This window comes from Kitasatospora sp. NPDC034035 (genome assembly GCF_055575755.1).
Window position 1 is genome coordinate 225,027 of record NZ_JBVISA010000004.1, and the last position, 113,975, is coordinate 339,001.

Consider the following 113,975-nt stretch of genomic DNA (forward strand, 5'->3'; position numbering starts at 1 on the left):
CAAGCCCTTCGCCCAGCCCGGCTCCGAGTACTTCGGCAGACCCCTCGGCTACCGACCCGAACAGCCCGGCGCCGCCGGACGACACGCCGTTCATGCTGAGCGACCCGTTCGGACCATTCGGGTTCGGGTTCAACCGGGTCGTCAGCACCGTGCAGACGAACTTCAGCGCCAACGACCTGGTGTCGGCCTTCGGCAAGCAGGACGTCAAGGTGGAGCTGCAGACGCTCTCCGCCTTCGCCGCCAAGGTCGAGGCGCTGCTCGCCGCGATGGAGGGATCGGCGGCTGCGCCGTACAAGCTCGAAGAGCAGAAGGTGGAAACCGCGCACTTTGCCAGCGCGAAGTTCGACGAGGCGACGGCCCTGACGACCGCCTACGGCAAGGTCCACACTCAGCTCGTCAAGTTCCACAAGGACTTCGTCAAGCAGGTCCAGGCGATGCAGGAAGCCGTCGCGACGACGCACGGCAACTACTCGACCAACGAGGACAACACGACCGCCGACCAGAACGCGGTCGCGAAGAATACGGGCGGGACCTCGCCGACGGCGGGATCGAACGGGTCGGCTCCGAGGTCCAACGCAGGCCTCTGACGGCGGGACGATGGGCCACAAACGGGGAGACGGGGAAGAGGCCATGGCAGGCGAATCCAAATACAACGACATGAAGCATCCCGCCCTCAGGGCGATGGTCGACAAGACAATGCCCGATGTGGTGCTGAGGCGGGCTGCTCAGCTTCAGGACGCTGGTCGCGTACTGGGGGAACTCAGCACCGCTCTCCAGTCACACCTCGGCCAGGTCCACTGGGAAGGGCCGGCGGCAGAGAACTTCAAGACCTGGGTGGGAAACCTCTACAAGTCCGCAGACATCATTGGTCAGCACTCGACGACCGCCGGTGGCGCGATGACCCAGGCCGGTGAAGCACTCAGCACGGCCAAGGTCGCGATGCCCCAGCTTCCGGCAGATGCGATGAAGGTGGTCGCCAAGTATGAGGGGCAGACCGTTCCCGCAGGTGTGGAGGCCAAGCTCGCCGTCGGCCAGACGGTCGACAGCTACATGAAGGGCCTTCCGGGCAGTCAGGACTGGGTGAGCTCGGCCGAGTACACACAGGCCAAGGCGACGGTCGAGAAGGAGCGGCAGGAAGCCGCGCATCAGGTGGAGAACCTGGCTCAGGCTTACAGCGCAGCGACGGCGACCCTGAACGGGATCCCCGACGATGTGACGCTGCCGGGGACGCCTGAGACCAACCAGAGCAGTTCCTCCTCGGCATCGAGTGGTGGTGCTGGTGGAGGCGGTGGCAGTTACGGCGGTTCCCACCGCAGCTCGTATTCGGGCGGCGGAAGCGTTGGAGGTGGCCACAACCCGTCCGGCGGCAGCTACGGCGGCGGCTCGGTCACCCCGTACAACCCGGGATCGGGGTCCACTGGTCCGTCCGGCCCGGGCCACACCACCCCGACCCCTCCGTACAGCGGAGGCCAGGTTCCGCCCCCGCCGCAGGACCCGGGCTCCTCGATCCCGCCGTCCCACCCGTCGGACCCGGTCAACCGTCCGGGCACCGGCCTGGACAGCCTGCCGACCGCGCCGACTCAGACCGGCCCGTCCGGCCCCGGCGGTGGCCCCCTGCCGACTGGCGGGCCGACCACCACCCCGACCTACCCGAGCGGCCCCAACGGCCCCGGTGGCGGGCCCAACGGCCCCGGTGGGGGTCCGATGCCTGGCTTCCCGGTCGGGCCTGGTGGCGGTTCGGTTCAGGCCAAGGGCGGTGGCCCCGGCTACCTCCCTGGCAAGGGTGGCAGCGTCAGCCCTCGCACGCCGTTGGCCGGCCAGACTCCGGGCAAGAGCGGGACTCCGGGGCTTCCCTCCGGGACGGTCTTCGGCCCTCGCGAAGCGGGGCCGGGCGGCGGCCGGGTCGGCGGACAGAACAGTGCGAACGGCATGGGCATGCACCCCGGCATGGGAGGCGGCCACGGCGGCGCCGTCGGTGCGGGCGGCAGCTCGCGTGGCCGGGGCCTGGCCTCGACCACCGGTGGCGCGGTCGGCGGCCGCAAGGGACCGACAGCCGGTGGAGAGTTCACCCCGGGCGGCACGGGCCTGCGCAACCGCGCCGCCGCAGCGGGAGCCGCCGAGGGCGGTGCCCGGCCCGGGCAGAACGGCATGATGGCCCCAGGTGCGGCGGGCCACGGTAGCCGGAAGGAACGGGACCGCCGCAACCGCGCGGACTACCTTCACGAGGACGAGGAGACCTGGACGAGCGGTACGCCGCACAGCAACCCGGACGTGGTTGAGTAGGACGGCAACGACTGCCCGGCCACTGGGCTCTCCCAGTGGCCGGGCAGGCTTGTTCGGGGCACGCTTCCCGGTCGGTCGAGAAAGTGACGAGGAGTTGTGATGGGGCGGACGAACACGCGCATGCGTTGGCGCGCGGCAGCTGCGGCGCTTCTGGCGGCGGGAGTCGTGGTCGGCCCGGTCGCAGCACCGGCGGTTGCGGACGAATCGGTCCGCGCGCGGCAATGGCACCTGGATGCCATGCACGCTCCGGAAATGTGGAAGGATTCCACGGGGCAGGGGATTACTGTCGCGGTGATCGACGGAGGGTTCAGGCTGAACCACCCTGATCTGATCGGGCAGTTCCTATCGGGCAAGGATTTCAGCGGCAGCCCTGGTGGCGTTGGAGCATTCAGTGATGGACACGGTACGGAGATCTCCAGCCTGATTGCGGGCACCGGAAAGGGTGTCGGGGGAACGGGCGCTTACGGGCTGGCTCCGGGGGTGAAGATTCTCCCGCTCAAGATCAATAATGGATCTGTCGGTACCGTTATCTCCAGCGACTTCCTGGATCAGATCGGACAGGCCGTCAACTATGCGGTCGACCAGGGCGCAAAGATCGTCAACATCTCGCAGGGGATGGCTGCGGTGACGACTTCCCCCAGTGACGTGTCCAAGCTGAACAATATTCTCGCTACGGCGCGATCCAAGGGTGTTCTGGTCGTGTCCAGTGTCGGGAATAAGGCGCAATCCGGAAACCTGGTGTCGTACCCGGGTGGGCTGCCCAACGTCGTGGGTGTAGGAGCCATTGATCGTCAAGGGACCGTTACGGCTGAATCGGAAACCGGTCCTCACGTCGCCCTGGTCGCGCCGGGTGATGAAATTCTCGCAGCTTGCACCTCGGAAACCGAATATTGCAAGAGCCATGGGACGTCGGATGCGGCGGCCTTGGTTTCCGCTTCGGCGGCGCTGGTTTGGGCCGTCCACAAGGACTGGACGGCGGACCAGATTCTGCGGGTGCTCATCAACACCGCAGGCAGGCCGAATGGCGGGAACAGTCGCACGGATGATGCAGGGTGGGGCGCGGTTCGGCCGCGTATCGCGCTGACTGACCCCGGTGATCCTGGTCCGGCGGATGTGTCGCCGCTCCCGGCTGACGCGGCTTCGCCTTCGGCCGCGCCGTCGGCTTCGGCGAGTGCGTCCGCGCCTGCGTCGTCGGCGCCGAGCCCGGCTGCGAGTCCGACGGATGTAGCGGTTGGTGCGCCGTCGGTGCAGCCGAAGGCTGATGGGTCGTCCGGGTCGGGCGGCGTGCTTCCGGTTGTGGCTGGGGTGGTGGCCGGGTTGGTGTTGGTGGCTGGGGTGGTGTTCGTGGTGGTGCGGCGGCGGAAGTCGGCTGGGGAGCCCGGGGTTCAGGTGCCGACGGTGCCGGTGCAGCAGCCGATGCCGCCGGTTCCGCCGTCGTATCAGCCGCCGGTGCCTCCGGGGGACAACCCGTACGCGAAGTAGTTCAGGCCGTTTTGTGTGGTGGGGGGACCGGGTGGAGAGCCGCTGGATGTGGGTGCGGCGGCTTGTGGCCGCTGGGATTGCGAGCCTCTGCGTGGCGGGGGTTGCGGTGGTTCCGGCCGTCGCGGATGGCTCGATCCGAGCCGATCAATGGCATCTGGATGCCATGCACGCCCCGGAGATGTGGAAGGTCTCAAAAGGGGAAAACGTCACCGTTGCGGTGATCGACAGCGGATTCAAGCTGGACCACCCGGATCTGGCCGGACAGTTCCTTCCGGGGAAGGACTTCAGTGGGAGCCCAGGCGGGGTCGGTTCCTATAGCGATCCGCATGGCACGCAGATGGCTGGGCTTATTGCAGGGACAGGAAAGGCCAATGGGGGAAACGGAGCCTACGGGCTGGCGCCGGGAGTAAAGGTCTTGCCGCTGAAGATCAATAATGGCTCCGTGGGGACATTGGCCTCGAAGGACTTCCTCGACCAGATCGGACAGGCTGTCACGTATGCTGTCGATCAAGGGGTCAACGTCATCAGCATTTCCCAGGGAGTGAATTCGGTTACCACATTCACGGAGGATGTGGATCGGTTGAACCGAATCCTGGCGGCTGCGAGGGCGAAGGGCGTATTGGTTTTCGCTGCCGTGGGGAATGAAGCAAAGTCGGGAAATCCTGTCGACTATCCCGGAGCCCTTCCTAACGTCGTCGGCGTTGGGGCCATTGACCGAAACGGAACCGTGACGGATGAGTCCGAGGTCGGGCCGCAGGTCGCCCTTGTTGCCCCTGGTGCCGACACGATCGCGGCCTGCACGGCCCCGTCCGGATATTGCAAAGGACACGGCACCTCCGATGCGACCGCTCTAGCTTCCGCTTCGGCGGCGCTGATTTGGGCGATGCACAAGGATTGGACGGCGAATCAGATTCTGCGGGTTCTCCTCAATACGGCTAGTAAGCCGAAGGACGGGTCCGACCGCACTAATGACGGAGGATACGGCGCGGTTCGGCCGCGAATCGCCTTGACGTCTCCCGGTGACCCTGGCCCTGCAGGCCAGTCGCCGCTTCCGGCCGATGCGGTATCGCCGTCTGCCGTCCCGTCCCCTGCCGCAAGTTCGCCTGCCCGCCCGTCGTCGGTGCCGAGCCCGGTCGGCGGAGCGGTCGGCGCGCCGTCGGCGCAGTCAAAGGCTGATGCGTCGTCCGGGTCGGGCAGCGCGCTTCCGGTCGTGGCTGCTGTGGTGGCTGGGTTGGTGTTGGTGGCCGGGGTGGTGTTCGTGGTGGTGCGGCGGCGGAAGTCGGCTGGGGAGCCCGGGGTTCAGGTGCCGACGGTGCCGGCGCAGCAGCCGATGCCGCCGGTTCCGCCGTCGTATCAGCCGCCGGTGCCTCCGGGGGACAACCCGTACGCGAAGTAGTTCAGGCCGTCTTGTGTGGTGGGGGGACCGGGTGGAGAGCCGCTGGATGTGGGTGCGGCGGCTTGTGGCCGCTGGGATTGCGAGCTTCTGCGTGGCGGGGGTTGCGGCGGTGCCGGCCGTCGCGGATGGCTCGATCCGAGCCGATCAATGGCATCTGGATGCCATGCACGCCCCGGAGATGTGGAAGGTCTCAAAAGGGGAAAACGTCACCGTTGCGGTGATCGACAGCGGATTCAAGCTGGACCACCCGGATCTGGCCGGACAGTTCCTTCCGGGGAAGGACTTCAGCGGAAGCCAGGGTGGTGTCGGATCCTATGCCGAGGGCCACGGCACGCAGATGGCCAGCCTCATTGCGGGCACCGGGAAATCGGATGGTGGCAAAGGGGCCTACGGCCTTGCCCCTGGCGCCAAGATCCTTCCTCTGAAGATCGCCAACGGATCCGAGCGGTCGGTCATTTCGGCTGACTTCCTGGACCAGATCGGGCAGGCCGTGACGTATGCGGTCGAGCAGGGCGCCAAGGTCATCAACATTTCGCAAGGGACCGCTGCCGTCACGACTTCCTCGGCGGATGTGGAGAAGCTCAACAAAATCCTGGCGGGAGCTCGGGCGAAGGGATCGCTGGTGGTCGCCAGCGTCGGAAACTCTGCCGAGCAGGGGAATATCGTCGAATACCCGGGTGTCCTTCCCAATGTGGTTGGAGTGGGGGCCTCTGACCGGAACGGCACGGTGACTTCCGAGTCCGAACGCGGACCGCAGGTTGCACTTGTGGCCCCCGGTATGGACATGATCGAGGCCTGCACAGGCCCCACTGGGTACTGTAAAAGCCACGGCACGTCGGACTCGACAGCCCTGGTCTCCGCCTCGGCGGCGCTGGTGTGGTCGGTGCACCCGACCTGGACGGCGAACCAGGTCCTGCGGGTCCTAATCAACACAGCCGGTAAGCCGGCCAACGGCGCGGATCGTACCGACAGTGCGGGATACGGCGCGGTGCGGCCGCGCATTGCGTTGACGGATCCGGGCGATCCCGGTCCGGCGGATGTGTCGCCGATTCCCGTTGCGACGACCGTGCCTTCGGCCGCGCCATCGGCTTCGGCGAGTGTGTCCGCTCTTGTGTCGTCGGTGCCGAGCCCGGCCCCGAGCCCGACGGATGTGGCGGTTGGCGCTCCGTCGGCGCAGCCGAAGGCTGATGGGTCGTCCGGGTTGGGCGGCGCGCTTCCGATTGTGGCTGGTGTGGTGGCCGGGTTGGTGCTGCTGGCCGGGGTGGTGTTCGTGGTGGTGCGGCGGCGGAGGTCAGCGGGGGAGCCCGGGGTTCAGGTGCCTCCGGGGGACAACCCGTACGCGCGGTAGGCCGGGAACCGGCTTGTGTTCGCCCGGTCGCTGGTGTTGTCGGCGGCCGGGCGGCGCTGTTTTCGGGTGGGATTGCGCGTCCGGCTGGGGTGGTGGGGGAGTGCGGCTCGGGCGTGGGGTTGGTGGGTGTGCGCCGGGGTCACTCGGGTGGGGGCTGGTGGGGGTGGGGGCGGGGTGGTGAGGGTGGTGGTATGGACGCGGAGGGTGCTTGGCGGGTAGGGCAGTTGCGGCGGGCGGCGGCTGCGGCGTTGATCGGGACGGCGATCGAGTTCTACGACTTCTTCATTTACGGGACGGCTGCCGCGTTGGTGTTCGGGCCGGTGTTCTTTCCCGGGTTGGGCGCGGTGGGGGCGCTGTTGGCGGCTTTCTCGGTGTACGCGGTGGCGTTCTTGGCCCGGCCGTTGGGGGCGGTGGTGTTCGGGCACTTCGGGGACCGGGTGGGGCGGAAAACGACGTTGGTGGTGTCGCTGTTGTTGATGGGGTTGGCGACGGCGGCGGTGGGGGTGTTGCCGGGGTTCGCGGCCTGGGGGTGGTGGGCGCCGGTGGTGTTGGTGGTGCTGCGGGTGTGCCAGGGCGTCGGGTTGGGTGGGGAGTGGGGTGGGGCGGCGTTGCTGATCGCGGAGAATGCGCCGGCGGAGCGGCGGGGGCGTTACGGGGGGTTTCTGCAGTTGGGGCCGACGTGCGGGTTCGTGTTGGCGAACGGGGTGTTCCTGGCGCTTCAACTCGGGCTGGATGAGCGGGCGTTCCGCGCGTGGGGCTGGCGGGTGCCGTTCTTGGCCTCGTTCGCGCTGGTCGTGGTGGGGTTGTTCGTGCGGCTGCGGATCGAGGAGTCGCCGCTGTTCCGGTCGGCTGGGCGCGGGGAGCGGGCGCCGGTGCTGGAGGTGGTGCGTGAGCACTGGCGTCCGGTGTTGGCGGGCGGCGGGGCGATCACGATGGGGTACGCGCTGTTCTACCTGACCACGACGTATTCGCTGGCGTACGCGACCTCGGGGCTCGGGGTGGCGAGCACGGTGGTGCTGACGATGCTGCTGGTCGGTGCGGTGGGCATGGCGGGGATGGTGTGGCTGAGTGCCTCGCGCAGTGACCGGTGGGGGCGGCGGCGGACGTTGGGGTGGGCGACGGGCCTTGCGGTGGGCTGGTCGCTGGTGCTGTTCCCGCTGTTGGAGACGGTGAGCCGGTCGCTGATGTTCGTCGGGCTGGCGGGTGCGATGGTGGTGTTGGGCTGCATGTTCGGGCCGGTGGCGGCGTTCCTGCCGGAGTTGTTTCCGACCCGGGTGCGGTACACGGGCGCCGCGTTGACGTACAACCTGGGTGGCGTGATCGGCGGTGCGGCGACGCCGCTGGTGGCGACGCGGTTGACCGGGGTGTACGGGACGGCGGAGCCGGTGGGCTGGTACCTGGCGGGGCTGGGCGCGCTGGCCCTGGGGTGTTTGCGGCTGCTGCCGGAGGCGACCGGGGCCGAGCTCGGGGCGGTGGACGGCGGACGCCGCCGGGCGCCCCGGTGGGGGGCGGATCCGGCGGCGTAGGCCGTGGCGTTGGTGTTGGCGCGGTGCAGGTGTGGCGTGGGCGCGGCGGAAGGGTCAGCCGGCCAGGGCGGCCCGGCCGGCCAGGACCACGGCGGTGTGCTCGGTGACGCGGGCGCCCAGGTGCTCGGCGGTCGCGATGTCGGCCTTGTGGACGGCCTCCGGGCCGGCGTCGGACGGGGAGGAGGCGGCGGCGCCGCTGAAGAAGCCGAGGCGGTTGAGGTCGTTCTCGGAGGCGGTGGTGGCGTTCCAGCCGGGCTTGAGGCCGAGGTTGACCCAGCTCATGCCGTGCTGGGCGGCGAGGGTCTGGAAGAAGCCGAGGGTGCCCGCCTTGTCGCCGCTCTTGGAGGCGGAGTTGGTGAAGCCGGCCGCGACCTTGTCCTTCCAGGCGTCGGTGAACCAGCGCTTGCTGGTGGCCTCGGCGAAGACGTGGAAGGCGCCGGAGGCGGTGCCCATGTAGGTGGGGGAGCCGAAGACGATCGCGTCGGCGGCGTCCAGCTGGGCCCACTGCTCCTCGGTGATGGTGTCGACGGCGATCGAGACGACCTCGGCACCTGCGTCGGCGGCGCCGCGGGCGACGGCCTCGGCGATCACGGCGGTGTGGCCGTAGCCGGAGTGGTAGGCGAGGGCGATGGTCGGACGGATGGCGGTCATGCGGGCACTCCAGGGAGGGGTCGGGCGTGGGCCGGCGGGAGCCGGCCCGAAGGCGTGGGGACAGAAGTGGGGACAGGCGTGCGGACGGACGTGGGGCAGGTCGAGGTGAGGCGGCCCCGGGCCGTCTGCGGTCTCCAATATAGACCAGGTCTCTATTGGTTACCAAGGGTGGATTGGAGACCGCAGGGCTACTCTGGATGGCATGACGACCGAGGAAGCGACCCGGGCCCGGGCGGGGCAGCACGAGGAGCAGCGGGCGTGGCACGAGCCGGCGGAGCGGGACGAGCCGGCGGGGCAGGACGGGTCGGCGGAGGAGGAGTACGACGTCTTCGGCCGGCTCTGTCCCAGCCGCGAGGTGTTCGCCGAGCTGGCCGACAAGTGGTCACTGCTGATTCTGATGAGCCTCGCCGCCTGCGGGCCGCAGCGCTTCTCCGAGCTCCAGCGCGGGGTCGGCGGGGTCAGTCGCAAGATGCTCACCCAGTCGCTGCGCAACCTGGAGCGCAGCGGCCTACTGCTCCGCACGGTCTTCCCGGAGACGCCGCCGCGGGTGGTCTACGACCTGCTGCCGCTCGGCCGCGAACTGGCCGAGCTGGTCACGCCGCTCGGCCGGTGGACGGAGCACCGCACCGGGCAGATGATGGCGGCCCGCGAGGAGTTCGACGCGGCCCACGCCGACGGCTGAGGTCGCGGGAGGGGCGCGGAGGAGGTGGAGAGGGGCCCGGGTGCCGCCGGTCGGGGGCCGGCCGGGGCCGATTTCCCTTCCGGGCCGGCGGCCGTGTAATGTCTTCCTTGTTCGACCGGCCCGGTGAAAACCCGGCAAGCCCCTATAGCTCAGTCGGTAGAGCGTCTCCATGGTAAGGAGAAGGTCTGCGGTTCGATTCCGCATGGGGGCTCAACTGGAAGACCCTCGCCTCTGGCGGGGGTCTTTCGCGTTTCCGCTGACAGTCGATGCACGACGGGCTGGCGAGTCGGGTACGGAATGCGCTGTGATGGTGCGTCATCGGCCGCCCGCCCGACGGGTACGGGCGTGAGCCGGACCCCGACCGGGAGGGCGTCATGGGCGTTCGACTCGTGGTGGTGGACGACCATCGGCTGCTGGCCGAGGCGTTGGCGACCGCGCTGCAGCTGCGCGGTCACCGGGTGCTCGCGGTGGGCTCCCCGGCGGGTGTCGCCGCCGACCTGGTGGCCGGACGTCGGCCCGAGGTCTGTCTGCTGGGGGTAGCCGCGCCTGGGGAGCCGGGCGCCTTCGACGGGCTGCGCCGGATTCGCCGGGAGCGTCCCGAGGTGGCCGTGATCGTGCTCGGACCGGTGGGTGAACTGCGGGGCGTGGCCGGGGCGTTCGCGGCCGGCGCGGCGGGGTACGTACCCAGCGACGAGCGGATCGAGGTGGTCGAGCGGGCCATCGGACGGGCCCGGGCGGGCGAGGCCGCGGTCGGGGTGGACATCCTGCGCGGGGCCTTCGACCAACTGCTGCGTCCGGCGCCCGAACCGGACGACGAGGCCGTCCGGTTGCTGCGGCTGCTGACCCGGCGTGAGGTGCAGGTGCTGTCCCGGATCGCGGACGGTGAGGACACCGCCGCGATCGCCGCCGGGATGCGGATCGCCGCCAGCACCGCCCGGACGCACGTCCAGCGGGTGCTGATGAAGCTCGGCGCGCGGACCCGCCTGGAGGCGGCCGCGGTGGCGGCGCGTACCGGCCTGCTGGAGCGGATGTCCGGCGGCTGAGGGGGCGCGGGAAGGCAGCGGGGGAGGCGGAGGCGCAAGCCCTCGGGGAAGCCGGAGGTGAAGACGTCGGGAAAGCCAGAGGGCAAGCCCCGAGGAAGCCGGAGCGCAAGCCGCCTTGGCAGCGACTGGGCGCGGCCGGGATGTCCGGCGGCTGAGGAGTTGGTGAAGAGCCTGCGAGCGGCCACCCGCGTGGTCGGGAGCACCCCGGCGGATTGGGAGAATGGCCTCAGTCCTACGCATTCCTTCGATGGCCCCGCCGACCGCGCGGACCATCGCCCGCTGGAGGTCTCAACATGAGTAAGTACCTGGTCACGGGTGGCGCCGGCTACGTCGGCAGCGTGGTGGCCGCCCACCTGCTGGAGGCGGGGCACCAGGTGACCGTCCTGGACGACCTCTCGACCGGCTTCCGCGAGGGCGTTCCGGCCGGTGCCGAGTTCGTCGAGGGCCGGATCCAGGAGGCCGGCAAGGTGCTGGACGGCTCCTTCGACGGCGTGCTGCACTTCGCCGCCTCCTCGCAGGTCGGCGAGTCGGTCGTGGACCCGGAGAAGTACTGGCGCAACAACGTGGCCGGCTCGCTGGAGCTGATCAGCGCGATGCGCGCGGCGGGCGTGCGCAAGCTCGTCTTCTCCTCCACCGCCGCCACCTACGGCGAGCCGGAGGCCGTGCCGATCGCCGAGACCGCCCGTACCGCGCCGACCAACACCTACGGCGCCACCAAGCTCGCCGTGGACCACCTGATCACCAGTGAGGCCGTCGCGCACGGCCTGGCCGCCGTCTCGCTGCGCTACTTCAACGTGGCCGGTGCGTACGGTGCGTACGGTGAGCGGCACGACCCCGAGTCGCACCTGATCCCGCTGGTCTTCCAGGCCGCGCTCGGGCAGCGCCCGCACATCGCGGTGTACGGCGACGACTACCCGACCCCGGACGGCACCTGCATCCGCGACTACATCCACGTCGCGGACCTGGCCGACGCCCACCTGCTGGCGCTGGACGCCGCCAAGCCGGGCGAGCACCTGATCTGCAACCTGGGCAACGGCAGCGGCTTCTCGGTGCGCGAGGTGATCGAGTCGGTCAAGCGTGTCACCGGCCGGGAGATCCCGGTGCAGGTCGCCGACCGTCGCGCCGGCGACCCGGCGGTGCTGGTGGCCTCGGCCGCCCGCGCCCACGAGGCGCTGGGCTGGACCCCGCGCCGCCCGAACCTGGACGACATCGTCGCTGACGCCTGGAAGTTCACCCTGGAGAAGAACGGCCGGTAGGCCTGCCGGCCCATCGGCCTCCCGCGAGGCCCGGCAGCCCGCCGGACACCAGCAGTAGCCGCCCGCCGCGGGCGCCGCACCCGGACCGTACGGGAGCGGCGCCCGGAGTGGCGGAGCACCGGCCGGAGCGCAAGTCCAGTCACGTACGCACCTTCTGACGAAACTTCACCAAATCGCCACGAGGGCGTTTCCCGACCCCGTACGCTGAACGCGGTACCGGTGGGGGCCGGCGCCCTTTCGATCTCACCGGCCACCGGTGGGCGGGCGGAGCGGCGGGTCCGAACGCGGACGCCGGGCCGATCCCCGCTTCCCGGCTCGGGCGGTCTGAGCAGGGGGAGGGACGATGGGTCGGATTCGCGTCCTGGTGGTCGACGACCACCGGATCTTCGCCGAAGCACTGGCCGCGGCGCTCGCCGCCGAGCCCGACGTGGAGGTGGGTGCGGCCGGCAGTGCGGCCGCCGCCGAGCGGGCGCTGGAGCGCGCCGCCGCCGAGGGCCGGGTCTACGACGTGGCGCTGATCGACGCCGACCTCGGGGCCGGCGGGGGCGGAGCGGTCGGGCCGCCCGGGGCGGCCCCGCCGACGGCCCGCCGACGGCCCGGCGCGGAGCCCGGCGAGGAGGCCCGGCGCCGGGCGGTCCCGCCCGTGCCGCCGCCACGACGGCCGCCCGTACCGCCAGGGGTGCTCTCCCCGCTGGTGTCCCCGTTGTCGTCCGCGGTGCCGGGCGCGCCACCGGCCGGCGCCCGCCAGTCGGCCGACCCGCTCCGCGCCGACCGCCTCCGGGCAGATCAGCTCCGGGCCGACCAGCTCAGACCCCCCGCCCCGCCGCCCGACGGCATCACCCTGCTCGCCCGCCTCCGCCGCGCCCACCCCGGGTTGCGCGCCGTCGTGCTGGCCACCGCCGACGATCCGCACCGCGCCGCCCGGGCCCTGCACGCGGGCGCCACCGGCTGGGTGGCCAAGGAGAGTTCACTGGCCCGGCTGCTCGCGGTGGTGCGGGGCGTGCTGCGGGACGAGACGCATCTGCCGCCCGCGCTGCTCACCGGGGTGATCCGCGAACTGACCACCGCCCGACGGGACCGCACCGAGAGCGAGCGGCTGGTGGACACCCTCACCCCGCGGGAGAAGCAGATCCTGCGCTGCATGGTCGCGGGCCTGGGTCGGCAGGCGGTCGCGGAGCGGCTCTACCTGTCGCCGCACACCGTCCGGACGCACATGCAGAACGTGCTCGGCAAGCTCGGGGTGCACTCCACGCTGGCCGCCGTCGCGGTCGCCCGCCGGGCCGGGGTCAGCCCCGCCGAGCCGGTCGCGCCGCCGCCGCCGTCCGTGGCGGCCACCGTCGAGCGGCCGTGACGCCAGGCCGTGACGCCAGGCCGTGACGCCAGGCCGTGACGCCAGGCCGTGACGCCAGGTCGTGACGCCAGGTCGTGACGCCAGGTCGTGACGCCAGGCCGTGACGCCAGGCCATGACGCCTGGTCGTGATGCCTGGTCGTGACGCCTGGCCATGTCGCCTGGTCGTGACGCCCGCCCGGTCGCGGTTCAGCCCGGGATGTTGTCGAACGGGGAGATCAGCAGCCGCAGCAGCGTGGCGAGTTCGGTCTGCTGGCCGGAGGTGAGCTGGGCGAGCAGTTCGCGCTCGTGCGCGAGCAGTCCGGCGAGTGCCTGGTCGGCGCGGTCGCGGCCGTCGTCGGTGAGCCGGACCAGCACGCCGCGCCGGTCGTCCGGGTCGGGCAGTCGCTTGACCAGGCCCTTGCCGGTGAGCCGGTCGATCCGGTTGGTCATGGTGCCGGAGGTGACCAGGGTCTGGGTGAGCAGTTGCCCGGGGGAGAGCTGGTACGGGGAGCCGGCCCGCCGCAGGGCGGTCAGGACGTCGAACTCCCAGGGCTCCAGGCCGTGCTCGGCGAAGGCGGTGCGGCGGGCGCGGTCCAGGTGCCGGGCGAGCCGGCTGACCCGGCTGAGCACCTCGAGCGGTTCCACGTCGAGGTCGGGGCGCTCCCGGCGCCACGCTGCGACCAGCCTGTCGACCTCGTCCTCCATGACGATCAGTGTATCGGTGGATGTGTCGATGTGAAGTCTCTTGACATCGAGAAATGTGCCAGCGAGGCTACATCGAGATATCTTGATGTCAAGATACTTTGAGGTGAACCATGACCACCCCCGTCTGGGACCCGGCGCAGTACCTGCGCTTCGCCGACGAACGCACCCGCCCGCTGCGCGACCTGCTCGCCCGCGTCCCCGCCCTTCCGCACCCTGGTGAGGAGACGATCCTCGACATCGGCTGCGGCCCCGGCAACTCCACCGCCGCCCTGCGCGAACGCTGGCCGCACGCCCGCATCACCGGCGTCGACAACTCCGCCCCGATGCTCGCCACCGCCCGTACCGAGGGCGAACCCACCGCCGAGTACCTGCTCGCCGACGCCCGCGACTACGACCCGGCCCCGGCCGAGCCCGACCTCGTCGTCTCCAACGCCACCCTGCAGTGGGTCGACGGCCACCTCGACCTCGTCCCGCGCTGGGCCGGCGCCCTGCGCCCCGGCGCAGCCGTCGCCTTCCAGGTCCCCGGCAACTTCGACGCTCCCAGCCACACCCTGCTCGCCGACCTGCGCCGCAGCCCCCGCTGGCGCGCCCTGCTCGGCGAGGACGCCGTCCGACCCGGCGTCCACCCGCCCGAGCGCTACCTCGACGCCCTCGCCGCCGCCGGCTGCCACCCGGACGTCTGGGAGACCACCTACCTGACCGCGCTCCCGGGGCCGGACCCGGTCCTGGAGTGGGTCAAGGGCACCGCGCTGCGACCCGTGCTGACCCGGCTCGACGATCCGGCCGACCGGACCGCCTTCCTCGCCGACTACGGGCGGCTGCTGCGCGAGGCCTACCCGGCCGGGCCGTCCGGGACGGTCTTCCCGTTCCGGCGGATCTTCGCGGTGGGCGTCAAGCGGTAGGGGCAAGCGGGAGAGGCCAGGTAGGAGAGGTCAAACGGGGTAGGTCCGCCAGGAGAGGTCAAGCGGGAGAGGTCAGGCAGAGGGCTGCTCAGCCCGTGCGGTCGCCGACCAGCCTCGGGTGCCGCTCCAGGCCCTCCAGGCCGTGCCAGGCGAGGTTCACCAGGTGCGCCGCCACCGTCGCCTTGTCCGGCTTGCGGACCTCCAGCCACCACTGGCCGGTCAGCGCGACCATCCCGACCAGCATCTGCGAGTACATCGGGGCCAGTCGTGCGTCGAAGCCGCGCGACTTGAACTCCAGGCCCAGGATGTCCTCCACCTGTGTCGCGATGTCGCTGATCAGCGAGGCGAAGGTGCCGGTCGACTGGGCCACCGGCGAGTCCCGGACCAGGATCCGGAAGCCGTCCGTCGAGGTGTCGATGTAGTCCATCAGCGCGAAGGCGGCCTGCTCCAGCAGCTCGCGGGAGTGTCCGCCGGTCAGCGCCCCGGTCACCATGTCCAACAGCAGCTGCATCTCGCGGTCCACCACCACCGCGTACAGGCCCTCCTTGCCGCCGAAGTGCTCGTACACGACGGGCTTCGAGACCCCGGCGCGTTCGGCGATCTCCTCCACCGAGGTGCCGTCGTAGCCGCGCTCCGCGAAGACCGTCCGGCCGATCTCCAGCAGCTGTTCGCGCCGCTGCTTGCCGGTCATCCGGACCCGGCGGCGCGGGGCGGGGGCGGCCGGGCCGCCGGCCCCGTCGGCGGTCCCGCCCGTCGGTGCAGCGGCCCGCGGACGGGCCGGCGCCGTAGCGGGCGCCGCGTCCGTCCGCGTGCTGTGGTGACCGCCTGTGCTGTCTGCGCTGCTCCCGTTCACCCCTACATCATGCTGGAAGCGCCGCCTCATGCGGCGCGGCGGGCGGCGATCCGCTGCGCGTCCGGCCAGCGGACGTCCCGCACCCAGCCGGCCAGCTCGAACCAGCGGATCAGCCGGGCCGAGGAGTCGATCTGCCCGCGCAGCACCCCGTGCCGGGCCGCGGTCGGGTCGGCGTGGTGCAGGTTGTGCCAGGACTCGCCGCAGGAGAGCACCGCGAGCCACCAGACGTTGCCGGAGCGGTCCCGGGAGCGGAACGGGCGCCGGCCGACGGCGTGGCAGATCGAGTTGATCGACCAGGTGACGTGGTGCAGCAGCCCCACCCGGACCAGCGAACCCCAGAAGAAGGCGGACAGCGCGCCGGTCCAGGAGAGCGTCACCAGGCCGCCGATCAGCGCGGGCAGCGCCAGCGAGATCGTGGTCCAGAGCCAGAACAGTCGGGAGATCCGCCTTATGGCCGGGTCGCGGACCAGGTCGGGGGCGTACTTGAGCTGGGAGGTCTGCTCCTCGTCGAACATCCAGCCCATGTGGGCCCACCACAGGCCCTTCATCAGCGCCGGGATGCTCTCCCCGTAGCGCCAGGGCGAGTGCGGGTCGCCCTCCTTGTCGCTGAACCGGTGGTGCTTGCGGTGGTCCGCGACCCAGCGCACCAGCGGGCCCTCGACCGCGAGGCTCCCGACGATCGCCAGGGCGAGGCGCATCGGGCGGTTGGCCTTGAACGCGCTGTGGGTGAAGTAGCGGTGGTAGCCGACGGTGATGCCGTGGCAGGTGAGGAAGTACATGGAGACGGTGATCGCGACGTCCGTCCACCCCAGCCCCCAGCCCCAGACCACCGGTACGGCGGCCAGCAGCGCGGCGAACGGCACGAGGATGAACAGGCCGAGTGCGGCCCGCTCGGCCAGGCCCTGCTTCTCCCCGCCACGGGTGGCGGACACCTGCGTGGCTGCGGTGCCGGGATCGGTGTCGGTGTCGGTGTCGGGATCGGGAAACGGAGTGCGGGACGCGGCGGTCCCTGCGCGCGCCTGGCCTGCCTGGATGGTCATGGGCGTCCCCTTGCGGCGTCCCGGAACGGGAGAGAAGCGGATCCTACGTTGGCGTAACTTACGGCATCGTAGGTTGCGCTTCGCGCCCAGGGGAACACGCAGCCGCGCGGCGCTTGAGTGAATTCACCCGACTGGATGGATGAACCCGGGGCCGGGGGAGTCCGGTCGGGAACCGCGCATCGGAGCTATACGGATCGGTGCAAGTCGATACCCAGGGTGGGGTCCACTCGGGTAGGGTCTGACACGACTGTCCGCCGTGGTGTAATGGCAGCACAGGGCCCTTTGGAGGCCTTTGTCTGGGTTCGAATCCTAGCGGCGGAGCCTCTGCACGCCTCCGGTTCGGGCGTCTTCCACCGCGCCGGTATTGTCGGTGCTGCTCGGCGGACTGTGCGTATGGCGACCGGCCTGGGTCCCGGCCGGGTCTGCTCTGCCCTCTCTGTGAACCTACCGAGGAGCCTCCCCGCATGGGTGCCAATTCGCTTGCCGCCGTTGTCGTGCTCGCCGCCGGTGGCGGGACCCGGATGAAGTCGAACAAGCTGCCCAAGGTGCTGCACGAGGTGTGCGGGCGGTCCCTGGTGGGCCACTCGGTGGCGGCGGCTCGGGAACTGACGCCCGCGCAGCTCGTGGTGGTCGTCGGGCACCAGCGCGAGCAGGTCCAGGCGCACCTGGCGGAGCACTACCCGGCGGTGCGGACCGCGGTCCAGGAGGAGCAGAACGGCACCGGGCACGCGGTGCGGACGGCGCTGGAGGCGCTGGCCGCCGACGGTGTGGTGCTGGACGGCACCGTGATCGTCACCGCCGGCGACTCGCCGCTGCTGACCGGGGCGACCCTGCGCCGACTGGCGGACGCGCACACGGCCCAGCAGAACGGCGTCACCGTGCTGACCGCCGTCGTCCCGGAGCCCTTCGGCTACGGCCGGATCCTGCGCGACGAGGACGGCACCGTCGCCTCGATCGTCGAGGAGCGGGACGCCAGCGACACCCAGCGGGCGATCGCCGAGATCAACTCGGGTGTCTTCGCCTTCGACGCCAAGCTGCTGGTCGAGGCGCTGGCCGAGCTCACCACGGACAACTCGCAGGGCGAGGAGTACCTGACCGACACCCTGGAGATCCTGCGCAAGGCCGGCCACCGGGTGGGCGCCGTGGTCGCCGAGGACCACCGGGACATCCTGGGCATCAACGACCGGGTCCAGCTGGCGCAGGCCCGCCGGCTGCTGAACGACCGCCTGCTGGAGCGGGCGATGCGCGCGGGCGTCACCGTGGTGGACCCGGCGACCACCTGGTTCGACGTGCAGGTGACCTACGAGCCGGACGCCCTGGTGCTGCCCAACACCCAGCTGCAGGGCGCCACCCACCTGGCCGAGGGCTGCGAGGTCGGTCCGAACTCCACCCTGAAGGACACCCTGGTCGGCGCCGGCGCCCGCGTGAGCAACACCACGGCCGACCGCGCCGAGGTGGGCGAGCTGGCCACCGCGGGGCCGTACGCCTACCTGCGGCCGGGAGCGAAGCTGGCCCGCAAGGCGAAGGTCGGCACCTACGTCGAGATCAAGAACTCCGAGCTGGGCGAGGGCGCCAAGGTGCCGCACCTGTCGTACATCGGCGACGCCACGATCGGCGAGGGCACCAACGTCGGCGCGGCCTCGGTCACCGTGAACTACGACGGCGTGAACAAGCACCGCACGGTCATCGGCGCGCACTGCCGCACCGGTTCGGACAACATGTTCATCGCCCCGGTCACCGTCGGTGACGGCGCTTACACCGGCGCCGGCTCGGTGATCACCACCGACGTCCCGCCGGGCGCGCTCGGCGTGAACCGCGCCCACCAGCGCAACATCGAGGGCTGGGTCGAGCGCAAGCGCCCCGGAACCACGTCGGCGCAGGCGGCGAAGGCCGCGACGGACGGGGCCGCGGAGGCCTGACGCGACGGGCGGAAGTCCGGGCGGAAGTCCGACGGGCGGTCCCGAGGCGGACGGTTTCTGTGCGGGCGCGTAACCTGGGGGACATACGTGCGCCACTGGGCTTTCCGCCCGTGTCCAGGCGTACCGACATTTCCCCGACCCCGTACCGCGCGTGGGCCTCGCCTGCCCGCATCGGGTCGAGGGATCAGCGTCCGCAACGCGAGGAGACGGTGCAGTGAGCGGGATCACGACGTCGGGTGAGAAGAAGCTCAAGCTCTTCTCCGGCCGTGCCCACCCGGAACTGGCGAGTGAGGTGGCCGCGGCGCTGGGGACCGAGCTGGTCCCCACCAAGGCCCTGGACTTCGCCAACGGCGAGATCTACGTCCGCTTCCTGGAGTCCGCCCGCGGCGCGGACTGCTTCGTGATGCAGAGCCACACGGCTCCCATCAACCAGTGGATCATGGAGCAGCTGATCATGATCGATGCTCTGAAGCGGGCCTCCGCCAAGAGCATCACCGCGATCCTGCCGTTCTACGGCTACGCCCGCCAGGACAAGAAGCACCTCGGCCGCGAGCCCATCTCGGCCCGGCTGGTCGCCGACCTGCTGCGCCAGGCCGGTGCCGACCGCCTGATGGCCGTGGACCTGCACACCGCGCAGATCCAGGGCTTCTTCGAGGGCCCGGTGGACCACCTCTTCGCGCTGCCGCTGCTGGCCGACTACATCGGCGGGAAGGTGGACCGCTCCAAGCTGACCGTCGTCTCGCCGGACGCCGGCCGGGTGAAGGTGGCCGACCAGTGGTGCGACCGCCTGGACGCCCCGCTGGCGATCATCCACAAGCGCCGCGACATCACCCGGGCCAACACCATCCTGTCGGCCGACGTCGTCGGTGACGTCAAGGACCGGGTCTGCGTCCTGGTCGACGACATGATCGACACCGCCGGCACGATCTGCGCCGCGGCCGACGCGCTGTTCGACAACGGCGCCGCGGACGTCCTGGTGGCGGCCACCCACGGTGTGCTCTCCGGCCCGGCCGCGGACCGGCTGAAGAACTCGCGGGTCAGCGAGTTCGTGTTCACCAACACGCTGCCCACCCCGGCGCAGCTCCAGCTGGACAAGATCACCACGCTGTCCATCGCCCCGTCGATCGCGGCCGCGATCCGCGAGGTGTTCGAGGAGGGTTCGGTCACGAGCCTCTTCGAGGGCGTGCACTGACGAAGCCCGCGCAGGCGGCCCCGGTCCCCCAGTGGGCCGGGGCCGCCGCCGATTTCGCGGGAAGCCGTAGATGCGGTTAGACTCGTGAAACTGCTCGGCGAGGGATGCCGTGCGCCTGCTCGACGGGCGCCCGATCCGTGATCGACGCGCTGCCGGTGCCGGATTCCGATCCCGCCGGCAGGCCGTTGCCGCCGAGTGACCCCCGAACGTACTGAGGGTGTGGTCCCGGCGGTTTTTCGCGTTGCCTGCACCCCCGCGCCAAGTCTTCACGAGGAGTGCAGTCGTGTCCGAGATCCGTATTGCTGCTGAGACCCGTACCGAGTTCGGCAAGGGTGCCGCCCGTCGCGCCCGCCGCGCCGGCTTCGTCCCGGGTGTCGTCTACGGCCACGGCCACGCCCCGGTTCACCTGAACCTGCCCGGCCACGACCTGATGATGGCCCTGAAGACCCCGAACGCCCTGCTGGTCGTGCCGATCGAGGGCAAGGACGAGTACGTGCTGCCGAAGGCCGTCCAGCGTGAGGCCATCAAGCGCACCATCGAGCACGTCGACCTGCTGCTGGTCAAGCGCGGCGAGAAGGTCACCGTCGAGATCCCGGTCCTCACCGAGGGCGAGCTGGCCCCCGGCGGCAACCTGCTCGAGCACGTGCTGAACGCCCTGCCGATCGAGGCCGAGGCCACCCACCTGCCCGAGTCCGTGACCGTCTCGGTCGAGGGCCTGGAGGCCGGTGCCTCCATCCACGCCAAGGACATCACCCTGCCGGCCGGCGTCACCCTGGCCGTCGAGGCCGACGCCGTCGTGCTGCAGGTCATCGGCGCCCAGGCCGCCCCGGCCGAGGACGAGGCCGTCGAGGCCGAGGGCGCCGAGGCCTGAGCCTCGCCGCAGTAGCCAGTTGAGACCGCTGCCCCGGTCGCTCCCGCTGGAGCGACCGGGGCAGCGGTGTGTCCGGGATGCGGCGTCTCCGGGGATGATGGCGTCGAGCGTGAAGGTGAGGAGTGAGGGCACGATGGCGGACGAGTACGAGGGCCCCTGGCTGGTGGTCGGGCTGGGCAACCCGGGCGAGCAGTACGCCCGGAACCGGCACAACATCGGGTTCATGGTGGTGGACCTGCTGGCGCAGCGGATGGGCGCCAAGTTCAAGGCGCACAAGAGTCGGGCGCAGGTGGCCGAGGGCCGGCTGGCGGGCAAGCGGGTGGTGCTGGCCAAGCCGATGTCCTTCATGAACCTGTCCGGCGGGCCGGTGACGGCGCTGCGCGACTTCTACAAGGTGCCGGCCGCCGCGCTGATCGCGGTCCACGACGAGCTGGACATCGACTACGCGGCGCTGCGGCTGAAGCTGGGCGGCGGGGACAACGGCCACAACGGGCTGAAGTCGATCACCAAGTCGCTGGGCCCCGAGTACCACCGGGTGCGCTGTGGGATCGGCCGCCCGCCGGGCCGGATGGAGGTCGCGGACTTCGTGCTGAAGGACTTCTCCTCGACCGAGCGCAAGGAGCTGGACTGGTTCGTGGACCGCTCGGCGGACGCGGTGGAGGCGCTGCTGTCCGAGGGGCTGGAGCGGGCACAGGGGACGTACAACTCCTGAACCTCCGTCAACAGGGCGGTGGGTACGCAACAGTCGTACAACGCTTGACCGGCCAAACCTGAATCCATGTGAGAAGCCTGTGCGGGATCGGATACCGTCGGCCCGGTACGCGAACGAGTCCTGGGGAGTTCTCGATGCGGGGATTGGGTCCGGTCCGCCCACTGCGGCGGATCCGGGTGGTCCGGCTGAAGCAGTTCGGACGACGGGTCGGTACGGCCGGTGCGCTGGGGGCGGCCGGAGTGCTGTTGTCCAGCGGCGCGGTGGCGCACGCGGACCCGGTGGCGGAGCCGGATCCGCTGATCGCCCCGGAGCCGGCGGCGGCGCAGCCGGTCCTCGGCGAGTCGATGGGCCCCGACGCGGGGCTGCTGGCCGTCGGCGGCGGCCTGGTGGTGGCGGCCGGCGGAGCGGCGCTGTGGTTGAAGCGCAGGCGCGCGGGCGAGCCCGCGGAGTAGTCACGAGCCCTCAGGGGCCGGTGCCTCCAGGGGAGGCACCGGCCCCTCGCCGTTCCCGGCTCAGCCGGTGTTGCGCAGGCCGGCGGCGATGCCGTTGACGGTCAGCAGCAGCGCGCGGGCGCGCAGCGGGTCGTCGTGGCGTCCGGCGTCGGTCTCCTCGCGCTGGCGGCGCAGCAGCGCGACCTGGAGGTAGGAGATCGGGTCGAGGTAGGCGTCGCGGACGGCGAAGGTCTGCTTCAGCACCGGGTTGTGCTCCAGCAGTTCGCTCTCGCCGGTGAGCCGGAGCACCTCGCGCAGGGTGAGGGCGTGCTCGGCCTTGATCTGGTCGAAGACGTGGCGCAGTTCGCCGGGCACCAGCTGCTCGACGTAGTGGCGGGCGATCCGCAGGTCGGTCTTGGCCAGCGTCATCGCGACGTTGGACAGGAAGTTGCGGAAGAAGTGCCACTCGCTGTTCATCTCGTCCAGCACGTGGCCCAGGCCGGCCGCGCGGGCGGCCGCGAGGCCGGAGCCGACGCCGTACCAGCCGGGGACGATCTGGCGGGACTGGGTCCAGCCGAAGACCCACGGGATGGCCCGCAGGCCGTCCAGGCCCGCGCCGGAGTCGGGGCGGCGGGACGGGCGGGAGCCCAGGTGCAGCGAGGCGAGCTGGTCGACCGGGGTGGAGGCGAAGAAGTACTTCGGCAGGTCCTCCTGCTCGACCAGGGCGCGGTAGGCGGTGTGGGCGGCCTCGGAGACCCGGTCCATCGCGGCGTCCCAGCGGGCCAGCTCCTCGGGGGCCTGGCGCGGTGCGGTGTGCAGCGCGGAGGCGGAGAGGGTGGCGGAGATGGTCAGCTCCAGGTTCTCCCGGGCGAGGGAGGGGAGCAGGTACTTGTCGGAGATGACCTCGCCCTGCTCGGTGACCTTGATCTCGCCTTCCAGGGTGCCCCAGGGCTGGGCCAGGATGGCCTCGTGCGAGGGGCCGCCGCCGCGGCCGACGGTGCCGCCGCGGCCGTGGAAGAGGCGCAGCCGGATGCCGTAGCGGTGGGCGACGTCGCGCAGGCGGCGCTGGGCGCGGTGGATCTCCCACTGGGAGGTGGTGATGCCGCCGAACTTGGAGGAGTCCGAGTAGCCGAGCATGACCTCCTGGATGTCGCCGCGCAGCGAGACGAGCAGCCGGTAGGAGGGGTCGGAGAGCATCTCGTCGAGGATGCGGTCGGCCTGCTGGAGTTCGTCGGTGGTCTCCAGCAGCGGCACGATGCCGATCTTGGCGATGCCGGAGTGCAGGTCGATCAGGCCGGCCTCGCGGGCCAGCACGGTGGCGGCGAAGACGTCGTCGGCGCCCTGGCACATCGAGATGATGTAGCTCTCGACGATCTCGTCGCCGAAGCGCTCGAAGCCCTCGCGGATGGTGTTGAAGACGCCGAGGGTCTTGGTGCCGGCCTCGTCCAGCGGGGCCGGGGTGGGGGCGAGCGGGCGGCGCGAGCGGAGCTCCTTGGCGAGCAGCTTCTGCCGGTACTCGCGGGGCATGTCGGCGTAGCGCCAGGCCTCCTCGCCGAGGCGGTCGAAGAGCTGGCCGAGGGCGTGGTGGTGGGCCTCGGCGTGCTCGCGCACGTCCATGGTGGCGAGTTGGAGGCCGAAGGCCTCGATGGTGCGGATGGCGCGGGCGAGGCGGCCGTCGGCGATGAGCTCGCCGCGGTGGGCGCGCAGCGAGCTCTGGATCAGCCGCAGGTCGGCGACGAGTTCGCGGGTGCCGAGGTAGTCGCGGCCCGCGATGTGCGGGGTGCCCCCGGCCAGGCGCTCGCGGGTGTTCTCCAGCTTGAGCCGGATGCAGGTGGCCTTGAGGCGGTAGGGCTCCTCGGCGTTCATCCGCTTGTAGCGCGGGCTGAGTTCGGGGAGCAGGTGCAGGTCGGTGTTGAGCGAGGCGAGCAGTTCGACCGAGGCGCCGGCCAGCCGCTCGGAGGTGGAGAGCGTGTTGCGCAGCTCGTCGATGGCGGCCAGGGCGTCCTTGATGCCGTACTCGTGCTGGAGGTTGAGGACGTCCCAGGTGACCTGCGGGGTGACGTTGGGGTTGCCGTCGCGGTCGCCGCCGATCCAGGTGCCGAAGGTGAGCGGGCGGACGCCGTCGGGCAGGTTGAGGCCGACCCGGGCGAGCTCCTCCTGCAGCTCCTCGAGGACCTCGGGAACGGCCTCGCGGTAGAGCTCGTCCAGGTAGTAGACGGCGTTGCGGGCCTCGTCGGTGGGCTCGGGACGGGCGATGCGCAGCTCGTCGGTCTGCCAGAGCAGGTCGATGACCTCGGCGAGGCGGCGGTCGGCGGAGCGCTTGGCGCTGCTGGTGCGGGCCGGGCCGGCGGCGACGAGGCCGGAGGCGACCTCCTCGCGGTGGATGCGGTCGAGGAGTTCGCCGATCCGGCGCAGCTTGTTGAGGACGCTGCGGCGGGCGGCCTCGGTGGGGTGCGCGGTGAAGACCGGGCGGACCGCGAGGTGGGCCAGGGTGTCCTCGAGGTGCTTGGGGTCGGCCTCGGCGAGCTGGTCGGCGGTCTGCGCGAGCAGCGAGCCCTCCCGGGCGCGGCGGGTGGCGAACTCGCGGCCGCGGTGCACCTGCTCGGTGACGTTGGCGAGGTGGAAGTAGGTGGAGAACGCCCGGACCAGCTTGGCGGCGGTGTCCAGGTCGATGTCGGAGAGGAGTTCGGCGGTGGCCTCGCCGTCGGTGCGGCTGAGCAGGCGGACCTGTTCGACCAGGCCCAGCAGCTGGGGACCCTCCTGGCGGACCAGCGTCTCGCCGAGCAGGTCGCCGAGGCGGCGGATGTCCGCCCGCAGGGCTGAGTTATCGGCGATCGCGCCGGCTGCGACGCCGGGGGTGGGGCTGTCCGCCGGGTTGGGGACCGGAGCGGTCACGGCTGGCTCCCTGTGGTGGTGGGGTTCGGCAACGGCTCATCGTCACAGGTCCACACGCGTGTGGCGGTTGTGACGCGTGCGGACCGCGCTGTCCGACGCGACCAGCATAGGTGTCGGGGCGTGTGGTGTCCGCGAGGTGGCCGGATGGCGGACAGTGCTGCCGAAAAGGACCTGTGGTCTGGACCACTTGGCGGAGCCGGGAGGTGTGCCGGACAATCCCGGTGGGGAGGGGTGGGGGTTGCCGCATAGTCTGTCGGGCATGAGCAAGTCGCCTGGGGAGCGCGCGCAGGACCGGTCGTTCTGGTGGTGGAAGCGGCCGCGCAGCGCCTTCCTGGACATCGGCCTGGCCCTGCTCGCCGCGCTGGAGTGCGCGGTCAGCACGATCGGCTTCGTGTCCGCCCGGGTGCACCTGACCACCACGGCCACGGTGGGGATCGCGCTGCTCGGCACGCTGGCCGGCGGCTCGCTGGTGCTGCGCCGGCGCTGGCCGGCCGTCCCGGTGCTGGTCACCCTGGTCGCGATGCCCGGAATGCTCGGCGTGCTGCTGCTGGTGGTGGCGCTGTACACGCTGGCGGAGACCTGGGAGTGGCCCTCGCGGCGCTGGCGGGTGGTGGCGCTGTCCGGGCTGGCCTTCGCCGAGGCGGTCGCCGTGATGATGGTGTCGATGCTGACCCCCGACGACCCGACGGTGGAGCAGCCGCCGCTGTGGGGCCAGGTCCTGATAGCGGTGCTGGTGGCGGTCGGACTGACCGTCCCCCCGGTGGTGACCGGCCTGTACGTGGGCGCCCGGCGGCGGCTGATCGAGTCGCTCAAGGACCGCGCGCACGGCCTGGAGACCGAGCTGGACCTGCTGGCCGAGCAGGCGCAGGAGCGCGCCCGCCGGGCCCGGCTGGAGGAGCGCACCCGGATCGCCCGGGAGATGCACGACGTGGTGGCGCACCGGGTGTCGCTGATGGTGGTGCACGCCGGGGCACTGGAACGCATCGCCGCCAAGGACCCGGAGAAGGCCGCGCAGAGCGCCAAACTGATGGGCGAGGTGGGCCGGCAGGCCCTGAACGAGCTGCGCGAGATCCTCGGCGTGCTGCGGATGGACGACGAGCGGCCGCCGGAGTCGGACACGCTGGTCGGGCTGCCGCGGCTGGTGGACCAGTCCCGGGCGGCCGGGATGGCGGTGACCCTGACGGTCAGCGGCAGCCGGCAGGAGTTCACCGCCGAGGCCGAGCAGACTGCCTACCGGGTCGTCCAGGAGGGGCTGACCAACGCGCACAAGCACGCGGGCGGCGCGCAGGTGTCCGTTCTGCTGGCGTACGCGCCGAACGGGGTACGGGTGAGCGTGGTGAACGCCTGCCCGGGCGGCGAGCGGGCCGCGGCCCAGCTGCCCAGCGGCGGCAACGGGCTGGTCGGGATGCGGGAGCGGGTGATCGCGCTGGGCGGCACCTTCTCGTCCGGGCCGGAGGCGGACGGCGGGTTCCGGGTCGAGGCGGTGCTGCCGTCCCGGCTGGCGGTGCGGGCCGAGCGGCTGGGGTAGCCGCCGGCCGTCAGCTCTCCGCCGTCAGCTGCCTGCCGTTCGCGGGTGCGGGGCTCACTCGTCCGCGGTGCGCAGCCGTTCCGGGGAGGTGCCCAGCACCAGGGCGGTGATCGCCTGGTCGATGCCGTGGCCGAGGAACCACTCGCCGGTGTGGTCCAGGCTGTAGACCCGGCCCTCCTCGTCGACGGCCAGCAGCGCCTGCCCGTACGCCTCCTCGCCGAGCGGCGCGACCTGGGTGCCCAGCGCCCGGCCGAGGTCGAGCAGGGTGCGCGGCTGGTGCAGGCCGCACAGCGGGTCGATCAGGAACGGGGTGCGGGCCAGCTGGCGGCCCGGGCCGGACAGGTCGAAGGCGAGGCCGCCGAACTCGGCCCAGGCCTCCACCGCCGCCGGGAACACCGAGTGCCCCGCGCCGGTCGGCGCGCCGAACCCGACCAGGGCGTCGGCCCACTCCTCGGCCTGCTGGATCTGCCAGCGGCCGGGGTGCCAGCCGACCGCCTTGAGCTCGGCGGCGACATCGGCGGGAAAGCGCGGGCGGGTGCGCCCGATGGTGCCGGTGGCGGCGCCGCCGGGGGTGGACAGGGTGGCCGGCGGGGGCGGGGGCGGGCTGGGCGGGTTCAGGGCGGACTCCGGGGTTCGGGGACAGGGACAGGGGACGCACCGGGGCGGCGCTCGGCCGGTCAGTGCGCGGGCGGCCCGACGGCGACGCTCTGCACGGTGAAGTGCTCCAGCATGGGGGCGCAGGAGCGGCACGGCGGGGCGTGGGTGCCGTGCGCCGGATCGCCTTCCTCGCGGATCCGGACGGTCGTCATCCGGGCGCCCTTGAGCGCCTTGCGGGCCTCGGGCAGGCTCATCGGCTTGCGGGCCGCGCGCTTGGAGCGCCGGCCGTCGACCGCGGTCAGGTACCGGGAGAGCAGGACGGCCTCCGGGCAGCGGCCGGTGAACCGCTCGCGGGCCTCCAGCGGCAGGGTGTCCAGGAAGCCGGTGACCAGGTGGTGCAGGACCGGGCGGCGGTCGTCCTTGCCGCCCGCCAGGGTGTGCACCTCGCCGGCCTTCAGCGACAGCGCGGCGGCGACGGCGGGCAGCAGGCTGTCGCGGTGGTGGCGCAGCACGGGCGGGTCCGCCGGCTCACCGGTGGTCATCCGTCGTCCTCCTCCTCGTTGCCCGGCGTCCGCCGGAGTGGCCCGGCCGGTCCTGGGCAAGCCTGTCAAACGACACCGACATCCGTACAACCGGGGTGCGGCGGTGCCGGATACCGGGGCGGACCGGACGGACGGTCACCCGATGCTGGCCGCACGCGCACCCCGTCGTCACGACATGTCCGCTGATTTACCGAAAACATCCCCGGGCCGGGGCGGCGCCCGGTACCGTTCCGGCAGCCGGCCGGGGGGATGCGGCCGGCCGCCCGGGCGGCCGCCGGCGGGGCCGGCTCCGCTGCCCGCGCCGGACGTTGAGGCCTGCACGGCGCCGGGGTGCACCACCCCGTGCCGGTCCACCCGCAGCCCGCGTTCCGTCACCTCGGCCACCGGGCCGGATCGTTCCCGGTCGCCGAACGGGCCGCCCGCGAACTGCTCGGCCTGCCGCCGCACCCGCACCTCACCGAGGCGCGGCAGGAGCGGGTGGCGCGGGTGCCGACGCGGGCGCCGACCGGGCGGCGCCGAGCCGGTCCACGATGACGGGGGTTCTCCAAAGGCGGGGGGCCGGGCCTTGAGGGGACCCCCTAGGCTGGTGCCCAGCAAGCACCGAATTTGCAGCCAGTGGGGGCTCCCAGATGACGACAGGTCGGCCCGGCGTCGCCGCCGCACCGAACGCGGCGTACGCAGGTCAGGTGGTGCAGTTCCCGGATCCGGTCCGTGCCGAGCGGCACCCCGCCGGGGTCAGCGTGGACGAGTACGGCTACCCGGACTTCGGCCCGTACGCCGCCGCCGCGGCCGAGGTCGCCGACCCGCCGGAGGGCTTCGGCGTGGACGAACTGCGGCTGACCGACTACGTCTCGGCCAACGCCGCGCTCTACACCCAGGGCCACCCGCTCTGGGCCGACCTGGAGACCGCCGTGGCCACCCCGCCCGGCTGGACCTGGCACCACGCGGTCGGCCGCGCCGCCCCCGGCTGGCGCCGGATGGAGCTCGTCCCGGTCGAGGTCAAGGCCCTGATGCGGCACCACGGCGGCCTCGCCACCTCCGCCGCCGACCACACCCGCCGCGGCACCCGCCCGCTGCAGGAGCGCCGACCCGTCCACTTCTCGCTGGCCAAGGACGGCGGCGACCCGATCGGCGTCCACGAGGACCTGGTGCAGCGCGCCGAGGAACGCCTCGGCTACCGGCTGCCCGGCGCCTACCGCACCTTCCTCAAGCTGGGCGGCGGCCGCGCCCCGGTCGGGGTGGCGCTGGACACCGACCTCGGCCTGCTGCTCGACCAGCCGTTCCTGACGCTCACCGAGGAGTACGGCACCGAGGACGTCGTGTACGCCAACAAGTGCCTGCGCGACCACCTCACCAAGGACTACCTGGGCATCGCCTACGCGCAGGGCGGCCTCCTCGCGCTCAAGGTGCGCGGCGAGCGGACCGGTTCGGTCTGGTTCCAGCTGTACGACGACGCCCGCGACTCCGGTGGCCCGGAGGCCCCGGAGGACCGCTGCGCCCGGCTGCTGCTGCCCTGCGGCGAGGACTTCGACGCCTTCCTGCTGCGGTTGGCGGGCAGCCCGCCGGAGCTGGAGACCGTCGCGGAGCTGATGGTGGACGGCGGGTTCGCCCGGGCCGTCCCGGTGGGCTGATGCACGGGGTCGCGGTGGGCGAGGTGGTCGCGGTGGTTGCGGCGGTGCTGGTGGAACGGGGGACGACGAGGATGCGGACAGGGGTGAACCGGGCGTGGTGACGTACGCGCAGGCGCAGGAGCTCGCCGAGGAGTGGATCAACGGCGGGGTGCCGCACTCGCAGCAGCGCGAGGTGCGGGTCCGGGAGTTCGACCTGGGCTTCGTCTGCTGGGCGATGCCGCCCGGCGACGGGGACGGGACCGCGGGCCCGGACAGCTCCGGCACCGGCACCGGTGCGAGCGGTGCCGGCGGCTCGGGCTCGGGTGAGGCGCGGCTGGTGATCGCCCGGGACTCCGGCGCCAGCACGCTCTGGCCCGCGCTGCCCGTCAACGAGGTGGTCCGGCAGTACGAGGAGGTCTACGGGCGGCCGATCGCGGCCAACCCGGCCGGAGCGGCGAAGCCCGCGCCCGGACCGGCGGAGGCGACGTCCTTCCTGCTCAGCCCGCCGCAGTGGCTGCAGGAGGCGGGGGCCGCGGCGATCGCGGCGGAGGCGGAGCGGCTGGGGGCCGGTTCGGCTCCCGCGCCCGCGCCGACTGCTCAGCCTGCCCCCGCGCCCTCCCCGGCTCCCGCGCCGGCTCCTGCCGGGGCCCCGGTTCCGGCCGCCCTGCCCCCCGAGGAGTGGCCCGCTCCGACGGCGCCGCCGGTGGCCGCCGTACTGACCGAGCCGCCGGTCTCCGACCGGCCCGCCGGGGACGCGCCGACCATGCTCGCCCCGCCGCCGGACTTCGGCGAGCCGCCCGTCGCGCCGCAGCCGCAGCCGCAGCCGCAGCCGCAGGCCGTCGCGCCGACCGCCGCCCCTGTCGGGCCGCCCGCCGGGCCGCCCGCGCCGCCGGTCGGCGCCGAGGCGGCGACCGTCCTGATGCCCGACGGCCTGCGGACCACCGGCTCGGACCTGCCCGACACGCCGGCGCCGGCCGGCGCCGAGGCCGCGACCATGCTGATGCCGCCGGCGAGCGGTGGCTACGGCATGCCGCCGGTCCCGCCGCCCGCCGCGCAGCCGCCGACGGCCCAGCCCCCGGCCCAGGCACCCGCACCCGCCCCGGCGGCCGAGCCGGCGCCCACGCTGCTCGCGCCGCCGGACGCCATGCCCGGGCTGATGGGCCTGCCCGGTGCCCCGGCGACACCGCCCGGTGCGCCGGTGGAGCACGCGCCGACGATGCTCGCCCCGCCCGGCGGAGTGCCCGGCCTCGGCGGTCTGCCCGGCGCCCCGGCGACCCCGCCCGGCGCCCCGACCCCGCCCGGTGCGCCGGTGGAGCAGGCACCGACCATGCTGGCCTCGCCCGGCGGGCTGTCCGGCCTGCCCGGCGCCCCCGGCACCCCGGCCGCCGGCACGCCCACCGGCGGCGCGCCGCAGGGCGGGCTCGGCCGTGCCCCGGCCTCGGCCCCGCCGCCGCCCCCGCCGGCCGCGCTGCGCGGCGGCCCCGCCGGGTCGCCCGGTGCGGGCGCCGCCCCCGGCGGGCTGGGCCGCGGTGGCGCCTCGACCCCGCCGCCGCCCCCGCCCGCCGGGCTGAAGCACACCTCGGGCTCCGGCACGCCTGGCGGGGCCCCGGGCGGCCGGGCAGCCGCTTCGACCCCGCCGCCTCCGCCGCCGGCGGGCCTGCGCGGCGGCCCCCCGGCGCCGCAGGGCACCCCGGCCGGCGGCACGCCCTCGGCCGGGGTGGCGTACGAGGCGACCCAGCTGGCGAGCGCGATCGACCCGGCGCTGCTGGGCGGCGCCCCGGCGGACCCGGGCACCCCGCCGTCCGGCGGTCCCGCCGTCCCGCCGCCGGGCGCGCCGACCCCGGCCGCCGCGCCCGCGGCCGGCTACGGCTACCCGAACGCGGGCGGCGCCGCCGGGGTCGTCCCCCCGGCGCCGGTGACCGGCGCGCCGCAGGCCGCGCCGGTGCCTCCCGGGGTGCCCGCGGTCGGCCCCGGCTACTTCGCCGCGCTCAGCTACCGGGGCCCGGACGGCTCGGAGCAGAAGCTGCTGCACCGCAGCGAGCCCGGCACCCCGCACCCGGAGTGGAAGATCCTTCAGGACCTGCGGCGGCTCAACGTGCCGCCGGAGCAGGTGCTGGAGCTCTACACCGAGCTGGAGTCCTGCGACCTGCCGGGCGGCTACTGCAACCGCATGATCGCCTCGTCCTGGCCGAACGTCCGGCTCACCCACACCGCCCCGTACGGCCGCGACCACGCCTCCCGGCAGGCCGGGATGGCCGAGCTGCTCGACCACCTGGACGAGCTGCACCAGCTGGCCTCCGGCGCCCAGCGGGTCCGCCCGTTCCGGGTGCCGCCGCCCGCGCCCGGCACGGTCCAGGCGCTGCCGCCGCTCCCGCCGCAGCAGCTGGCCCAGGAGGTCGGCGCGGCCTTCGGGCAGAACCTGTTCCGCTACGAGCAGCGCGCCGTCTCCCGCCAGGGCGTGCCCGAGCCGGTGTCCCAGACCCTGATGTGGGCCGGGCTGCCGCGCGACTTCGGTCCGTTCTTCTGGGCGCAGGCACAGGAGGGCCGCCCGATCCCGACGCTCGCCGAGCTGGCCGCCGAGCGCGGCCTGTCCAGCGGCCCGGACTTCGGCGGCTACCTGGTGCTCGGCAACGACTACGGCCGCCAGCTCTGCGTCCAGTACGGCACCGCGAACGTGGTCGCGGTGGACGTCGATGGAACCGGCCAGCCGCCCCGGTTCGTCAACACCGGTGTACCGGAGTTCGTCCGCGCGCTGGCCCTGCTGGGCCGGATGTGGCGGCTGCGGTACGGGCTGACACCGGACCAGGCCGGTCGCTGGACGACCGACTTCCAGGCTCAGCTCGCCGCGATCGACCCGGCGGCCCTGCAGAACGCGGACACCTGGTGGGCCGTGCTGCTGGAGCAGTTCTGGGACGGTCTGCTGTAGCGGACCGTCGCGGATCCTCGCAGGTGGGGAGGGGTCGTTCCGGGGTCCGGGACGGCCCCTCCGGCGTGCCGTCATGGCTGTGCCTCGTTGGGGTTTCGCCCAGATCTGCGCAAAATAGGTCAAGAGGATGGGTCTATACGGCCGTCCTCGACGTATTACGGTCCGCACGACGACCGAATCCGGCCCCGGGCTTCGAACCGGTTCCGGATCCGGCCGTTCCGTCCGATCATGGGCTCCGCAGCCCGCGAACGAGGGGAAGAGCCCATGAGCGACGCCGTCCCCCAGTACGGCTTCACCCAGGCCCGGCGCGGCTACGCGCCCGAGCAGGTCGAGCGAACGCTCGCCGCGCTCACGGCCCAACGCGACGAGGCCTGGGAACGACTCAGTGTCCTGGGAGCCGGGATCCGGCAGATGGAGGCCCGGCTGGAAGAGGTCCGCCGGGCCGCCGAGGACGCCCCGGAACCCGACTACCAGGTGCTCAGCGAGCAGGCCGCCGGCTTGGCCGTGATGGCCGGCAACGAGGCGCGCGCCGTCCGCGACAAGGCCGAGCGCTTCGCCGAGGACCTGCGGGACGAGGTCTACGAGGCCGGGCAGAGGCTCGAACGGGAGGCCAAGGAGTACGCCACCACCACCCGTGCCGAGGCCGACGCGGCCGCCCGCCGCACCGACGAGCGCACCCGCGCCGAGGCCGAGAGCCTCCGGGCCGACGCCGACCGGGAGAGCCGGGCCGCCCAGGACGCCGCCACCGCCTACGCCGCCAAGGTGCGGGTCGCCGCCGCCGAGGCCAGCGAGCAGGCCGAGGCCGAGCTGGCCACCCGGCGCCGCAAGGCCGACGAGACCTTCGCCATGGCCCAGGCCAAGGCCGACGCCGAGGAGGCCGAGGTCTCCGCCACCGCCGAGCGCCGGGTCAAGGAGGCCGAGCAGCACCGGGAGACCGTGCTGAACCAGATCAAGCAGCTGGAGACGGACGCCCAGGCCAAGGCCGACCAGCTGATCGAGCAGGCCCGTCGGGAGGCCGAGAAGACCAACGCGGCGAGCGAGCGCGAGCAGCGCGAGTTCGACACCCGGCTGGAGACGGTGCAGCAGCACCTGGACCACATCAAGGCCACGCTGGCCTCGCTCACCGGGTCGGCGGTCGGCCAGATCGAGTCCGCGGCGGTCGCGGCCGGCGCGGCTGCGGCTGCGGCTGCGGAGGCGGGTCCTGCGGACGCGGCCCCGGCTGAGGCTGCGGCTCCGGCGGACCCGGTTCCGGCCCCGACGGACGCGGTCGCCGACGCGGCACCGGTGGACTCGGAGGCGGACACCGGGGAGATCCCGGTGACGAACCTGCGGAAGGCCTCGGCGAAGGTCACCGCCCCGGCGCGGGCGGCGGCTCCGGCTCCGACGCAGGCTCCGACGCAGGCTCCGGCTCCGCTGGAGGAGAAGGAGAAGGCGACGGCGGTGCTGCGGCCGCCGGTGGTCGGTGGGGGTGCCGCCAAGGTGTCCGCCGAGGCCGTGGTGACCGGCCCGGTCACGCCGGTGGTGGTCCCGCCGAAGCCCGCCTCGCCGCCCGCCTCGCCGCCCGCCTCGCCGCCCGAGGCGGCGGCCGACCGGGACGGTGGCACGGGCGGGAGGGCCGCGGAGGCCGGTGCCGGTGCCGAGCGGGAGCCGGAGGACGAGACCCGGATCATCCCGAAGATCATCATCGTGGACGACGGCGCCGGCTACGCGACCCCCAACACCGTGAGCTACCGACGCCGTTGACGGCCGCGTCGGGCGGACGGGCGGGAAACGGAGTAGGCCGAGACCCGTGGCGCCCTCCAGGAAAGGGCGCCACGGTTCCCGGCGCTTGGGCGGGCGCCCCCACCCAGGGTCGCCCGGCCTCGCACCTCCGACCCCCATCGGTGGTGCGACAGTGCCACCGCAGCCATCCCCCACGGTTGGGTGCGGCGGGCACGTTCACCATGGTGCGCGATCTCCATGGACGGGCAGTGACAGGAGTATGTCCAGTTCGTGGCGGATAGCCGTGCCCGGTTCGGCACGGCCTCCGGTCGGTTCGTCCACGGGCCGGCCCGGTGTTCCGTCCAGTGGTTCGTCCCCGGTCGCGTCCTGGCCGTGTCCCGGTCGTCCCCCCGAGCCCGGGCGGGGCGCGGACGGGCCGGTGGAGGGGGTGCGGGCGGCGGTTCGCTGCCGCCCGGCCCCGCCGGGGCCGTACGCCGCGTGCGTGTCCGTGCCGCGGCGTAGGCTGGAGACCCCCGGCCGCTCGGCGCGCCGGGCCGTTCGCGTTGCCCTGGCGGGGCCTTGCCGCCCGGGGGCAGCTCCAGCCACGGCACGAAGAAGAGACCCCAGATGAGCCTGACCGGACTGCTCGATGTCGTCGCGCGGGACGCGGCGCTCGCCGAGGCGATCGAGGCGGCCACCGCCATCGGAGCCGCGGCCGGCGGCCGCCGCCACCTGGACCTGGTCGGACCGCCCGCCGCCCGGCCGTTCGCCATTGCCGCGCTGGCCCGGGCGCTCGCCGGGCAGGCCGCCGGGGAGCGGGGCCGTCCGGTGCTCGCCGTCACCGCGACCGGCCGGGAGGCCGAGGACCTGGCCGCCTCGCTGCGCTCGCTGCTGCCCCCCGACGCCGTCGCCGAGTTCCCGGCCTGGGAGACGCTGCCGCACGAGCGGCTGTCGCCCCGTTCGGACACCGTCGGCCGACGGCTGGCCGTGCTGCGCCGGATCCTGCACCCGCGGGCGGACGATCCGGCGGCCGGGCCGGTGCAGGTGGTCGTCGCCCCGGTCCGCTCGGTGCTGCAGCCGCAGGTCAAGGGGCTGGCCGAGCTGGAGCCGGTGGCTGTCCGGCGCGGAGAGTCGCACGACTTGGAGGAGGTGGCCCGCCGGCTCGCCGCGGCCGCCTACGCGCGCGTCGAACTGGTCGAGAAGCGCGGCGAGTTCGCCGTCCGCGGCGGCATCCTGGACGTCTTCCCGCCGACCGAGGAGCACCCCCTGCGGGTGGAGTTCTGGGGCGACGAGGTCGAGGAGATCCGGTACTTCAAGGTCGCCGACCAGCGCTCTCTGGAGATCGCCGAGCACGGCCTGTGGGCGCCGCCCTGTCGCGAGCTGCTGCTCACCGACGAGGTGCGGGCGCGGGCCGCCGAGCTGTCCGCGCAGCACCCCGGGCTGGCCGAGATCCTGGACAAGATCGCCGAGGGCATCGCGGTCGAGGGCATGGAGTCGCTGGCGCCGGTGCTGGTGGACGACATGGAGCTGCTGGTCGACGTGCTGCCGCTCGGCTCGGTCGCGGTGGTCTGCGACCCCGAGCGGGTCCGCACCCGGGCCGCCGACCTGGTGGCGACCAGCCAGGAGTTCCTGCACGCCTCCTGGGTCGCGGCCGCGTCGGGCGGGGACCGTCCGATCGACCTGGAGACGATCGACGTCTCCGCCGCCTCGCTGCGCTCGCTGGCCGAGGTGCGCGAGCACGCCGCCGAGATCGGGCTGCCCTGGTGGTCCGTCAGTCCGTTCGCGACCAGCGAGTCCTCGGTGAACGAGGTGCTGGAGTTCGACGCCAACACCCTGACCCTCGGAATGCACGCCGTCGAGGCCTACCGGGGTGACACGGCCCGGGCGATCGCCGACGCCAAGGAGCGGCTGGCCGCCGACTGGCGGGTCGTCATGGTGACCGAGGGGCACGGGCCGGCCTCGCGGCTCGCCGAGGTGCTGGGCAACGAGGGCATCCCGGCCCGCCTGGTCGCCGACCTCGCCGAGGCGCCCACCCGGGACGTCGTCCACGTCTCCTGCGGCTCGATCGAGCACGGCTTCGTGGACGAGGCGCTGAAGCTCACGGTCATCACCGAGACCGACCTGTCCGGCCAGCGGTCCTCCACCAAGGACATGCGCCGGATGCCCTCGCGCCGCCGCAACGCGATCGACCCGCTGGCGCTCGCCGCCGGCGACTACGTCGTCCACGAGGCGCACGGCGTCGGCAAGTACGTCGAGATGGTGCAGCGCACCGTCCAGGGCGCCACCCGCGAGTACCTGGTGCTGGAGTACGCCCCCGCCAAGCGCGGCCACCCCGGCGACCGGCTGTTCGTGCCGACCGACCAGCTCGACCAGGTCACCAAGTACGTCGGCGGCGAGGCCCCGACACTGCACCGGCTCGGCGGCGCGGACTGGGCGAAGACCAAGCAGCGGGCCAAGAAGGCGGTCAAGGAGATCGCCGCCGACCTGATCAAGCTGTACTCGGCCCGGATGGCCGCCCCCGGCCACACCTTCGGGCCGGACACCCCGTGGCAGCGCGAGCTGGAGGACGCCTTCCCGTACGCGGAGACGCCGGACCAGCTGACCACCATCGCCGAGGTCAAGTCCGACATGGAGAAGTCCGTCCCGATGGACCGGCTGATCTGCGGCGACGTCGGGTACGGCAAGACCGAGATCGCGGTGCGGGCCGCGTTCAAGGCGGTGCAGGACGGCAAGCAGGTGGCAGTGCTGGTGCCGACCACGCTGCTGGTGCAGCAGCACTTCTCGACCTTCGCCGAGCGGTACGCCAACTTCCCGGTGACGGTGAAGGCGCTGTCCCGCTTCCAGACCGACAGCGAGGCCAAGGCCGTCCTGGAAGGGCTGTTCGAGGGCTCGGTGGACGTCGTCATCGGCACCCACCGGCTGTTCTCCTCCGAGACCAGGTTCAAGGACCTCGGCCTGGTCATCGTCGACGAGGAGCAGCGGTTCGGCGTCGAGCACAAGGAACAGCTGAAGAAGCTGCGGGCCAACGTGGACGTGCTCACCATGTCCGCGACCCCGATCCCGCGCACCCTGGAGATGGCGGTCACCGGCATCCGCGAGATGTCCACCATCACCACCCCGCCGGAGGAGCGGCACCCGGTGCTGACCTTCGTCGGACCGTACGACGAGAAGCAGATCTCGGCCGCGATCCGGCGTGAACTCCTGCGCGAGGGCCAGGTGTTCTACATCCACAACCGGGTGGAGTCGATCGACAAGGCCGCCGCCCGGCTGAAGGACCTCGTGCCCGAGGCGCGGGTCGCCACCGCGCACGGGCAGATGGGGGAGACCCAGCTGGAGAAGGTCGTCGTCGACTTCTGGGAGAAGGAGTTCGACGTCCTGGTGTCGACCACGATCGTGGAGTCCGGCATCGACATCTCCAACGCCAACACCCTGATCGTCGAGCGTGGCGACACCTTCGGCCTCTCCCAGCTGCACCAGCTGCGCGGCCGGGTCGGACGCGGTCGCGAGCGCGGCTACGCGTACATGCTGTACCCGCCGGAGAAGCCGCTCACCGAGACCGCGCACGAGCGCCTGGCCACCATCGCCCAGCACACCGAGATGGGTGCCGGCATGTACGTCGCGATGAAGGACCTGGAGATCCGCGGCGCCGGCAACCTGCTCGGCGGCGAGCAGTCCGGGCACATCGCGGGCGTCGGCTTCGACCTCTACATGCGGATGGTCGGCGAGGCGGTGGCCGAGTTCCGCGAGTCGCTGGCGGGCGGCGGGGAGCCGGAGGAGGAGCCGCTGGAGGTGAAGATCGAGCTGCCGGTCGACGCGCACGTGCCGCACGACTACGCGCCCGGCGAGCGGCTGCGGCTGCAGGCGTACCGCTCGATCGCGGCGGTCAACTCGGAGGACGACATCACGCACGTCCGGGACGAACTGGTGGACCGCTACGGCAAGTTGCCCGAGGCGGTGGAGAACCTGCTGATGGTCGCGGCGCTGCGGCTGTACGCCCGCCGGTGCGGCATCTCGGACATCACCCTGCAGGGCTCCAATGTCCGCTTCGGGCCGGTGGAGCTGCGGGAGTCCCAGCAGCTGCGGCTGAACCGGCTCTACCCGCGCAGCCAGGTCAAGGCGGCGGCCCAGCAGCTGCTGGTGCCGCGACCGAGCACCGGGCGGATCGGCGGCAAGCCGCTGGTCGGCCGGGAACTGCTCAGCTGGTGCAGCGAGTTCCTGTCGGCCATGTTCGACGACCTGGCGGGGGCGAAGAAGTAGCGCCTGCCGGGCGATGGTTCACGGCGGTCTCGGGTTTCGGCCCGGGGCCGCCGTTCTGTGTGCGGGCCTCGGCGGCGACGGCTGTGAACAGGGCTGTCAGCCGAGCTTCCACTGGCCGGTCTGCGGGGCGAAGCCGCTGTCGAGGCCGAACTGGGCCTTGTCGAGCTTGGCGTCCTTCGGCACCTCGAAGGTGACGAAGCCGAGAGCGTTCTCGCCGGGGGCGATGTTCGCGGCCGCCGCCGCTGCCCCGGCCGCGCCACCGGTCCGCTCGGAGCCCCGCCCCTTCCTGCGGACGCCCGTCCCGGCCGTCCCGCCCGCATCCGTCGTGCCGCCCGCCCCCGCCACTCCGCCGCCGTCGTTCCCCGACCTGGGTGCCCAGTGCGCCCGCCTCTCCGACCTCGTGGACGCCGGCCGCCACACCGAGGTCCTCGGCCTCGCGGCCGGCCTGCTGCCCCGTGCCGAGGCCGAACTCGGCGGCGCCGCACCCCTGGTGCGCACCATCCGCACCATCTACGCCCGCACCCTCCTCCACGAGGGCCACCCCCAGCAGGCCCTCCCCGAGTACCGCCGCCTCGCCGCCACCGCCGACGGCGGCCCGCACGGCCCCCAAGGCCTCGACCACCGCTACCGCGCCGCCATCTGCCTCGAACACCTCGGCCACGGCGCCGACGCCCTCGCCGAGTATCAGGCTCTTCTCACCGCCCACACCGCCCGCCTCGAATCCGGCCTCGACGGCGACCTGGAGCGCGCCTACGACCTCCGCGAACGCATCGGCCTCCACCTCGCCGCCACCGGCGCCCCCCAGAACGCCCGGCAGTGGCTGCTCCCCCTCCTCCTCGACCGCGAACGTCGCGACGGCCCCCACCACCCCACCGTCCGCCGCCTCCGCCAGTCCCTCTCCACCCTCCACCCCCAGCACCCCGCCCCCTGGCCCCCAGCCACCCCCAGCCACCCCGGCGTCGGCTGGGGAGTGGGAAGTCGGCGGGTCCGACTTCCTGTGCGGGGGATGATCGGCGGTCTCGGGAGCAGGACATCGATGTCCGGGATGTGGTGGGGCAGGGTGTGGTGCGGCGGGTGGGGTGAGGGCCGCCGGGGGTGGGGGTGGGCGGGTAGGTTCGAGGTGTGACGACGAATGTTCCCGGCGCCAAGTTGATTCTGCTGACCACGACCCACCGGGTGGCTCCCGGGTTGCTGGCGTGGCCGGCGTGGGAGGCGTTGCGGTCGGCGGGGCGGGTGCTGGTGGCGGACGAGGGGCATCCGCAGGTGGCGGCGGTGCGGCAGGCCGGGGTGGCGGTGGAGGTGGTGGCGGCCGGGTCGGCGCCCGCGCTGGCGCGGCTGCTGACCGGGCAGCCCGCCGGGGCCGGGGCGACGGTGTGGCTGGGCAGCCCGGACGGGGATCCGGGGCTGACGGACGCGCTGGCGCGGCTGGCGGTGGAGCGGGCCGGTGAGGTGCCGGAGATCGAGGTGCTGCCGGGCTCGTACGACCTGCCGGGGGCGCGGCTGCTGGACCTGGTGACGGTGATGGACCGGCTCCGCTCGCCGGGCGGTTGCCCGTGGGACGCCGAGCAGACGCACGAGAGTCTGGTGAAGTACCTGGTCGAGGAGGCGTACGAGCTGGTCGAGGCGATCGAGGAGGGGGACCGGGGGACGCTGCGCGAGGAACTGGGTGACGTGCTGCTCCAGGTGTTCTTCCATTCCCGGATCGCCGAGGAGCACCCGACCGATCCGTTCACCGTCGACGACGTGGCGGGCGACATCGTCGAGAAGCTGATGTACCGGCATCCGCACGTGTTCGGGGATGTCGAGGCCGAGGGCGCCGCCGAGGTGGAGGCGAACTGGGAGCAGCTGAAGGCCGCGGAGAAGGCGGACCGCGAGTCGGTGCTGGACGGTGTGCCGGCCGGGCTGCCCGCGCTGGCGTACGCGGCGAAGCTGGTGTCCCGGGTGCGCCGGGCGGGCGTCCGCACCGTGCCGGACGAGCCGTACGAGCTGCCGGCCGAGCTGACCGCGGAGTCGGCGGGCCGACTGCTGCTCGCGGTGGCGCAGCGGGCGCACGACGCCGGGGTGGACGTGGACGCGGCGCTGCGCTCGGCCGCGCGCGGTTACCGGGACGCGGTACGCGCGGCCGAGGGCCTCAAGCCTGGTGGAGAACCCATCGGAGAACCGGCCGGAGAACCGGGCGGAGAGCCTGGTGGAGAGCCCGACCGGGAGCCGGACGGGGAGTAGGCGCTCAGGCCGCCGTGGCGGTGCTCTCCATCGGGCGCCGCTGCGGCGGGACGAGTTCCCCGATGGCCTCGCCGACGAGGACGACGAGTTCGGCGAGGCGTTCCAGGTCGAGGTGGTCGGGCAGGTCGGCGAGGGAGACGATCCGCTCGCCGTCGGGGCCGGCGACGGCGAAGAGGTCGATCGGTCCGAGGTGCTTCTCCGCGGTGTCGACGAGGGCGGCGACGTCGCTGGGGCGGCGGATGTCGCCGGAGACGCCGACGACGGGGCAGCCCGGCCGGTCGAGTTCGGCGGCGAGGTCCTCGGCGATGCCGACGTGCTGGTCGGCGATCAGCATTCCGGCGGCGCCGGCCGCGGCGAACCGGCGGGCGAGGCCGGCGCCCGACCCGCCGTCGAGTACCGCGATGACGACGACTGACCCGCTGACCCGCATGGTCTGCTCCTCCCTGTGGGCGACACCGCACCGGCGCCCACGCGTACTGCGGAGGATCGTAGGCAGGTCCTGACCCTCCGCAACAGGGATTACCCCTCAGGTGACCAGGCTCACGCCCGGCGTCCGGCCAAGAGCTTTCCAAGAGCTGTCCACGGACCGTCCACGGGTCGTCCACGGAGCGTTGGCGCGCCCGTCGCACGCCGTTGACGCGGGGGTCGCGAGCCGTTGAGGAAGGGGGGCGCGCACCCACCGGATACGGTCGACCCATGCCAGCTCAGCCCGACTCCGCCCGGCCCGCCGCCGCGCCGTCCGACGACCCCGCCCAGCCCGCCGCCGCGCAGCCGGCCGCCGCGCCGTCCGACGATCCCGAGCAGCCCGACGCCGCCGCTCCGCAGCTGTTCACCTGGGAGTTCGCCACCGATCCGTACCCCGCCTACGCCTGGCTGCGCGAGCACGCCCCGGTGCACCGCACCAAGCTGCCGAGCGGTGTCGAGGCCTGGCTGGTGACCAGGTATGCGGACGCCCGGCAGGCGCTCGCGGACAGCCGGCTGTCGAAGAACCCGGCGCACCACAGTGAGCAGGCGCACCGCACCGGCCGGGTGGGCATCCCGGGGGAGCGGCAGGCGGACCTGATGACGCACCTGCTGAACATCGACCCGCCGGACCACACGCGGCTGCGCCGACTGGTGTCGAAGGCGTTCACCCCGCGCCGGGTGGCCGAGTTCGAGCCGCGGGTGCAGCAGCTCACGGACCGGCTGATCGACGGCTTCGCGCAGCGCGGTTCGGCGGACCTCATCCACGAGTTCGCCTTCCCGCTCCCCATCTACGCGATCTGCGACCTGCTGGGCGTGCCGGCCGAGGACCAGGACGACTTCCGCGACTGGGCCGGCATGATGATCCGCCACGGCGGCGGCCAACGCGGCGGCGTGGGGCGAGCGGTGAAGCGGATGCGGGCGTACCTGCTGGAGCTGATCCACCGCAAGCGGGCGGACCTCGGGGACGACCTGATCTCGGGTCTGATCCGGGCGAGCGACCACGGCGAGCACCTGACCGAGAACGAGGCCGCGGCAATGGCCTTCATCCTCCTCTTCGCCGGTTTCGAGACGACCGTGAACCTCATCGGCAACGGGATGTACGCGCTGCTGCGCAATCCGGGGCAGCGCCGGTCGCTGCAGGAGTCGGTGGCGCGCGGGGAGCACGCGCTGCTGGAGACGGGGATCGAGGAACTCCTGCGCTACGACGGGCCGGTGGAGATGGCGACCTGGCGGTTCGCGACGCGGCCGCTGACCATCGGCGGGGTGGACATCCCGGTCGGTGACCCGGTGCTGGTGGTGCTGGCCGCCGCGGACCGCGATCCGGCCCGGTTCGCGGACGAGAACACCCTGGACCTGGCCCGGACTGACAATCCCCACCTGGGGTTCGGGCACGGCATCCACTACTGCATCGGCGCCCCGCTGGCCCGCCTGGAAGGGCGTGCCGCCCTGGCCACACTGCTTTCCCGGCTGCCCGATCTGCGGCTCGCGGAAAGCCCGGAGAATCTGCGCTGGCGCGGCGGTCTGATCATGCGTGGACTGCGGGAACTTCCGGTCGAATTCAGTCCGGAGAGTCGCTCCCCGCATACGCCCCTGCATACGCCTCCGCATACGCCCCCGACACCCCTTATGCGCCCCTGACAAACTGACACAAGATGACGAAACGCCGGGCGACACGCTGACGGAACGTCGCCCGGGGTCTTCCGGTTCAGGTGTGAACGCCCATCAATCCGGACATAGCGGCGCCGTTGGTAGGCGATCGGGCACGCGCCGTAATTTCTGTGTGATATCGGTGATATGAGCTTGTGATTGGTCTGAGGATCTGTCTACTCTCCCTGGAGTTCGCAGCTGCGGACCTCGTGCGCGGAACGCCGAATCCTGCCCGCCGCGTCACGGGAAACCGACCAGAACCCTGGGCAGGGGCGGGGGAACCAGGTTTGTTGCCGTTTCCCACGGCTTGGGGTGAAGCCGCCTGAGCGGAATCGTTTCCGCGTACGGCGGCCGGGCCACCTCCCGGTCCGAACCCGACAGCTCACCTCGCAGGCGTGCGGAGAGGGACCTCTTCATGCTGTTCGTTGGAACCGGTCGTCACCGCCGTCGTACCCAGACCGAGAAGGCCATTGCCGTCGCCGGTGTGGCCGGCGTCGGACTCGCGATGCCGCTCCTCACCGCCACCGGCGCCTCCGCCGCACCGGCCTCCGCCTGGGACTCCGTCGCCCAGTGCGAGAGCGGCGGCAACTGGAGCATCAACACCGGCAACGGCTTCTACGGCGGCCTGCAGTTCACCTCCGGCACCTGGAAGGCGTACGGCGGCACCGCGTACGCGCCGCAGGCCAACCAGGCCAGCCGGGCGCAGCAGATCTCGGTCGCCGAGAAGGTGCTCGCCTCGCAGGGCCCGGGCGCCTGGCCGGTCTGCTCGAAGAAGGCGGGCCTGAGCAAGGGCGGTGCCCCGGCCGCGGTCGACACCTCCTCGGACGCCAAGCCGCAGTCCGCCCCCGCGCAGCAGGCCCAGAAGCCCGCCGCCAAGCCGGCTCAGAACCCGGCCGCCCAGAAGCCCGCCGCGCAGAAGCCTGCCCAGAAGCCGGTGCAGCAGGCCGCCCCGCAGCAGCAGGCGCAGCCGCAGGCCCACGGCCTCTCCGGCCAGGGCGGTTGGGACGCGGACGCGAAGGTGTACTGGTACCAGAACAACGGCGCCTGGTACTGGACCAGCCACCAGAGCGTCTACCAGCAGTACGCGGGCCACGCCGCCGCGCAGCAGTACGCCCCGCAGGCCGCGCAGCAGCAGTACGCGCCGCAGGCCGCTCCGGCGTCCGGCCACGACTACACCGTCCGCGACGGTGACACCCTGTCGACCATCGCCGCCGCGCAGGGCGTGTCCGGCGGCTGGCACGCGCTGTACGAGCAGAACCACGGGACCGTCGGCGGCGACCCGAACCTGATCCTGCCCGGCCAGGTGCTGCACCTCGGCTGAGCCGACGCGTGAAGGCCGACGCGCGAAGGGGGTTGGGCCCGCCGGCCCCCTTCGTCCGCATTCGCCCGCTTCAGTGGGACAAGCTGGGACAAGCAGGTGAACTACTGGTGGGTAGCGGGGCCACACGCTGAGACGAGACCGAGGCGGACGTGGCCCCGGGAGCCTGGGCGGCTAGGCTCTGGTCCGTAACGACTCCGCAATCGTCCTGCTGACAGCACCACCGTCAGCCGGACCTGCTTCCGCAAGGAGATGCCTCGTGCCGTCCATCGATGTCGTCGTAGCCCGTGAGATCCTCGACTCGCGCGGCAACCCCACGGTCGAGGTCGAGGTCGGCCTCGACGACGGCAGCACGGGTCGTGCCGCTGTCCCGTCGGGTGCCTCCACCGGCGCCTTCGAGGCGCTGGAGCTGCGCGACGGTGACAAGAACCGCTACTTCGGCAAGGGCGTGGAGAAGGCCGTCCTGGCCGTCATCGAGCAGATCGGCCCGGAGCTGGTCGGCTACGACGCCACCGAGCAGCGCCTGATCGACCAGGCCATGCTGGACCTGGACGCCACCCCGGACAAGTCCTCGCTCGGCGCCAACGCCATCCTGGGCGTCTCGCTGGCCGTCGCCCACGCCGCCTCCGAGGCCAGCGACCTGCCGCTGTTCCGCTACCTGGGCGGCCCGAACGCGCACGTCCTGCCGGTCCCGATGATGAACATCCTCAACGGCGGCTCGCACGCGGACTCCAACGTCGACATCCAGGAGTTCATGATCGCTCCGATCGGCGCGGAGTCCTTCTCCGAGGCCGTCCGCTGGGGCGTCGAGGTCTACCACACCCTCAAGGGCGTGCTGAAGGAGCGTGGCCTGTCCACCGGCCTCGGCGACGAGGGCGGCTTCGCGCCGAACCTGGACAGCAACCGCGAGGCCCTGGACCTGATCACCGAGGCCATCCAGAAGGCCGGCTACGTGCCCGGCCGTGACGTCGCGCTGGCCCTGGACGTCGCCGCCTCCGAGTTCTACGAGGACGGCGCCTACCAGTTCGAGGGCAAGGCGCTCACCTCCACCGAGCTCATCGAGTACTACGCCGACCTGGTCGCGTCGTACCCGCTGGTCTCCATCGAGGACCCGCTGGACGAGTCGGACTGGGACGGCTGGAAGGCCATGACCGTCAAGCTGGGCGACAAGGTCCAGCTGGTCGGCGACGACCTGTTCGTCACCAACCCGGCCCGCCTGGCCAGGGGCATCGAGACCGGCACCGCCAACGCGCTGCTGGTGAAGGTGAACCAGATCGGCTCGCTGACCGAGACCCTGGACGCCGTCGAGCTGGCCCAGCGCAACGGCTACCGCTGCATGATGTCGCACCGCTCCGGCGAGACCGAGGACGTCACCATCGCCGACCTGGCCGTCGCCACCAACTGCGGTCAGATCAAGACCGGTGCCCCGGCCCGCTCCGAGCGCGTCGCCAAGTACAACCAGCTGCTGCGCATCGAGGAGATCCTCGACGACGCCGCCGAGTACGCCGGCCGCGGCGCCTTCCCGCGCTTCCGCTCCGCGGAGTAACAAACACAGTCGCTCCGCGGAGTGACGAGCGCAGTCGCTCCGCACACCAGTGAGCACGAGGGCTGCTGAGCGCCAGCCTGACCGGTGCCCCGCCTTTCACCCCGTAGGGTGGACGGCGGGGCACCGTCGCGACCAGGAGGGGATACGGGAGATGGCAGGCTGGAGGATCCCGGGCTTGGCGGCCCGGCCTCGGTTCACGAGCCGGGCGACCGTCCTCGTCCTGGTGCTCTGCTCGCTGGTGGCGATCCTCGCCTACCCGACGCGGCAGTTCATCTCCCAGCGCGCCGAGATCTCCGCCCAGCGGGCGAAGGCCGACCACGCGCGCCAGCAGGTCGAGCAGCTGCGCCGGGACAAGGCCCGCTGGCAGGACCCGGAGTTCGTCAAGGCGCAGGCGCGCGCCCGGCTGCACTACGCGGTGCCGGGGGAGACCCCGTACATCGCGGTGGACCCGGCGGGCCAGGCCTCGGCCAAGCCCTCCTCGTCCGCCGCCGGCGCCCCCGCCACCGGTGTGGCGGCCGGTCAGGCGATGGCCGCCAAGCCCTGGTACACCAGCATCTGGGACTCGGTCGACGCCGCCGACGCCGCCGCACCCGCCCCCGCCACCCCCCTTCCGCTCCCACCGTCCTCCGTTGGAGACACCTCCCCCCATGACCACTGAGAACCACCCCACCGTCTCCGACGCCGACGTCGCGGCCATCGCCGCCCAGCTCGGCCGGGTGCCGCGCGGCCTGCGCGGCGTGGCGCACCGCTGCCCCTGCGGCAACCCGGACGTCGTGGAGACGGCCCCCCGCCTGCCGGACGGCACGCCGTTCCCGACGCTGTACTACCTGACCTGCCCCAAGGCCGCCTCGCTGATCGGCACCCTGGAGGCGGACGGCGTGATGAAGGACCAGAGCGCCCGGCTCGCCGAGGACCCGGAGCTGGCCGCCGCCTACCAGAAGGCGCACGAGGACTACATCGCCCGGCGGGACGCGATCGAGGTGCTGGAGGGCTTCCCGAGCGCCGGCGGCATGCCGGACCGGGTGAAGTGCCTGCACGTGCTCGTCGGCCACTCGCTGGCGGCCGGCGAGGGCGTCAACCCGCTCGGAGACGAGGCGATCGGCATGCTGGAGGACTGGTGGGCCAAGGGCCCGTGCGTCTCCCCGGCCGAGGTCCAGGCCGCCGGTGAGCGGGTCGCCCGCAACCGCGCCAAGGAGCAGGACCACGAGGCCGTGATCGCCGCCAAGCAGCAGAAGACCGCCGAGCGCGCCGCCAAGAAGCGTGCCGCGGATGACGTCGCGCCGGACGCCGAGGGGCAGCAGGAGTCGCAGTGACCATGACCCGCGTGGCCGCGATCGACTGCGGCACCAACTCGATCCGGCTGCTGGTCGCCGACCTGGACCCGGAGACCGGTGAGATCACCGACCTCGACCGCCGGATGATGGTCAACCGGCTGGGCCAGGGCGTGGACCAGACGGGCCGGTTGCACCCGGACGCGCTGGCCCGCACCTTCGCGGCCTGCCGGGAGTACCAGGAGATCATCTCGGGCTTCGGCGTCGGCCCGGAGCGGGTCCGCTTCGTCGCCACCAGCGCCTCCCGGGACGCCGAGAACAGCGACGAGTACGTCAAGGGCGTGCGCGACATCCTGGGCGTCGAGCCCGAGGTGGTGAGCGGCGAGGAGGAGGCGCGACTCTCCTTCCTGGGCGCCACCAAGGAGCTGACCGGCGACCAGTTCCCGGCCCCGTACCTGGTGTTCGACCTCGGCGGCGGCTCGACCGAGTTCGTGCTCGGGACGGACGACGTGCAGGCGGCGCGCTCGGTGGACATCGGCTGCGTGCGGCTCACCGAGCGGCACTTCGGCGGCGCCGAGCTGCCCTCCGCGGAGCAGATCGCGGAGGCCCGGGCGCACGTGCGGGCCGAGTTGGACAAGGCCGAGGAGGTCGTCCCGCTGACCGGTGCGGCCACCCTGGTGGGCCTGGCCGGGACGGTCACCACGGTGTCCGCGATCGCCCAGGGTCTGTCGGACTACGACTCGGAGGCGATCCACCATTCGCGGGTCAGCCGGGAGCGGGTCGCCGGGATCGCCCGCGAGCTGCTGGCCGCGACCCACGCCGAGCGCGCGGCCATCCCGTCGATGCACCCGGGCCGGGTGGACGTGATCGCGGCCGGGGCGCTGGAGCTGCTGGAGATCATGGAGCGGACCGGTGCCGCCGAGGTGGTCGTGAGCGAGCACGACATCCTGGACGGGATCGCCTGGGGTATCGCCCGCTGACCTGCTGCGGGGCTTACCCGACCGGCCCCGGCGCCCCTTGCGGGGAGCCGGGGCCGGGGCGCGCCCGGGCCCGTGCGGAAAAGTTCGTGAATTTCTTCACATGGCGATCGGGTCATTCGGCGCACCGCCTCGCCCGCTACGTCCGAATTGTGGGACCGAAGGCCTACCGGGCGTGAGGCCCGCTGGATCGCAGGCCAGGGCTCGTTCACGGTTTGAAAATCGAAATCATGCGCGGGAACCCGGGCGCTGTACGGATCGTTGCTGCTCAGCAGGGTAGTGCTCCGGCGCACGTTCGCGAGGGGGCGCGAAGGGGTGTGAGCACACACGCCTGGGCGGGATTTGTGGCCGCGCAGTGTAGCACGGGGGGTCCATGAGCTTGTGACCGGGCTCACGAAGGCTGCTCCGGACGGTGCTGGATACTTTCGGATATGAGCACCACGGAGCGTCCTCGCATCCTCATTGTCGGCGGTGGTTACGTCGGCCTGTATGCCGCGATGCGCATCCTCAAGAAGATGCGCTACGGCGAAGCGACCGTCACGGTCGTGGACCCGCGGTCGTACATGACGTACCTGCCTTTCCTCCCCGAGGCGGCCGGCGGCAACGTCGCGCCCCGCAACCTCGTCGCGCCGCTGCGCAGCGCCCTCAAGCAGGCGGAGGTGCTGACCGGGTCCGTCACCGGCATCGACCACGCCCGCAAGGTCGCCACGATCCAGCCCGCGGCCGGCGACAGCTACGAGCTGCCCTTCGAGTACCTGGTCGTCGCGACCGGCTCGGTCTCCCGCACCTTCCCGATCCCGGGTCTGGCGGAGAACGGCATCGGCATGAAGACGGTCGAGGAGGCCATCGGCCTCCGCAACCACGTCATGGCCCAGCTCGACAAGGCCGAGTCCACCTCGGACGCGGAGGTCCGCCGCAAGGCCCTGACCTTCGTCGTCATCGGCGGCGGCTTCGCCGGCATCGAGACGATCGCCGAGATCGAGGACATGGCGCGCGACGCGTCCAAGCTGTACCGGACCGTCAGCCGCGACGACATGCGCTTCGTCGTGGTCGAGGCCGCCAACCGCATCCTCCCCGAGATGGGCCCGGACCTCGGTCTGTGGACCAAGGAGAAGCTCGAGGAGCGCAACATCGAGGTCTACATCGAGACCTCGATGGACTCCTGCGTCGACGGCCACGTCATGCTGAAGAACGGCATGGAGATGGACGCCTCCACCATCGTGTGGACGGCCGGCGTGAAGCCGAACCCGGTGCTGTCCGAGTTCGGCCTGCCGCTGGGCCCGCGCGGCCACGTCGACACCGCGCCGACTCTCCAGGTCCAGGGCTTCGACTACGTCTGGGCCGCCGGCGACAACGCCCAGGTCCCGGACCTCGCCTCCGGCGAGGGCGCCTGGTGCCCGCCGAACGCGCAGCACGCCTGCCGCCAGGCCGTCGTCCTCGGCGACAACGTGATCTCCGGCATGCGGGGCTTCCCGCAGAAGGAGTACAAGCACAAGAACCTGGGCGCGGTCGCCGGTCTCGGCCTGCACAAGGGCGTGGCGATCCTCTTCGGCAAGTACAAGCTGAAGGGCCGTCCGGCCTGGTGGTTCCACCGCCTGTACCACGGTGCGATGGTCCCGACCTTCAACCGCAAGGTCCGCGTCTTCACCGACTGGACGCTCGCGATGTTCCTGAAGCGCGAGATGGTCGGCCTCTCCCAGATGGAGAAGCCGCAGCTTCCGATCCAGGAGGTCACCCCGCCCACCAAGCCCGTCGAGGCCGCCAAGCCGGCCGCCGACAAGGAACTCGCGAGCAAGTAAGCGACTGAGACCCCGGTGTGGGAGCACCGGGGTATGAGTCGGAGGCCCTCCGCCCGGCAGCGTCGCCGGACCACGACCTCCGTGGTGCTCAGCCGGCCCTGTGACCGGGCGGAGTACAGCAGTAGAAGAGCCCCTGCCGGACCTCCGGCAGGGGCTCGCTCTGTTGTTTCGCCCGCTCGCCTCCGGGGCGCTCGGGATCCGGTGCCGACGGTCGGCGCTCCCTCGCTCGTGCCTCGCTCCCTCGCTTCTCCCTTTCGGCACCGGCGCGCCCCTTCGGCTCGGGGCGGGGTTCGCCCGCTCGCCCGTGACGCTGCTCGGGGCGGGGTTCGCCCGCTCGCCCGTGACGCCGCTCGGGGCGGGAGTTCGCCCGCTCGCCCGTGATGCCGCTCGGGTGGGGACTCGGGGTCAGTCGGTCTTGATGCTCGACAGGATGTCCAGCTTGGACGCCCGGCGGGCCGGCCAGATCGCGGCCACCAGGCCGACCACCCCGGCCAGCGCCAGGAACATCGCCAGCTGGCCGTACGGCAGGACGGTGGTCAGGCCGGCCAGGCTGGACTTCAGGGTGCCGTTGATCGCCCAGGCGATGAAGCAGCCGAGGGCCAGGCCGACGCCGGCGCCGAACATCGAGATCACCACGGACTCCAGACGGACCATCCGCTTGATGCCCCGGCGGTCCAGACCGATCGCCCGCAGCATCCCGATCTCGCGCTTGCGCTCGAAGACCGACATCGCCAGCGTGTTGATCACGCCCAGGATCGCGATCAGGACCGCCATCCCCAGCAGGCCGTACATCAGGTTCAGCGCGAAGGTGATGGTCTGGCTGAAGTCGTCGCGGACGTCCTGCCTGGACTTCACCTCGATCACCGGGTTGGCGCCGGTGGCGTCCTTGAGCGACTGCTTGAGCGAGTCGGTGGCGCCGTCCTTGCCCTTGACCAGGACGTCGGAGATGTACGGCTTCGGCTCGTGCTTGGCGATCTCGCTGTTGGCCACCACGACCGGGCCGAGCATGCCGCCCGTCTTGTACACGCCGCCGACGGTGAGCTGCCCCGTGGAGGCGTCCGGGTAGGAGACGGTCAGCGTGGAGCCGGTGGTGACGTTGAACTTCTTGGCGACGTCCTCGTCCACCAGGAGTCGGCCCTGGCCGAGCGCGGCGGCGGAGCCGCTGGTCAGCTTGATGTCGGCGACCTGGTCGAAGCTCGCCGCGTCCAGGCCGGCGATCGACTTGCTGGTGCCGTTGAGCTCCCAGTACGCGGCGGTCATCGGCGAGGAGGCCGCCACCCCGGGCGCCTTGGCGATCTGCCCGGGCACCTGGTCGGAGAGGCTCATGCCGTTGGCGGCCGAGACGACGTAGTCGGCCTTCATCGAGCTGGTGACGGCCCGGTCGACCGCGTCGCCCACCGAGGCGCCGATCACGGTGAGACCGCTGACCAGGGTCAGGCCGATGGTGAGCGCGGCCGCGGTGGCCGCGGTGCGGCGCGGGTTGCGCACCGCGTTCTGCTGGGCGAGCTTGCCGGGGGTGCCGCCGAGCCCGCGCAGCAGCGGGCCGAGCAGCGCGACCACCGGCCGGGAGAGCAGCGGCAGCAGGACGAACACGCCGATCAGGGCCAGGAAGGCGCCCAGGCCGACCGGCATCCGGCCGCTGTCGTCACCGGTGGAGGCGCCGTAGCCGATCAGGGCCAGACCGCCGGCGGCGAGCAGCGAGCCGATCGTGTTGCGGACCACCAGGCTCTTCTGGGAGGCCGGCTGGTCGCCGCTGCTCATCGCGGCCACCGGGGCGATCCGGGCGGCGCGCAGGGCGGGCAGCAGGGCCGACAGGACCGTCACCACGACGCCGACCACCAGGGTCACCGCGACGGTGAGCGGCTTGATCACCAGCGCGCCGCTCGGCATGTTCTCGTTCAGGCCGCCGATCAGGGACTGCATCCCCGCGCCGATCCCGACGCCCGCAGCCAGACCGGCCACCGCCGAGACGGTGCCGATCAGCAGGGCCTCGACCAGCACCGAGCGGGTGACCTGCTTGCGGCTGGCGCCGATGGCGCGGAGCAGGGCCAGCTCCTTGGTGCGCTGGGCGACCAGCATGGTGAAGGTGTTGGCGATGATGAAGATGCCGACGAAGAGCGAGATGAAGGCGAAGACCAGCAGCATGGTGCGCATGCTGTCGGTGCCCTTGGTGATCATCTCCTGCTCGTCGGCCTTGAGCTTGGCGCCGGTCTCGACGTCGAACTGGTGGCCGAACGGCACCTTGGGCTGGGCCTGGGCGAGCAGCGCGTCCTCGGAGGTGCCGGGCTTGGCGGTGAGGATGACGCTGCTGTAGCGGCCGGGCTCCAGGAGCAGCTGCTGGGCGGTGGTCCGGTCGAACAGGGTGAGCGTGCCGCCGGTGCTCACGACCGGGTCGTCGGTGGTGAAGATGCCGGTGAGCTTCGCCTCGACCACCGGGCCGTTCGCGGCCACCCGCACGGTGTCGCCGACCTTGTAGCCCGCCTTGTCGGCGGTCTTGCGGTCGAGCGCGATCTCCTTGCCGTTCTTCGGGCCCTGGCCCTCGGCCATCGGGTAGCGCGGGTCCTTGCCGTCCTGGCCGGGCGCGAAGTTGGCGCCCTTGGCGGCCCAGAACTGGCCGATCAGGTTGCCCTTGTGGTCGGCGACGCCGGTGAAGCCGCTCACCACGCCACGGGCGCCGGCGGTGCCCGGCAGGGCGGCCAGCTGCTGGACGGTGGCGTCGGTGAGCGCGGCGGAGCCGCTCTCGCTCTTCTGCTTGGCGCTGGCGGCGGAGCCGGCCGCGCGGTCCACCACCTGGACCGATATGTCCGAGTAGCTCTTGGAGTTGCTGTCCCGCATGGCCTTGCCGAAGGTGTCGGAGAAGACCATGGTGCCCGCCACGAAGGCGGTGCCGAGCATGACGGCCAGCGCCGTCATCAGCAGTCGGCCCTTGTGGGCCAGCACGTTGCGCAGTGCGGTGCGATACATGGGGTGTCCTGGGAGGGGTCGGAGGCGGGCTGCGGGCTGTCGCGGTGTCAGCTGGTGCGGCCCTTGGCGTCGAAGCGGCGCATGCGGTCCAGGACGGTGTCGGCGGTGGGGGTGTGGAGTTCGTCGACGATGCGCCCGTCGGCGAGGAAGACGACGCGGTCGGCGTAGGAGGCGGCGACGGGGTCGTGGGTGACCATGACGACGGTCTGGCCGAGTTCGCGGACGGAGTTGCGCAGGAAGGAGAGGATCTCGGCGCCGGAGCGGGAGTCGAGGTTGCCGGTGGGTTCGTCGGCGAAGATGATGTCGGGCTTGCCGGCGAGGGCGCGGGCGCAGGCGACGCGTTGCTGCTGGCCGCCGGAGAGCTGGGAGGGGCGGTGGCTGAGGCGGCCGGAGAGGCCGACGGTGTCGACGACGCGGTCGAGCCAGGGCTTGTCGACCTTGCGGCCGGCGATGTCCATGGGGAGGGTGATGTTCTCCAGGGCGGTCAGCGTCGGGAGGAGGTTGAAGGCCTGGAAGATGAAGCCGATGTGGTCGCGGCGCAGCTGGGTGAGCTGTTTGTCCTTGAGGCCCACGAGTTCGGTGTCGCCGATGGTGGAGGAGCCGGAGCTGACGGTGTCGAGGCCGGCCATGCAGTGCATGAGGGTGGACTTGCCGGAGCCGGAGGGGCCCATGATGGCGGTGAACTCGCCCTGGGGGAAGGTCACGCTGACGTCGTCGAGGGCGACGACGCGGGTCTCCCCCTCCCCGTAGACCTTGTTCAGGCCGGTGGCGCGGGCGGCCGCCAGGCCGGTACGGACGGCGGTTGCGGTCGACGTGGTCACGGGGGACTCCTTGTGCTCGTGGGCTTGTACCTCCATGCTCCGGGACGTGATCATGGTCTGGCGTCGCTCCGCCGGACGGTTGGCCCGACCATCGCTGGGCGTACGGGAGGGCTGATCCGTCCTCCTGCGGTATGACGGGAACCCTGAGGGAGGGGCGGTGGCCGGAACCACTATCCTTCGTGGCCGAAATCCCGGACAGTTCGTCAGATGGCAAGGAAACATGACAACTTCCGGGGCTGGGAACATGCGAAAGAGTGATCCGGGCGACTAGGCTCAGGGTGGTTTCGCAGGACGCCCGGATGGTGGAACGCAGACACGGGCAGCTTAAAACTGCTTGGCCGCGAGGCCGTGCCGGTTCGAGTCCGGCTCCGGGCACCGGTCGACCGGCGGGGGCGCCGACGGCGCCCCCGCCGGGAGTCGTTCACCAGATCCTCCTCGCGGCGTATCCCGGAATTTTTGCCAAGCCATTACCCTTATGCGTGGGCGGTGCAGTGCCGCCACGGAGGGAATGAGCAATGAGAAGCAGCAACCCGGTCTTCTCGCGGGAGGGGTCCTTCACCCGCGACTCCGGCTACGCGGGGTTCGGCAACACCGCGCAGCCCGGGAGCCCGTACGGCAACCCCTACGCGGGGACCCAGTACGCCCAGCAGCCGCAGGGTCAGGCCCCGCTGACCGACGAGCAGCTCTACCAGCTGTACAACGGCCCGTCGGCCGGTCCGGCGGCCACCGGGCGGATGACGCTGGACGACGTGGTCGCCCGCACCGCCATGACGCTGCTGACGCTGGTCGCCGCCGGTGCGGTGGCCTGGTTCGCGCTGCCGTTCGAGAACTACGGCTTCGCGATCGCCGCCAGCCTGGTGGCGATGGTCGTCGGCCTGGTGGCCTCCTTCAAGCGCAGCGTCAGCCCGCCGCTGATCCTGACGTACGCGGCCCTCCAGGGCTTCGCGATGGGCGCCTGGTCGCACGCGCTGAACACCATGCTGAACGGCATCGTGATCCAGGCGGTGCTGGGCACGGCGGCGGTCTTCGCGGCGATGCTGTTCGCCTACAAGAGCGGCAGGATCCGGGTCACCCCGCGCTACACCCGGATCGGCATCGCGATCGGCATGGGCTTCGTGCTGCTGATGCTGGTCAACCTGGTCGCGTCGCTGGCCTTCGGCGCCGAGATGGGCCTGCGCTCGGGTCCGCTGGGCATCGTGGTCGGCCTGGTCGGCATCGGCCTGGGTGCCTTCTTCCTGTCGCTGGACTTCGCGGAGATCGAGACCGCCATCGCCCAGGGCGCCCCGCAGCGCGAGTCCTGGCGGGCCGCCTTCGGGCTGACCCTGTCGCTGGTCTGGATCTACATGGAGATGATGCGGCTGATCGCGATCCTGCGCGGCGACGACTAACCGTCCCCCTGCCGTGAACCACTGCCGCCGGGCCCCGGAGCCACCCGCTCCGGGGCCCGGCGGCTTTTCGCCTAGGCTCGCTGGCATGCATGACGTACAGCCCCCGGACGTACAGCCCCTGGTCGAAGCCGTCGACTCCCTGGCGGATCGTTTCCGCTCGCTGCCGCAGAGCAAGCTGCTGGGCTCCGTGCCCGGGCACGCCTCGCGGGCGGCGGCCGCGCTCGACCTGGCCCGGCGACTGGCCGCACTGGCGTTGACGGTGGAGGGCGGGCCGGAGCGGGACTTCCCGGATGCCGGGGCGTTCGCGGTGGGGGACCAACTGGCCGTCGCCGGCCACGACCTGGCGGCCGCGCTCGCGGCGCTGCCCGAAGGCGCGGAGGTGGCCCTGCCGGACGGGCCCGCGGCCGTCACCGATGTGCTGGCCGGGGCGGTCGCGGCGGTGCGGGAGACGGCGGTGCTCTGCGCCTGAGGCGCTCTCGGCGCCGACGGGCCGGTCGGGGTGCTCCGGAGCCGGACATGCCGAAGGCCGGCCGGGTCGGTAACCCCTTGACCCGGCCGGCCTTCGGCGCGCCGTCCTGCTGAGGCTGCGTCAGATGCTGGCGACCACCCGGTCGGCGAGCACGTAGACGGCGTCCTCGTCGGTGGAGAAGGTCAGCGAGTACGAGCCGGAGAAGCGCGAGCCGCCGAGCAGTCGGACGTGCTCACCGGCGCGGACCGCGTCGATCAGCCGGTAGGCGGCCTCCCGGTCGCCCGGGGCCACGCAGAGGGTGGTGCCGTCGGCGAAGGCGTACACGTCCAGGGTGCCCAGCGGGCCCGGGCGGACGTCGACCAGGGCGACGCCCTCCTCGGCGAGGGTGGCCAGCCGGCCGTCGGTCCACTCGCGGGACGGCGCCTGGCTCGGCACGAAGTCGGGGTGCGAGGGGTGGCGGCGCGGGTCGGGCGCGGCGACCGGGGCCTCCTCGACGGCCGCTTCGGCATCCAGCAGCCCGGCCTCCAGGCCGGTGGCCAGCAGGTCGGCCTCGCGGCGGGCCCGGACGTCCTTGGTGGCCTCGCCCAGCGGGTGGCCGGGGCGCAGCGGCGCGCCGCCGTCGGTGCCGGGGTCGGCCGGGCCGGTGACGCCCTCGTCGATCAGGTCCTCCAGCGCGGAGCGCAGCGCCTCGCCGAACTCCGGGTCCATCGTCCCGGCGTTGTCGGCGGCGTCCTGCGGGCCGGTGGGGCGGGGGAAGAAGAGCGGCCACTCGTCGGTGCCGGAGAACACTCCGGTGAACGGGGAGTCGAACAGTGGCGCGTCCTCGGCCGCGCGGGCCTCCTGCTCGGCCCAGAACGCGCGGGCCTCGGTGATCTCCCGCTCGCGGTCGGCGGCGAGCGCCTCGGCGACGGCCCGGCGTATCGCGGCCTCGTCCACGGGTGCGGGCGTGGCAGGGGCCGCTGCCTGGGCGTCCAGTCGGCGGGAGATCCCGCGGAGCCGGAGCAGCACGGCGGTCGACACGGTGATTAGGATCAGCAGCAGGATGGTGTAGACGGCGCTCACGGAACGTACTCCTAGCGAGGAGCGGAACGGGGTTACGTGTCCACACTGCCCCATCCGGGGGTGTTACCGCAGTGGCGAATGTCTAATTCGTCCGGGACTTTCGCTCTTGTCCCCAAATTGTTAGGTAACACCGTTCTACGCAGTGGAGTTGATCCGCTCCGCAGTGTCGACTTCCGGGCCGAAAATGAACGGAAAGAGGGCCGGATCGACCTCGCGGTGTGATCCGGCCCTCAATTACGTAGCGTGACTCCAAATGGGTGGTCCAGACCCTTCGGAGGGTGCGGGGATGGTCAGCTGAGGCGCTCGATGACCATCGCCATGCCCTGGCCGCCGCCGACGCACATGGTCTCCAGACCGAACTGCTTGTCGTGCCACTGCAGGGAGTTGATCAGCGTGGTGGTGATCCGGGCGCCGGTCATGCCGAAGGGGTGGCCGACCGCGATGGCGCCGCCGTTGACGTTCAGCCTGTCCAGGTCGATGCCGAGGTCGCGGTAGGACGGGATCACCTGGGCCGCGAAGGCCTCGTTGATCTCGACCAGGTCGATGTCGTCGATGGTCAGGCCGGCCCGCTTGAGGGCCTGCTTGGAGGCCTCGACCGGGCCGTAGCCCATGATCTCGGGGGAGAGCGCGCTGACGCCGGTGGAGACCACCCGGGCGAGCGGGGTGATGCCGAGCTCGCGGGCCTTGGTGTCGGACATGATGACCAGCGCGGCCGCACCGTCGTTCAGCGGGCAGCAGTTACCGGCGGTCACGGTGCCGTCCGGGCGGAACACCGGCTTCAGGCCCGAGACGCCCTCCACGGTGACGCCGGCGCGCGGGCCGTCGTCCGTGCTGACCACGGTGCCGTCCGGGAGCGTCACCGGGGTGATCTCGCGCTCCCAGAAGCCGGCCTTGATGGCGGCCTCGGCGAGGTTCTGCGAGCGGACGCCGAACTCGTCCTGCTCGGCGCGGGTGATGCCCTTGAGTGCGGCCAGGTTCTCGGCGGTCTGGCCCATCGCGATGTAGGCGTCGGGCAGCAGCCCGTCCTCGCGCGGGTCGTGCCACTCGCCGCCGCCCTCCTCGGCGCGCTTGGCGGTGCGGGCCTGGGCCTCGCCGAAGAGCGGGTTCATGGTGCCCGGCATGCCGTCCGAGGTGCCGTGGATGCTGCGCGAGACGGTCTCCACGCCGGCCGAGATGAAGACGTCGCCCTCGCCCGCCTTGATCGCGTGCAGCGCCATCCGCGTGGTCTGCAGCGAGGAGGAGCAGTAGCGGGTGATGGTGGCGCCGGGCAGGTAGTCCATGCCCATCTGGACGGCCACGATGCGGGCCAGGTTGTGGCCCTGCTCGCCGCCGGGCAGGCCGCAGCCCAGCATCAGGTCGTCGATCTCGCGCGGGTCGAGCTGCGGCACCTTGGCCAGCGCGGCCTGGATGATGTGGGCGGTCAGGTCATCCGGGCGGACGTCCTTCAGGGAGCCCTTGAAAGCCCGGCCGATCGGCGAACGGGTGGCGCTGACGATGACGGCTTCGGGCATGAGGGGCTCCTCGCTGGGTGACGGCGGACCTGACGTCCGGGAGGAAAGTTACCGCTTGGTAGGTCAAGCGTCACCCGCCCCAGCGTGTGAGCTGGCCGACGTATTCCCGGGGCCCGGACGGGACTCTCCGGGCACGCCCGAGGGGGGCAGCCCGATCCGCAGGCGCTGGCGCAGCAGCGCCCAGCGGTGGCCGGCGCCCTCCGCCTCCACGGCCGCCACCTCGGTGCCCGCCTGCGCGGCCGCGGCGGCGGCGGCCACCGCGACCGGCAGCACCGTCTCACCCGGCACCGGCGCGGTCGGGCGCTCCTCCTCCGGCCAGAGGCCGAGCGCGGCGCAGACCGAGGGCAGTATGGCCATCGCGGCGGTCGCGTAGCCCTGGGCCGAGGGGTGGTAGCGGTCGGCGGCGAACATCTCCGGGCGGGCGGCGAACTCCGGGCCCAGCAGTGAGCCCACCGAGACCGTCCGGCCGCCCGCCTCCACCACCGCGATGGTCTGCGCGGCGGCCAGCTGTCGGCTCAGCCGGCGGGCCACCCAGCGCAGCGGCGGGCGCACCGGCTTGATCGTGCCGAGGTCCGGGCAGGTCCCGACGACCACCTCGCAGCCGTTGGCGCGCAGTGCGGCGACCGCCTCGCCGAGGTGGCGGACGGCCACCTGGGCCGGGCTGTGCCGGGTCACGTCGTTGGCGCCGATCATGATCACCGCGATGTCCGGGTGGTGCGGCAGCGCCTGCTCCAGCTGGCCGGAGAGGTCGGCGGAGCGGCCGCCGGAACGGGCCACGTTGACCAGCCGGACCGGGCGCTCGGCCACCGAGGCCAGACCGGCGGCGAGCAGGGCGCCGGGGGTCTCCCGGCCCCGTGCCACGCCGAGGCCGGCGCCGGTGGAGTCGCCGAGGACGGCCAGCACGAGCGGCTGCTGCGGGGCGGCGGCGCGGTCGGCGAAGGCCTCGCCGTAGACGCCGTCGGCCCTGGGCGGGACGGTCTCCAGGGCGCCGATGGCCTGGACGGCGAGCCTGCTCTCGGTCAGCAGCAGGCCCACCACCCCCACGCCGAGCAGCCCGAGCCCGCCGCCGCCGTACGCCGCCGCGGTGGCGATCCGCCGGGCCACCCGGGCCCGCGAGTCGTGTGCGCCTGGCATCCGGTGCCCCCTTCGCGTCCTCGTGCCGCCCCCGGCGGGGTCGTACACCCCTCCTACCCGCACGGAGGGCGCGAGTACCGGCGGGGGTGGTCCATTGGGGGAGGCAGGGGCCGCGGGGGATGTGGGGTCGTGCCTCCCGGGACGGACGGGCGGCCCGGGGTGCGTGCCACGCCCTAGGCTTTGCAGTACCGAAAGCACTCGCATGCCCATAGACCGGGAGGACCCCCGTGCGGTACCACAACTCGATCATCGACCTGGTCGGCAATACGCCACTGGTCAAGCTGAACAAGGTCACCGAGGGCATCAGCGCGACAGTGCTGGCGAAGGTCGAGTACTTCAACCCCGGCGGCTCGGTGAAGGACCGCATCGCGATGCGCATGATCGAGGCCGCCGAGGCCTCGGGCGCCCTGAAGCCGGGCGGCACCATCGTGGAGCCGACCTCCGGCAACACCGGTGTCGGTCTGGCGATCGTGGCCCAGCAGAAGGGCTACAAGTGCATCTTCGTCTGTCCGGACAAGGTCTCGACCGACAAGATCAACACCCTGCGCGCGTACGGCGCCGAGGTGGTCGTCTGCCCGACCGCCGTCGCCCCGGAGCACCCGGACTCCTACTACAACGTCTCCGACCGCCTCGTCCGTGAGACCCCGAACGCCTGGAAGCCGGACCAGTACTCGAACCCGGACAACCCGGCCTCGCACTACCACTCCACCGGCCCGGAGCTGTGGGAGCAGACCGACGGGAAGATCACCCACTTCGTGGCGGGCGTCGGCACCGGCGGCACCATCTCCGGCACCGGCAACTACCTGAAGGAGGTTTCGGGCGGCAAGGTCAAGGTGATCGGCGCCGACCCGGAGGGCTCGGTCTACTCGGGCGGCACCGGCCGGCCGTACCTGGTCGAGGGCGTCGGTGAGGACTTCTGGCCGACCGCCTACGACCGCGGCGTCGCGGACGGGATCGTCGCCGTCTCCGACAAGGACTCGTTCCAGATGACCCGCCGCCTGGCCAAGGAGGAGGGCCTGCTGGTCGGCGGCTCCTGCGGCATGGCCGTGGTGGCCGCGCTGGAGGTCGCCCGCGACCTCGGGCCGGACGACGTCGTGGTGGTGCTGCTGCCGGACGGCGGTCGCGGCTACCTGTCCAAGATCTTCAACGACGACTGGATGGCCGACTACGGCTTCCTGCCCTCGTCCACCGACGAGGCGCACATCAGCGAGGTGCTGGCCCGCAAGGAGGCCATCGAGCAGGGCGGCATCCCGCAGTTCGTCCACATGCACCCCAACGAGACGGTCGCCGAGGCGGTCCGGGTGCTGCGCGAGTACGGCGTCTCGCAGATGCCGGTGGTCTCCCCGGGCGCCGGGCACCCGGACATCATGGCCGGCGAGGTGATCGGCTCGGTGGTGGAGAAGCTGCTGCTGGAGGGCATCTTCGCCAAGGAGATCGAGCTGACCGACACCCTGGACAAGGTGATGTCCAAGCCGCTGCCGGTGGTCGGCTCGGGCGAGACCGTCACCAACCTGATGACCGTGCTGGAGAAGGCCGACGCGGCCGTCGTGCTGGTCGAGGGCAAGCCCCACGGCATCGTCACCCGCCAGGACCTGCTGGGCTACCTGACCGTCCGCGTCGCGCACTGACGCACGGTCACCGGCGCTTCGCCCGTGGACGGATCCGGAGGAATCGTCCACGGGCGAAGTGGTACACCGGCGTCACCTGCCCGCAGCATGTGGTTAACAAGCGTCCGGCATCGTAGTGGTCAACGGCAGCACGCCGAACGAGGCGACGGCAACCGTCCGGGAGCGGCTCCCCGGCGATCGCGGTCGACTCCGGACACATCGGGTGGCCCTGACACGGCCGCTGTGTCCTTCCTCCGCGGGAGGTGCCGTCGTCCCGCCCCTGTCCGGCTCCGGCCGATCGACAGGGTGTGGCGGCTCCCGCGGCCGCACCGCGCCGTACGGCGCGTCCCCGCGGCTCCCGGGTGGGGGAGCCGATGCGGGGGAACGGTGGGGCCGGTCCTTCTTCGAGGGACCGGCCCTTTCGTTCGGCTTCCTTCCGTCCGGCCTCCGTTCGCCGCCGGTCCCGGGTCCGCCGGCCCGCGGCTCCCGCCGTGTGCGCCGGGCGGCCCGCCGTTCCCGTACGCTCGCACGCATGACCAGCACTGAAACGACCGACCAGGACGCCCCGCGCTACGTCCGGGTCAAGATCGAGCTCATCGCGGAGATCACCGACGAGGGCGCCCTCAAGGCGGCGGCCCTGCAGGCGGTGACCGAGGACGAGTACCTCGACGACGAGGAGCGCGCCCAGTCCGTCGAGGCCATCGAGGTGGACCCGTCGGGTTCGCTCGCCCACTTCATCGACCCCGTCGCGCTGCTCGGCGACGTCCCCGGGGTGGAGCTCGCCTCGGCGACCTGGGAGTCGGCGCAGACCGAGTTCGACCCGGCCGACGAGGAGTGGGACGAGTACTCGGTGGACGAGTCCGCCGAGTAACGACGGCACTCCGTCACCGCTCGGAACGCCCGGTCTGCCACGGCAGATCGGGCGTTTTGTCCTTGTTCGGGGGCACGTTGGGTCATCTCATACGATCGCTTACCCTTCGGTGATGGAACCGTGAACGGGCGGATTGCGTTTTTGTATCCGTAAATGCCCGGGATGATCAGCAGGGAGACGCGACGTGACGGCACGGGACGGTCAGGGGCGGGCGGCCGGAGGAAGCTGGAGCCGACGCGGTGTTCTCGCAGGACTGATCGGGGCGCCCGTCCTGCTTCTCGCGGCCTGCAACGACAACAGCGGCAGTGGCGGTGGCAGCGGCTCCGGCGGCAGCGCGAGCGGCGCCCCGGGCTCGGGCGGCGGGAGCGGCACCCCGAAGACATCGGCCGCCGTGATCACCGTCACCCCCGCCGACGGGGCCACCGCCGCCAGCTTCAGCGAGCCGGTCAAGGTCACCGTGGGCAACGGCACGTTGAGCAGCGTCAAGGTCACCGACTCCACCGGCAAGGAGCTGGCCGGCCAGCTCTCCGCCGACAACACCGGCTGGACCTCGGCCGCGGCCCCGGCCAGCGGCACCAAGTACACCGTCGCAGCCGTCGCGGTGGACAAGGACAAGCTGGAGGCGGACTCCAACGCCGTCTTCACCACGGCGACCCCGGCCAACACCTTCGTCGGCTACTTCACCCCCGAGGACGGCTCGACGGTCGGCGTCGGCATGCCCGTCTCGATCAACTTCAGCAAGCCGATCACCGACCGCAAGGCCGTCCAGCAGGCGATCACCGTGACGGCGGAGCCGGGCGTCGAGATCGTCGGGCACTGGTTCTCCAGCACTCGCCTCGACTTCCGGCCGCAGGAGTACTGGGCCAAGGGCACCACCGTGACCCTCAAGCTCCGGCTCAAGGACGTCGAGGGCGCCAAGGGCGTGTACGGCACCCAGTCCAAGGACGTCCGCTTCACCATCGGCCGCGCCCAGACCACCGTCGCCGACCTCGGTGCCAAGAAGCTCACCGTCACCACCGACGGCCAGGTCAGCGCCGTCTACAAGATCTCCGGTGGGTCGCCCGAACACACCACCTGGGGCGGCAAGATGGTCATCTCCGAGCAGTACACGCAGACCCGGATGAACTCGCAGACCGTCAACCTGGGCAGCGAGTACGACATCGCGGACGTGCCGCACGCCCAGCGCCTCACCAGCTCGGGCACCTTCATCCACGGCAACTACTGGTCCCCGGCGTCGATCTTCGGCGGCCAGAACACCAGCCACGGCTGTGTCGGCCTGCAGGACGCCAAGGGCGCGCAGGACGCCGGTACCGACGGCTACAAGTTCTACAAGTCCTCGATGATCGGCGACGTGGTCGAGGTCGTGAACTCCGGTGACAAGACCGTCGCCCCGGACAACGGCCTGAACGGCTGGAACATGGGCTGGGCCGACTGGAAGGCCGGCAGCGCCGTCTGACATCCCGCCCGCACGCCCGGCAGGGGTGCGCGGATCAGCGCTTCGCGTAGTCCGTGAACCCCTGCCAGTCGATGACCACGCACGGCTCGTCGCCCAGGATCCAGGCGTCGTGCCCGGGCGGGCAGATCATGTAGTCGCCGGGGCCGAACTCCTCCGCCTGGCCGTCGTCCATGACGATCTTCATCCGGCCGGAGATCACGTACCCCGCGTGGGCCGCCTGGCAGCTGTCGGTCTTGGCGATCGGTTTCACGTGCTTGGACCACTGCCACCCCGGTTGGAACACGGCTCGGCCGACCGGGCCGGCGTCCAGGCTCACCAGGCGCAGTTCCCCTGTGCCCTCCTCGAAGGGGCGGACCTCCTCGGGATCGTCGAAGCTCTTGCGGACCAGACCGGACATGGCGGACTCCTCTCCACGAGGGGCGGCCCGGCCACCGGTGGGTGGCCGGGCCGCCCCTGCTGGCCCTTCCAGTCTGCGCCCGGAACCCGGCGCGGGTCACATGGAAGCGCCGACGCCCGGTCAGCCCTGGGTGCGGGCCACGCCGATCGGGCAGGAGGCGCCCGTACCGCCGAGACCGCAGTAGCCGTTGGGGTTCTTCGCCTCCGACAGGTACTGCTGGTGGTACGGCTCGGCCGGGAAGAACGGGCCGGCCGGGGCGATCTCGGTGGTGATCGGGCCGTAGCCGAGCGCGGTCAGGGCCGGCTGGAAGGCGTCCCGGGAGGCCGCGGCGGCCTCGGCCTGGGCGGGCGAGTGGGTGTAGACCGCGGAGCGGTACTGGGTGCCCACGTCGTTGCCCTGGCGGTTGCCCTGGGTCGGGTCGTGCGCCTCCCAGAACGTCTTCAGCAGCCGCTCGTAGGAGACCACCGCCGGGTCGTACACCACCCGGACCGCCTCGGTGTGCCCGGTCAGCCCGCTGCACACCTCCTCGTACGTCGGGTTGGCGGTGAAGCCGCCCTGGTAGCCGACCAGCGTCGTCCAGACGCCGGGCAGGCGCCAGAACGTCCGCTCGGCGCCCCAGAAGCAGCCCAGCCCGAAGTCGGCCACCTCCAGGCCCTCCGGGTACGGGCCGGACAGCGGGTGCCCGAGCACGGTGTGCGGTTCGCGCAGCTCGAAGGACGGGGCGGCCCGGCCGGGCAGCGCCTGGTCGGCGGGGACGAGCGAGGTCTTGTGGCGGTTGAACAGCACGGCCTGCTCCATCGGGTCGGGAAACCTGGTGCAGTGTGCAACGCGAACGGCCGCCCCCGGATTCCGGGAGCGGCCGTCGGGTTCCGTCCGTCGTGGCCCGCTGCGGCCGCGACCGCGGGCGCGGTCAGGCCTGCGGCGGTCAGGCCTGCTGTTCGGCTGCCGCGACCGCGCCCCGGACCGCGTCGATCCGCAGGTCGACGAAGGCCTGCCGGGGATCGTTGAAGATCACGGTGAACGGCTGCGGGATGTACCGGCCCAGCGCCCGGTACTGCTCCAGCGCCTCGGTCGACCGGCCGGCCCGGGTCAGGCCGTACGCGAGCCAGCCGCGCGCGTACCGGATCCGGTGGTGGTCCGGATCCGCGGCCGCCAGGTCGGCGAGCGCGGCGTCCAGGGCGGCGCCGACCTCCGGCCGCTCCCAGGCGGTGAGCTTCTCCCGGTCCTGGCCGAACTGCTCGTAGTACGCCTCCAGCTTCATCGGCGCGAGCAGGCTGCCGGCCGGCGCGGCGGCGACCGCCGCGTCGACGAACCCGTGCATCAGCTCGTGGCTGCCGTGCCACTTGTCGCACCAGTACTGCAGCGCCCGGTTGTGCGCCGCCCAGTGGTGCGGCTCGCGCTTGGCCAGCTCCGCCCAGAGCTCCCGGAACCGGTCGTTGGACCAGTTGAGGCCCATGGCGACGGAGATCTGCGCGGCCCACGGGTTGGGGTCGTCGTCGGCAGCGAGCTCGACGGCCGCCACACAGGCCTCCTCGGCCTCGGCCAGGACCCGGTGGAAGCCTGCGGCCTGCTCGCGGCTGACGTGCTGGGACCGGGCCGAGGTCCGGATGTTCCAGGCCAGGTACACCAGGGCGTCCGCGTGCACCAGCGCGGCGGCCGGGTCCTGCGGCCGCTCCGCGCGCCAGGCGCGCAGCCAGCCGTCGTCCTCGGCCGCCAGCCGGGCCAGCGCGCGCTGCCGCATCCAGCGGACGTCGGCGGTGGCCTCGGTGGTCAGGTAGGCGGCGGCCGGCCGCCAGTCGCCCGCCTTCGCGGCGGCGAGCGCGGCCGCCTCCTCGGGGCCGGGCTCGTCGTCCAGGACCAGCTCGCTGCCCGGCAGCAGCCCGTGGTCGGCCGGGGTGATGGTGTTCTTCGCCCGCGCCTCCTCGGTGAGCCGCGCCTCGTGGGCCGCGATGGTGGCCTTGGCCCGCTCCAGCTGGGCCAGCTTGCGCTTGGCCAACCGGGTCATGACGACCGGGAACAGCAGGACGAGGCCGACGACGACGAGCACGATGATGCCGATCAAGGAAGCTCCTTCCGAGGTGTGGCGGCCGGTCCGCCCGGTGGGTCGGTCCGCCGGGTGGATCAGAGAGCCGGGCGGGGTCAGGCAGCCGGGTGGGTCAGACGGCCGGGGCGGTGGGCGACGGGAGGCCCGCGCCGGCGAGCAGCGCGCGCATCGGCGCGGTGTCCGGGGTGTCCGTGCAGGCGGCGTCGAGGGCCGGGTCGAAGGCGTCCTCGAAGCCGTCCGGCAGGCGGAGTTCGGCCGGCCCGGACCAGGAGAGCTCCCAGTCGGCCCGTCCGGCTTCGGCCAGGGCGACGACGGCGGCGTGCGCCAGCTCCTCGCGCAGCGCCGGGCGGGCGAACTCGCGGGCGGCCCGGCCGGTGGCGGCGGCGGCCTGTTCGCTCTTCGGCAGCCGGTCGGTGAACTCCCAGGCCCGGCCGGCGTCGACGGCGTCGAGCAGGCCGTGGACGGTGGGCGGCAGGCCCAGTGCCGTCAGTGCCCGGCCGGCCGGGGCGGCCGCCTCGCGGGCGTGCGTCAGCATCGCCCCGCGGACCAGTGCGGGCCACTCGACCCGCTGCTTGCCGGCCGCCTCGGGGATCAGCGAGACGACCTCCAGCTCGGCCAGCACCCGCTCGGCGTCGTGCAGCAGCGCGAGGGCGGGTGCGTCGGCGCCGGGGCCGCGTCCGTCGTCGGGCAGCGCCTCGATCGCGGCGACCCGGCGGTCGATCGGCGGGTGCGAGTCGTACGGGTCGGGCTCGTGCTCGGGCAGTTCGAGCGCGTACTCGGCGAGCTCCTGCCGGCGCTTCGGGTCGCTCAGCAGGTGGAGCAGGCCGCCGTAGACCTGGCCGGGCGGCGGGAGCAGGCCCGCGTCCCAGCCGATGGTGGCGTAGCGGCCGAGGTAGAAGTCCTGGGCGGAGTCCAGCACCGGCATCTTGCGCAGCGCCGAGGCTGTGGCGTCCCGGCCCGCCAGCCGGGCGGCGACCAGATCGGCGGCGTACTCCTGGCGGCGGCCGACCGCCTCGGAGACCCGGAAGTAGAGCTTGGCGTACAGGGTGAAGAGCTTGGCGAGGGCCCGGTCGACACCGCCGCCGGCCTCCTCGCCGGCGGGCTTGCGGCCCTTGGCCAGCCGCTTCTCCGACTTGGCGGCGAGCTTGGCGGCCTCCTCGGCCTGGTGCAGGTCGGCGCGCTGGTGGAGACCGCCGATGGTGTGCAGGACGGCGCGGCGCCCGGCGACCGTCACGGCGGCCAGCCGTACGTCCCGGTTGCTGTAGTGGCCGAACTCGTGCGCCAGGACGGACTCCAGCTCGCCCTCGGTGAGGCCCATCAGCAGCGGGGCGCCGATGACCAGGTGCCGCTTGCCGGGGACCAGGCCGAGCAGCTTGGTCTCCTCCAGCACGCCCGCGTTGACCTCGGGCACCAGGCGGATCTCGGCCGGTCCGCGGACGCCGGTCCGCTCGGCGATCCGGTCGACCATGCCCCAGACGGCGGGCTGCTGCTCGCGGGTGAGGCGGACGCCGGGCAGCTCGCCGTCGTCGGTGCGGCGGCGGGTCAGGAACACCACCCGGAGCACCGGGTAGCCGATGACGGCGGTCACCCCCCAGATCTTGATCAGCCCGGGGTTCAGGTGGCCCGAGGCCTGGAACAGGGCGATGTCGAGGGTGAGCAGGCCCGCGACGATGCCGAGGGCGAGCAGGTAGAAACCGGCGAGCAGGGCCACGGCCGTGACGGCCCGGACGGATGTGCTCATGCCGGTGGAACGCTGGGGCGCGCCCATGCGGTGGTCCTCCCGGGGCGCGACGGCAGGACGGCGCGCGGTTGTTGCGTGGTGAACATGTGTACGGCAGGTGGGGATCGTAGCGGCTGCCGGTGCCCTACGCACCGCAGTTCGTGCCCGCCGTAGCCCCGCCCCGTCCACGGGTCCGGCCCGGCTTCCCGTTCCGGGGGGCGCGCGGGCGTGCGGCCATTAGGCTCGGACTCATGACCGAGCACCAGCTTCCCCAGGGCTTCGAGACCCTCGCCATCCACGCGGGTCAGGAAGCAGACCCCCAGACCGGGGCCGTCGTCACGCCGATCTACCAGGTGTCCACCTACAAGCAGGACGGGGTGGGCGGCCTGCGGGGCGGCTACGAGTACAGCCGCAGCGCCAACCCGACCCGCACCGCACTGGAGGAGTGCCTCGCCGCGCTCGAGGGCGGCGCCCGGGGCCTCGCCTTCGCCTCCGGCCTGGCGGCCGAGGACACCCTGCTGCGCACCATCCTCAAGCCGGGCGACCACATCGTGATCCCCAACGACGCCTACGGCGGCACCTTCCGGCTCTTCGCCAAGGTGCTGACCCGCTGGGGCGTCGAGTTCTCCGTGGCCAACACCCAGGACCTGGCCACCGTCCGCGAGGCGCTGCGCCCCAACACCCGCGCGGTGTGGGTGGAGACCCCGTCCAACCCGCTGCTGGGCATCACCGACCTGGCCGCGCTCGCCGAGATCGCGCACGGCGCCGGCGCGCTGCTGGTGGTCGACAACACCTTCGCCAGCCCGTACCTGCAGCAGCCGATCGCGCTCGGCGCGGACGCGGTCGTGCACTCCACCACCAAGTACATGGGCGGCCACTCGGACGTGGTCGGCGGCGCGCTGGTGCTGGCCGACGCGGCCCTCGGCGAGGAGGTCGCGTACCACCAGAACGCGATGGGCGCGGTCTCCGGCCCGTTCGACGCCTGGCTGGTGCTGCGCGGCATCAAGACGCTGGGCGTCCGGATGGACCGGCACAGCGCCAACGCCGAGAAGGTCGCCGAGCTGCTGGCGAGCCACCCCAAGGTCAGCCAGGTGCTGTACCCGGGCCTGCCCGAGCACCCCGGCCACGACATCGCCGCCAAGCAGATGAAGGCCTTCGGCGGCATGGTCTCGTTCCGGGTCGCGGGTGGCGAGGAGGCGGCCGTCGAGGTCTGCAACCGCGCGCAGCTGTTCACCCTCGGTGAGTCGCTCGGCGGCGTCGAGTCGCTGATCGAGCACCCGGGCCGGATGACGCACGCCTCGGTGGTCGGGTCGGCGCTGGAGGTGCCGTCCGACCTGGTGCGCGTCTCGGTCGGCATCGAGTCGATCGACGACCTGCTCGCGGACCTCAAGCAGGCGCTGGGCTAAGTCTGTTGGCCCTGCTGGTCCGCCGTGTACGACTCCATCGCGTGGTTGAAGCGGGCCAGCAGGGCGCAGAACGCCTGTTGCTCCTCCGGCGGCCAGTCGGCCACCAGGCGGCGGGTCAACTCGGCCCGTCCGTCCCGGACTTCGTCGAGCCGGCCGGCGCCGAGGGAGGTCAGCGCGAGCCGTACGGCGCGGCGGTCGGCCGGGTCCTGCACCCGGCCGACCAGTCCGGCGGCGACCAGCGGGGCGACCTGGCGGGTCACCGTGGAGGAGTCCACGCCCAGTGATTCGGCCAGTGCCTTGACGTTGGCGGGCCCGTGCCGCTCCAGCCGGTCGAGCAGCAGGTAGGCGGCCCGGTCCAGTGTCCCGACCCCGCCGCCGGAGGTCCGGACCTGTTCCATGCGGCGCGCGAACACCGCGAGCTGGTACTGGAGTTGGGTGTGCACGGGGTCGGTGCGGTCGGTGGCCTGGGGCGAGGTCGTCGTCATCGCGGCTCACGATCGTCGTGCGGTGAGTGAGGCTCAGAAGCAGCAGCGTACGCGGGCGCGGCGGACCCGGGAACAGGCCCGGCGTCCCGGATTGCCACCGTCCGGGCCTCTAACCTGGGGGACATGCACAACTGGCCGATCACTCTCGACGACGTCCGCGGCGCCCAGAAGATGCTCGCCGGGATCGCCCGGGTGACCCCGATGGAGGGCAGCCGGCACCTGTCCGGGCTGATCGGCGCGCCGGTCCACCTGAAGTGCGAGAACCTGCAGCGCACCGGCTCGTTCAAACTGCGCGGGGCGTACGTGCGGATCGCGGGGCTCTCACCGGTGCAGCGGGCCGGCGGGGTGGTGGCGGCGAGCGCCGGGAACCACGCCCAGGGGGTGGCGCTGGCGGCCTCGCTGCTGGGGGTGCGTTCGACGGTGTTCATGCCGGTCGCGGCGCCGCTGCCGAAGGTCGCGGCCACCCGCGAGTACGGCGCCGACGTACGGCTGCACGGCGCCACCGTGGACGAGGCGCTACAGGCCGCGCAGCGGTACGCGGACGCGACCGGTGCGGTGTTCATCCACCCCTTCGACCACTGGGACGTGGTCACCGGCCAGGCGACGGTCGGGCTGGAGATCCTGGAGCAGTGCCCCGAGGTGCGCACCATCCTGGTCGGGGTGGGCGGCGGCGGGCTGCTGGCCGGGATCGCGGCGGCGGTCAAGCCGCTGCGGCCGGACGTGCGGGTGGTCGGGGTGCAGGCGGCCGGCGCGGCCGCGTACCCGCCCTCGCTGGTGGCCGGGCGGCCGGTGTCGCTGGAGCACTTCGCCACCATGGCCGACGGGATCATGGTCGGGCGCCCGGGGGACATCCCCTTCGAGGTGATCAACACGCTGGCGGACGGCATCCGCACGGTCTCCGAGGACGCGCTGTCGCGGGCCCTGCTGCTCGGCCTGGAGCGGCTGAAGCTGGTGGTCGAGCCGGCCGGGGCGGCCCCGATCGCGGCGCTGCTGGAGCAGCCGGACTCCTTCGAGGGCCCGGTGGTGGCGGTGCTGTCCGGCGGCAACATCGACCCGCAGCTGATGCAGCGGGTGCTGCGGCACGGGCTGGCGGCGGCCGGGCGCTACCTGTCGCTGCGGGTGCGGCTGGCGGACAAGCCGGGCTCGCTGGCGGACCTGCTGGGCGTGCTGACCAGGCTGGACGCCAATGTGCTGGACGTGGCGCACGTCCGGATCGACCCGAAGCTGGGGCTGACCGAGGTCGAGGTGGACCTGCACCTGGAGACCAAGGGTCCGGAGCACTGCGCGGCGGTGGTAGGCGAGCTGCGGGACTCGGGGTACGTCGTCTCCGGCTAGCCGCCGGGTCTCCGGTCGGGTGTCGTTCGGGGCGTCGGGCGGGCGTCCGACGGGCGTCGGCCGGGGCCGGTGGGGCGGGAGTGGCCACCGGGTTTCCAGTTGCCGGTGGCTCGGGGCCTGATTGCCGGTCGTTGCTGCGGTGGGATGCCGGTTCTCCCTGGAACGATGGCGGAGCTGCATCCCTTGACGCGATATATCGCATCCTGGGAAGCTCGCGATACATCGCGTTCGAGTCCGGCGGGTCGAGAATCGGGTCGCCCGCGCGCCCGAAAGCGGGGCAAAGTGGGACAGATCGCTCCAGACGTCCGAGGAGATGAGGCAGGCCATGGCGCCAGCCATCCAAGCCGAGAACCTGGTGAAGACCTTCGGCGACGTACGAGCCCTGGACGGTGTCAGCCTCGACGTCCCCGAGGGCACGGTGCTCGGGCTGCTCGGCCCGAACGGCGCCGGGAAGACCACCACCGTGCGGGTCCTCACCACCCTGCTCCGCCCCGACTCCGGCCACGCGGTGGTCGCCGGCGTCGACGTGCTCAAGCACCCCGACCGGGTCCGCAGCCTGATCGGCCTGTCCGGTCAGTACGCGGCGGTCGACGAGTACCTGACCGGCTTCGAGAACCTCACGATGGTCGGCGAGCTCTACCAGATGAGCACCCGCGACGCGAAGGCCCGCGCGCTGGAGCTGCTGGAGTGGTTCAACCTGACCGAGGCCAAGGACCGCACCGCCAAGACCTACTCCGGCGGCATGCGCCGCCGCCTGGACCTCGCCGCCGCGCTGGTCGTCCGCCCGCCGGTGATGTTCCTGGACGAGCCGACCACCGGTCTCGACCCGCGCAACCGGCTCGGGCTCTGGGAGGTCATCGAGACCCTGGTCGAACAGGGCACCACGCTGCTGCTCACCACCCAGTACCTGGAGGAGGCCGACCGGCTCGCCCACGACATCGCGGTGGTCGACCAGGGCCGGGTGATCGCGCGCGGCACCGCCGACCAGCTCAAGGCCCAGATCGGCGGCGAGCGGATCGAGGTCGTGGTGCACGAGCCCGGCCTGGTCGCCGACGCCGTCGCGGCGCTGTCCGGCTACGCGCTGAGCGAGCCGGCGGTGGAGAAGAACACCCGCCGGATCACCCTGCCGATCAGCGGTGGCGCCCGGGTGCTCGCCGACGCCATCCGCGAACTGGACACCCGCGGGATCGAGATCGACGACATCGGGCTGCGCCGCCCGACCCTGGACGACGTCTTCCTCACCCTCACCGGCCACGTCGCCGAGCAGGCGGACCAGGAGGGCGGCTCCGACCCCAAGGGCCGGGGCCGGGGCGGCCGGGGCAAGGGCAAGGCCGACGACGCGGACGACGCCGGGAGCCGGGGACCGGACAGGCAGGCCGTCGCGGCCGGGAAGGAGAGCTGAGATGAGCGCCGCCACCGAGCACGCCATCGGCGCGCCGATGCCCAGACAGCGCCGGGGGCTGGCCGCCGCCCTGCACGACTCCTGGGTGGTCGCCAAGCGCAACCTGCGCCGGATGACCCGCATCCCGGAGATCGTCGTCTTCGGCCTGATGCAGCCGGTCATGTTCGTGCTGCTGTTCTCGTACGTCATGGGCGGGGCGATCAAGATCCCGGGGGCGGACTCCAGCTCCCACACGTACATCCAGTACCTGATGGCCGGCATCTTCGCCCAGACCGTCACCTTCGCCACCGCCGGGGCCTCGGCCGGCATCGCGGAGGACATGACCAAGGGCCTGGTGGACCGCTTCCGCTCACTGCCGATGGCTCGCTCGGCGGTGCTGGTCGGCCGCACCCTGGCGGACCTCGTCCAGACCGGGTTCATCGTGATCGTGCTGGGCCTGGTCGCGCTGCTGGTCGGCTGGCGGATCCACGACGGGGTGCTCAACGCGCTCGCCGCCTTCGGCCTGCTGCTCCTGCTCGGCTACGCCTTCTCCTGGATCGGCGCGCTGATAGGCCTGTCGGTGCGCAGCCCCGAGGCGGCCACCTCGGCCGGGCTGATCTGGCTGTTCCCGCTGACCTTCGTCTCCAACGCCTTCGTGCCGGTCGCCTCGATGCCGGGCTGGCTGCAGGGGATCGCGTACTGGAACCCGTTCAGCGCCACCGTCCAGGCCTGCCGGGTGCTGTTCGGCAACCAGGTCGGGCCGGTGGACAGTGCCTGGCCGATGCAGCACGCGGCCCTGGTGTCGGTGCTGTGGTCGGTCGTGATCACGGCGGTGTTCTCGTGGCTGGCGGTCCGCAAGTACCGCTCGTCCACCGGCTGAGCCGGCACCGCCCGGACAACGGAAAGGGCGGCCGCGGAGTCAGTCGACTCCGCGGCCGCCCTCGGCGTCGTGTGCCGGATCAGCCGGCGTGCGGCACGACCTTGACGATCTTCACCATGGCCGGCTTGCCGTTCGGCAGGTCGTAGGTGGCCTCGTCGCCGATCTGCTTGCCGTCGATCGCGCGGCCCAGCGGCGACTGCGGGGAGTAGACGTCCAGGTCGTCGGCGCCCGCGACCTCGCGGGAGGCGAGCAGGAATTCCATGAGGTCGTCCTCGTCGCCGTCGAAGGCGACCGTGACGACCATGCCCGGGGCCACCACGCCCGAGTCGGCCGGGGCCTCGCCGACCTTGGCGCGCTCCAGCAGCTGGGTCAGCTGGCGGATGCGCAGCTCGTACTTGCCCTGCTCCTCCTTCGCCGCGTGGTAGCCGGCGTTCTCCTTGAGGTCACCCTCCTCGCGCGCCGCCTCGATCTTCTGGGCGATCTCGATGCGCCAGGGCCCGGTCAGGTGATCCAGCTCGGCCTTGAGCTGGTCGTAACCGGCCTGAGTGAGCCAGGTCACGTTCTCGCTGGTCTGGGTCACGGGTGCTCCTCGTCGGTGCTGGGGCTGCGCTGAGCGTGTGGGTCGTCAGCAGGGTTGGTGGTGATATCGGTCTCAACTACAAAGCAACGCCCGCTCCCGTACCATCCGGTGCGGAAGGGGCGAAACCACGAGCCTAACAAGTCCTGCCGACAAGCGGGAGAGGCGCCGGCGCGCCATTGACGGTGGCGTTACGCCGCGGTGTACAGGACGGAGAGCGGGACCTCCTACGGATGCCCGCTCGCCCGATCGAATATGCGCCCCACCCGTATCCGCGCCACTCGTATGCGCCCCGCTCGGTTTGGGCTTACTGGGCTTGGGCTTGGGCTTACTCGGCTTGGGCTTACTTGGCGGGCGTGCAGCCCAGCAGTTCGGCGGTGGTGCCGCGCGACGTGGTGCGCAGGGTGACCGTCGCGTCGTAGCTGGAGCCGGCCGCCGGGACCGGGAAGTCGGCCACCCCGACCACCGCGTGGTCGTCGCCCTGCGAGCGGACCGTGCAGGTGCCGGCCTGTCCGTCGCTCTTGCTCACGGTGAGGTGCAGCTGCACCTCGGAGTCGGAGAGCACCTGGAAGGTCGGGACCGAGCCGTTGATCTTCGTCTCGCGCAGCAGGTAGGAGCCGCCCAGCCAGGCGATCAGCCCCAGGCCCAGCACGCCGCAGACCGCGCCGACCACCCTGAGGCGGCGGTCCGAGTCGCGGTTGCCGCCACGTCCGTAGCGTCCCTCGGGCAGCCGGGCGGCGGTGGTCTCTGCGGTCATCGGACTCTGTCCTCTCCTGGGGAGGGGCCGTGCGGGGTGGTGCGGGGAATGCGACGGACCTCCAGTCCGTCACTATAGGAGGGACACGCCCGCGGCCGGTCCGGCGGGGGCGGGGCTCGGCCGGGATCGACGACTTCCGAAGGCCGGCCGGCCCCGCGGCGACGCGGTCCCGTAGTGAGCGGTTGGTGCCCGATGATGTGGAAGGAACGCAAGGCGTTGACTGAGCAGTTGCGACTGATGGCGGTGCACGCCCACCCGGACGACGAGTCCAGCAAGGGCGCGGCCACCATGGCCATGTACATCGAGCAGGGTGTGGACGTGCTCGTGGCCACCTGCACGGGGGGCGAGCGCGGGTCGGTACTCAACCCCAAGCTCCAGGGGGACCCGTACATCGAGGAGAACATCCACGAGGTGCGGCGCAAGGAGATGGACGAGGCGCGGGCGATCCTCGGCGTCAAGCAGGCCTGGCTGGGCTTCGTGGACTCCGGCCTGCCCGAGGGCGACCCGCTGCCGCCGCTGCCGGAGGGCTGCTTCGCCCTTCAGGACGTCAAGGAGGCGGCCGAGCCGCTGGTCCGGCTGATCCGCGAGTTCAAGCCGCAGGTCATCACGACCTACGACGAGAACGGCGGGTACCCGCACCCCGACCACATCATGACCCACAAGATCACCATGCTGGCCTTCGACGCCGCGGGCGACCCGGACGCCTACCCCGAGGCCGGCGAGCCCTGGCAGCCGCTGAAGCTGTACTACAACCACGGTTTCCCGATGGGCCGCATCCGCGCCCTGCACCAGTACCTCACCGAGCACGGCCATGAGTCGCCGTACGGCGAGTGGATCGCGGGCTGGGAGAAGAGCGGCCGCAAGGAGCGTGAGATCACCACCCGGGTCCGCTGCGACGACTGGTTCGAGACCCGCGACCGCGCGCTGATCGCCCACGCCACCCAGATCGACCCGGACGGCCCGTGGTTCCGCGTCCCGCTGGACGTCCAGCGCGAGGTCTGGCCCACCGAGGACTACGAGCTCGCCCGTACCCTGGTCGACGTGGACCTGCCGGAGGACGACCTCTTCGCCGGCCTGCGCACCCCCACCCTGGCGGCCGAGGCCGCCGACACGCGCGACTGAACCACCCCCCGATGGCCCGGCTCCCCGTGAGCCGGGCCACCATAGAGATATGAGTGCCTCCGTGAACCTCGTCCACCTCGCCGCTGACCTCGCCGTCGACGACGCCAAGGTCACCCCCGGCCTCCTCGGCTTCGTCGTCTTCGCCGCCCTCGGCGTGGCGACCTGGTTCCTGGTCAAGTCCATGAACCGCCAGTTCAAGAAGGTCGACTTCGCGGAGGAGTCGGAGGCTCCGAAGGAGTGAGTCACCGGCGCCCCGCCGCCCGTTGATGCGCGAGGATGGGGGCATGCCGAACCGTCTCGCGGACGCGACCTCGCCGTACCTGCTGCAGCATGCCGAGAACCCGGTCGACTGGTGGCCCTGGGCGCCGGAGGCGTTCGAGGAGGCACGGCGGCGCGGGGTACCGGTGCTGCTGTCGGTCGGGTACGCCGCCTGCCACTGGTGCCACGTGATGGCGCACGAGAGCTTCGAGGACGCCGGGCTCGCCGGGTACCTGAACGAGCGGTTCGTCGCGGTCAAGGTGGACCGGGAGGAGCGCCCGGACGTCGACGCCGTGTACATGGAGGCGGTGCAGGCCGCGACCGGGCAGGGCGGGTGGCCGATGACGGTCTTCCTCACGCCCGACAAGGAGCCGTTCTACTTCGGCACGTACTTCCCGCCGCAGCCCCGGCACGGGATGCCGTCCTTCCGGCAGGTGCTGGAGGGTGTGGACGCCGCCTGGCGGGACCGCCGGCAGGAGGTCGGCGAGGTCGCCGGACGGATCCGCGCCGAGCTGGCCGAACGGGCCGCCGTCTACTCGGCCGGCACCCACAACCCGCCCGGCGAGGCCGACCTGCACCAGGCGCTGGTGACCCTCAGCCGGGAGTTCGACCAGGCGCGCGGCGGCTTCGGCGGCGCGCCCAAGTTCCCGCCGGCCATGGTGGTCGAGTTCCTGCTGCGCCACCACGCGCGCACCGGCTCCGAGGCGGCCCTGGAGATGGCCGTCCGCACCGGCGAGGCGATGGCCCGCGGCGGCATCCACGACCAGCTCGGCGGCGGCTTCGCCCGGTACGCGGTGGACGCCGGCTGGGTGGTGCCGCACTTCGAGAAGATGCTGTACGACAACGCCCTGCTGCTGCGCGCCTACCTGCACCTGTGGCGGGCGACCGGCTCGGCGCTCGCGCGGCGGGTCGCACTGTCCACAGCGGACTTCCTGCTGCGCGAACTCCGCACGCCCGAGGGCGCGTTCGCCTCCGCGCTGGACGCCGACAGCCTGGACGAGGAAACCGGGAAGCCCGCCGAGGGCGCCTACTACGCGTGGGAGCCCGGCCAGTTGGTCGACCTGCTCGGCCCCGCCGACGCGGCCACCGCCGCCCGGCTGTTCACCGTCACCGCCGAGGGCACCTTCGAGCACGGCACCTCCGTTCTCCAACTCCTCGCCGAACCCGAGGACTTCGCCGAGTACGAGGCGATCCGCGCCCGGCTGTCCGAAGCCCGTGCGGCGCGGCCCGCACCCGCCCGGGACGACAAGGTGGTCGCCGCCTGGAACGGCCTCGCCATCGCCGCGCTCGCCGAGACCGGCGCGCTGCTGGAGAGGCCTGACCTGGTCGAGGCCGCCGAACGCGCCGCCGACCTGCTGCTCGCCGTCCACCTCACCTCCGACGGCCGGCTCCTGCGCACCTCCCGGGACGGCCGGGCCGGCGCCAACGCGGGCGTGCTGGAGGACTACGCGGACACCGCCGAGGGCTTCCTCGCGCTGTACGCCGTCACCGGCGAGGCGGAGTGGCTGCAACTGGCCGGCGGCCTGCTCGACACCATCCTCAAGCACTTCACCGACGAGGTTTCCGGTGCGCTCTACGACACCGCCGACGACGCCGAGGAGCTGATCCGCCGCCCGCAGGACCCGACCGACAACGCCACCCCGTCCGGCTGGACGGCCGCCGCCGGCGCCCTGCTCACCTACGCCGCGTACACCGGCTCCGACCGGCACCGGACGGCCGCCGAGCGGGCCCTCGGCGTCGTCGGCGCGCTCGCCGGGCGGGCACCGCGGTTCATCGGCTGGGGCCTCGCCGTGGCGGAGGCGCTGCTCGACGGGCCGCGCGAGGTCGCCGTGGTCGGCCCGGCCGGGGACCCGGCCACCGCCGCGCTGCGGCGGGCGGCACTGCTCGCGACGGCGCCGGGCGCGGTGGTCGCGGTGGGCGAGCCGGGGGAGACCGAGGTGCCGCTGCTGGCGGACCGGCCGCTGGTCGGCGGGGCTCCCGCGGCGTACGTCTGCCGGCACTTCGCCTGCGACGCGCCGACCACCGACCCGACGGTGCTCGCGGAGCGGCTGGGTACGGCGGTCCGATAGCGGCGACCACGGGGCGAAGGGGGCTCGGCGCGGCGGCCGGATAATCGTTGGCGGGAGCGGACGGGCCGGGGCGACCATGGTCCATGACCTGGACTTTCAGTACCTCCCTCGACGATTTCCGCGCCCAGGCGGGTGCCTTTCTCGCCGCCCGCCCCGCCGAGAACACCGTCCTGCTCACCATTGCGCACCGGCTGGCCGAGTCCGGGCTGGACGTGTTCGGCGAGCCGCCGGTCTTCGGCTGGTGGCGGGCCGAGGAGGGCGGCCCGGTCGCGGGCGCCTTCCTGCAGACGCCGCCGTTCGACCCCCGGCTGTCCTTCCTGCCGGAGGCCGCGGCCTCCGAGCTGGCGGTCGAACTGGCCGCCGCCGGGGCCGGGTTCACGACGGTCAACGGGATCGGTGGGGGCGCCGTCGCGGTCCGCGCCTTCGCCGCCGCGTGGACGGCGGCCACCGGCGCCGAGCAGTCCGTCCGCTTCGAGGAACGGCTCTACCGGCTCGGCCGACTGACCGACCCGCCGCGCCCGCCCGCGGGCCGGCACCGCCTCGCCGAGCCGGCCGACCGCGAGCTGGCGATCCGCTGGTACGAGGAGTTCCGGGCCGAGGCCAAGGTCCGACTGCCGGACGTGCCGCGGGCGGTGGACGAGAAGACCGCGGCCGGCGGACTGCACCTGTGGGAGGACGGCGGCCGGCCGGTCGCGCTGGCCGGAACCAGCCCGGTGCTCGTCGGGATGTCCCGCATCGGCCCGGTCTACACCCCCGCCGAGCACCGCGGCCACGGCTACGGCAGCGCCGTCACGGCTGCCGCCTCGGCCCATGCGCTGACCTGCGGGGCCGACGAGGTGCTGCTGTACACGGACCTGGCCAACCCGACCAGCAACTCCATCTACCGGCAGATCGGGTACCTGCCGGTGGAGGACTGCCTGATCATGGACTTCCCGGCGCGGTAGGGGAGTTGCGGCGGCCGACGATCGCTCGCAGCCGGCCCCCGTCGGCGCCCGCCCGTCACTCCCAGTCCCAGCGGATCCCCAGGATGCACGGCCGCAGCGCGGTGGCGACGAGATGGACGCAGTGGTGGCCGTCGAGGGTCAGCTCCTCGGTCTCGTACGGGGCTTCGCCCGGGGAGTGGAGGGCGAAGCGGTGGCAGCGCACGGGGAGGGCGTCGGGGTGGAAGGTGACCTGGAGGACGTACTGGCCGGCGCCGGAGTTGAAGCCGCGGACGTACTCGCAGCTGGGGTCCGGGGAGGGCGCGTCGTCGAAGCCGTAGCCGAGCAGGTGGGTGTCGCCCGCGCGTAGCCGGCGGTCGAGGAGCAGTTCGGCGGCGAGCAGGTGGTGGGCCTGGTCGCGGCGGATGCGGCCGGGGCGGCAGTTCTCCTCGGCCCGGACGCCGACGCGGGTGATGTCGCTGCCCGGGTCGCCCTGGTAGAGGGCGAGGTAGCGGTCGATGCCGTCGCGGTGGGCGCGCAGCGCGTGCTGGGAGTCGCGGCGGGCGAGTTGGCGGTCGGGGCCGATCCGGATGCGCTCGATGTGGGTGACGGTGTGCAGGCCGGTGTCGCGCGGCCCGGCGAGGGCGGAGAGCAGGTCGTCGACGGCGGCGGCGGGGGAGATCAGGTCGCGGTACGGCCGGACGGGTGGGCCGGCGGGCGCGGTGCCGACGGCGCGGCGGGGACCGAGCAGCCGGGTGAGGGAGTGCTCGGGCAGGTCGAGGACGTTCTCCAGGGCGGCGACGGCGCGCAAAGACTCGGGGCGTTCGGGCCGGCGGCGGCCCTGCTGCCAGTAACTGAGGCTGGTGAGACCGACATTGACGCCGCGCAGCGCGAGGTGGCGGCGGATCCGGTGCAGCGCGAGGCCCCGGACGGCGATGGCGGTGCGCAGGGCGAGGTGGAACGGGCCGGTGCGCAGGGCGGCGGCGAGGTCGGCTGGGTCGCTTCGGTGGATGGCGGCCTCCTGAGGCGCGGACGGACCGGCTTTTGACCGTGAATATTCACATCGGTACGGCGGTTTGTCACCGGTCCGCGCCTGCTGCGCGGGGGTTTCCCGGGCGGCGTTCACATCCGCGCCCGGCCGTTCACACTCCGGCCCGGGCCCGTCCGAAGGCCGTTGACCCGCCTGCGGCCAGGCGCGATGCTCGGGGCGCGATCCGGACCGCGCCCCCACACAGCACCTCGCTCCACTCGTGCAAGGAGGCATTCCCCCATGCCAGTTCCACGGATACGGCTGCGCCGCGCGGTCTCGCTGCTCGCCCTCGGCGTGCTGGGCCCGGCGCTCACCGCCGCGGTGGCCGCGCCCGCGATCGCCGCCCCCGCCCAGGACCGGGCCCCACACCAGGTCCGCCAGGCGGCGGCGCCCGGCAGCACGGCCGATCTGGCCGGCACGTACAAGAAGCTCAACATCACCATGCAGCAGCAACAGCAGACCAACTGGTGCTGGGCGGCGAGCGGGAACACCATCGCCACCTGGTTCGGCTACAACTACAGCCAGAACCAGTTCTGCAACGCCGCGTTCGGCCGCGCGTCCGACTCCGGCTGCCCCAACAGCCAGGCCACGCTGGCCGATGTGCAGAACGGGCTGGACTGGGTCGGCATCAACCCGGGCTCGTACGTCACCGGCTACCTGCGCTACAGCACCGTGCAGGCCGAGGTGGACGCCAACCGGCCGGTCGAGACCCGCATCCAGTGGAGCTCCGGCGGCGGGCACATGCACGTCCTCTACGGCTACGACACCGGGAACAACTGGGTCTACTGGGGCGACCCGTGGCCGTCCAACTACCGCTACAACTGGGCGGATTACTGGTACTACGTGAACAACGACACGTTCTCGTGGACCCACTCCCTGTACCGGATCGGCGCGTGAGGGCGACCATGACCGAGAGCCGTAACCTCCGTCGGGCCGCCGTCGGCGCCCTGCTCACCGCCGGCCTCGCGCTGGCGCTCGCCCCGGCCGCGCATGCCGCCGCCCCCGGGTCGGCCGCCCCAGCGCCGGTGCCCGCCGCCGAGCTCGACCAGGCCCGCAGCGCGGTCCTGGACCCGGCCGTCCTCGACAAGGTCGGCCACTTCTTCGCCCGCAAGGGCGTCCCGCCGACCCAGCAGCTGACCCTCGGTGCCGCCGAGGAGGCGCGGGTGGCGAGCGCGTCCGCGCCGCGGCTGGCCGGCGACACCGTGCCGGTGTACGTCCTGGACGCCGGCTTCGTGGCCGGCACCCCGGGCGCACCGGTGGCGAAGGCCGAGTTCACCGCCAGCAAGGTGGTCGCGGCGGACGGGCAGACCGCCTCGGTCTGGACGGTCCGGCAGGGCGAGGCCTGGCGGGTGGTGAACATCGCCTCGGGCGGCGACGAGAGCGACTACGCGGCGAAGGCGGCGAGCGGCGGCGGCACCGCCTTCCGCGAGCCGCAGGTCAACGCCTGGTACGTGCTGCGCGACGGCCGGGTGCTGCCGCTGGACGACGAGGCCCGGCGCTCGGTGGGCGCGGACGGGGTGACGCTGGCCGCGTACCAGCAGCTGGTCCACCAGCGGTACGGGGACAAGCTGCCCGGCTCGGCGTACGACCGGGCGGGCAGGGGCGGCGGCTACCAGGCGGACGCCGCAGCCGGCGCCGCTGCCGGCGCCGCGGACGCCGCCGTGCAGCAGGTGGCCGCGCCGGAACCGGCGGCGGAGTCGGCTACGGGCGGCGGCGCGGCGCTGCCGGCCGTGACGGCGGTCGCGGCCCTCGGCGCCACCGCGCTGGCGGGCGCGGGCGCCGTCCTGCGGCGGAGGACGGGCGTCCGCCGCGGGTGAGGGGGAGCGGGGCCCGGCCGAGCGGCCCGGGCCCCGCTGCCTGTCCCCTCTTACCGCGACCGCTCACACCCCGGTTGCCGCGACCGCTCACACTCCGGCGAAGCCGCTCTCCAGCATCGCGAAGGTGCGGTCGACCAGGTCCGCGATGTCCTCCCGGCCTCCGCCGGCGGCCCACTGCAGCAGGGCTTCGGCGGTGGCGGCGGCGATGGCGGCGGAGGTGACCCGCATCTCGTACGTGGGCTCCTCGACGCCGGCCCGCCGGGTGAGCACGGTGAGGAACAGCACCTGCGGGTTGTTGCTGCTCCGGTGCAGTCCGGCCCGCAGCGCGGGGACCTCGGTGACCAGCCGCATCCGGGTGTACAGCTCGTCGCGCTCGTGCTGGAGCAGTTCGCGGATCAGGCCGATCATGGCTTCCCGGCAGGAGGTGAGGAAGGGTTCGTCGGCGGGCCGCTCCAGCAGGGCGGCGATCACCGCCGGGTCGTACTCGTCGGAGAGGACCAGGTCCTCCTTGGTGGCGAAGTACCGGAAGAAGGTGGACGGCGAGACCTCGGCGGCGGCGGAGATCTGCTCCACCGTGGTGTTCTCGTAGCCCTGCTCGGAGAACAGCCGGTAGGCCTCACGGCGGATGCTCTGGCGGGTCTTCAGCTTCTTGCGCTCGCGCAGCGACAGCGGCGCCTCCAGTAGCGCCTGGACCGGGTTGGTCGGGGCGTCCGGGAGGGCCGCGGTCGGTTGCTGGCGAGTCATGCGTCCGATTATCCGTGATCTCCGGTGTCGGCCGAGGTGGCGGTAGCGGGCTCCGTGGGCATCCGGGCCGCTACCAGCACCGCCGAGAGCACCGCGACCAGCCCGGCGAGCAGCAGCACCACCCCCATCCCGTGCACGTACGCCGCGTGCGCGGAGGCGCTGAGCGCGGGCCCGCCCCCGGCCCGGGCGACGGCGTCGGCGGCGACCACCGACTCTCCGGCCCGGTGCGCCGCCTCGGCCGGCAGGCCGCCGGTGTCCAGCGCGTTCCGGTACGCCCCGGACAGCAGACTGCCGAAGACGGCGATGCCGAGCGCGCCGCCGACCTGCCGCAGGGTCTGCAGAAGTCCGGAGCCGACTCCGGCGCGGGCCGGCGGCAGCGTGACCAGGGCGCAGGCCTGGGCGGTGATCAGCGACAGGCCCATCCCGATCCCGAGCACGCCGAGCCAGAGCGCGGCCCGTCCGTAGCCGTCCCCGGCGCCGGTGCGGCTGCCGAACAGCAGGGCGGCGGCGAGCAGGGCCAGGCCGAGGGTGATCACTGTCCGGGCGCCGATCCGAGTGACCAGCGGGTCGGTGAGCTTGGCGGCCACCATCAGTCCGAGCATCATCGGCATCAGCCGCAGGCCGCTGCCGAGGGCGTCGGTGCCGAGCACGCTCTGGAAGTAGAGCGGCAGCACGAAGAAGGCGCCGAACAGGACGAACGAGATCAGGGTGGCCGCGACGGAGGACCAGCGGAAGGTCCGGTCGGCGAGCAGGGCGAGGTCGAGCATCGGCTCGGGCCGGCGACGGCTGCGCAGCACCAGGACGGTGAGGGCGAGCACCGAGCCGGCCAGCGTGCCGGTCACCAGCGGGTCGGCCCAGCCGCGTTCGGAGCCTTCGATGATGCCGTAGGTGAGCGCACCCAGTCCGGCGGCGGCGAGCACGGTGGCGAGCAGGTCGATCCGGGGCGCGGCGGGGTTGCGGCTCTCGGGGAGCAGCAGGACGCAGGCGACGATGCCGGTCACGGTCAGCGGGATGTTGATCGCGAAGACCGAGCCCCACCAGAAGTGCTGGAGGAGGAAGCCGCCGATCAGCGGCCCGAGCGGGGCGCCCGCGGAGAGCGCGGCGGCCAGGACCGCGGTGGCCCGGCGCTGTTCGGCGGGTGGGAAGAGGACGGGGATCACCGCCAGGGACATCGGCATGACCAGCGCGCCGGCCAGGCCCATGCCGGCGCGGGCGGCGATCAGGGTGGTGGGGGAGTCGGTGAGCATCCCGACGGCGGAGGCGAGGCCGAACAGCGCGAGGCCGGCGGTGAGTGTGCGGCGGCGGCCGAACCGGTCGCCGAGCAGTCCGGCCGGGAGCATCACGGCGGCGAAGACCACGGTGTAGGCGTCGATGATCCACTGCTGCTGGCCGGTGGTGGCCCGCAGCTGCGAGGCGAGCGTGGGCAGGGCGACGTTGAGGATCGTCATGTCGAAGCTGATCACCAGGACGCTCAGGGCGACGGCGATCAGGGCGAGCCGGCGGCGCCGGTCGGCGGTGGCGACGGCCGGGGCGGTGGCGGTGGCGGGACTGGGCGGGGCGGCGGGCACGGTGACCTCCAGGGCCCTCTGTCGGTAGTTTCTCTCAAATGACAGTAACTCTCAAAAGATGGTCACCGTCAATATGATGGTGCTGTCATCGCACCGTAACGCTCTGTGATGTGTCCTGTAAGTGCTGCTTCCACACAAGGAATTGACGCAACGTTGATCTGTCGTTCGCCCCCCGTGGGCAGTCGGGAGTGACTGACGGTAGATACCATGTGGCAATCGGTCAGTGCTGGCCGACGCGTGCCGAGAGCGGAGAAGGGGTGGGGCGGCAGGCGCCGACCACGAGCCCGGCACCGGGGAAAGGGGAGCCGAAGTGGCCGACACGGACGACAAGCAGGCGAGCGCCCAGGTGTGGGGTGCGGCGGTGGTGGTGGCCTCCGCGCTGGCCGTGGTCGCGGCCTATCTGATCAACGGGGCCCTGTTGGTCCTGGGGGTCGCCGGGATCGAGACCGTGCTGCTCATGGTCTACGTCGGCCGTCGCTGGCGCGCCCAGCACGGTCGGCCCTCCCCGGTCCGGCACCGCCCGCGCCGCGGCATCCCGGACGCCGCGCACTGCGAGCGCTGCCGCCGGGCCCGGGAGGCACTGGACGCCCGGCAGTCGCGCGGCCGCTCGGCCCGGACGGTTCGGCCGGAGCCGATGGCGCGGGAGTCGTCGGCGTCGGAGTCGTCAGCGCCGACGCGCGCGGGAGCCCAGGGGCACCCGGCGGAGCACGGGCAGCACGAGAGTCACGAGCACCAGGAACCCGGCCCCCGGCCGGAGTCCGGCGCGGCCGACCGCCAGCCGTACGCGCGCCGCCCGCAGGGCCGGGCGCCGTACGAGCGGCCCTGGACGGCCGAACGGGCGGCCGCCCGGTCCGTGGACCGTTCGACCGCCCGTCGGGGTGCGCCGGGTTCAGCCGGCCGTGCTGTACGCCACCAGTGAGACGCCGACGTACTGCACGATGAACGCCCCGAGGGTGAAGGCGTGGAACACCTCGTGGAAGCCGAACCAGCGCGGTGAGGGGTTGGGCCGCTTGAGCCCGTACACCACGCCGCCGATGCTGTAGAGCACCCCACCGACGATCATCAGCACCAGGACGGCGACCCCGCCGGTGTGCAGGAAGTCCGGCAGGAAGAACGCGGCGGCCCAGCCCAGCGCGAGGTACACCGGCGTGTACAGCCAGCGCGGCGCGCCGACCCAGAACACCCGGAACGCGATCCCGGCGAGCGCGCCGCCCCAGACCGCCCAGAGCAGCAGTTGCTGGTTCGCGCCCTTGAGCAGCAGCATCGTGAACGGCGTGTAGGTGCCCGCGATGATCAGGAAGATGTTCGCGTGGTCCAGCCGGCGCAGCACGGCGTCGCCGCGCGGTCCCCAGTTGAAGCGGTGGTACACCGCGCTGACCCCGAACAGCAGCCAGGCGCTGACCGAGTAGATCGCGCAGGCGATCTTGGCGGGCGTGGAGTCGGCCAGGCAGATCAGCACGATCCCGGCGGCCACCGTGGCGGGGAACATCGCGGCGTGCAGCCAGCCGCGCCACTTGGGCTTGCTCTCCCTGTTCTCGGCAGGGCCCTCCGCGAGGCTCTCAGCGAGCGCAGCAGCAGTCATGGACAGCATGTTACCGGCGACCTACGGATCCGTAGGTTACTCGCGCGTAGGAAGTGGCGATCATCACTCTTGGACGTTTTGGAGTATTTGGAGTGTGGTCCCGCGCACTCCGTCCGGGACGTGAGCGACCTGTTACCGATGGGTAACCGTACTTACAGTAGTAAAAGATGCGTCAATTTCGACGCTTCGGGGCGTTCCGGCCTTGAGCCCGGAGCTACGCTGCAAGCACCCTCAGACCCCCGCAACGCCGTCTCTTCGCCGAGATGGCGTGAAACGGAGCGATCGTGTCGTACGAGATCTCTGCTCTCAGCGCATCCGCGCCCACCCACCACAAGCAGCTGCTGGCTTGGGTGAGCGAGATCGCCGAGCTCACCCAGCCGGACCGCATCGAGTGGTGCGACGGTTCCGAGGACGAGTACCACCGCCTCGCGGACCTGCTGGTGGCGCAGGGCACCTTCAAGAAGCTCGACGAGGAGAAGCGCCCCAACTCCTACTACGCCGCCTCGGACCCGACCGACGTCGCGCGCGTGGAGGACCGCACCTACATCTGCTCCGAGCAGGAGAAGGACGCCGGACCGACCAACAACTGGAAGGCCCCCGCCGAGATGCGGGCCGTCTTCCAGGGCGAGCAGGGCCTGTTCCGCGGCGCGATGAAGGGCCGCACGATGTACGTCGTGCCCTTCTCGATGGGCCCGGTCGGCTCCCCGCTGGCCGCGTACGGCGTCGAGATCACCGACTCCGCCTACGTTGCCGTGTCGATGCGCGTGATGACCCGCATGGGCCGGGCCGTGCTGGACCAGCTCGGCGAGGACGGCGACTTCGTCAAGGCCGTGCACACCGTCGGCGCCCCGCTCGCCGAGGGCGAGGCCGACGTGGCGTGGCCGTGCAACAGCACCAAGTACATCTCGCACTTCCCGGAGACCAAGGAGATCTGGTCCTTCGGCTCGGGCTACGGCGGCAACGCCCTGCTCGGCAAGAAGTGCTACGCGCTGCGCATCGCCTCGACCATGGCCCGTGACGAGGGCTGGCTGGCCGAGCACATGCTCATCCTGAAGCTCACCCCGCCGAACGGCGAGGCCAAGTACGTCGCGGCCGCCTTCCCGTCGGCCTGCGGCAAGACCAACCTGGCCATGCTCCAGCCGACCGTCCCGGGCTGGAAGGTCGAGACGATCGGCGACGACATCGCCTGGATGCGCTTCGGCGCCGACGGCCGCCTCTACGCCATCAACCCCGAGGCCGGCTTCTTCGGCGTCGCCCCCGGCACCGGCGTGGACACCAACGCCAACGCCATCGAGACCCTCTGGGGCAACACCGTCTTCACCAACGTCGCCCTCACCGACGACGGCGACGTGTGGTGGGAGGGCCTCACCGAGGAGCCCCCGGCGCACCTGACCGACTGGCGCGGCAACGACTGGACCCCCGAGTCCGGCACCCCGGCCGCCCACCCGAACGCCCGCTTCGCCGTCCCGGCCGCGCAGTGCCCGACCATCGCCCCCGAGTGGGAGGACCCGGCGGGCGTGCCGATCTCGGCGATCCTGTTCGGCGGCCGCCGCGCCACCGCCGTCCCGCTGGTGACCGAGTCCTTCGACTGGCAGCACGGCGTCTTCCTCGGCGCCAACATCGCCTCCGAGAAGACCGCCGCCGCCGAGGGCACCGTCGGCGAGCTGCGCCGCGACCCGTTCGCGATGCTGCCGTTCTGCGGCTACAACATGGGTGACTACTTCGCCCACTGGCTGAAGGTCGGCGCCCAGGCGGACGCCGCCAAGCTGCCGAAGATCTACTACGTCAACTGGTTCCGCAAGAACGCCGAGGGCGCCTTCGTGTGGCCCGGCTACGGCGAGAACAGCCGCGTGCTCAAGTGGATCGTCGAGCGCCTGGAGGGCACCGGCGAGGGTGTCGAGACCCCGATCGGCGTGCTGCCGACCGTCGAGGGCTTCGACCTCGGCGACCTGAAGCTGACCCAGGACGACCTCGACCTGCTCTTCACCGTGGACGCCGACATCTGGCGCCAGGAGGCCGCCCTCGTGCCGGCCCACCTGGAGACCTTCGGCGACCACACCCCGAAGGAGCTGTGGGACGAGTACCGGAACCTCGTCGCGCGCCTCGGCTGAGCCTGAGCCTCAACCGAGCGAGAGGTGGGCGCGCGGCACGAACCGCGCGCCCGCCGATGCGACAGGACGGCCGGAGTTCCTCCGGACGATCTTTCCCCGACCAAGGAGATCGTCCGGACCGGGACTCCGGCCGTAGTGCTGTCCGGGCCCGGGCGCCGATCCGCGCCGGGCCCGTCAGAGCAGGACCAGGATCAGAGCGCCTTGGCGTTGACGATGGTCCAGTACTTGTTCCAGCCCAGGCCGCCACGCCACTGCCGGACCGGCGCGCCGTTGTCCAGGCGGTAGTCGGCGACCTCCAGGTAGCTCATGGAGTTCCAGTTGATCAGGCCGACCTCCTTCGGGCCGGTCCGGACCTCGCCGGCACTGCCCAGCTCCCAGGCCTGGTTGTCGCCGCCGGTGCAGTCCCACTGGCGGGCCGGGGCGCCGTCGTCGGTGCTCCAGTCGGCGATCTCCAGGCACTTGCCCGAGTTCCGGTTGCGCAGGAAGTACGCGGCCTTGCCGGGCGCCTGGATCATGTCGAAGAGCTGGTTGGTGCCGCCGGTGCAGTCCCACTGGCGGGCCGGGGCGCCGTTGTCGGTGCGCCAGTCGGCGATCTCCAGGCACTTGCCGCTGTTGGAGTTGACGAACGGGCTGGCCTTCGGAATCTGCAGGCCACCGAGGGCCGAGGCCGGCGTGGCCGGCAGGGCGGTGGTCAACGCGATGGCGGCGACGGAGACGGCCGCGGCGGCGCGGGCACGGGTGAGCGGAATGCGGATGGTCAAGACGGACCGGTCCCTTGCGGAGGAGTGGGGGCAGGGGAGCGGAGCCTTCCGGGCGGTTGAGCGCTCCGGTGTCCGCGTCGGCCCGGGCCCCGGCACACTGCCGACCGGCCCGTCCCCCCTACGGCCCGGAGAGGAACCCGGGCCGCCGACGCGCGGGAATCATATGGTCCGCCCGGTGGTCCGTGGTTAAAGGAGAGGTCAAGGCTGGGCGTAGCCGCTGAGGAAGTCGCCGATGCGGGTCACGGCGTCGGTGATCTCCTCGGGGCGGGGCAGGGTGACCACCCGGAAGTGGTCCGGCTCGGGCCAGTTGAAGCCGGTGCCCTGGACCAGCAGGATGCGCTGGGAGCGCAGCAGGTCGAGGACCATCTGGGCGTCGTCCTTGATCTTGTGGACCTTCGGGTCCAGCCGGGGGAACGCGTACAGGGCGCCCCTGGGCTTGACGCAGCTGACGCCGGGGATCTGGTTCAGCAGCTCGTACGCGGCGTCGCGCGAGGCGAGCAGGCGTCCGCCGGGCAGCACCAGGTCGCGGACCGACTGTCGGCCGCCGAGCGCGGCGGCCACCGCGTGCTGGGCGGGCATGTTGGCGCACAGCCGCATCGAGGCGAGCACGGTGAGGCCCTCGATGTAGCTGCGGGCCCGGGACCGGTCGCCGGACAGCACCATCCAGCCGGAGCGGAAGCCCGCGACGCGGTAGGCCTTGGACAGGCCGTTGAAGGTGACGCAGAAGAGGTCCGGGGCCAGGGTGGCCAGCGGGATGTGCTCGACGTCGTCGTAGAGGATCTTGTCGTAGATCTCGTCCGCGTAGACCACCAGGTCGTGCCGACGGGCGATCTCGACGATGCCGTCCAGCACCTCGCGCGGGTAGACCGCGCCGGTCGGGTTGTTCGGGTTGATCACCACGATGGCCCTGGTCCGGTCGGTGACCTTGGCCTCGATGTCGGCGAGGTCCGGGTACCACTCGGACTGCTCGTCGCAGCGGTAGTGCACGGCGGTGCCGCCGGCCAGCGAGACCGAGGCGGTCCACAGCGGGTAGTCCGGCGCCGGGACGAGCACCTCGTCGCCGTCGTCCAGCAGCGCGGTCATGGCCAGCTGGATCAGCTCGGAGACGCCGTTGCCGAGGAAGACGTCGTCGACGGAGAGTCCGTGCAGCCCGCGGTCCTCGTAGTGCATGACCACCGCGCGGCGGGCGGAGAGCAGGCCCTTGGAGTCGCCGTACCCGTGCGCGTTCGCGAGGTTGCGCAGGATGTCCTGGAGGATCTCCGGGGGCGCCTCGAAGCCGAAGGCGGCCGGGTTGCCGGTGTTGAGCTTGAGGATGCGGTGGCCCTGTTCCTCCAGCCGCATCGCCTCGTCGAGCACCGGGCCACGGATGTCGTAGCAGACATTGGCGAGCTTGCTGGACTGGATGACCTGCATGCCTGCCTACTTTAGGGGTACGGACGACCCCTGCGGCGGCTCTCCGGGAAGGTGCCCCGGAGGGCTCGGTAGGGGCTCCTTGGATCGGCAGGCGGGGGCCTCGGCGGGCCTTCCAAAGGGGGAGCGCGGTGTCCGGAATGCTCCCGTACGCGAGGAACGCGGGCGGGTCGTGGTCCGGAACGAGACGGACGGCACATCGGACGGCGACAGACGCCGGCGGACGGCGGACCGGACCGCCCGCCGGACGGCACCCCGCTCGGCGCGGGAGGATGGGGCCGGTGCGTCGATCGAGGAGGGGGTGCGCCGGTGGTGCCGGTCGTGGTCGCGGCGGTGCTGGTCGGTCTCCTGGCGGCTCCGCCGCTGCGCGGGCTGGTCGCCCGGTTCGCGGTGCCGGAGGGCGAACCGTGGCGTGAGGCGTGCCCGACCTGCGGGCGAGCGGCGCGCCTGCTGCCGCCGACCGGGCGCTGCCCGGGCTGCCGGGAGCGGCTGGGCGCGGGCCCGTGGTCGGTGGAGTCGGTCGCGGCAGCGGTCGCCGTCGCGGTGGCGTACGCGGCGCACGGGCCGGTGGCCGCGGCGCTGGGCTGGGCGGCCGCGCTCGGGGTGGCGCTCGGTTTCGTCGACGCGCGGGTGCGCCGGCTGCCGTACCGGCTGACCCTGCCGCTGCTCGGCGGGGTGGCCGCGCTGCTGGTGGTGGCGGCGCTGGCCGAGGGGCGCACGGGGGTGCTGCTGCGCTGTCTACTGGTGGCGCTGACGGTCGGCGCGGTGCTCGAACTGGCCGTCTGGGCCCGGGCGTTGGGGCCCGGGGACTCCCCGCTCGGGTTCACGCTGGGTGGACTGCTCGGCTGGTACGGCTGGTCGGTGGCGCTCGGCGGGATGGTCGCCGCGGTGGTGCTGGCCGGTCTCTGGGCGGTGCTGCGGGCCGTCGCCGCCCTGGTCCGCCGGCGCCCGGTGCGCGGACTCGACGTCCCGGTGGGCCCGTTCCTGCTGCTCGGCGCGCTCACGGCGGTGCTGGCCGGGTAGCCCTTCCGAGCGTCGGCGGACGCGGCAGGGCCCGCCGTACCGGAGTGGTACGACGGGCCCCGCCGCCGGCGCGCGGGCCCCACCCTCAAGGAGCGGCGCGCCGGGGAAGGTGAGTCCTTACGGCATCTTGTGGACGAACGGGCCGACCGCGTCGGAGAACGCGTTGCCGTTGGCGGCGTCCCAGTTGGTCGACCAGGTCATCGCGCCGCGGATGGTCGGCCACTTGGCCGGCGGTACGAAGCTGCCGCAGTTGTTGCCGGTGGCCAGGCAGTCCAGCGCGTTGTTCACCACGGTCGGCGGGACGTAGCCGCCGCCCGCCGCCTTGCTCGAGGCCGGGACGCCGATGCCGACCTGGTCCGGCCGCAGACCGCCCTGGATGTGGGTGCAGACCTGGGAGGTGATGAAGTCGACGGTGCCCTGGTTGTAGACCTTGCCGTCGCAGCCGTTCATGCCACCCGAGTTGTAGAACTGGGTGTTGACGACGGTGAGGATGTCCTTGGTCTTCAGCGCCAGCTGGAAGTAGGCGCCGGAGGTGCTGTACATCCCGATGGTCTCGGGTGCCATGGTCAGGACGAAGCCGGCGCCGACCTTGGCCTGCAGGGCGTGCAGGGCGTCGCCGAGCGGGCCGGCCTGGACGCCGTTCTCCAGGTCGACGTCGATGCCGTCGAAGCCGTAGTCCTCGATGATCGCGTAGGCGCTGTTGGCGAAGTCGGCGCCGGCGGTGGCATCCCCGACGGTGATCGCGCCGTTCTGGCCGCCGATGGAGAGGACGACCTTCTTGCCGGCCGCCTGCTTGGCCTTGATGTCGGCGCGGAACTGGGCGTCCGTGTAGCCGCCGAGCGCCTTGGACAGGCCCGGGTCCAGGGTGAAGCTGATCGCGCCGGTCCGGGTCGGCACGGCGTCGGCGAAGGAGACCGCGATGATGTCGTACGCGTTCTGGACGTCGCTCAGGCGCTGCGGGGTCGAGTTGTTGTCGAAGTTCTGCCAGTAGCCGGTGACCGCGTGCGCCGGCAGGCCGGTGGCCGGCGGGGTGGTGCCGGTTGCCGTGGCGGTGGGGGTGGGCGTGGCGGTGGGGGTCGGGGTCGCCGTCCGGGTGGGCGTGGCGGTGGCCGTGGGGGAGGCGGTGGCCGTCGCGGTCGGCGTGGCGGTCGGGGACGCGGTCGGCGACGGGGTGCCGGTGCCGCCGGGGCCGATCAGCGCGACGTCGTCGGCGAGGTAGGCGCTCTGCCCGTACCAGCCGTGCAGGTAGACGGTGACGCTGGTGGCGTTCGCCCCGGTGGTGAAGGTGGTGGACAGCTGGTTCCAGCTGTTCTGGTTCGACCAGGCGGACGGGTCGGTGCCGCCGGTGCCGCGCGCGCCGAGGTAGACGTACGGGCCCTGGACCCAGGCGCTCAGCGTGTAGCTGGTGTTGGGCAGCACGCTGACGGTCTGGGTGCACTCGGCGGTGTCGCCGGCGCTCGGGGTGGCCTGCAGCGCGCCGGTGCCGGAGTGGGCCGGCGAGGAGACGGCGGTCGCGGCGCCGGTGCAGCTCCAGCCGCCCAGCCCGCCGTCGAAGCCGCCGTTGGTGACCAGGTTTCCGACCGCCGCGCTGGCACCGCCGGCGAAGAGGGCGAGGCCGCCGCCGGCCAGGGCGAGGGCGGTGGCACCGGCCGCGACGGCCGGGAGGGGGCTGCGCCGGCGCTTGTGCGAGGGCTGGTTCAGCGTACGGGCCATGGGGTGGCGCTCCTGGGGGAGGAGCGGCCGCCGCGGTGGGGGTCGCGGCGGCCGCGTGTGGGGGAGGGGAGGTCCGAAGTGAGCCTGGGGGAGGGGACCGGAGGAGGGTCGTTCCGTCCCGGGTCACAAGCTGGACTAGACCATTGCTGGTCGTCAAGCATCGGACGGACGGCTTACGGTTCCGTTAAGGATCCGGAGACCGTTCCGTGTCCGCACCGCCCCGGCTTCCGCATGGCTGCCGCACCACTCCCGAACGGCTCCCGGGCGGCCCTCGTACGCCCCCTCGCGTCCCGCGACGCGCCCGTCGCGACAGACTTCGTACAGGACCGTGACCAGACCGCTACCTGCGGCTTTACCGTGTGCCTGCGTGCCGGAGTAGGCTGCGCCGGGGCGGTGACGCACCAGCTGAACGAGCACGGAGGGGTCCGGGAACCATGGGTCTGCGCGATGTCGCCGAACGGACGCCGGGGCTGCGCACCCTGCTGGGCGGGATGTACGGGCTCTACGGCCGCCGGGTCGAGGTCCACCTCGCGCGCACCCCGCACCACATCGGCGTGATCCTGGACGGCAACCGCCGCTGGGCCAAGGCCACCGGCGGCTCCACCGCGTACGGACACCAGCGCGGCGCCGACAAGATCACCGAGTTCCTCGGCTGGTGCGACGAGACCCACGTCAAGGTCGTCACCCTCTGGATGCTCTCCACCGACAACCTGGACCGCCCGGCCGACGAGCTGGTCCCGCTGCTCGGCATCATCGAGGACGCCGTCACCGGCCTCGCCGCCGCCCGCCGCTGGAAGGTCCACCCGGTCGGCGCGCTGGACCTGCTCCCGCAGCACACCGCCGACGTGCTCAAGCGCGCCGCCGACGAGACCGCCGACATCGACGGCATCACGGTCAACGTCGCGGTCGGCTACGGCGGCCGGCACGAGATCGCCGACGCCGTCCGCTCGCTGCTCCAGGAGCAGGCCGGGCGCGGCACCTCGATCGAGGAACTGGCCGAGATCCTGACCGTCGAGCACATCTCCGAGCACCTCTACACCCGCAACCAGCCCGACCCGGACCTGATCATCCGTACCTCGGGCGAGCAGCGGTTGTCCGGTTTCCTGCTCTGGCAGAGCGCGCACAGCGAGTTCTACTTCTGCGAGGCGTACTGGCCGGCCTTCCGCAAGGTCGACTTCCTGCGCGCCCTGCGGGCGTTCGAGCAGCGCAACCGGCGGATGGGTCTGTAGTCCCGGCCCCACGGGCCCGTGGGGAAGGGGCCCCGCTCGCCGGCCCCAGGGCGAAGTGACCGCCGTAGGGCTGGCCTACCCGGCTGCCACACGAGGCCAAACGTTCACCGGCAATGATCCGTCAGTTCGCCGGGGGCGTGAATGCACCGCCCCCCGCCTGGGAATACTCCAGTCAGTCCGGTTCCGAGGCCACCGGGGCAGCGGGGACCGGCTTGCCGCGGATGACGCAGGGTCATCCGCTCTGGAGGCCTAGTGGTCAGTTCCAAGAGCCGCCGGACACCAGACCGGCGCACGTACGTTCTCGACACCAGCGTGCTCCTGGCGGACCCGCTCGCCATGACCCGCTTCGAGGAGCACGAGGTCGTCCTTCCGGTGGTGGTCGTCACCGAGCTGGAGGCCAAGAGGCACCACCCGGAGCTGGGCTACTTCGCCCGCCAGGCACTGCGGTTGCTCGACGACTACCGCATCCGCCACGGCCGGCTCGACGAGCCGATCCCGGTCGGCGAGCTCGGCGGCAGCATCAGGGTCGAGCTCAACCACTCCGACGTCTCGATACTGCCGGCCGGGTACCGCGCCGGCGGCGGCGAGGCGGACACCAGGATCCTGGCGGTCGCCCGCAACCTGCAGGCCGAGGGCTACGACGTCACCGTCGTCTCCAAGGACCTGCCGCTGCGGATCAAGGCCAGCTCGGTGGGCCTGCTCGCCGAGGAGTACCGGGCCGAGCTGGCGATCACCTCCGGCTGGACGGGCATGTCCGAGCTGCACGTTCCGGCCGACCAGGTCGACTCGCTGTTCGCGGCCGGCCACGAGGCCGCGGTGGACCTCGACGGGGCCGCCGAACTGCCCGTCCACACCGGGCTGGTGCTCACCTCGGAACGTGGCCGCGCGCTCGGCCGGGTCACCGGTGACGGCCGGGTCCGGCTGGTGCGCGGGGAGCGCGAGGCGTTCGGGCTGCGCGGGCGCAGCGCCGAGCAGCGGGTGGCGCTGGACCTGCTGCTCGACCCGGACATCGGCATCGTCTCGATGGGCGGCCGGGCCGGTACCGGAAAGTCGGCGCTGGCGCTGTGCGCGGGTCTGGAAGCGGTGCTGGAGCGGGGGCAGCATCGCAAGGTGATGGTCTTCCGGCCGCTGTACGCGGTCGGCGGCCAGGAACTCGGCTACCTGCCGGGCTCCGAGGCGGACAAGATGGGCCCCTGGGCGCAGGCGGTCTTCGACACCCTCTCCGCCGTCACCACCCCGGACGTGATCGAGGAGGTCATCTCCCGCGGGATGCTGGAGGTGCTGCCGCTGACCCACATCCGGGGGCGCTCGCTGCACGACGCGTTCGTGATCGTGGACGAGGCGCAGTCGCTGGAGCGCAACGTCCTGCTGACGGTGCTGTCCCGGATCGGGCAGGGGTCGCGGGTGGTGCTCACCCACGACGTGGCGCAGCGGGACAACCTGCGGGTGGGCCGGTACGACGGTGTGGTGGCGGTGGTCGAGAAGCTGAAGGGGCATCCGCTCTTCGCGCACATCACGCTCACGCGCTCGGAGCGTTCGCCGATCGCGGCGCTGGTCACGGAGATGCTGGAGGACATCAACCCGTGATCCGTCCCTGATCGGGACATAGTCGGACAATAGGGTCAACTTGCGCCCTGGGGCTCGCTCCTGACGGAGCGGGCCCCATCCGTTTCATCACATCGAGTGCTTTCCGTCCGGAAAACTCCGGGGCGGTGAATGTGACATGCGCCACGCGGACGGGAATTGCGTCGACCGCACCCGGTGCGGCATGGTGAGGGTTCTGTCAGGCCCCGCGTACGGCGCGGCAGGGCTTCCGGACTCCGGGAGTCAGGCCCCGGAACGTCCACCAACTCCGGTCGGTGGACACACAATTGAAGACCGATGAGCCGTACGCCGCCCGATTCCAACGCCCGGTCGCCTCACCTCGGCCGGACGCCGGGCCAGCACCTCCCGTGACCAGAGCACCGTGCGGAGGTCCGTGCCAAGGGGCATGTTGCGTCCGCACGGTCACGCGTGGGCGATGCTGGAAGGAATCCATGTGACTCGGATCTCGGTCCGGGGAGTTGCTGTGGCCTCCGCCACCGCCGTCACCGCTGTCGGTGCCGTCGTGGGCATGGCCTCGGGCAGCGAGGGCAAGACCATGCAGACGGTCGACGTCGCCGGTGCGACCCTGCTTGCCGAAGTCCCCTCTGGCGCCCAGGCGCAGACCATCAGTGACAACATCGGCCAGCAGGCATCCGCCCAGCAGGCCTCCGCCGACGCGGCTGCCAAGGTCGCCGCGGAGCAGAAGGCCGCCGAGGAGGCCGCGCGCCAGCAGGCCGCCGCGGACGCCCAGGCAAAGGCCGACGCCCAGGCCAAGGCCGACGCGGACAAGGCCGCCAAGGCCGCCGACGACCAGCGCAAGGCCGCCGAGGCCGCGAACCGGTCGAAGGCCCGGTCGGCGATGACCGCCGTCGACGACAGCACGCCCCCCCCGGTCTCGGTCAGCCCCGGCTCGGTCCAGGACGTGGCCCGGCAGATCGTCGGCGACGACGCCCAGTTCCAGTGCTTCAGCCAGATCGTGAAGCGCGAGAGCGGCTGGGACTACACCGCGACCAACAAGAGCTCCGGTGCGTACGGCCTGGTCCAGGCGCTGCCCGGCACCAAGATGGCCTCGGCCGGTGCCGACTGGCGCACCAACCCGGCCACCCAGATCAAGTGGGGCCTCAGCTACATGAACAGCCGCTACGGCAGCCCCTGCGGCGCCTGGTCGTTCTGGCAGGCCCACAACTGGTACTAGGAGCGGCAGCCGCTCCGGCGGCGCACTCCGTACGGCCCCCGGCCGCTCGCCCTTCCCGGGCGGGCGACCGGGGGCCGTCGCTTTTCGGGGCGCCGGTTCCGGGGCGCCGGTTCCGGGGGTGTCGACGTTCGGCCGGGCCGGGAAAAGGCGAACCGCGCCGCCCGGGCTGCGCTGACCAGTGCGCTCTCGGGCGGTGCGGTCCTGGGTGCGGACGCGGGGCGCGGGAAGGGGTCCTGGTTGCTTCCCGCACCGGCCGGTCCGCCGGCGGTTGGCTGTCGGCTGCCCTCCGGAGGTGTGGCCTCCGGGTCTCGTCGGGTCTTGTCCCGACTCCTCCCCAGCGAAATGGGTCCGAAACCACCTGGAACAGGGCGATTTGTCCATGTTCTCGGGGTGAGGTGTTCGAGTCGAACCCACCGGCGGCCGGACTCGCCGCACCCTCGCCGGGTAGCGTCATCCCTTGACGGCCGCGGCAGGACCGCGGCGTACCGCCGGGCACGGCGGACCGGGCAGGGGATCGGTGGTAGCGAGGATGGCGCGGGGCGGAAAGGCCTTCAAGGCCGTGGCCAAGGGCATGGCCGTGGTGGCGAGCGCGGCCGCCGTGATCGAACGGCGCCGACGCGCCGCGATGGCGGCGGACCCGCATGAACTCGCCGTCCCCGCGCTCGCCGAGGGACCTGCACTCGCCGCGGGACCTGCACTCACCGAAGGGCACGGGCCCGCCGTCGTCGAGGCGCCCGGCCCGGTGCCGGTGCCCCGGACCGATCCCGCCCCGCCGCCGGCGGGGCCGACGGGCACCGCGGTCGCCGCGGCCCCCGCGCCCGCCACCCCGGCCCCGGCCGCACCCGCCGCGCACGCGGGCCTCGGCCGCGAGTACCACCCCGGCCGGCCCGCCACCCCCGCCGAGGCGGTGCCGTGGGGGCTGCGGGTGGCCGCCGAGTCGACCTGGCGGCTGCTGCTGCTCGGCGCCGCGCTCTACGTCGTCTTCTACGTGGTCGACATGCTGCGGCTGGTCGCCTTCTCGGTGCTCGCCTCGCTGCTGATCGCCGCGCTGCTGGAGCCCTCGGTGTCCTGGCTGCGCCGGCGCGGGGCGCCGCGCTCGCTGGCGGCGGGCGGGGTGTTCCTGAGCGGTCTGGCCGGGATCGGACTGGTCGGCTGGTTCGTGGTCTGGCAGGTGAGCACCAACCTGCCGGACGTCACCGCCCAGGTCAAAGACGGCGTCAACCAGCTCCGGGACTGGCTGATCACCGGGCCGCTGCACCTGACCCAGCAGCAGATCAAGGACTTCGCCGACCAGATCACCAAGGCGATCACCACCAACACCGATCAGCTCACCTCGGCCTCGATCACCGGCGCGCAGATCGCCGTCGAGGTGCTGACCGCGCTGCTGATGACCTTCTTCACCACCTTCTTCCTCCTCTACGACGGCGAGCGGATCTGGAACTGGGCGCTGCGCGGGCTGCCCCGGCACTCCCGCTTCGCGATGGCCGGCGCCGGCCCGAAGGCCTGGGCGACGCTCACCGCCTACGTGCGCGGCACCGTCTGCGTGGCCTTCATCGATGCGGTCTGCATCGGCACCGGCATCGAACTGCTGGGCGTGCCGCTGGCCACGCCGCTGGCCGTGATCATCTTCCTGGGCGCCTTCGTCCCGCTGGTCGGCGCGTTGGTCACCGGCACCGTCGCGGTGCTGATCGCCCTGGTCACCCAGGGGCCGTGGACGGCGCTGATGGTGCTGGTGGTGCTGATCGCGGTGATGCAGGTGGAGAGCCACATCCTGCAGCCGCTGATCCTCGGCCGGGCGGTCCGGGTGCACCCGCTGGGCGTGGTCCTCGGCGTCGCGGCGGGCGGCATCATCGGTGGCATCGGCGGCGCGGTCGTCGCCGTCCCGCTGATCGCCGTCACCAACACCGTGATCACCCACTTGCGCCGCCGCAACGAGGCCGGCCAGGCCGTCTTCACCGCCCTCGAAGCCGCCCGCGAAGCCGCCGCCGCCCGCGAAGCCGCCCAGCACACCGCCGCCGCCCACCCGGCCCCACCCGCCCAGCCGGCCCGGCCCGCCACGGACTGAGCGCGCCTCGGCGCCGGAGGGCCGGAAACGGCGGCGGGCCCCTCGCGGACGTGGTGTCCGGGAGGGGCCCGCGCGGGGTGCCGGGTGGGTCAGGCGGTGACGGCGGCGAGGGCGGCCTCGGAGTCGAGGACGCCGGCCACGGCCTGCAGGACGGCGGCGATCTTCATCGAGGCCTGGACGACCTCACGCTCGACGCCGGCCTTGCGCAGGACGGCCTCGTGCGAGTCGAGGCACTGGCCGCAGCCGTTGATGGCCGAGACGGCGAAGCACCAGAGCTCGAAGTCGACCTTCTCGACGCCCGGGGTGCCGATGATGTTCATCCGCAGACCGGCCCGCATCGTGCTGTACTCCTTGTCGGAGAGCAGGTGCAGCGTCCGGTAGTAGACGTTGTTCATCCCCATGATCGCGGCCGCGCCCTTGGCGGCGGTGTACGCCTCGGGGGAGAGGTTGGCCTTGGCCTCGGGCTCCAGCGCGCGCAGCAGACCGGGGCTGCGGGTGGCCATCGCGCAGGACAGCACGGTGCCCCAGAGCTGCTGGGCGGGGAGGTCGGAGTTGCCGATGACCGAGCCCAGGTTGAGCTTGAGGTCCTTGGCGTAGTCCGGGAGGGCGGCCTTCAGGTCGTCGAGGGCCATGGATCAGCCCGCCAGCAGGGCCTGGGCGTCGAGGGTGTCCTCGCCCTTGGTCCAGTTGCACGGGCACAGCTCGTCGGTCTGCAGGGCGTCCAGCACCCGCAGGACCTCCTTGGGGTTACGGCCGACGGAACCGGCGGTCACCATGACGAACTGGATCTCGTTGTTCGGGTCGACGATGAAGACGGCGCGCTGGGCGGTGCCGTCCTCGCCCTCGACGCCGCAGTCGCGCATCAGGTCGTGCTTGACGTCGGCCAGCATCGGGAAGGGCAGGTCGCGCAGGTCCTTGTGGTCCTTGCGCCAGGCGTGGTGCACGAACTCGGAGTCGCCGGAGACGCCGAGGATCTGGGCGTCGCGGTCGGCGAACTCCTCGTTCAGCTTGCCGAACGCGGCGATCTCGGTCGGACAGACGAAGGTGAAGTCCATCGGCCAGAAGAAGACGACCTTCCACTTGCCCTCGTAGGACTTGTGGTTGATGTCAGCGAAGGCGTTCGCGGCGTCCAGGTCGACACAGGCCTTGAGGTCGAACTCGGGGAACTTGTCACCGATCGTGAGCACGTTCGCTTCTCCTGAAGTGAGATGAGGGGAGCTTTGTCCGGATTCCGGACACGCATCACAATTCCACATCGTGGACTGATCGGAGAAATAGCTACACTGGATGTGTCTGATCGGAGATTGTTATCAGTACCGAATCCCCCACGTCGCGGCCGGGCTCCCGGCGGGGCGCCGCCGCCAAGGCCGACCCGACTGTGACGAGCGCCACGGCCCGCAGTCCCCGCAGCCCGACCATCGCCCAGCTGCGGGCCTTCGTCGCGGTGGCCGAGCACCGGCACTTCCGGGAGGCCGCCGCCGCGACCGGGACCAGCCAGCCGGCGCTGTCCGGGGCGGTCGCGGCGCTGGAGGAGTCGCTGGGCGCGCAGTTGGTCGAGCGTACGACACGCAGGGTGATTATCACCCCGCTGGGGGAACGCGTGCACCAGCACGCCCGCCGGGTGCTCGCCTCGCTGCAGGTCCTCACCGAGGAGGTCGAGGCCGCCCGCCGCCCGTTCACCGGGCCGCTGCACCTGGGCGTCATCCCGACCGTCGCGCCCTACCTGCTGCCCATCGTGCTGCGGCTGGTCCGCGATCGCTTCCCCGAGCTGGAACTTCACGTCCACGAGGAACGCACCCCGTCGCTGCTGGAGGGCCTGGCCGCCGGGCGCCTGGACGTCCTGCTGCTCGCGCTGCCGGCCGGCGGCACCTCGCCGACCCTGGACATCCCGCTGTTCGACGAGGACTTCGTCCTGATCACCCCGCCCGGCCACCCGCTCGCCGGGCGGATCGACGTCCCCCGCGACGTCCTGCTCGACCTGGACGTGCTGCTGCTGGAGGAGGGTCACTGCCTGCGCGACCAGGCGCTGGACATCTGCCGTGAGGTCGGCGCGGACCCGGCGGGCTCGACCACCCGCGCGGCCGGTCTGTCCACCCTGGTCCAGCTCGTCGCCGGCGGCCTCGGGGTGACCCTGCTGCCCGCCACCGCGCTGGACGTCGAGGCCGGTCGCGCCGACCGGCTGGCCGCCGTCCGCTTCGCCGCCCCGGCGCCCGGCCGCCGGATCGGGCTGGCCGTCCGCCCGGGCTCGGCCCGCGGCGCCGAGTACGGGCGCTTCGCGGCCGCGCTGCGCGAGGTGCTGGCCGAACTGCCGGTCCGGATCGTCTCCTAGCGGGCGGGCGTGCCCAGGCAGAGCCCGACCGTGGTGGCCACCAGCAGGTCCAGCGCCCGCAGGGTGTCCGGGCCGGGCTGCTCGCCGGGGGCGCGCAGCGACAGGTAACGGTCGGTCAGGCCGTGGAAGCCGGTCAGGAAGTGGACGGCGATCTCCTCGGCGGGCACGGGGAGCCGCAGGCCGTGTGCCTCGGCGAGCGCGGTGATCATCTCGACCGCGGTGCCCTCGGTCTCGTACTGCAGGGCCCGCATGATCTCCTGCAGGTCGGGGTCGCGCATCGCCAGCGCCGCGAACTCGCTCAGCAGCATGCAGCGCCCGTCCTCGCCGGTGGAGCTCTCCCACAGGGCGTGGACCAGTGCCCCGACCTGCTCGCCGAAGGGGCCGTCGCCCGGGGAGGCGGCGCGGACGGAGCCGATGAACTCGGCGGTCAGCTGCTCGATGACGGCCCGGTAGAGGTCCTTCTTGGTGCCGAAGGTGTAGTGCACCGTCGCCTGTGCCACGCCCAGCTCGGCCGCGATCGCCCGGGTGCTGCCGGCGGCGATCCCCTCCCGGGCCATCAGGTCGATGGCGGCCTGGACCAGCTGCGGGCGGCGTTCGGAGGCGGGGACATGAGCCATTGGGCCAGGGTATCGCCACGGTCGAGCAACTGTGTCGAGCAATCCTGTCACTCGCTCCTGTCGGCCGACTTTGTCACCCGACAAACTTGAGCGTACGGTGGAACGCGACCTGCCCTGACCGACCCGAGGGACCGCCCATGGCCACGTACCTGTACCGACTGGGCCGCTTCTGCTTCCGGCGCCGGCGCGCCGTCCTGGCCGTCTGGATCGCCGTCCTGATCGCGATCGGCGGGGCCGCCGGCGCCTTCGCCGGCAAGACCAGCGACGAGTTCACGGTGCCCGGCACCGAGGCGCAGAGCACCCTGGACCGGATCAAGGACACCTTCCCGGTGCAGGGCCACGGCTCCGCCCAGGTCGTCTTCGCCGCCCCGGCACCCGGCGGCGCCACCACGCCCGAGGCGGCCGAGGCGATCGGCGCGGCCGTCGGCCGGATCGCCCACGTCCCCGGCGTGGCCACGGTGCCCGACCCGTACGCCACCGGCGCCGTCTCGCCGGACCGGCGGGTCGCGATCGCCCTGGTCTCCTTCGACCGCAAGCTCGCCGACGTCACCGACCGGCAGCGCGACGCGGTCAAGGCCGCCGCCGAACCGGCCCGCGCCGCCGGGCTGGAGGTGGCCTTCGGCGGCGACGCGTTCAACAGGTTCGCCCAGATCGAAGGCGGCTCCGAGTCGATCGGCCTGGTGGTCGCCGGGGCGGTGCTGGTGATCACCCTGGGCACGCTGGTCGCGGCCGGGCTGCCGCTGCTGACCGCGCTGGTCGGCGTCGGCGTGGCGATGGCCGGACTGCTGGCGCTCACCGGCTCGTTCCGGATCATCACCACCGCGCCGGTGCTCGCCCTGATGGTCGGCCTCGCGGTCGGCATCGACTACGCGCTGTTCATCCTGTTCCGCCACCGCCGCCACCTGGACGAGGGACTGGAGCCGGAGGAGGCCGCCGCCCGTGCCACCGCGACCGCCGGCAGCGCCGTCGTCTTCGCCGGCCTGACCGTGGTCGTCGCGCTCGCCGGACTCGCCGTCGCGGGCGTCCCGTTCCTCACCGTGATGGGCCTGGCCGCCTCCGGGGCCGTCGTGGTGGCCGTCCTGGTCGCGATCACGCTGCTGCCCGCCGTGCTGGGCTTCGTCGGCCGCGCGATCGACCGGCTGCCCGTCTGGAAGCGGGCCCTGCACACCACCGGCAGGACCACCATGGGCGAGCGCTGGGCCCGCTTCGTGGTCCGCCGCCCGCTGCCCGTCCTGCTCGTCGGCCTGGCCGGGCTGGGCGCCATGGCGGTGCCCGCGGCGAGCCTGAACCTCGGCCTGCCGGGCGGCGGCTCGCAAGCCGTCGGGACGGACGCCCGCACGGCGTACGACCTGGTCAGCGGCGGCTTCGGGCCGGGCTTCAACGCGCCGCTCGTGGTGGTCGTGGACGCCAACGGGGCGCCGCGGCCCGAGCAGGCGGTGCAGGAGGTGGCGGGCAGGCTGCAGACCCTGAAGGGCGTTCAGACGCTGCTGCCGCCACAGGTCGACCGGAGCGGCCGGACCGCCCTGGTGCCCGTCATCCCGCGGACCGGCCCGGACCACGAGGACACCAGGGCGCTGGTCAACGAGATCCGCGACCAGCGCGCCGAGTTGAAGGCCGCCACCGGCGCGGACATCGCCGTCACCGGCACCACCGCCGCCAACATCGACGTCTCCGCCAAACTCGGCCAGGCCCTGCCACCGTTCGTCGCGGTGATCGTCGGCATCGCGCTGGCGCTGCTCGCCCTGGCCTTCCGCTCGGTGCTCGTGCCGCTCAAGGCGGTGCTGGGCTTCCTGCTCAGCATCGGGGCCTCGCTCGGCGCGGTGGTCGCGGTCTACCAGTGGGGCTGGCTGGACGGCCTGATCGACGTGCCGAAGGTCGGTCCGGTGGTCAGCTTCGTGCCGATCCTGCTGATCGGGGTGCTGTTCGGGCTGGCGATGGACTACGAGCTGTTCCTGGTCTCCGGGATGAAGGAGCAGCACGTCCACGGCACGGCGCCGCGCGAGGCGGTCGTGGGCGGGGTCAAGGGCGGCGCCCGGGTGGTGACGGCGGCCGCGCTGATCATGATCTCGGTGTTCGGTGCCTTCGTCTTCGGCCACGACCCGATCGTCCAGCCGATCGGCTTCGCCCTCGCGGTGGGCGTCCTGGTGGACGCCTTCGTGGTGCGGATGGCGCTGGTGCCGGCCGCGATGGCGCTGTTCGGCAAGGCCGCCTGGTGGTTCCCGAAGTCGCTGGAGAAGGTCGTGCCGAAGGTGGACATGGAGGGCGAGCAGCTGATCGCGCGGCTGGCGGAGCAGCCGGCGAAGGAGCCGGGGAAGGAGCCGGCCGGGGTCTGACACCCCGGTTCGGGGCGCCTACGGCTGCGGCAGCCGCTGCTCGAACCAGACCACCTTGCCGGTGCCCAGCCGGGTCGCGCCCCAGCGGTCCGCGCACCGGGCCACTATCTGCAGGCCGCGCCCGCGTTCGTCGTCCGGCCCGGCACGGCGGGGGCGCGGCAGCAGCGGGCTGTCGTCGCCGACCTCGCACCGCAGCCGGGTGGTGCGCACCAGGCTCAGGGTGACCGGCCGGGTCGCGTGCTGGACGGCGTTGGTCACCAGCTCGCTGACCATCAGCTCGGTCGCCTCGCTGAGCTCGTCCAGCCCCCAGCGGCGCAGGGTGTGCGCGACCAGCCGGCGGGCCCGGCCCGGCGTCTCGTTGCGCGGCTGCAGGTACCAGTGCGCGACGTCCCCGGCCGGGATGCCGTCGAAGCAGGCGCCGAGCAGGGCGATGTCGTCGCCGCGGTCGCCGGGCGGCAGGATCCGCAGCGCCTCCTGGCACAGCTGCTCGGGGGACTGCCAGCGGGCGGCGGCGATCCGGGCGCGCAGCACCTCCAGGCCGTCGCTGATCGGGCGGCTGCGGGTCTCCACCAGGCCGTCGGTGAACAGCAGCAGGGCCGAGCCGGGCGGCGCGGGCAGTTCGACCGAGTTGAAGTCCACCCCGCCGACCCCGATCGGCGCCCCGGAGTCCAGCTCCACCAGCTCGGCGGTCCCGTCCGGGCGGACCAGCACCGGCGGGACGTGTCCGGCGTTGGCCAGCACCACCCGGTTGGCGATCGGGTCGTAGACCGCGTACACGCAGGTGGCCAGGTGCTGTTCGCGGCCGAGCCGCTGGGCCTGCTCGTCCAGGTGGTAGAGCACCTCGTGCGGCGGCAGGTCGAGGGCGGCCAAGGTCTGGGCGCTGGTGCGCAGTTGGCCCATGATGGCGGCCGAGGTGAGCGAGTGGCCCATCACGTCGCCGACGATCAGGGCGACCCGGTTGCCGGGCAGCGGGACGGCGTCGTACCAGTCGCCGCCGACCTGCGCGCCGCGCTCGCCGGGCAGGTAGCGCTGGGCGAGCCGGACGCCGTGCGGCTGCGGCAGGCGCAACGGCAGCATGCTGCGCTGGAGTTCGTTGGCTATCTCCCACTCGCGGGCGTACCGCAGGGCGGTGTCCACGGCCAGCCCGGCCTGGGTGGCGAGGTGCGTCGCGGTCGCCGTGTCCGCGGCGTCGAAAGCCGGGCGGCCGGTGCGTTCAGGAGGACGGCGGATCAGCACCAGCAGCCCGAGGACGGCCTTGCGGCCGCGCAGCGGCAGAGCGAGGACGGAGGTGCCCGCGGCCAGCCGGGCCACCCCACGGGTGCCGTACAGCTCGCGCAGCAGCACCTCGGTGCGCTCGGCGCCGGGCGTGCCGAGGACGGCCACTTCGGCGGGACGGCGGCTCAGCAGGGCGTGCGCGAGCGCCCCGCCGCGGGTCACCGGGGTGGCCGGGCCGCTGTCGGCGGTCGAGCGGGCGCCGTAGCGGGAGCGGCGCCGGTCGTCGAAGCCGCCCGGGCGGCCGCGGCGGCCGATCCGGGTGCCGGTGCTGTGGTGGATCCGCAACTCCTCCGGAAAACCGGGTTCGCGCTCGACGTTGGGCAGCGGGTCGCGCAGGTGGACCACGGCGGCGTCGGCCAGCGTCGGGACCAGTACCCGGCCGATGTTGCGCAGCGTCGCGGCCAGGTCGAGGGCGGTGTTGATCCGCCGGGTCGCCGAATCGAGGTACGCGAGGCGGTCCGCCACGTCGGCGCGCTCCGGCCGCGCGGACGGCGGCTTCGCCGGGGCCTGCCCCCGTACCGGGACCTGGCGGCGCTGGCCCGGGACGGCGGGCGGCTGCTCCGCCTCGGTCTTGAGCTGGTCGCGCACGGCTGCCTGTCCTGGATTCGGTGTGGTCGGTGGGTGTGCTGGGCCGGTCGGTCGATCAGCCGACGCGTCGACAGCACAGGAACAGCTGTTCCTCCGGCGGCAGCGAGGTACTGGCCGGCGCGTACGGATGCCCCGAGCACTCCTCGACGGCGAAGCCGGCCGCGACCAGAACCCGTTCCAGATCCTCCCTCAGATACCCACTGATCCGCAGCTCTCTGCCAAGGAACGGAAGCGGAACGTGATCCAGGTCCGCCTCGACCATACCGAGCGCCAGCAGTCCGCCCGGCCGCAGGAGTTCGCGCAGCCGCCGGAGCACGGTCGGGATCTCGTCCTGCGGCAGCAGGATCAGGGAGAAGAACGCGGTGACGGCGGCGAAGGTGCCGTGGCCGTCCGGGCCGAGTGCGGGCGCGTTCCAGACCCGGTCGGCGCGCTCGGTGGCCAGATCGTACAGGTCGATCCGATGGAACACCGGTGGGAATGCGCCGGGGAACGCCGCCTGCCGGGCGAGGGCGAGCATCACGTCGGAGAGGTCCACGGCGGTCACCCGCAGTCCGGCCCCGGTCAGCTGGCGGACGGTCGGCTCGCCGGTGCCGCAACCCACGTCCAGCACCCGGGCACCGGGTTCGAGCCCGGCGAGCAGCCGCCGGCCGCAGGCCAGCTGCCCGTCCTTCGCGGGGAAGGCCTCGCCGTACCCCGCGCCGATGGTGTCGAAGGCGACCGCCTGCAGGGCCCGGGCCGCGCGGCGTCGCCGTACCTCGGGCTCGTCGCCCCCCGCGTCCTCGCCGACGGGGAACGCGTCGGATATCTGTCCGGTCGTCACGTTGAGAGGCACCCTTCCACCCGTGGCCTCCGGTCGGCTCCTCGGCGGCCTCGCGGGCCGCTGCCGGTGGCGGTGTGTCACGCTCCCCGCAGCACGCAGACGGACTGCACCCCGGTGTGCTTCCGGCGGACACTCGTGTGCGTACTGGCATCTGAGAATATGCGTGATCACTGCGCCGTGGGGTCCCTTTCCGGCCAACTCGTCATACTTGGGTCGATGCGGCCGGGCTTGCGGAAGCACGACGGTGCGGGCCGGGGTGGTGCGCGGGGCCCCGCACGCCGCATGACGCGCCGGGGTGGCCGCGCTGACCTGCGGTTTCTCCGGACCGCAGGCCGACAATCGGGCGTTTATCGAACGTCAATCGGCCCGGCGCACACTGGAGTCCAGCGCCGGGGAAGCGTTGAGGGCGCTCCCGCAGCCGGGGGGCTGCGGGAGCGCCGACGCGCGGAACGGGGGAGGTTCTCCGTGGGGGAACGGAGGCCTTACGGCGCGGGGGGAGAGAAGGGCTCGGTGTGCTGTCGGGCGATGAGGTCCGCCACGGGGGAGGCCTCGGGCACACCGAGCCGCGTGAAGATCACATGGGCCTCCTGGAGGCACGCGAGCCCGCGCGCGGGTTGGGCCAGGGCCAGCAACGCCTCGCCCAGCGCGGCGTTGGCCAGGCCCTGGCAGAAGGCGGAGTCCATCGCCTGCCCGATCGCGAGCGATTCGCCGGCCGCCTCGGCGGCCTCGGTGTGCTGCGCGGAGGCGAGCAGGGCCGAGGCGAGCCGGGCCAGGGTGTAGCCCTCCCAGAGGGGATTGCGCTGGGACTGGTAGAGCCGGTGGGCCTCGCGCAGGTGGGGGATGGCTTCGGCGGTGGAGAGCACCACGCCGAGCTGGTAGAGGGTCTGGGCGAGCAGCGGGCCGTTCTTCGACGCCCGAGCGGCGGCGACACCGTCGCCGGCGGACTTGATCGCCGTCTCGGTCATGCCGAGCCGGTGCTGCACCCGGGCCATGTTGCTGACGATCCGCGCTTCGGCCTTCGGTGCGCCGACGGCCTGGCTGGTGGCCCGGGCCTGCTCCAGGAAGGGCAGTGCCTCGGCCGGGCGGTTGCCCACGCTCAGGATCACGCCCAGCATGTTGGCCGTGGCCAGGAGTAGGACGGTCGGCTCGTTCGGCGCCTGGTGGTCCAGGCTCCGGCGGAAGGACTGCTCGGAGCCCTGGAAATCACTGGTGACGGACTGCAGGGTGCCCAGGGCGAAGTACACCCGGGCGATGCCGGCCGAGTCGCCACGGTGCTGCGCGTCCTCGCCGATGGCCTCCAGGACCCGGACCGCGCGCGGTCCACGGGTCGGGTCCGGGTCGATGCTGAACAGGTAGTTCAACAGGTCGACGGCGGCACGCTGCAGGGCACCGGGACCGCTCGCGGCGGCCTCGACGGCGCTGAGCAGTAGGGCCCCTTCGGTGCCGAGCCAGTCCTGGGCGGCTTGACTCGTCGGCAGGTCGAGTCCCGGCGAGGAGGGGGCGGTCAGCAGTTCGGGCAGTGCGTCGTCAGGCTCGATGACCAGGGCCGCGTTGCGTACGGTCGGGATCAGCAGGTCGAGCAGCCGCAGCACCGCCCGCTCCTGCTCCCCTGCGTCCCCGATCCGTTCGTTCTGCCGCTGCGCGTAGAGCCGGAGCAGGTCGTGGTAGCGGTAGCGGCCGGGGGTGAAGCACTCCAGCATGTTCGCCTCGACCAGCGCCTCGGCGAGGTCCTCGGCGGTGTACTCGTCCACGCCGAGCAACGCCGCGGCGGCCGCCAGCGGGATGTCGGGGGAGTCGATCAGGGCGAGGAGCCGAAAGGCGCGGGCCTCGTCCACGGACAGCTGTCCGTAGCCGAGGCCGATGGTGGTCTCCACGGCGAGGTTGCCGAGCTGGAGTTCGTCCAACCGGCGTCGCTGGTCGGCTAACCGACTGGCCAGGTCGGAGACGCTCCAGCGCGGGCGGCTGGCCAGCCGGGCGGCGGCGATGCGGACGGCCAGCGGCAGGAAGCCGCAGGCGGTGACCACCTTCATGGCGGCTTCCGGCTCGGCGGCGACCCGTTGCTCGCCGACGATGGCCGAGAACAGCGCCAACGCCTCGGCCGGGGTCAGCTCCTCGACGTCGAACAGCTGCGCGCCGGGGATGCCGGCCAGCCGGGACCGGCTGGTGGCGAGCACGGCGCAGCCGGAGACGCCGGGGATGAGGGGCTGGATCTGTTCGGCGTCGCGCGCGTTGTCGAGCAGGATGAGCATCCGCCGGTTGGCGAGCAGCGAGCGGTACAGGGCGGCGCGCTGTTCGAGCGAGTCCGGGTTCTCGGTGACGCCGAGCGCGTGCAGGAAGTCGCCCAGGACGACCACCGGGTCGGCCGGGGAGGCACCGGCTCCGCGCAGGTCGACGTACAGCTGACCGTCCGGGAACTCGGCGCGGACGCGGTGGGCGACGTGCACCGCCAGCGTGGTCTTCCCGACACCGCCGATACCGGCCAGCGAGGTGACCACCACGGCCTGGCCGGTGGCGCTCATCAGGACTGTCGAGAGGTCGCCCACCAGCTCCGAACGTCCGCTGAAGTCCGAGACGTCGGCCGGGAGTTGGGCCGGTGCCGGGGGTGCGGCCGGGCCGTCCTCGCGGGCGGCGATGGCAGCCGCGGCCGGGAGGGCGAGCGCCGGGTCGGCGGCGAGGATGCGATTGTGCATCGCGGACAGGCCGGTGCCGGGTTCGACTCCGAGCTCCTCGATCAGGAGCTTGCGGGTGTCGGTGTAGACGCCGAGCGCCTCGGCCTGACGTCCGCAGCGGTACAGGGCCAGCATCAGCAGCTCGCGCAGGCGTTCGCGCAGCGGGTACTCGGCCGTCAGGCTGTTGAGCTCGCCGACGATCTCGGCGTGCAGGCCGACGTCGAGGGCAGCGGCGCACAGCTCCTCGGCGGCGGCCACCTGGCGCTCGGCGAGCCGCAGCCGTTGGGCGTCGGCGTAGGGGCCGGGGATGCCGGTGAGCGGACGGCCGCTGAACAGGTCCAGTGCCTGGACCAGCAGCCGGTGCGCCTCGTGCTGGTCGCCGGCGGTCCGGGCGGCCGCGGCCTCGGCGGAGAGCCGTTCGAAGACCGCCAGGTCGAGGGACTCGCCCGGGATGCGCAGCGCGTAGCCGTCGGCGACCGAGACCAGCAGCTCGGCGGGTCGGCGCACCTCGCGCCGGGGCTCGATGACGGAGCGCAGGCGGGAGACGTAGGTGCGGAGCGCGGCCACCGCCTGGGTGGGGGGCCGCTCGCCCCAGAGCGCGTCGACCAGGCCCTGTGTGGTGACCGGGCGTCCGGAGTGCAGCAGAAGGGTGGTCAGAACGGCCTGTTGCTGGGGGGAGCCGAGGGAGAGGGGCTTGCCGTCGAGCCAGGCCTGGACCGGACCGAGGACTTGGAAGCGCAGCGCAGAGGTCTGCGGCGTCTCCCGAAACTCCATGAAGTCCCCCGATGGCCTGTGGTGTCGATTCCGTGAAAGGGCGCTCGGCGGTCCGCCGCGGTGCTTCAGCTTAGGCGGAGGCCCGACTCTGCCGGACGGCGGCGCAAGCCACACGATGTTTATCGGACATTTAATCAACCCTACGATACTGTCCGCGCGCCCGCGCCACGGAGGTCGGGCTGATCACATTTGATGACGGAAAGGTGGCCGCCCCATGGCCAACGACCAGAGCGAGACCCCGGCGGCGTCGGCGCCCGAGACCGCGGCGAAGACCGAGGCCCCGGCTGCCGCTGTGGAAGCGGGCAAGGCTGTCGAGGGCGCGGTGGCCGCGGTCTCGAACCCCACCGAGTACACCGGGCCGACCGACGCGCAGAAGGCCGACTTCGAGAACGGCGCGTTCGGTGACGAGGCCGAGTACGTGGTGGAGCCCACCGCATCGGACACTGGCGCGCCGGGCAAGAAGCGTGTTCCGGAGAACGTCGTCGGCGGCCACCCGTAAGCCGTTCCGGCCGAGTGCCCCCGTGCCCCCGTCCGGGCGCGGGGGCGCTGTCGGTTATGTGCACGCCAGTTCGTGTACTGGTGCGCCGGTGGCGGATTCCCGCCCCCGGTGCACACATGGTGACCGGCGTTATCCGTAACGTGCCCGGCGGCGTGCGCGGGGCGTTCCGGAATTCCGGATTCACCGGGGGGATAGCAGGGTCCGGAATGTAGCCGTTCGCACGGATTTCGCCGGAATTACCGAGGCCGAACTCATTCAGGCGGAATCGCGGGGTCCGGGAACGGGCGAGACGTGGTTCGGTTCGGCGGTCCATTCGCGGCCGCCGCCCTCGGGGCGCAGGTAGTGCTCGCCGCCGATGGTGTCCATGTAGATGCCGGTGCGTCCGGTCCTCCGGTCGAGGACGAGTTCACCCGCGTTCGGTCGGTAGGCCGAGGCGTTGCGCTGTCGGATGCTCACCGCTGTGCTCCTCGCTCCGGAAGGCGACTGGCCAACATCTCTAGAGAAGCTAATATCTCTAGAGATGTCAACGGTCGTATCTCCTTACTAGCGGCCGCGGGCGCGCCTACGATTTGTCCGAGGCAGAGGGAGCGGTGATGACCGGCAGCAGAGGCGACAAGCAGCCCAAGTACCAGCGGATCGCCGAAGCGCTGAAGGCGGCCATCGACACCGGCCTCTACCGCGCCGGCGACCGCCTGCCCGGCGAGAACGACCTCATGGACGAGTACGGCGTGGCCCGGATGACCGCCCGCCAGGCGCTGGGCGTGCTGCAGAGCGAGGGCATCGCCGAGGCGCGCCGCGGCGCCGGGGTGTTCGTCCGGGACTTCCGGCCGCTGCGCCGGCGCGGCATCCAGCGGCTGGCGCAGGGGCAGTGGGGGTCCGGCCGGTCGATATGGTCGGCGGACATCGACAACCGGTCCCTGGTGGTCGACCAGGTGTCCGTTGCCGAGCAGGGCGCGCCCGAACACGTGGCCCGGGTGCTCGGGGTGGACCCGGGCGCCCCTATGTGCGTACGGCACCGCCGCTTCGTCCTGGACGGCAAGCCGGTGCTGCTCTCCACCTCCTACCTGCCCGCCGTCCTGGTCGCCGGCACCCCCATCACCCGCGAGGACACCGGCCCGGGCGGCACCTACGCCCGGCTGGCCGAGATCGGCGCCAAGCCCGTGCACTTCCGCGAGGAGGTCCGCTCCCGGATGCCCAGCGGGGAGGAGGCCACCCGCCTGGAACTGTCCGCCGGCACCCCGGTGATCCTGATCTGCCGCACCGCCTTCGCCGACGAGGGCCAGGTCGTCGAACTCAACGAGATGATCCTGGACGCCGCCTCCTACGTCCTGGAATACGACTTCGACGCCTGAGCGGCGCCGGACCGGTCGGTGCCTGTCACCCGTAGTGGTAGCGAGCCTTGAGGATCTTCACTTCCTTCTCGTCGGCGCGGTACACCAGCCTGTGCGCGAGTTGTCAGTACCGGGTGCCACGCGACAGCCACACGAAAACCGCCCCGGTCGCGGTGGGTGCGACCGGGGCGGTGGGTGGAACCGGGTGTGGCTACTCCTTGGAGCGGACGCGGAGGTTGGTGATCAGCGGGCCCTCGGTGGTCTCGCGGAAGAAGTCGTTGCCCTTGTCGTCCACCACGATGAACGCGGGGAAGTCCTCGACCTCGATGCGCCAGACGGCCTCCATGCCGAGCTCGGCGTACTCCAGCACCTCGACCTTCTTGATGCAGTCCTGGGCGAGGCGGGCCGCGGGGCCGCCGATGGAGCCGAGGTAGAAGCCGCCGTGCTGGGCGCAGGCGTCGGTGACCTGCTTGCTGCGGTTGCCCTTGGCGAGCATGACCATGGAGCCGCCGGCCGCCTGGAACTGGTCGACGTAGGAGTCCATCCGGCCGGCCGTGGTCGGGCCGAAGGAGCCGGAGGCGTAGCCCTCGGGGGTCTTGGCCGGGCCCGCGTAGTAGACCGGGTGGTCCTGCAGGTACTTGGGCATGCCCTCGCCGGCGTCCAGGCGCTCCTTGATCTTGGCGTGGGCGATGTCGCGGGCGACGACCAGGGTGCCGGTGAGCGAGAGGCGGGTCTTCACCGGGTACTTGGAGAGCTCGGCGCGGATCGCGGACATCGGCTGGTCGAGGTCGACGCGCACCACGTCGTCGTCGAGGTGCTCGTCGGTGGTGTCCGGCAGGTACTTCGCCGGGTCGGTCTCCAGCTGCTCCAGGAAGACGCCCTCGGCGGTGATCTTGCCCAGCGCCTGGCGGTCGGCGGAGCAGGAGACGGCCATGGCGACCGGCAGCGAGGCGCCGTGGCGGGGCAGGCGCACCACGCGCACGTCGTGGCAGAAGTACTTGCCGCCGAACTGGGCGCCGATGCCGATCTTCTGGGTCAGCTCGGTGACCTTCTGCTCCAGCTCCAGGTCGCGGAAGCCGTGGCCGGTCTTGGCGTCGCCGGAGGTCGGCAGGTTGTCGAGGTAGTGCGCCGAGGCGTACTTGGCGGTCTTCAGCGCGAACTCGGCGCTGGTGCCGCCGATCACGATGGCCAGGTGGTACGGCGGGCAGGCCGCGGTGCCGAGGGAGCGGATCTTCTGCTCCAGGAACGAGAGCATGCTCGCCTCGTTCAGGATGGCCTTGGTCTCCTGGTACAGGTACGACTTGTTGGCGGAGCCGCCGCCCTTGGCCATGAAGAGGAACTTGTACGCGTCGCCGTCGGTGGCGTACAGCTCGATCTGGGCCGGCAGGTTGTTGCCGGTGTTCTTCTCGTCCCACATGGTCACCGGGGCCATCTGGGAGTAGCGCAGGTTGAGCTTGGTGTACGCGTCGTACACGCCGCGCGCGATGGCGGACTCGTCGCTGCCCGGGGTGAGCACGTTCTGGCCGCGCTTGCCCATGACGATCGCGGTGCCGGTGTCCTGGCACATCGGGAGGATGCCGCCGGCCGAGATGTTGACGTTCTTCAGCAGGTCGAGCGCGACGAAGCGGTCGTTGGGGCTGGCCTCCGGGTCGTCCAGGATGCGGCGCAGCTGGGCGAGGTGGGCCGGGCGCAGGTAGTGCGAGATGTCGTGCATCGCCTCGGCCGTGAGCAGCCGCAGGGCCTCGGGCTCGACCTGGAGGAAGGTGCGACCGCCCGCCTCGAAGGTGGAGACACCTTCGGAGGTGAGCTTGCGGTACGGGGTCGGGTCAGCGCCCAGGGGGAGCAGGTCGCTGTACTCGAAGTCTGGCGTGGGAGCCATCGGGGCGGTCCTTAGCTATCCAGTGATCCGGCTGCGTCGGCGAAGCACCATCCAGGGTAGGACCCGGTCGGAGTCGGCATGCGGACAGGTCAGCCTTGCGTGACCGGGCTCACTCGGGCTGGAGTGCGAGCGACTAGGCTGGGCCCGTGGACAACTCGCCGTCGCACGACGATCCGGGGCAGCCGGTGCCGGCGCCCGTACCGATGACCAAGTCCGAACTCGAGCCGGAGCCCAAGCGGGGATCCGCGCCTGAAAGCAAGCCTGAACTCAAGCCTGACGCAAGGCCCGAGGCCACGCCGCAGCCGTCGCACGCGCCGGTGGCGGAGGCGGAGATGCGTGTCTCGGACGCCGACCGCGAGCGGATCGCGGAAGTGCTGCGGGACGCCTACGCCGAGGGCCGCCTGGACGCGGACGAGCACGCGGAGCGCATCGAGGCCGCGTACGGTGCCAAGACCTTCGGCGACCTGATGCCGCTGACCCGGGACCTGTCGCCCCGCCCGCTGTCCTTCGAGAAGCAGCCGCTGGGTGCGCCGGCCGCGACGCCCCAGCCGCCCGCGCGGCAGGAGTCGCCGGCGGTGGTGGCGATCTTCGGCGGTGCGTCCCGCAAGGGCCGCTGGCGGGTGGGTTCGCACCTGAAGGCCTTCGCCGCGTTCGGCGGGGTGGAGATCGACCTGAGCGACGCCGTCTTCGAGTCCCCCGAGGTGGAGATCGTGGTCATGGCGATGTTCGGCGGGGTCGACGTCCGGGTGCCGGAGAACGTCAGCCTGCAGGGTGCGGGGGTCGGTCTGTTCGGCGGTTTCGACGTCCGTGAGCAGACCGCGGCGGACCCGTACGCTCCGGTTGTCCGGGTCAAGGGCCTTGCGCTGTTCGGTGGTTGCACCGCCAAGCCGCGCCGGGGCAAGAAGCTCAAAGAGTGGGCGCGCCGCCAACTCGGCACCGACTAGCCCCTGTTGCCCAGCACCGCGCCCGGCCGTGGATCAACTCGCGGTCGGGCGCTCGACGTTGCGGCCAGTGCACTCCGTAGTCGATTGCGTGCAGTGTGCATGAATCGCGGCCGGGCGGGGTAGTTCCTTCCGCACATCGCTTCTTGCACGGCTGCGCACCGGAGGCGGCCGAGCGGCCGTTCCGGGGGGTTGGACAGCGGGGGCTCGCAGCCGGGCAGGGGAGCGAGGGTTCCCCCGTGTCCGAGAGCCTCGTCAGGAGTACGGCCGTGCTGCATCCGATCGAGTCCCGCACCACCTCGCCAGTCGCCGCCGCGCAGCTGCTGGAGCGCCGCCCCGACGTCCGCCCGCAGCCGCAGCCGCAGCCCCCGGGCGGCCCGGCGGGTGCCCCCGCGGGTGAGGACAATCCCTGGCACACCGGTGCGGCGTGCCGACGGGACGAGGCGGGGCTGTTCTTCGCGCCGTCCAAGGAGCCGACGGCGGCCCGGTTGTCCCGCGAGGAGCAGGCCAAGCAGGTCTGTGCCCGCTG

Annotated in this window: 94 protein-coding genes, 3 tRNA genes, 2 pseudogenes and 1 riboswitch (1 of these 100 only partly in view); of the genes and pseudogenes, 62 read left to right on the forward strand and 37 right to left on the reverse strand. The window is 72.4% G+C overall.

The features are described 5' to 3' along the window. Positions 1 to 92 precede the first annotated feature (92 nt). The 6 genes from ACZ52J_RS07835 to ACZ52J_RS07860 all read left to right on the forward strand — a co-directional run bounded on the left by ACZ52J_RS07835 (position 93) and on the right by ACZ52J_RS07860 (position 8,035). Positions 93 to 587: a hypothetical protein gene (locus tag ACZ52J_RS07835; RefSeq protein ID WP_360494249.1), complete on the forward strand. Its 495-nt coding sequence runs from the start codon at positions 93 to 95 to the stop codon at positions 585 to 587. A gap of 10 nt (positions 588 to 597) precedes the next feature. Further along, on the forward strand, positions 598 to 2,283 hold the full coding sequence (locus ACZ52J_RS07840) for a WXG100 family type VII secretion target (protein ID WP_465616690.1): 1,686 nt from the start codon (positions 598 to 600) through the stop codon (positions 2,281 to 2,283). A 99-nt stretch (positions 2,284 to 2,382) separates the two neighbouring features. After that, positions 2,383 to 3,765 (forward strand): S8 family serine peptidase, encoded by a 1,383-nt coding sequence (locus tag ACZ52J_RS07845; protein WP_465616692.1) that lies wholly within the window; start codon positions 2,383 to 2,385, stop codon positions 3,763 to 3,765. Positions 3,766 to 3,796: 31 nt separating this feature from the next. Further along, entirely contained in the window at positions 3,797 to 5,161 is a 1,365-nt protein-coding gene (locus ACZ52J_RS07850; protein WP_465616694.1) for a S8 family serine peptidase, read from the forward strand. A 31-nt stretch (positions 5,162 to 5,192) separates the two neighbouring features. Next, entirely contained in the window at positions 5,193 to 6,509 is a 1,317-nt protein-coding gene (gene mycP, locus ACZ52J_RS07855) for a type VII secretion-associated serine protease mycosin (RefSeq protein WP_465616696.1), read from the forward strand. 191 nt (positions 6,510 to 6,700) lie between these two features. Continuing rightward, the gene (locus tag ACZ52J_RS07860; protein WP_465616698.1) at positions 6,701 to 8,035 is read left to right on the forward strand and encodes an MFS transporter; all 1,335 of its coding nucleotides are present in this window, start codon (positions 6,701 to 6,703) and stop codon (positions 8,033 to 8,035) included. Positions 8,036 to 8,089: 54 nt separating this feature from the next. On the opposite strand, the gene ACZ52J_RS07865 is transcribed toward ACZ52J_RS07860, so the two are convergent. Further along, positions 8,090 to 8,686, reverse strand: a complete 597-nt coding sequence (locus tag ACZ52J_RS07865; protein WP_465616700.1) for a flavodoxin family protein — start codon at positions 8,684 to 8,686, stop codon at positions 8,090 to 8,092. A gap of 202 nt (positions 8,687 to 8,888) precedes the next feature. Between ACZ52J_RS07865 and ACZ52J_RS07870 the strand changes: the two genes are divergently transcribed. The 5 genes from ACZ52J_RS07870 to ACZ52J_RS07890 all read left to right on the forward strand — a co-directional run bounded on the left by ACZ52J_RS07870 (position 8,889) and on the right by ACZ52J_RS07890 (position 13,018). Continuing rightward, positions 8,889 to 9,368 (forward strand): winged helix-turn-helix transcriptional regulator, encoded by a 480-nt coding sequence (locus ACZ52J_RS07870; RefSeq protein WP_465616702.1) that lies wholly within the window; start codon positions 8,889 to 8,891, stop codon positions 9,366 to 9,368. A 138-nt stretch (positions 9,369 to 9,506) separates the two neighbouring features. Further along, positions 9,507 to 9,579: transfer RNA gene (locus ACZ52J_RS07875), tRNA-Thr, on the forward strand. Positions 9,580 to 9,742: 163 nt separating this feature from the next. Continuing rightward, on the forward strand, positions 9,743 to 10,411 hold the full coding sequence (locus tag ACZ52J_RS07880) for a LuxR C-terminal-related transcriptional regulator (RefSeq protein WP_465616704.1): 669 nt from the start codon (positions 9,743 to 9,745) through the stop codon (positions 10,409 to 10,411). A gap of 293 nt (positions 10,412 to 10,704) precedes the next feature. Next, positions 10,705 to 11,667, forward strand: a complete 963-nt coding sequence (galE, locus tag ACZ52J_RS07885; RefSeq protein WP_360494225.1) for a UDP-glucose 4-epimerase GalE — start codon at positions 10,705 to 10,707, stop codon at positions 11,665 to 11,667. A 343-nt stretch (positions 11,668 to 12,010) separates the two neighbouring features. Beyond that, positions 12,011 to 13,018 (forward strand): LuxR C-terminal-related transcriptional regulator, encoded by a 1,008-nt coding sequence (locus ACZ52J_RS07890; RefSeq protein ID WP_465616706.1) that lies wholly within the window; start codon positions 12,011 to 12,013, stop codon positions 13,016 to 13,018. A gap of 187 nt (positions 13,019 to 13,205) precedes the next feature. Here the strand turns inward: ACZ52J_RS07890 and ACZ52J_RS07895 are convergent, their stop codons facing one another. Next, entirely contained in the window at positions 13,206 to 13,703 is a 498-nt protein-coding gene (locus tag ACZ52J_RS07895) for a MarR family winged helix-turn-helix transcriptional regulator (protein ID WP_360494219.1), read from the reverse strand. Positions 13,704 to 13,813: 110 nt separating this feature from the next. Here ACZ52J_RS07895 and ACZ52J_RS07900 point away from each other — a divergent pair, with 110 nt between their 5' ends. Continuing rightward, complete coding sequence (locus ACZ52J_RS07900; RefSeq protein ID WP_465616708.1) at positions 13,814 to 14,605, forward strand: methyltransferase domain-containing protein; 792 nt, start codon at positions 13,814 to 13,816, stop codon at positions 14,603 to 14,605. 88 nt (positions 14,606 to 14,693) lie between these two features. On the opposite strand, the gene ACZ52J_RS07905 is transcribed toward ACZ52J_RS07900, so the two are convergent. Together ACZ52J_RS07905 and ACZ52J_RS07910 are read right to left on the reverse strand one after the other, a co-directional pair. Next, positions 14,694 to 15,296 carry a TetR/AcrR family transcriptional regulator gene (locus ACZ52J_RS07905; protein WP_045710789.1) on the reverse strand — a complete coding sequence of 201 codons (603 nt, stop codon included), beginning with the start codon at positions 15,294 to 15,296 and terminating at the stop codon, positions 14,694 to 14,696. A 188-nt stretch (positions 15,297 to 15,484) separates the two neighbouring features. Beyond that, positions 15,485 to 16,498: an acyl-CoA desaturase gene (locus tag ACZ52J_RS07910; protein ID WP_465616710.1), complete on the reverse strand. Its 1,014-nt coding sequence runs from the start codon at positions 16,496 to 16,498 to the stop codon at positions 15,485 to 15,487. A gap of 250 nt (positions 16,499 to 16,748) precedes the next feature. Here ACZ52J_RS07910 and ACZ52J_RS07915 point away from each other — a divergent pair. The 6 genes from ACZ52J_RS07915 (at position 16,749) to ACZ52J_RS07940 (ending at position 21,644) form a co-directional block, all read left to right on the forward strand. Next, positions 16,749 to 16,819 (forward strand) — tRNA-Gln (locus tag ACZ52J_RS07915). Between the two features lie 143 nt (positions 16,820 to 16,962). After that, positions 16,963 to 18,417 carry a bifunctional UDP-N-acetylglucosamine diphosphorylase/glucosamine-1-phosphate N-acetyltransferase GlmU gene (glmU, locus tag ACZ52J_RS07920; protein WP_465616712.1) on the forward strand — a complete coding sequence of 485 codons (1,455 nt, stop codon included), beginning with the start codon at positions 16,963 to 16,965 and terminating at the stop codon, positions 18,415 to 18,417. A gap of 214 nt (positions 18,418 to 18,631) precedes the next feature. Next, positions 18,632 to 19,609 carry a ribose-phosphate diphosphokinase gene (locus ACZ52J_RS07925; protein WP_465616714.1) on the forward strand — a complete coding sequence of 326 codons (978 nt, stop codon included), beginning with the start codon at positions 18,632 to 18,634 and terminating at the stop codon, positions 19,607 to 19,609. Positions 19,610 to 19,892: 283 nt separating this feature from the next. Beyond that, positions 19,893 to 20,480 carry a 50S ribosomal protein L25/general stress protein Ctc gene (locus ACZ52J_RS07930; protein WP_360494204.1) on the forward strand — a complete coding sequence of 196 codons (588 nt, stop codon included), beginning with the start codon at positions 19,893 to 19,895 and terminating at the stop codon, positions 20,478 to 20,480. A 133-nt stretch (positions 20,481 to 20,613) separates the two neighbouring features. Further along, positions 20,614 to 21,192, forward strand: a complete 579-nt coding sequence (gene pth / locus ACZ52J_RS07935) for an aminoacyl-tRNA hydrolase (RefSeq protein ID WP_363576128.1) — start codon at positions 20,614 to 20,616, stop codon at positions 21,190 to 21,192. Positions 21,193 to 21,326: 134 nt separating this feature from the next. Continuing rightward, complete coding sequence (locus ACZ52J_RS07940) at positions 21,327 to 21,644, forward strand: hypothetical protein (protein WP_360494199.1); 318 nt, start codon at positions 21,327 to 21,329, stop codon at positions 21,642 to 21,644. 60 nt (positions 21,645 to 21,704) lie between these two features. Here the strand turns inward: ACZ52J_RS07940 and ppc are convergent, their stop codons facing one another. Beyond that, complete coding sequence (gene ppc, locus ACZ52J_RS07945; RefSeq protein WP_465616893.1) at positions 21,705 to 24,458, reverse strand: phosphoenolpyruvate carboxylase; 2,754 nt, start codon at positions 24,456 to 24,458, stop codon at positions 21,705 to 21,707. Between the two features lie 319 nt (positions 24,459 to 24,777). Between ppc and ACZ52J_RS07950 the strand changes: the two genes are divergently transcribed. Continuing rightward, on the forward strand, positions 24,778 to 26,046 hold the full coding sequence (locus tag ACZ52J_RS07950) for a sensor histidine kinase (protein WP_360494196.1): 1,269 nt from the start codon (positions 24,778 to 24,780) through the stop codon (positions 26,044 to 26,046). A gap of 54 nt (positions 26,047 to 26,100) precedes the next feature. Here ACZ52J_RS07950 and ACZ52J_RS07955 read toward each other — a convergent pair whose 3' ends face one another. After that, the gene (locus tag ACZ52J_RS07955; protein WP_396287953.1) at positions 26,101 to 26,625 is read right to left on the reverse strand and encodes an SUKH-3 domain-containing protein; all 525 of its coding nucleotides are present in this window, start codon (positions 26,623 to 26,625) and stop codon (positions 26,101 to 26,103) included. Positions 26,626 to 26,723: 98 nt separating this feature from the next. Next, complete coding sequence (locus tag ACZ52J_RS07960; RefSeq protein ID WP_360494193.1) at positions 26,724 to 27,185, reverse strand: YwqJ-related putative deaminase; 462 nt, start codon at positions 27,183 to 27,185, stop codon at positions 26,724 to 26,726. A 330-nt stretch (positions 27,186 to 27,515) separates the two neighbouring features. Here ACZ52J_RS07960 and ACZ52J_RS07965 point away from each other — a divergent pair, with 330 nt between their 5' ends. From ACZ52J_RS07965 to mfd, 5 genes are all read left to right on the forward strand, one after another. Next, a complete protein-coding gene (locus ACZ52J_RS07965; protein WP_465616718.1) occupies positions 27,516 to 27,719 on the forward strand; it encodes a DegT/DnrJ/EryC1/StrS family aminotransferase in 204 nt (67 codons plus the stop codon). 95 nt (positions 27,720 to 27,814) lie between these two features. After that, positions 27,815 to 28,816 (forward strand): HNH endonuclease, encoded by a 1,002-nt coding sequence (locus ACZ52J_RS07970; RefSeq protein ID WP_360494187.1) that lies wholly within the window; start codon positions 27,815 to 27,817, stop codon positions 28,814 to 28,816. Positions 28,817 to 28,910: 94 nt separating this feature from the next. Continuing rightward, the gene (locus ACZ52J_RS07975) at positions 28,911 to 31,721 is read left to right on the forward strand and encodes an SUKH-4 family immunity protein (RefSeq protein ID WP_465616720.1); all 2,811 of its coding nucleotides are present in this window, start codon (positions 28,911 to 28,913) and stop codon (positions 31,719 to 31,721) included. A 264-nt stretch (positions 31,722 to 31,985) separates the two neighbouring features. Then, positions 31,986 to 33,464 (forward strand): hypothetical protein, encoded by a 1,479-nt coding sequence (locus tag ACZ52J_RS07980; protein ID WP_465616721.1) that lies wholly within the window; start codon positions 31,986 to 31,988, stop codon positions 33,462 to 33,464. A 585-nt stretch (positions 33,465 to 34,049) separates the two neighbouring features. Further along, complete coding sequence (mfd, locus tag ACZ52J_RS07985; protein ID WP_360509570.1) at positions 34,050 to 37,679, forward strand: transcription-repair coupling factor; 3,630 nt, start codon at positions 34,050 to 34,052, stop codon at positions 37,677 to 37,679. A 96-nt stretch (positions 37,680 to 37,775) separates the two neighbouring features. Here the strand turns inward: mfd and ACZ52J_RS07990 are convergent, their stop codons facing one another. After that, entirely contained in the window at positions 37,776 to 38,024 is a 249-nt protein-coding gene (locus ACZ52J_RS07990) for a hypothetical protein (RefSeq protein ID WP_465616724.1), read from the reverse strand. Here ACZ52J_RS07990 and ACZ52J_RS07995 point away from each other — a divergent pair. Continuing rightward, on the forward strand, positions 38,005 to 38,805 hold the full coding sequence (locus ACZ52J_RS07995; RefSeq protein WP_465616726.1) for a tetratricopeptide repeat protein: 801 nt from the start codon (positions 38,005 to 38,007) through the stop codon (positions 38,803 to 38,805). The genes ACZ52J_RS07990 and ACZ52J_RS07995 overlap by 20 nt on opposite strands. Then, entirely contained in the window at positions 38,802 to 39,902 is a 1,101-nt protein-coding gene (locus tag ACZ52J_RS08000) for a nucleoside triphosphate pyrophosphohydrolase (RefSeq protein WP_465616728.1), read from the forward strand. The genes ACZ52J_RS07995 and ACZ52J_RS08000 overlap by 4 nt, the downstream gene beginning before the upstream one ends. 4 nt (positions 39,903 to 39,906) lie before the next feature. Here ACZ52J_RS08000 and ACZ52J_RS08005 read toward each other — a convergent pair whose 3' ends face one another. Continuing rightward, positions 39,907 to 40,332, reverse strand: coding sequence for an SDR family NAD(P)-dependent oxidoreductase (locus ACZ52J_RS08005; RefSeq protein ID WP_360509565.1), 426 nt, complete (start codon positions 40,330 to 40,332; stop codon positions 39,907 to 39,909). Between the two features lie 266 nt (positions 40,333 to 40,598). Here ACZ52J_RS08005 and ACZ52J_RS08010 point away from each other — a divergent pair, with 266 nt between their 5' ends. The 7 genes and pseudogenes from ACZ52J_RS08010 (at position 40,599) to ACZ52J_RS08040 (ending at position 48,925) form a co-directional block, all read left to right on the forward strand. Then, the gene (locus ACZ52J_RS08010) at positions 40,599 to 42,005 is read left to right on the forward strand and encodes a cytochrome P450 family protein (RefSeq protein ID WP_465616730.1); all 1,407 of its coding nucleotides are present in this window, start codon (positions 40,599 to 40,601) and stop codon (positions 42,003 to 42,005) included. Positions 42,006 to 42,256: 251 nt separating this feature from the next. Further along, positions 42,257 to 42,424: riboswitch (cyclic di-AMP (ydaO/yuaA leader) on the forward strand. 5 nt (positions 42,425 to 42,429) lie between these two features. Beyond that, the gene (locus tag ACZ52J_RS08015; RefSeq protein WP_465616732.1) at positions 42,430 to 43,335 is read left to right on the forward strand and encodes a LysM peptidoglycan-binding domain-containing protein; all 906 of its coding nucleotides are present in this window, start codon (positions 42,430 to 42,432) and stop codon (positions 43,333 to 43,335) included. Between the two features lie 256 nt (positions 43,336 to 43,591). Further along, the gene (gene eno, locus ACZ52J_RS08020) at positions 43,592 to 44,878 is read left to right on the forward strand and encodes a phosphopyruvate hydratase (protein ID WP_360509559.1); all 1,287 of its coding nucleotides are present in this window, start codon (positions 43,592 to 43,594) and stop codon (positions 44,876 to 44,878) included. Between the two features lie 175 nt (positions 44,879 to 45,053). After that, positions 45,054 to 45,536 (forward strand): FtsB family cell division protein, encoded by a 483-nt coding sequence (locus ACZ52J_RS08025; protein ID WP_465616734.1) that lies wholly within the window; start codon positions 45,054 to 45,056, stop codon positions 45,534 to 45,536. After that, positions 45,508 to 46,041, forward strand: a pseudogene (locus tag ACZ52J_RS08030) (DUF501 domain-containing protein); the annotation flags it as partial. The gene ACZ52J_RS08025 and the pseudogene ACZ52J_RS08030, both read left to right, overlap by 29 nt. A gap of 152 nt (positions 46,042 to 46,193) precedes the next feature. After that, positions 46,194 to 47,129, forward strand: a complete 936-nt coding sequence (locus ACZ52J_RS08035; RefSeq protein WP_465616895.1) for a Ppx/GppA phosphatase family protein — start codon at positions 46,194 to 46,196, stop codon at positions 47,127 to 47,129. 428 nt (positions 47,130 to 47,557) lie between these two features. Then, positions 47,558 to 48,925, forward strand: a complete 1,368-nt coding sequence (locus ACZ52J_RS08040; RefSeq protein ID WP_360509555.1) for an NAD(P)/FAD-dependent oxidoreductase — start codon at positions 47,558 to 47,560, stop codon at positions 48,923 to 48,925. Between the two features lie 405 nt (positions 48,926 to 49,330). On the opposite strand, the gene ACZ52J_RS08045 is transcribed toward ACZ52J_RS08040, so the two are convergent. Both ACZ52J_RS08045 and ACZ52J_RS08050 read right to left on the reverse strand, forming a co-directional pair. Continuing rightward, entirely contained in the window at positions 49,331 to 51,889 is a 2,559-nt protein-coding gene (locus ACZ52J_RS08045) for an ABC transporter permease (protein WP_465616736.1), read from the reverse strand. Positions 51,890 to 51,936: 47 nt separating this feature from the next. Further along, positions 51,937 to 52,710, reverse strand: coding sequence for an ABC transporter ATP-binding protein (locus ACZ52J_RS08050; protein ID WP_465616738.1), 774 nt, complete (start codon positions 52,708 to 52,710; stop codon positions 51,937 to 51,939). Positions 52,711 to 53,003: 293 nt separating this feature from the next. Here ACZ52J_RS08050 and ACZ52J_RS08055 point away from each other — a divergent pair. The 3 genes from ACZ52J_RS08055 (at position 53,004) to ACZ52J_RS08065 (ending at position 54,567) form a co-directional block, all read left to right on the forward strand. Next, positions 53,004 to 53,085 (forward strand) — tRNA-Leu (locus ACZ52J_RS08055). Positions 53,086 to 53,225: 140 nt separating this feature from the next. Next, positions 53,226 to 54,098, forward strand: a complete 873-nt coding sequence (locus tag ACZ52J_RS08060) for a Bax inhibitor-1/YccA family protein (RefSeq protein WP_360506415.1) — start codon at positions 53,226 to 53,228, stop codon at positions 54,096 to 54,098. Positions 54,099 to 54,183: 85 nt separating this feature from the next. Then, on the forward strand, positions 54,184 to 54,567 hold the full coding sequence (locus tag ACZ52J_RS08065; protein ID WP_465616740.1) for a hypothetical protein: 384 nt from the start codon (positions 54,184 to 54,186) through the stop codon (positions 54,565 to 54,567). A gap of 120 nt (positions 54,568 to 54,687) precedes the next feature. Here ACZ52J_RS08065 and ACZ52J_RS08070 read toward each other — a convergent pair whose 3' ends face one another. The 3 genes from ACZ52J_RS08070 to ACZ52J_RS08080 all read right to left on the reverse strand — a co-directional run bounded on the left by ACZ52J_RS08070 (position 54,688) and on the right by ACZ52J_RS08080 (position 58,274). After that, on the reverse strand, positions 54,688 to 55,629 hold the full coding sequence (locus tag ACZ52J_RS08070; protein ID WP_465616744.1) for a hypothetical protein: 942 nt from the start codon (positions 55,627 to 55,629) through the stop codon (positions 54,688 to 54,690). 290 nt (positions 55,630 to 55,919) lie between these two features. Continuing rightward, a complete protein-coding gene (locus ACZ52J_RS08075) occupies positions 55,920 to 57,140 on the reverse strand; it encodes an acetyl-CoA C-acetyltransferase (protein ID WP_465616746.1) in 1,221 nt (406 codons plus the stop codon). 63 nt (positions 57,141 to 57,203) lie between these two features. Beyond that, positions 57,204 to 58,274: an SGNH/GDSL hydrolase family protein gene (locus tag ACZ52J_RS08080; protein ID WP_465616748.1), complete on the reverse strand. Its 1,071-nt coding sequence runs from the start codon at positions 58,272 to 58,274 to the stop codon at positions 57,204 to 57,206. A gap of 227 nt (positions 58,275 to 58,501) precedes the next feature. Here ACZ52J_RS08080 and ACZ52J_RS08085 point away from each other — a divergent pair, with 227 nt between their 5' ends. The 3 genes from ACZ52J_RS08085 (at position 58,502) to ACZ52J_RS08095 (ending at position 62,208) form a co-directional block, all read left to right on the forward strand. Then, a complete protein-coding gene (locus ACZ52J_RS08085; RefSeq protein WP_465616750.1) occupies positions 58,502 to 59,902 on the forward strand; it encodes a cystathionine beta-synthase in 1,401 nt (466 codons plus the stop codon). A gap of 511 nt (positions 59,903 to 60,413) precedes the next feature. Next, complete coding sequence (locus ACZ52J_RS08090) at positions 60,414 to 60,752, forward strand: hypothetical protein (protein ID WP_360506431.1); 339 nt, start codon at positions 60,414 to 60,416, stop codon at positions 60,750 to 60,752. 184 nt (positions 60,753 to 60,936) lie between these two features. After that, entirely contained in the window at positions 60,937 to 62,208 is a 1,272-nt protein-coding gene (locus tag ACZ52J_RS08095) for a L,D-transpeptidase (protein WP_360506434.1), read from the forward strand. 34 nt (positions 62,209 to 62,242) lie between these two features. Here the strand turns inward: ACZ52J_RS08095 and ACZ52J_RS08100 are convergent, their stop codons facing one another. The 4 genes from ACZ52J_RS08100 to ACZ52J_RS08115 form a co-directional block, all read right to left on the reverse strand. Continuing rightward, positions 62,243 to 62,605, reverse strand: coding sequence for a cupin domain-containing protein (locus tag ACZ52J_RS08100; RefSeq protein WP_360506437.1), 363 nt, complete (start codon positions 62,603 to 62,605; stop codon positions 62,243 to 62,245). A gap of 120 nt (positions 62,606 to 62,725) precedes the next feature. Beyond that, the gene (msrA, locus tag ACZ52J_RS08105) at positions 62,726 to 63,403 is read right to left on the reverse strand and encodes a peptide-methionine (S)-S-oxide reductase MsrA (protein ID WP_396287768.1); all 678 of its coding nucleotides are present in this window, start codon (positions 63,401 to 63,403) and stop codon (positions 62,726 to 62,728) included. A 127-nt stretch (positions 63,404 to 63,530) separates the two neighbouring features. Next, positions 63,531 to 64,667 carry a hypothetical protein gene (locus ACZ52J_RS08110; RefSeq protein ID WP_465616753.1) on the reverse strand — a complete coding sequence of 379 codons (1,137 nt, stop codon included), beginning with the start codon at positions 64,665 to 64,667 and terminating at the stop codon, positions 63,531 to 63,533. Positions 64,668 to 64,761: 94 nt separating this feature from the next. Next, entirely contained in the window at positions 64,762 to 66,417 is a 1,656-nt protein-coding gene (locus ACZ52J_RS08115) for a M48 family metalloprotease (protein ID WP_465616755.1), read from the reverse strand. 203 nt (positions 66,418 to 66,620) lie between these two features. On the opposite strand from ACZ52J_RS08115, the gene ACZ52J_RS08120 reads away from it, so the two are divergent. Continuing rightward, the gene (locus ACZ52J_RS08120; protein WP_360506445.1) at positions 66,621 to 67,775 is read left to right on the forward strand and encodes a cystathionine gamma-synthase; all 1,155 of its coding nucleotides are present in this window, start codon (positions 66,621 to 66,623) and stop codon (positions 67,773 to 67,775) included. Here the strand turns inward: ACZ52J_RS08120 and ACZ52J_RS08125 are convergent. Next, the gene (locus ACZ52J_RS08125) at positions 67,772 to 68,260 is read right to left on the reverse strand and encodes a MarR family winged helix-turn-helix transcriptional regulator (protein WP_360506448.1); all 489 of its coding nucleotides are present in this window, start codon (positions 68,258 to 68,260) and stop codon (positions 67,772 to 67,774) included. The genes ACZ52J_RS08120 and ACZ52J_RS08125 overlap by 4 nt on opposite strands. A 123-nt stretch (positions 68,261 to 68,383) precedes the next feature. Here ACZ52J_RS08125 and ilvA point away from each other — a divergent pair, with 123 nt between their 5' ends. From ilvA to ACZ52J_RS08140, 3 genes are all read left to right on the forward strand, one after another. Beyond that, positions 68,384 to 69,595, forward strand: coding sequence for a threonine ammonia-lyase (ilvA, locus tag ACZ52J_RS08130; RefSeq protein WP_465616757.1), 1,212 nt, complete (start codon positions 68,384 to 68,386; stop codon positions 69,593 to 69,595). 325 nt (positions 69,596 to 69,920) lie between these two features. Further along, the gene (locus ACZ52J_RS08135; RefSeq protein ID WP_465616759.1) at positions 69,921 to 70,997 is read left to right on the forward strand and encodes an ATP-binding cassette domain-containing protein; all 1,077 of its coding nucleotides are present in this window, start codon (positions 69,921 to 69,923) and stop codon (positions 70,995 to 70,997) included. Between the two features lies 1 nt (position 70,998). Then, positions 70,999 to 71,856, forward strand: coding sequence for an ABC transporter permease (locus ACZ52J_RS08140; RefSeq protein WP_465616761.1), 858 nt, complete (start codon positions 70,999 to 71,001; stop codon positions 71,854 to 71,856). A gap of 79 nt (positions 71,857 to 71,935) precedes the next feature. Here ACZ52J_RS08140 and greA read toward each other — a convergent pair whose 3' ends face one another. Then, positions 71,936 to 72,436 (reverse strand): transcription elongation factor GreA, encoded by a 501-nt coding sequence (gene greA / locus ACZ52J_RS08145; RefSeq protein ID WP_030055385.1) that lies wholly within the window; start codon positions 72,434 to 72,436, stop codon positions 71,936 to 71,938. Positions 72,437 to 72,776: 340 nt separating this feature from the next. Further along, positions 72,777 to 73,190, reverse strand: a complete 414-nt coding sequence (locus ACZ52J_RS08150; protein WP_360506461.1) for a DUF4307 domain-containing protein — start codon at positions 73,188 to 73,190, stop codon at positions 72,777 to 72,779. 216 nt (positions 73,191 to 73,406) lie between these two features. Here ACZ52J_RS08150 and mca point away from each other — a divergent pair, with 216 nt between their 5' ends. The 4 genes from mca to ACZ52J_RS08170 all read left to right on the forward strand — a co-directional run bounded on the left by mca (position 73,407) and on the right by ACZ52J_RS08170 (position 77,583). Next, positions 73,407 to 74,312, forward strand: coding sequence for a mycothiol conjugate amidase Mca (gene mca, locus ACZ52J_RS08155; RefSeq protein ID WP_360506463.1), 906 nt, complete (start codon positions 73,407 to 73,409; stop codon positions 74,310 to 74,312). Positions 74,313 to 74,361: 49 nt separating this feature from the next. Further along, complete coding sequence (locus ACZ52J_RS08160) at positions 74,362 to 74,553, forward strand: hypothetical protein (protein ID WP_465616764.1); 192 nt, start codon at positions 74,362 to 74,364, stop codon at positions 74,551 to 74,553. A gap of 43 nt (positions 74,554 to 74,596) precedes the next feature. Then, entirely contained in the window at positions 74,597 to 76,639 is a 2,043-nt protein-coding gene (locus tag ACZ52J_RS08165; protein ID WP_465616766.1) for a thioredoxin domain-containing protein, read from the forward strand. Between the two features lie 83 nt (positions 76,640 to 76,722). Continuing rightward, positions 76,723 to 77,583, forward strand: a complete 861-nt coding sequence (locus ACZ52J_RS08170) for a GNAT family N-acetyltransferase (RefSeq protein ID WP_465616768.1) — start codon at positions 76,723 to 76,725, stop codon at positions 77,581 to 77,583. Positions 77,584 to 77,638: 55 nt separating this feature from the next. On the opposite strand, the gene ACZ52J_RS08175 is transcribed toward ACZ52J_RS08170, so the two are convergent. After that, positions 77,639 to 78,571 carry a hypothetical protein gene (locus tag ACZ52J_RS08175; RefSeq protein ID WP_465616897.1) on the reverse strand — a complete coding sequence of 311 codons (933 nt, stop codon included), beginning with the start codon at positions 78,569 to 78,571 and terminating at the stop codon, positions 77,639 to 77,641. 258 nt (positions 78,572 to 78,829) lie between these two features. On the opposite strand from ACZ52J_RS08175, the gene ACZ52J_RS08180 reads away from it, so the two are divergent. Beyond that, a complete protein-coding gene (locus ACZ52J_RS08180) occupies positions 78,830 to 79,486 on the forward strand; it encodes a papain-like cysteine protease family protein (protein WP_360506474.1) in 657 nt (218 codons plus the stop codon). Between the two features lie 8 nt (positions 79,487 to 79,494). Continuing rightward, positions 79,495 to 80,406: a hypothetical protein gene (locus ACZ52J_RS08185; RefSeq protein ID WP_465616770.1), complete on the forward strand. Its 912-nt coding sequence runs from the start codon at positions 79,495 to 79,497 to the stop codon at positions 80,404 to 80,406. Between the two features lie 87 nt (positions 80,407 to 80,493). On the opposite strand, the gene ACZ52J_RS08190 is transcribed toward ACZ52J_RS08185, so the two are convergent. Together ACZ52J_RS08190 and ACZ52J_RS08195 are read right to left on the reverse strand one after the other, a co-directional pair. Next, positions 80,494 to 81,150 carry a TetR family transcriptional regulator gene (locus ACZ52J_RS08190; RefSeq protein ID WP_465616772.1) on the reverse strand — a complete coding sequence of 219 codons (657 nt, stop codon included), beginning with the start codon at positions 81,148 to 81,150 and terminating at the stop codon, positions 80,494 to 80,496. An 8-nt stretch (positions 81,151 to 81,158) separates the two neighbouring features. After that, on the reverse strand, positions 81,159 to 82,718 hold the full coding sequence (locus tag ACZ52J_RS08195) for an MFS transporter (protein ID WP_465616774.1): 1,560 nt from the start codon (positions 82,716 to 82,718) through the stop codon (positions 81,159 to 81,161). A gap of 310 nt (positions 82,719 to 83,028) precedes the next feature. Here ACZ52J_RS08195 and ACZ52J_RS08200 point away from each other — a divergent pair, with 310 nt between their 5' ends. Continuing rightward, on the forward strand, positions 83,029 to 83,637 hold the full coding sequence (locus ACZ52J_RS08200; RefSeq protein WP_465616776.1) for a hypothetical protein: 609 nt from the start codon (positions 83,029 to 83,031) through the stop codon (positions 83,635 to 83,637). Here ACZ52J_RS08200 and trhA read toward each other — a convergent pair. Next, a complete protein-coding gene (gene trhA / locus ACZ52J_RS08205; protein WP_465616778.1) occupies positions 83,608 to 84,300 on the reverse strand; it encodes a PAQR family membrane homeostasis protein TrhA in 693 nt (230 codons plus the stop codon). The two genes, ACZ52J_RS08200 and trhA, sit on opposite strands and share 30 nt — an antisense overlap. A gap of 284 nt (positions 84,301 to 84,584) precedes the next feature. Between trhA and ACZ52J_RS08210 the strand changes: the two genes are divergently transcribed. Further along, complete coding sequence (locus ACZ52J_RS08210) at positions 84,585 to 86,411, forward strand: phosphoenolpyruvate carboxykinase (GTP) (protein ID WP_465616780.1); 1,827 nt, start codon at positions 84,585 to 84,587, stop codon at positions 86,409 to 86,411. A 191-nt stretch (positions 86,412 to 86,602) separates the two neighbouring features. On the opposite strand, the gene ACZ52J_RS08215 is transcribed toward ACZ52J_RS08210, so the two are convergent. Continuing rightward, positions 86,603 to 87,172: an RICIN domain-containing protein gene (locus tag ACZ52J_RS08215; RefSeq protein WP_465616782.1), complete on the reverse strand. Its 570-nt coding sequence runs from the start codon at positions 87,170 to 87,172 to the stop codon at positions 86,603 to 86,605. Positions 87,173 to 87,370: 198 nt separating this feature from the next. Continuing rightward, positions 87,371 to 88,585 carry a pyridoxal phosphate-dependent aminotransferase gene (locus ACZ52J_RS08220; RefSeq protein WP_465616784.1) on the reverse strand — a complete coding sequence of 405 codons (1,215 nt, stop codon included), beginning with the start codon at positions 88,583 to 88,585 and terminating at the stop codon, positions 87,371 to 87,373. 306 nt (positions 88,586 to 88,891) lie between these two features. On the opposite strand from ACZ52J_RS08220, the gene ACZ52J_RS08225 reads away from it, so the two are divergent. Continuing rightward, on the forward strand, positions 88,892 to 89,605 hold the full coding sequence (locus tag ACZ52J_RS08225; protein WP_465616786.1) for an A24 family peptidase: 714 nt from the start codon (positions 88,892 to 88,894) through the stop codon (positions 89,603 to 89,605). 117 nt (positions 89,606 to 89,722) lie between these two features. On the opposite strand, the gene ACZ52J_RS08230 is transcribed toward ACZ52J_RS08225, so the two are convergent. Beyond that, complete coding sequence (locus ACZ52J_RS08230; protein ID WP_465616788.1) at positions 89,723 to 91,318, reverse strand: chitinase; 1,596 nt, start codon at positions 91,316 to 91,318, stop codon at positions 89,723 to 89,725. Positions 91,319 to 91,752: 434 nt separating this feature from the next. Here ACZ52J_RS08230 and ACZ52J_RS08235 point away from each other — a divergent pair, with 434 nt between their 5' ends. The 4 genes from ACZ52J_RS08235 (at position 91,753) to ACZ52J_RS08250 (ending at position 97,391) form a co-directional block, all read left to right on the forward strand. Further along, positions 91,753 to 92,547 (forward strand): isoprenyl transferase, encoded by a 795-nt coding sequence (locus tag ACZ52J_RS08235; RefSeq protein ID WP_360506502.1) that lies wholly within the window; start codon positions 91,753 to 91,755, stop codon positions 92,545 to 92,547. Between the two features lie 252 nt (positions 92,548 to 92,799). After that, a complete protein-coding gene (locus ACZ52J_RS08240; protein ID WP_465616790.1) occupies positions 92,800 to 94,134 on the forward strand; it encodes a PhoH family protein in 1,335 nt (444 codons plus the stop codon). Positions 94,135 to 94,585: 451 nt separating this feature from the next. Then, positions 94,586 to 95,326, forward strand: coding sequence for an aggregation-promoting factor C-terminal-like domain-containing protein (locus ACZ52J_RS08245; protein ID WP_465616792.1), 741 nt, complete (start codon positions 94,586 to 94,588; stop codon positions 95,324 to 95,326). A 529-nt stretch (positions 95,327 to 95,855) separates the two neighbouring features. Then, a complete protein-coding gene (locus ACZ52J_RS08250; protein ID WP_465616794.1) occupies positions 95,856 to 97,391 on the forward strand; it encodes an AI-2E family transporter in 1,536 nt (511 codons plus the stop codon). Positions 97,392 to 97,480: 89 nt separating this feature from the next. On the opposite strand, the gene ACZ52J_RS08255 is transcribed toward ACZ52J_RS08250, so the two are convergent. Further along, positions 97,481 to 98,023, reverse strand: coding sequence for an alkyl hydroperoxide reductase (locus ACZ52J_RS08255; protein ID WP_360506514.1), 543 nt, complete (start codon positions 98,021 to 98,023; stop codon positions 97,481 to 97,483). A gap of 3 nt (positions 98,024 to 98,026) precedes the next feature. Continuing rightward, positions 98,027 to 98,578, reverse strand: a complete 552-nt coding sequence (locus ACZ52J_RS08260; RefSeq protein ID WP_360506517.1) for a peroxiredoxin — start codon at positions 98,576 to 98,578, stop codon at positions 98,027 to 98,029. 191 nt (positions 98,579 to 98,769) lie between these two features. Here ACZ52J_RS08260 and ACZ52J_RS08265 point away from each other — a divergent pair, with 191 nt between their 5' ends. Further along, a complete protein-coding gene (locus tag ACZ52J_RS08265) occupies positions 98,770 to 99,720 on the forward strand; it encodes a LysR substrate-binding domain-containing protein (RefSeq protein ID WP_360506520.1) in 951 nt (316 codons plus the stop codon). Here ACZ52J_RS08265 and ACZ52J_RS08270 read toward each other — a convergent pair. Continuing rightward, positions 99,717 to 100,337 (reverse strand): TetR/AcrR family transcriptional regulator, encoded by a 621-nt coding sequence (locus ACZ52J_RS08270; RefSeq protein ID WP_360506523.1) that lies wholly within the window; start codon positions 100,335 to 100,337, stop codon positions 99,717 to 99,719. The genes ACZ52J_RS08265 and ACZ52J_RS08270 overlap by 4 nt on opposite strands. A gap of 137 nt (positions 100,338 to 100,474) precedes the next feature. Between ACZ52J_RS08270 and ACZ52J_RS08275 the strand changes: the two genes are divergently transcribed. Beyond that, positions 100,475 to 102,670, forward strand: a complete 2,196-nt coding sequence (locus ACZ52J_RS08275; RefSeq protein WP_465616797.1) for an MMPL family transporter — start codon at positions 100,475 to 100,477, stop codon at positions 102,668 to 102,670. An 18-nt stretch (positions 102,671 to 102,688) separates the two neighbouring features. Here the strand turns inward: ACZ52J_RS08275 and ACZ52J_RS08280 are convergent, their stop codons facing one another. The 3 genes from ACZ52J_RS08280 to ACZ52J_RS08290 all read right to left on the reverse strand — a co-directional run bounded on the left by ACZ52J_RS08280 (position 102,689) and on the right by ACZ52J_RS08290 (position 108,796). Then, complete coding sequence (locus ACZ52J_RS08280; RefSeq protein WP_360506528.1) at positions 102,689 to 104,533, reverse strand: ATP-binding SpoIIE family protein phosphatase; 1,845 nt, start codon at positions 104,531 to 104,533, stop codon at positions 102,689 to 102,691. 55 nt (positions 104,534 to 104,588) lie between these two features. Continuing rightward, a complete protein-coding gene (locus tag ACZ52J_RS08285) occupies positions 104,589 to 105,260 on the reverse strand; it encodes a class I SAM-dependent methyltransferase (RefSeq protein WP_465616899.1) in 672 nt (223 codons plus the stop codon). A gap of 575 nt (positions 105,261 to 105,835) precedes the next feature. Continuing rightward, positions 105,836 to 108,796 (reverse strand): AfsR/SARP family transcriptional regulator, encoded by a 2,961-nt coding sequence (locus ACZ52J_RS08290; RefSeq protein WP_465616799.1) that lies wholly within the window; start codon positions 108,794 to 108,796, stop codon positions 105,836 to 105,838. Between the two features lie 214 nt (positions 108,797 to 109,010). Between ACZ52J_RS08290 and ACZ52J_RS08295 the strand changes: the two genes are divergently transcribed. After that, entirely contained in the window at positions 109,011 to 109,295 is a 285-nt protein-coding gene (locus ACZ52J_RS08295; RefSeq protein ID WP_465616801.1) for a hypothetical protein, read from the forward strand. A 255-nt stretch (positions 109,296 to 109,550) separates the two neighbouring features. Here the strand turns inward: ACZ52J_RS08295 and ACZ52J_RS08300 are convergent, their stop codons facing one another. After that, positions 109,551 to 109,751, reverse strand: a complete 201-nt coding sequence (locus ACZ52J_RS08300; RefSeq protein WP_360506536.1) for a hypothetical protein — start codon at positions 109,749 to 109,751, stop codon at positions 109,551 to 109,553. 137 nt (positions 109,752 to 109,888) lie between these two features. Here ACZ52J_RS08300 and ACZ52J_RS08305 point away from each other — a divergent pair, with 137 nt between their 5' ends. Beyond that, on the forward strand, positions 109,889 to 110,647 hold the full coding sequence (locus tag ACZ52J_RS08305; RefSeq protein ID WP_360506538.1) for a GntR family transcriptional regulator: 759 nt from the start codon (positions 109,889 to 109,891) through the stop codon (positions 110,645 to 110,647). A 25-nt stretch (positions 110,648 to 110,672) separates the two neighbouring features. On the opposite strand, the pseudogene ACZ52J_RS08310 reads toward ACZ52J_RS08305, so the two are convergent. Together ACZ52J_RS08310 and ACZ52J_RS08315 are read right to left on the reverse strand one after the other, a co-directional pair. After that, a pseudogene (locus ACZ52J_RS08310) lies at positions 110,673 to 110,738 on the reverse strand (Txe/YoeB family addiction module toxin); the annotation flags it as partial. Between the two features lie 99 nt (positions 110,739 to 110,837). Beyond that, entirely contained in the window at positions 110,838 to 112,505 is a 1,668-nt protein-coding gene (locus ACZ52J_RS08315) for a fumarate hydratase (RefSeq protein WP_360506547.1), read from the reverse strand. Between the two features lie 332 nt (positions 112,506 to 112,837). On the opposite strand from ACZ52J_RS08315, the gene ACZ52J_RS08320 reads away from it, so the two are divergent. Beyond that, positions 112,838 to 113,449: a DUF1707 SHOCT-like domain-containing protein gene (locus tag ACZ52J_RS08320; RefSeq protein WP_465616804.1), complete on the forward strand. Its 612-nt coding sequence runs from the start codon at positions 112,838 to 112,840 to the stop codon at positions 113,447 to 113,449. 320 nt (positions 113,450 to 113,769) lie between these two features. Beyond that, on the forward strand, positions 113,770 to 113,975 hold the 5' portion of the coding sequence (locus tag ACZ52J_RS08325; RefSeq protein WP_465616901.1) for a WhiB family transcriptional regulator. The gene runs 178 nt beyond the window's last position; only the first 206 of its 384 coding nucleotides appear in the window; the start codon lies at positions 113,770 to 113,772; the stop codon falls past the right edge of the window.

Bases quoted from the DNA above. Each gene is read 5' to 3' on its own strand.
- ACZ52J_RS07835 (WP_360494249.1), top strand. From the start codon at position 93: ATGCTGAGCGACCCGTTCGGACCATTCGGGTTCGGGTTCAACCGGGTC.
- ACZ52J_RS07840 (WP_465616690.1), top strand. From the start codon at position 598: ATGGGCCACAAACGGGGAGACGGGGAAGAGGCCATGGCAGGCGAATCC.
- ACZ52J_RS07845 (WP_465616692.1), top strand. From the start codon at position 2,383: ATGGGGCGGACGAACACGCGCATGCGTTGGCGCGCGGCAGCTGCGGCG.
- ACZ52J_RS07860 (WP_465616698.1), top strand. From the start codon at position 6,701: ATGGACGCGGAGGGTGCTTGGCGGGTAGGGCAGTTGCGGCGGGCGGCG.
- ACZ52J_RS07865 (WP_465616700.1), bottom strand. From the start codon at position 8,686: ATGACCGCCATCCGTCCGACCATCGCCCTCGCCTACCACTCCGGCTAC.
- ACZ52J_RS07870 (WP_465616702.1), top strand. From the start codon at position 8,889: ATGACGACCGAGGAAGCGACCCGGGCCCGGGCGGGGCAGCACGAGGAG.
- ACZ52J_RS07880 (WP_465616704.1), top strand. From the start codon at position 9,743: ATGGGCGTTCGACTCGTGGTGGTGGACGACCATCGGCTGCTGGCCGAG.
- galE (WP_360494225.1), top strand. From the start codon at position 10,705: ATGAGTAAGTACCTGGTCACGGGTGGCGCCGGCTACGTCGGCAGCGTG.
- ACZ52J_RS07890 (WP_465616706.1), top strand. From the start codon at position 12,011: ATGGGTCGGATTCGCGTCCTGGTGGTCGACGACCACCGGATCTTCGCC.
- ACZ52J_RS07895 (WP_360494219.1), bottom strand. From the start codon at position 13,703: ATGGAGGACGAGGTCGACAGGCTGGTCGCAGCGTGGCGCCGGGAGCGC.
- ACZ52J_RS07900 (WP_465616708.1), top strand. From the start codon at position 13,814: ATGACCACCCCCGTCTGGGACCCGGCGCAGTACCTGCGCTTCGCCGAC.
- ACZ52J_RS07905 (WP_045710789.1), bottom strand. From the start codon at position 15,296: ATGACCGGCAAGCAGCGGCGCGAACAGCTGCTGGAGATCGGCCGGACG.
- ACZ52J_RS07910 (WP_465616710.1), bottom strand. From the start codon at position 16,498: ATGACCATCCAGGCAGGCCAGGCGCGCGCAGGGACCGCCGCGTCCCGC.
- glmU (WP_465616712.1), top strand. From the start codon at position 16,963: ATGGGTGCCAATTCGCTTGCCGCCGTTGTCGTGCTCGCCGCCGGTGGC.
- pth (WP_363576128.1), top strand. From the start codon at position 20,614: ATGGCGGACGAGTACGAGGGCCCCTGGCTGGTGGTCGGGCTGGGCAAC.
- ACZ52J_RS07940 (WP_360494199.1), top strand. From the start codon at position 21,327: ATGCGGGGATTGGGTCCGGTCCGCCCACTGCGGCGGATCCGGGTGGTC.
- ACZ52J_RS07950 (WP_360494196.1), top strand. From the start codon at position 24,778: ATGAGCAAGTCGCCTGGGGAGCGCGCGCAGGACCGGTCGTTCTGGTGG.
- ACZ52J_RS07960 (WP_360494193.1), bottom strand. From the start codon at position 27,185: ATGACCACCGGTGAGCCGGCGGACCCGCCCGTGCTGCGCCACCACCGC.
- ACZ52J_RS07970 (WP_360494187.1), top strand. From the start codon at position 27,815: ATGACGACAGGTCGGCCCGGCGTCGCCGCCGCACCGAACGCGGCGTAC.
- ACZ52J_RS07980 (WP_465616721.1), top strand. From the start codon at position 31,986: ATGAGCGACGCCGTCCCCCAGTACGGCTTCACCCAGGCCCGGCGCGGC.
- mfd (WP_360509570.1), top strand. From the start codon at position 34,050: ATGAGCCTGACCGGACTGCTCGATGTCGTCGCGCGGGACGCGGCGCTC.
- ACZ52J_RS08005 (WP_360509565.1), bottom strand. From the start codon at position 40,332: ATGCGGGTCAGCGGGTCAGTCGTCGTCATCGCGGTACTCGACGGCGGG.
- ACZ52J_RS08010 (WP_465616730.1), top strand. From the start codon at position 40,599: ATGCCAGCTCAGCCCGACTCCGCCCGGCCCGCCGCCGCGCCGTCCGAC.
- ACZ52J_RS08015 (WP_465616732.1), top strand. From the start codon at position 42,430: ATGCTGTTCGTTGGAACCGGTCGTCACCGCCGTCGTACCCAGACCGAG.
- ACZ52J_RS08035 (WP_465616895.1), top strand. From the start codon at position 46,194: ATGACCCGCGTGGCCGCGATCGACTGCGGCACCAACTCGATCCGGCTG.
- ACZ52J_RS08040 (WP_360509555.1), top strand. From the start codon at position 47,558: ATGAGCACCACGGAGCGTCCTCGCATCCTCATTGTCGGCGGTGGTTAC.
- ACZ52J_RS08045 (WP_465616736.1), bottom strand. From the start codon at position 51,889: ATGTATCGCACCGCACTGCGCAACGTGCTGGCCCACAAGGGCCGACTG.
- ACZ52J_RS08060 (WP_360506415.1), top strand. From the start codon at position 53,226: ATGAGAAGCAGCAACCCGGTCTTCTCGCGGGAGGGGTCCTTCACCCGC.
- ACZ52J_RS08065 (WP_465616740.1), top strand. From the start codon at position 54,184: ATGCATGACGTACAGCCCCCGGACGTACAGCCCCTGGTCGAAGCCGTC.
- ACZ52J_RS08075 (WP_465616746.1), bottom strand. From the start codon at position 57,140: ATGCCCGAAGCCGTCATCGTCAGCGCCACCCGTTCGCCGATCGGCCGG.
- ACZ52J_RS08080 (WP_465616748.1), bottom strand. From the start codon at position 58,274: ATGCCAGGCGCACACGACTCGCGGGCCCGGGTGGCCCGGCGGATCGCC.
- ACZ52J_RS08090 (WP_360506431.1), top strand. From the start codon at position 60,414: ATGACCAGCACTGAAACGACCGACCAGGACGCCCCGCGCTACGTCCGG.
- ACZ52J_RS08100 (WP_360506437.1), bottom strand. From the start codon at position 62,605: ATGTCCGGTCTGGTCCGCAAGAGCTTCGACGATCCCGAGGAGGTCCGC.
- msrA (WP_396287768.1), bottom strand. From the start codon at position 63,403: ATGGAGCAGGCCGTGCTGTTCAACCGCCACAAGACCTCGCTCGTCCCC.
- ACZ52J_RS08115 (WP_465616755.1), bottom strand. From the start codon at position 66,417: ATGGGCGCGCCCCAGCGTTCCACCGGCATGAGCACATCCGTCCGGGCC.
- ACZ52J_RS08120 (WP_360506445.1), top strand. From the start codon at position 66,621: ATGACCGAGCACCAGCTTCCCCAGGGCTTCGAGACCCTCGCCATCCAC.
- ACZ52J_RS08125 (WP_360506448.1), bottom strand. From the start codon at position 68,260: ATGACGACGACCTCGCCCCAGGCCACCGACCGCACCGACCCCGTGCAC.
- ilvA (WP_465616757.1), top strand. From the start codon at position 68,384: ATGCACAACTGGCCGATCACTCTCGACGACGTCCGCGGCGCCCAGAAG.
- ACZ52J_RS08135 (WP_465616759.1), top strand. From the start codon at position 69,921: ATGGCGCCAGCCATCCAAGCCGAGAACCTGGTGAAGACCTTCGGCGAC.
- ACZ52J_RS08140 (WP_465616761.1), top strand. From the start codon at position 70,999: ATGAGCGCCGCCACCGAGCACGCCATCGGCGCGCCGATGCCCAGACAG.
- ACZ52J_RS08150 (WP_360506461.1), bottom strand. From the start codon at position 73,190: ATGACCGCAGAGACCACCGCCGCCCGGCTGCCCGAGGGACGCTACGGA.
- ACZ52J_RS08160 (WP_465616764.1), top strand. From the start codon at position 74,362: ATGAGTGCCTCCGTGAACCTCGTCCACCTCGCCGCTGACCTCGCCGTC.
- ACZ52J_RS08165 (WP_465616766.1), top strand. From the start codon at position 74,597: ATGCCGAACCGTCTCGCGGACGCGACCTCGCCGTACCTGCTGCAGCAT.
- ACZ52J_RS08170 (WP_465616768.1), top strand. From the start codon at position 76,723: ATGACCTGGACTTTCAGTACCTCCCTCGACGATTTCCGCGCCCAGGCG.
- ACZ52J_RS08180 (WP_360506474.1), top strand. From the start codon at position 78,830: ATGCCAGTTCCACGGATACGGCTGCGCCGCGCGGTCTCGCTGCTCGCC.
- ACZ52J_RS08185 (WP_465616770.1), top strand. From the start codon at position 79,495: ATGACCGAGAGCCGTAACCTCCGTCGGGCCGCCGTCGGCGCCCTGCTC.
- ACZ52J_RS08190 (WP_465616772.1), bottom strand. From the start codon at position 81,150: ATGACTCGCCAGCAACCGACCGCGGCCCTCCCGGACGCCCCGACCAAC.
- trhA (WP_465616778.1), bottom strand. From the start codon at position 84,300: ATGACTGCTGCTGCGCTCGCTGAGAGCCTCGCGGAGGGCCCTGCCGAG.
- ACZ52J_RS08220 (WP_465616784.1), bottom strand. From the start codon at position 88,585: ATGCAGGTCATCCAGTCCAGCAAGCTCGCCAATGTCTGCTACGACATC.
- ACZ52J_RS08230 (WP_465616788.1), bottom strand. From the start codon at position 91,318: ATGGCCCGTACGCTGAACCAGCCCTCGCACAAGCGCCGGCGCAGCCCC.
- ACZ52J_RS08235 (WP_360506502.1), top strand. From the start codon at position 91,753: ATGGGTCTGCGCGATGTCGCCGAACGGACGCCGGGGCTGCGCACCCTG.
- ACZ52J_RS08250 (WP_465616794.1), top strand. From the start codon at position 95,856: ATGGCGCGGGGCGGAAAGGCCTTCAAGGCCGTGGCCAAGGGCATGGCC.
- ACZ52J_RS08255 (WP_360506514.1), bottom strand. From the start codon at position 98,023: ATGGCCCTCGACGACCTGAAGGCCGCCCTCCCGGACTACGCCAAGGAC.
- ACZ52J_RS08270 (WP_360506523.1), bottom strand. From the start codon at position 100,337: ATGGCTCATGTCCCCGCCTCCGAACGCCGCCCGCAGCTGGTCCAGGCC.
- ACZ52J_RS08275 (WP_465616797.1), top strand. From the start codon at position 100,475: ATGGCCACGTACCTGTACCGACTGGGCCGCTTCTGCTTCCGGCGCCGG.
- ACZ52J_RS08290 (WP_465616799.1), bottom strand. From the start codon at position 108,796: ATGGAGTTTCGGGAGACGCCGCAGACCTCTGCGCTGCGCTTCCAAGTC.
- ACZ52J_RS08295 (WP_465616801.1), top strand. From the start codon at position 109,011: ATGGCCAACGACCAGAGCGAGACCCCGGCGGCGTCGGCGCCCGAGACC.
- ACZ52J_RS08305 (WP_360506538.1), top strand. From the start codon at position 109,889: ATGACCGGCAGCAGAGGCGACAAGCAGCCCAAGTACCAGCGGATCGCC.
- ACZ52J_RS08315 (WP_360506547.1), bottom strand. From the start codon at position 112,505: ATGGCTCCCACGCCAGACTTCGAGTACAGCGACCTGCTCCCCCTGGGC.
- ACZ52J_RS08320 (WP_465616804.1), top strand. From the start codon at position 112,838: ATGCGTGTCTCGGACGCCGACCGCGAGCGGATCGCGGAAGTGCTGCGG.